The sequence below is a fragment of the Amycolatopsis sp. cmx-8-4 genome, from assembly GCF_046548675.1.
Lineage (GTDB): Bacteria > Actinomycetota > Actinomycetes > Mycobacteriales > Pseudonocardiaceae > Amycolatopsis.
The window spans coordinates 110,201-220,613 of the sequence record NZ_JAEBDZ010000012.1 but is presented as its reverse complement, the minus strand read 5'-3'; the positions used below and the strand labels follow the sequence as shown (position 1 = coordinate 220,613).

General features: G+C 72.4%; 111 protein-coding genes (2 of these 111 cut by a window edge). 59 read left to right on the top strand and 52 right to left on the bottom strand.

The features are described 5' to 3' along the window. From ACLJQZ_RS26030 to ACLJQZ_RS26005, 6 genes are all read right to left on the bottom strand, one after another. Positions 1–71 carry the 5' portion of a dimethylarginine dimethylaminohydrolase family protein gene (locus tag ACLJQZ_RS26030; protein ID WP_410622482.1) on the bottom strand. The gene continues 781 nt to the left of window position 1, outside the view, so 71 of the gene's 852 nt are visible here — the first part of the coding sequence; the start codon lies at positions 69–71; its stop codon lies beyond the left edge, outside the window. Between the two features lie 161 nt (positions 72–232). Beyond that, positions 233–373, bottom strand: a complete 141-nt coding sequence (locus tag ACLJQZ_RS26025; RefSeq protein ID WP_410622481.1) for a hypothetical protein — start codon at positions 371–373, stop codon at positions 233–235. 197 nt (positions 374–570) lie between these two features. Beyond that, on the bottom strand, positions 571–1,053 hold the full coding sequence (locus ACLJQZ_RS26020; protein ID WP_410622480.1) for a hypothetical protein: 483 nt from the start codon (positions 1,051–1,053) through the stop codon (positions 571–573). A gap of 473 nt (positions 1,054–1,526) precedes the next feature. Next, positions 1,527–2,855 (bottom strand): helix-turn-helix domain-containing protein, encoded by a 1,329-nt coding sequence (locus ACLJQZ_RS26015; protein ID WP_410622479.1) that lies wholly within the window; start codon positions 2,853–2,855, stop codon positions 1,527–1,529. A 204-nt stretch (positions 2,856–3,059) separates the two neighbouring features. Then, the gene (locus ACLJQZ_RS26010) at positions 3,060–4,289 is read right to left on the bottom strand and encodes an MFS transporter (protein WP_410622478.1); all 1,230 of its coding nucleotides are present in this window, start codon (positions 4,287–4,289) and stop codon (positions 3,060–3,062) included. 242 nt (positions 4,290–4,531) lie between these two features. Beyond that, positions 4,532–4,828 (bottom strand): putative quinol monooxygenase, encoded by a 297-nt coding sequence (locus ACLJQZ_RS26005; protein WP_410622477.1) that lies wholly within the window; start codon positions 4,826–4,828, stop codon positions 4,532–4,534. A gap of 180 nt (positions 4,829–5,008) precedes the next feature. Between ACLJQZ_RS26005 and ACLJQZ_RS26000 the strand changes: the two genes are divergently transcribed. The 13 genes from ACLJQZ_RS26000 (at position 5,009) to ACLJQZ_RS25940 (ending at position 19,863) form a co-directional block, all read left to right on the top strand. Continuing rightward, positions 5,009–6,391 (top strand): AlkA N-terminal domain-containing protein, encoded by a 1,383-nt coding sequence (locus ACLJQZ_RS26000; RefSeq protein WP_410622476.1) that lies wholly within the window; start codon positions 5,009–5,011, stop codon positions 6,389–6,391. Positions 6,392–6,498: 107 nt separating this feature from the next. After that, on the top strand, positions 6,499–7,329 hold the full coding sequence (locus ACLJQZ_RS25995; RefSeq protein ID WP_410622475.1) for an isocitrate lyase/phosphoenolpyruvate mutase family protein: 831 nt from the start codon (positions 6,499–6,501) through the stop codon (positions 7,327–7,329). A 209-nt stretch (positions 7,330–7,538) separates the two neighbouring features. Continuing rightward, the gene (locus ACLJQZ_RS25990; RefSeq protein WP_410622474.1) at positions 7,539–8,750 is read left to right on the top strand and encodes an acyl-CoA dehydrogenase family protein; all 1,212 of its coding nucleotides are present in this window, start codon (positions 7,539–7,541) and stop codon (positions 8,748–8,750) included. Between the two features lie 37 nt (positions 8,751–8,787). Next, positions 8,788–10,455: an ABC transporter substrate-binding protein gene (locus ACLJQZ_RS25985; protein ID WP_410622473.1), complete on the top strand. Its 1,668-nt coding sequence runs from the start codon at positions 8,788–8,790 to the stop codon at positions 10,453–10,455. Positions 10,456–10,514: 59 nt separating this feature from the next. Further along, the gene (locus ACLJQZ_RS25980) at positions 10,515–11,867 is read left to right on the top strand and encodes a SidA/IucD/PvdA family monooxygenase (protein WP_410622472.1); all 1,353 of its coding nucleotides are present in this window, start codon (positions 10,515–10,517) and stop codon (positions 11,865–11,867) included. Then, complete coding sequence (locus tag ACLJQZ_RS25975) at positions 11,864–12,235, top strand: cupin domain-containing protein (RefSeq protein WP_410622471.1); 372 nt, start codon at positions 11,864–11,866, stop codon at positions 12,233–12,235. The genes ACLJQZ_RS25980 and ACLJQZ_RS25975 overlap by 4 nt, the downstream gene beginning before the upstream one ends. Beyond that, positions 12,232–13,779 (top strand): class I tRNA ligase family protein, encoded by a 1,548-nt coding sequence (locus tag ACLJQZ_RS25970; protein ID WP_410622470.1) that lies wholly within the window; start codon positions 12,232–12,234, stop codon positions 13,777–13,779. Before ACLJQZ_RS25975 ends, ACLJQZ_RS25970 begins: the two co-directional genes overlap by 4 nt. Further along, positions 13,776–15,101: an NAD(P)/FAD-dependent oxidoreductase gene (locus ACLJQZ_RS25965; RefSeq protein WP_410622469.1), complete on the top strand. Its 1,326-nt coding sequence runs from the start codon at positions 13,776–13,778 to the stop codon at positions 15,099–15,101. Before ACLJQZ_RS25970 ends, ACLJQZ_RS25965 begins: the two co-directional genes overlap by 4 nt. A 58-nt stretch (positions 15,102–15,159) precedes the next feature. Continuing rightward, on the top strand, positions 15,160–16,461 hold the full coding sequence (locus tag ACLJQZ_RS25960; protein WP_410622468.1) for an ATP-grasp domain-containing protein: 1,302 nt from the start codon (positions 15,160–15,162) through the stop codon (positions 16,459–16,461). Further along, complete coding sequence (locus ACLJQZ_RS25955) at positions 16,458–16,814, top strand: hypothetical protein (RefSeq protein ID WP_247049516.1); 357 nt, start codon at positions 16,458–16,460, stop codon at positions 16,812–16,814. Before ACLJQZ_RS25960 ends, ACLJQZ_RS25955 begins: the two co-directional genes overlap by 4 nt. Further along, the gene (locus ACLJQZ_RS25950) at positions 16,811–18,166 is read left to right on the top strand and encodes an FAD-binding oxidoreductase (protein ID WP_410622467.1); all 1,356 of its coding nucleotides are present in this window, start codon (positions 16,811–16,813) and stop codon (positions 18,164–18,166) included. The genes ACLJQZ_RS25955 and ACLJQZ_RS25950 overlap by 4 nt, the downstream gene beginning before the upstream one ends. A 51-nt stretch (positions 18,167–18,217) precedes the next feature. Beyond that, positions 18,218–18,751, top strand: coding sequence for a flavin reductase family protein (locus tag ACLJQZ_RS25945; RefSeq protein ID WP_326948054.1), 534 nt, complete (start codon positions 18,218–18,220; stop codon positions 18,749–18,751). 65 nt (positions 18,752–18,816) lie between these two features. Continuing rightward, on the top strand, positions 18,817–19,863 hold the full coding sequence (locus tag ACLJQZ_RS25940) for a radical SAM protein (RefSeq protein WP_410622466.1): 1,047 nt from the start codon (positions 18,817–18,819) through the stop codon (positions 19,861–19,863). 259 nt (positions 19,864–20,122) lie between these two features. Here the strand turns inward: ACLJQZ_RS25940 and ACLJQZ_RS25935 are convergent, their stop codons facing one another. Together ACLJQZ_RS25935 and ACLJQZ_RS25930 are read right to left on the bottom strand one after the other, a co-directional pair. After that, a complete protein-coding gene (locus ACLJQZ_RS25935) occupies positions 20,123–20,302 on the bottom strand; it encodes a hypothetical protein (protein ID WP_410622465.1) in 180 nt (59 codons plus the stop codon). 10 nt (positions 20,303–20,312) lie between these two features. Next, a complete protein-coding gene (locus tag ACLJQZ_RS25930; RefSeq protein ID WP_410622464.1) occupies positions 20,313–21,248 on the bottom strand; it encodes an FAD-dependent oxidoreductase in 936 nt (311 codons plus the stop codon). Between the two features lie 392 nt (positions 21,249–21,640). Here ACLJQZ_RS25930 and ACLJQZ_RS25925 point away from each other — a divergent pair, with 392 nt between their 5' ends. The 5 genes from ACLJQZ_RS25925 to ACLJQZ_RS25905 all read left to right on the top strand — a co-directional run bounded on the left by ACLJQZ_RS25925 (position 21,641) and on the right by ACLJQZ_RS25905 (position 25,695). Then, the gene (locus ACLJQZ_RS25925; protein WP_410622463.1) at positions 21,641–22,999 is read left to right on the top strand and encodes a sensor histidine kinase; all 1,359 of its coding nucleotides are present in this window, start codon (positions 21,641–21,643) and stop codon (positions 22,997–22,999) included. A gap of 75 nt (positions 23,000–23,074) precedes the next feature. After that, positions 23,075–23,494 (top strand): roadblock/LC7 domain-containing protein, encoded by a 420-nt coding sequence (locus tag ACLJQZ_RS25920; RefSeq protein ID WP_247049526.1) that lies wholly within the window; start codon positions 23,075–23,077, stop codon positions 23,492–23,494. Continuing rightward, positions 23,491–23,850 carry a DUF742 domain-containing protein gene (locus ACLJQZ_RS25915; protein ID WP_247049528.1) on the top strand — a complete coding sequence of 120 codons (360 nt, stop codon included), beginning with the start codon at positions 23,491–23,493 and terminating at the stop codon, positions 23,848–23,850. The genes ACLJQZ_RS25920 and ACLJQZ_RS25915 overlap by 4 nt, the downstream gene beginning before the upstream one ends. Further along, the gene (locus tag ACLJQZ_RS25910; RefSeq protein ID WP_247049530.1) at positions 23,831–24,439 is read left to right on the top strand and encodes a GTP-binding protein; all 609 of its coding nucleotides are present in this window, start codon (positions 23,831–23,833) and stop codon (positions 24,437–24,439) included. The genes ACLJQZ_RS25915 and ACLJQZ_RS25910 overlap by 20 nt, the downstream gene beginning before the upstream one ends. Next, on the top strand, positions 24,436–25,695 hold the full coding sequence (locus ACLJQZ_RS25905) for a cytochrome P450 (RefSeq protein WP_410622462.1): 1,260 nt from the start codon (positions 24,436–24,438) through the stop codon (positions 25,693–25,695). Before ACLJQZ_RS25910 ends, ACLJQZ_RS25905 begins: the two co-directional genes overlap by 4 nt. A gap of 191 nt (positions 25,696–25,886) precedes the next feature. On the opposite strand, the gene ACLJQZ_RS25900 is transcribed toward ACLJQZ_RS25905, so the two are convergent. Together ACLJQZ_RS25900 and ACLJQZ_RS25895 are read right to left on the bottom strand one after the other, a co-directional pair. Continuing rightward, a complete protein-coding gene (locus ACLJQZ_RS25900) occupies positions 25,887–27,101 on the bottom strand; it encodes a cytochrome P450 (protein ID WP_410622461.1) in 1,215 nt (404 codons plus the stop codon). 73 nt (positions 27,102–27,174) lie between these two features. Next, positions 27,175–29,253 carry a PQQ-dependent sugar dehydrogenase gene (locus ACLJQZ_RS25895; protein WP_410622460.1) on the bottom strand — a complete coding sequence of 693 codons (2,079 nt, stop codon included), beginning with the start codon at positions 29,251–29,253 and terminating at the stop codon, positions 27,175–27,177. Positions 29,254–29,425: 172 nt separating this feature from the next. Here ACLJQZ_RS25895 and ACLJQZ_RS25890 point away from each other — a divergent pair, with 172 nt between their 5' ends. From ACLJQZ_RS25890 to ACLJQZ_RS25875, 4 genes are all read left to right on the top strand, one after another. Then, positions 29,426–32,239: a glycoside hydrolase family 2 TIM barrel-domain containing protein gene (locus ACLJQZ_RS25890; protein WP_410622459.1), complete on the top strand. Its 2,814-nt coding sequence runs from the start codon at positions 29,426–29,428 to the stop codon at positions 32,237–32,239. Between the two features lie 61 nt (positions 32,240–32,300). Then, positions 32,301–32,477 carry a hypothetical protein gene (locus tag ACLJQZ_RS25885; RefSeq protein ID WP_410622458.1) on the top strand — a complete coding sequence of 59 codons (177 nt, stop codon included), beginning with the start codon at positions 32,301–32,303 and terminating at the stop codon, positions 32,475–32,477. 189 nt (positions 32,478–32,666) lie between these two features. After that, positions 32,667–32,927 carry a hypothetical protein gene (locus ACLJQZ_RS25880; RefSeq protein WP_410622457.1) on the top strand — a complete coding sequence of 87 codons (261 nt, stop codon included), beginning with the start codon at positions 32,667–32,669 and terminating at the stop codon, positions 32,925–32,927. A gap of 434 nt (positions 32,928–33,361) precedes the next feature. Continuing rightward, positions 33,362–34,192: an SAM-dependent methyltransferase gene (locus ACLJQZ_RS25875; RefSeq protein ID WP_410622456.1), complete on the top strand. Its 831-nt coding sequence runs from the start codon at positions 33,362–33,364 to the stop codon at positions 34,190–34,192. On the opposite strand, the gene ACLJQZ_RS25870 is transcribed toward ACLJQZ_RS25875, so the two are convergent. Beyond that, positions 34,189–35,103, bottom strand: a complete 915-nt coding sequence (locus tag ACLJQZ_RS25870; protein WP_410622455.1) for an aminoglycoside phosphotransferase family protein — start codon at positions 35,101–35,103, stop codon at positions 34,189–34,191. The genes ACLJQZ_RS25875 and ACLJQZ_RS25870 overlap by 4 nt on opposite strands. Before the next feature lie 67 nt (positions 35,104–35,170). After that, positions 35,171–36,052 carry an SDR family oxidoreductase gene (locus ACLJQZ_RS25865; RefSeq protein ID WP_410622454.1) on the bottom strand — a complete coding sequence of 294 codons (882 nt, stop codon included), beginning with the start codon at positions 36,050–36,052 and terminating at the stop codon, positions 35,171–35,173. Between the two features lie 85 nt (positions 36,053–36,137). On the opposite strand from ACLJQZ_RS25865, the gene ACLJQZ_RS25860 reads away from it, so the two are divergent. Further along, positions 36,138–36,716: a TetR/AcrR family transcriptional regulator gene (locus ACLJQZ_RS25860; protein ID WP_410622453.1), complete on the top strand. Its 579-nt coding sequence runs from the start codon at positions 36,138–36,140 to the stop codon at positions 36,714–36,716. A 130-nt stretch (positions 36,717–36,846) separates the two neighbouring features. Continuing rightward, entirely contained in the window at positions 36,847–37,500 is a 654-nt protein-coding gene (locus ACLJQZ_RS25855; protein WP_410622452.1) for a VCBS repeat-containing protein, read from the top strand. A gap of 22 nt (positions 37,501–37,522) precedes the next feature. Here ACLJQZ_RS25855 and ACLJQZ_RS25850 read toward each other — a convergent pair whose 3' ends face one another. Both ACLJQZ_RS25850 and ACLJQZ_RS25845 read right to left on the bottom strand, forming a co-directional pair. Further along, positions 37,523–37,990, bottom strand: coding sequence for a hypothetical protein (locus tag ACLJQZ_RS25850; protein WP_410622451.1), 468 nt, complete (start codon positions 37,988–37,990; stop codon positions 37,523–37,525). 106 nt (positions 37,991–38,096) lie between these two features. Then, positions 38,097–38,828 (bottom strand): ANTAR domain-containing protein, encoded by a 732-nt coding sequence (locus ACLJQZ_RS25845; RefSeq protein ID WP_410622450.1) that lies wholly within the window; start codon positions 38,826–38,828, stop codon positions 38,097–38,099. A gap of 331 nt (positions 38,829–39,159) precedes the next feature. On the opposite strand from ACLJQZ_RS25845, the gene ACLJQZ_RS25840 reads away from it, so the two are divergent. After that, positions 39,160–39,954 (top strand): SigB/SigF/SigG family RNA polymerase sigma factor, encoded by a 795-nt coding sequence (locus tag ACLJQZ_RS25840; RefSeq protein ID WP_410622536.1) that lies wholly within the window; start codon positions 39,160–39,162, stop codon positions 39,952–39,954. 354 nt (positions 39,955–40,308) lie between these two features. Then, complete coding sequence (locus ACLJQZ_RS25835; RefSeq protein WP_410622449.1) at positions 40,309–41,025, top strand: GNAT family N-acetyltransferase; 717 nt, start codon at positions 40,309–40,311, stop codon at positions 41,023–41,025. A 4-nt stretch (positions 41,026–41,029) separates the two neighbouring features. Here the strand turns inward: ACLJQZ_RS25835 and ACLJQZ_RS25830 are convergent, their stop codons facing one another. Beyond that, positions 41,030–41,866, bottom strand: a complete 837-nt coding sequence (locus tag ACLJQZ_RS25830) for an SAM-dependent methyltransferase (protein ID WP_410622448.1) — start codon at positions 41,864–41,866, stop codon at positions 41,030–41,032. A gap of 139 nt (positions 41,867–42,005) precedes the next feature. Here ACLJQZ_RS25830 and ACLJQZ_RS25825 point away from each other — a divergent pair, with 139 nt between their 5' ends. Then, on the top strand, positions 42,006–42,662 hold the full coding sequence (locus ACLJQZ_RS25825; protein ID WP_410622447.1) for a DUF5134 domain-containing protein: 657 nt from the start codon (positions 42,006–42,008) through the stop codon (positions 42,660–42,662). 6 nt (positions 42,663–42,668) lie between these two features. Here ACLJQZ_RS25825 and ACLJQZ_RS25820 read toward each other — a convergent pair whose 3' ends face one another. Genes ACLJQZ_RS25820 through ACLJQZ_RS25810 form a run of 3 tightly spaced genes read right to left on the bottom strand, consistent with a single transcriptional unit; the run spans position 42,669 to position 45,759 of the window. After that, positions 42,669–43,343: an alpha/beta hydrolase gene (locus ACLJQZ_RS25820; protein WP_410622446.1), complete on the bottom strand. Its 675-nt coding sequence runs from the start codon at positions 43,341–43,343 to the stop codon at positions 42,669–42,671. Between the two features lie 9 nt (positions 43,344–43,352). Beyond that, positions 43,353–43,910, bottom strand: a complete 558-nt coding sequence (locus tag ACLJQZ_RS25815; protein ID WP_410622445.1) for a sigma-70 family RNA polymerase sigma factor — start codon at positions 43,908–43,910, stop codon at positions 43,353–43,355. Positions 43,911–43,941: 31 nt separating this feature from the next. Continuing rightward, positions 43,942–45,759, bottom strand: a complete 1,818-nt coding sequence (locus tag ACLJQZ_RS25810; RefSeq protein ID WP_410622444.1) for a flavin-containing monooxygenase — start codon at positions 45,757–45,759, stop codon at positions 43,942–43,944. Positions 45,760–45,903: 144 nt separating this feature from the next. On the opposite strand from ACLJQZ_RS25810, the gene ACLJQZ_RS25805 reads away from it, so the two are divergent. Continuing rightward, positions 45,904–47,070: a GAF domain-containing protein gene (locus tag ACLJQZ_RS25805; RefSeq protein WP_410622443.1), complete on the top strand. Its 1,167-nt coding sequence runs from the start codon at positions 45,904–45,906 to the stop codon at positions 47,068–47,070. A 239-nt stretch (positions 47,071–47,309) separates the two neighbouring features. Here ACLJQZ_RS25805 and ACLJQZ_RS25800 read toward each other — a convergent pair whose 3' ends face one another. From ACLJQZ_RS25800 to ACLJQZ_RS25785, 4 genes are read right to left on the bottom strand one after another with little or no spacing between them, the layout of a single operon-like run. Beyond that, positions 47,310–47,483: a hypothetical protein gene (locus ACLJQZ_RS25800; RefSeq protein WP_410622442.1), complete on the bottom strand. Its 174-nt coding sequence runs from the start codon at positions 47,481–47,483 to the stop codon at positions 47,310–47,312. A 59-nt stretch (positions 47,484–47,542) separates the two neighbouring features. Further along, positions 47,543–47,710: a hypothetical protein gene (locus ACLJQZ_RS25795; protein ID WP_410622441.1), complete on the bottom strand. Its 168-nt coding sequence runs from the start codon at positions 47,708–47,710 to the stop codon at positions 47,543–47,545. A 39-nt stretch (positions 47,711–47,749) separates the two neighbouring features. Next, entirely contained in the window at positions 47,750–48,082 is a 333-nt protein-coding gene (locus ACLJQZ_RS25790; protein ID WP_410622440.1) for a hypothetical protein, read from the bottom strand. A 32-nt stretch (positions 48,083–48,114) separates the two neighbouring features. After that, positions 48,115–49,281, bottom strand: coding sequence for a hypothetical protein (locus ACLJQZ_RS25785; RefSeq protein ID WP_410622439.1), 1,167 nt, complete (start codon positions 49,279–49,281; stop codon positions 48,115–48,117). A 322-nt stretch (positions 49,282–49,603) separates the two neighbouring features. Between ACLJQZ_RS25785 and ACLJQZ_RS25780 the strand changes: the two genes are divergently transcribed. Together ACLJQZ_RS25780 and ACLJQZ_RS25775 are read left to right on the top strand one after the other, a co-directional pair. Next, complete coding sequence (locus tag ACLJQZ_RS25780) at positions 49,604–51,979, top strand: polysaccharide lyase 8 family protein (protein WP_410622438.1); 2,376 nt, start codon at positions 49,604–49,606, stop codon at positions 51,977–51,979. A 125-nt stretch (positions 51,980–52,104) separates the two neighbouring features. Then, positions 52,105–53,580 (top strand): flavin-containing monooxygenase, encoded by a 1,476-nt coding sequence (locus tag ACLJQZ_RS25775; RefSeq protein ID WP_410622437.1) that lies wholly within the window; start codon positions 52,105–52,107, stop codon positions 53,578–53,580. A 3-nt stretch (positions 53,581–53,583) separates the two neighbouring features. Here the strand turns inward: ACLJQZ_RS25775 and ACLJQZ_RS25770 are convergent, their stop codons facing one another. From ACLJQZ_RS25770 to ACLJQZ_RS25745, 6 genes are all read right to left on the bottom strand, one after another. Next, positions 53,584–53,706 (bottom strand): ribosomal protein bL36, encoded by a 123-nt coding sequence (locus tag ACLJQZ_RS25770; RefSeq protein ID WP_247053887.1) that lies wholly within the window; start codon positions 53,704–53,706, stop codon positions 53,584–53,586. A 91-nt stretch (positions 53,707–53,797) separates the two neighbouring features. After that, the gene (locus ACLJQZ_RS25765; protein ID WP_410622436.1) at positions 53,798–54,964 is read right to left on the bottom strand and encodes a VWA domain-containing protein; all 1,167 of its coding nucleotides are present in this window, start codon (positions 54,962–54,964) and stop codon (positions 53,798–53,800) included. Next, positions 54,961–57,147, bottom strand: a complete 2,187-nt coding sequence (locus ACLJQZ_RS25760; protein ID WP_410622435.1) for a DUF5682 family protein — start codon at positions 57,145–57,147, stop codon at positions 54,961–54,963. The genes ACLJQZ_RS25765 and ACLJQZ_RS25760 overlap by 4 nt, the downstream gene beginning before the upstream one ends. Then, the gene (locus ACLJQZ_RS25755) at positions 57,144–58,232 is read right to left on the bottom strand and encodes an ATP-binding protein (protein ID WP_410622434.1); all 1,089 of its coding nucleotides are present in this window, start codon (positions 58,230–58,232) and stop codon (positions 57,144–57,146) included. The genes ACLJQZ_RS25760 and ACLJQZ_RS25755 overlap by 4 nt, the downstream gene beginning before the upstream one ends. Continuing rightward, positions 58,229–59,620, bottom strand: coding sequence for a DUF5691 domain-containing protein (locus tag ACLJQZ_RS25750; protein WP_410622433.1), 1,392 nt, complete (start codon positions 59,618–59,620; stop codon positions 58,229–58,231). Before ACLJQZ_RS25750 ends, ACLJQZ_RS25755 begins: the two co-directional genes overlap by 4 nt. 283 nt (positions 59,621–59,903) lie before the next feature. Beyond that, positions 59,904–61,223, bottom strand: a complete 1,320-nt coding sequence (locus ACLJQZ_RS25745; RefSeq protein WP_410622432.1) for an SWIM zinc finger family protein — start codon at positions 61,221–61,223, stop codon at positions 59,904–59,906. 156 nt (positions 61,224–61,379) lie between these two features. On the opposite strand from ACLJQZ_RS25745, the gene ACLJQZ_RS25740 reads away from it, so the two are divergent. From ACLJQZ_RS25740 to ACLJQZ_RS25720, 5 genes are read left to right on the top strand one after another with little or no spacing between them, the layout of a single operon-like run. Continuing rightward, on the top strand, positions 61,380–62,270 hold the full coding sequence (locus ACLJQZ_RS25740) for a LysR family transcriptional regulator (protein WP_410622431.1): 891 nt from the start codon (positions 61,380–61,382) through the stop codon (positions 62,268–62,270). A 45-nt stretch (positions 62,271–62,315) separates the two neighbouring features. Beyond that, complete coding sequence (locus ACLJQZ_RS25735; RefSeq protein WP_410622430.1) at positions 62,316–63,377, top strand: tartrate dehydrogenase; 1,062 nt, start codon at positions 62,316–62,318, stop codon at positions 63,375–63,377. Beyond that, positions 63,374–64,243 (top strand): alpha/beta hydrolase, encoded by an 870-nt coding sequence (locus tag ACLJQZ_RS25730; RefSeq protein WP_410622429.1) that lies wholly within the window; start codon positions 63,374–63,376, stop codon positions 64,241–64,243. The genes ACLJQZ_RS25735 and ACLJQZ_RS25730 overlap by 4 nt, the downstream gene beginning before the upstream one ends. Before the next feature lie 33 nt (positions 64,244–64,276). Next, positions 64,277–64,798: a PadR family transcriptional regulator gene (locus ACLJQZ_RS25725; RefSeq protein WP_410622428.1), complete on the top strand. Its 522-nt coding sequence runs from the start codon at positions 64,277–64,279 to the stop codon at positions 64,796–64,798. Further along, positions 64,798–65,391, top strand: coding sequence for a GyrI-like domain-containing protein (locus tag ACLJQZ_RS25720; RefSeq protein WP_410622427.1), 594 nt, complete (start codon positions 64,798–64,800; stop codon positions 65,389–65,391). The genes ACLJQZ_RS25725 and ACLJQZ_RS25720 overlap by 1 nt, the downstream gene beginning before the upstream one ends. On the opposite strand, the gene ACLJQZ_RS25715 is transcribed toward ACLJQZ_RS25720, so the two are convergent. Continuing rightward, a complete protein-coding gene (locus ACLJQZ_RS25715) occupies positions 65,385–67,451 on the bottom strand; it encodes an AMP-binding protein (RefSeq protein WP_410622426.1) in 2,067 nt (688 codons plus the stop codon). The two genes, ACLJQZ_RS25720 and ACLJQZ_RS25715, sit on opposite strands and share 7 nt — an antisense overlap. A 225-nt stretch (positions 67,452–67,676) precedes the next feature. Beyond that, on the bottom strand, positions 67,677–68,615 hold the full coding sequence (locus ACLJQZ_RS25710) for a helix-turn-helix transcriptional regulator (protein WP_410622425.1): 939 nt from the start codon (positions 68,613–68,615) through the stop codon (positions 67,677–67,679). Between the two features lie 86 nt (positions 68,616–68,701). Here ACLJQZ_RS25710 and ACLJQZ_RS25705 point away from each other — a divergent pair, with 86 nt between their 5' ends. The 4 genes from ACLJQZ_RS25705 (at position 68,702) to ACLJQZ_RS25690 (ending at position 73,187) form a co-directional block, all read left to right on the top strand. Then, the gene (locus tag ACLJQZ_RS25705; RefSeq protein WP_328647275.1) at positions 68,702–69,094 is read left to right on the top strand and encodes a VOC family protein; all 393 of its coding nucleotides are present in this window, start codon (positions 68,702–68,704) and stop codon (positions 69,092–69,094) included. Positions 69,095–69,176: 82 nt separating this feature from the next. After that, positions 69,177–69,926, top strand: coding sequence for a 3-hydroxybutyrate dehydrogenase (locus ACLJQZ_RS25700; RefSeq protein ID WP_410622424.1), 750 nt, complete (start codon positions 69,177–69,179; stop codon positions 69,924–69,926). Positions 69,927–69,982: 56 nt separating this feature from the next. Further along, positions 69,983–71,311, top strand: coding sequence for an MFS transporter (locus tag ACLJQZ_RS25695; protein ID WP_410622535.1), 1,329 nt, complete (start codon positions 69,983–69,985; stop codon positions 71,309–71,311). Between the two features lies 1 nt (position 71,312). Then, on the top strand, positions 71,313–73,187 hold the full coding sequence (locus ACLJQZ_RS25690; RefSeq protein WP_410622423.1) for a helix-turn-helix domain-containing protein: 1,875 nt from the start codon (positions 71,313–71,315) through the stop codon (positions 73,185–73,187). 679 nt (positions 73,188–73,866) lie between these two features. On the opposite strand, the gene ACLJQZ_RS25685 is transcribed toward ACLJQZ_RS25690, so the two are convergent. Further along, entirely contained in the window at positions 73,867–74,754 is an 888-nt protein-coding gene (locus ACLJQZ_RS25685; protein ID WP_410622422.1) for an NADP-dependent oxidoreductase, read from the bottom strand. Positions 74,755–74,827: 73 nt separating this feature from the next. Here ACLJQZ_RS25685 and ACLJQZ_RS25680 point away from each other — a divergent pair, with 73 nt between their 5' ends. Then, the gene (locus tag ACLJQZ_RS25680) at positions 74,828–75,367 is read left to right on the top strand and encodes a TetR/AcrR family transcriptional regulator (protein ID WP_410622421.1); all 540 of its coding nucleotides are present in this window, start codon (positions 74,828–74,830) and stop codon (positions 75,365–75,367) included. A 243-nt stretch (positions 75,368–75,610) separates the two neighbouring features. On the opposite strand, the gene ACLJQZ_RS25675 is transcribed toward ACLJQZ_RS25680, so the two are convergent. Beyond that, the gene (locus tag ACLJQZ_RS25675; RefSeq protein WP_410622420.1) at positions 75,611–76,585 is read right to left on the bottom strand and encodes a DUF5937 family protein; all 975 of its coding nucleotides are present in this window, start codon (positions 76,583–76,585) and stop codon (positions 75,611–75,613) included. An 81-nt stretch (positions 76,586–76,666) separates the two neighbouring features. Between ACLJQZ_RS25675 and ACLJQZ_RS25670 the strand changes: the two genes are divergently transcribed. Then, on the top strand, positions 76,667–76,957 hold the full coding sequence (locus tag ACLJQZ_RS25670) for a hypothetical protein (RefSeq protein ID WP_410622419.1): 291 nt from the start codon (positions 76,667–76,669) through the stop codon (positions 76,955–76,957). Positions 76,958–77,138: 181 nt separating this feature from the next. Beyond that, positions 77,139–79,271: a TOMM precursor leader peptide-binding protein gene (locus ACLJQZ_RS25665; RefSeq protein ID WP_410622418.1), complete on the top strand. Its 2,133-nt coding sequence runs from the start codon at positions 77,139–77,141 to the stop codon at positions 79,269–79,271. On the opposite strand, the gene ACLJQZ_RS25660 is transcribed toward ACLJQZ_RS25665, so the two are convergent. Continuing rightward, positions 79,268–80,470: an alpha/beta hydrolase family esterase gene (locus ACLJQZ_RS25660; RefSeq protein ID WP_410622417.1), complete on the bottom strand. Its 1,203-nt coding sequence runs from the start codon at positions 80,468–80,470 to the stop codon at positions 79,268–79,270. The two genes, ACLJQZ_RS25665 and ACLJQZ_RS25660, sit on opposite strands and share 4 nt — an antisense overlap. Positions 80,471–80,640: 170 nt before the next feature. Between ACLJQZ_RS25660 and ACLJQZ_RS25655 the strand changes: the two genes are divergently transcribed. Together ACLJQZ_RS25655 and ACLJQZ_RS25650 are read left to right on the top strand one after the other, a co-directional pair. Continuing rightward, positions 80,641–81,981 (top strand): tannase/feruloyl esterase family alpha/beta hydrolase, encoded by a 1,341-nt coding sequence (locus ACLJQZ_RS25655; protein ID WP_410622416.1) that lies wholly within the window; start codon positions 80,641–80,643, stop codon positions 81,979–81,981. Between the two features lie 336 nt (positions 81,982–82,317). Further along, positions 82,318–82,737, top strand: coding sequence for a hypothetical protein (locus tag ACLJQZ_RS25650; RefSeq protein WP_410622415.1), 420 nt, complete (start codon positions 82,318–82,320; stop codon positions 82,735–82,737). Positions 82,738–82,838: 101 nt separating this feature from the next. On the opposite strand, the gene ACLJQZ_RS25645 is transcribed toward ACLJQZ_RS25650, so the two are convergent. Genes ACLJQZ_RS25645 through ACLJQZ_RS25635 form a run of 3 tightly spaced genes read right to left on the bottom strand, consistent with a single transcriptional unit; the run spans position 82,839 to position 85,940 of the window. Then, positions 82,839–83,819: a TolB family protein gene (locus tag ACLJQZ_RS25645; protein WP_410622414.1), complete on the bottom strand. Its 981-nt coding sequence runs from the start codon at positions 83,817–83,819 to the stop codon at positions 82,839–82,841. Beyond that, positions 83,816–85,063: an MFS transporter gene (locus ACLJQZ_RS25640; protein ID WP_410622413.1), complete on the bottom strand. Its 1,248-nt coding sequence runs from the start codon at positions 85,061–85,063 to the stop codon at positions 83,816–83,818. The genes ACLJQZ_RS25645 and ACLJQZ_RS25640 overlap by 4 nt, the downstream gene beginning before the upstream one ends. Positions 85,064–85,067: 4 nt before the next feature. Then, the gene (locus ACLJQZ_RS25635) at positions 85,068–85,940 is read right to left on the bottom strand and encodes an alkaline phosphatase family protein (protein ID WP_410622412.1); all 873 of its coding nucleotides are present in this window, start codon (positions 85,938–85,940) and stop codon (positions 85,068–85,070) included. Positions 85,941–86,196: 256 nt separating this feature from the next. Between ACLJQZ_RS25635 and ACLJQZ_RS25630 the strand changes: the two genes are divergently transcribed. From ACLJQZ_RS25630 to ACLJQZ_RS25600, 7 genes are all read left to right on the top strand, one after another. After that, a complete protein-coding gene (locus tag ACLJQZ_RS25630) occupies positions 86,197–86,466 on the top strand; it encodes a hypothetical protein (protein WP_326952133.1) in 270 nt (89 codons plus the stop codon). Continuing rightward, positions 86,463–87,389, top strand: a complete 927-nt coding sequence (locus ACLJQZ_RS25625; RefSeq protein ID WP_410622411.1) for an FAD:protein FMN transferase — start codon at positions 86,463–86,465, stop codon at positions 87,387–87,389. Before ACLJQZ_RS25630 ends, ACLJQZ_RS25625 begins: the two co-directional genes overlap by 4 nt. Next, the gene (locus tag ACLJQZ_RS25620; RefSeq protein WP_410622410.1) at positions 87,386–87,955 is read left to right on the top strand and encodes a ferric reductase-like transmembrane domain-containing protein; all 570 of its coding nucleotides are present in this window, start codon (positions 87,386–87,388) and stop codon (positions 87,953–87,955) included. Before ACLJQZ_RS25625 ends, ACLJQZ_RS25620 begins: the two co-directional genes overlap by 4 nt. After that, entirely contained in the window at positions 87,952–89,094 is a 1,143-nt protein-coding gene (locus ACLJQZ_RS25615) for an NADH-ubiquinone oxidoreductase-F iron-sulfur binding region domain-containing protein (protein ID WP_410622409.1), read from the top strand. Before ACLJQZ_RS25620 ends, ACLJQZ_RS25615 begins: the two co-directional genes overlap by 4 nt. Further along, on the top strand, positions 89,091–89,282 hold the full coding sequence (locus ACLJQZ_RS25610) for a ferredoxin (protein ID WP_410622408.1): 192 nt from the start codon (positions 89,091–89,093) through the stop codon (positions 89,280–89,282). Before ACLJQZ_RS25615 ends, ACLJQZ_RS25610 begins: the two co-directional genes overlap by 4 nt. 100 nt (positions 89,283–89,382) lie before the next feature. Further along, a complete protein-coding gene (locus tag ACLJQZ_RS25605) occupies positions 89,383–89,769 on the top strand; it encodes a hypothetical protein (RefSeq protein ID WP_410622407.1) in 387 nt (128 codons plus the stop codon). A 9-nt stretch (positions 89,770–89,778) separates the two neighbouring features. After that, positions 89,779–90,090 carry a GNAT family N-acetyltransferase gene (locus ACLJQZ_RS25600; RefSeq protein ID WP_410622406.1) on the top strand — a complete coding sequence of 104 codons (312 nt, stop codon included), beginning with the start codon at positions 89,779–89,781 and terminating at the stop codon, positions 90,088–90,090. Here the strand turns inward: ACLJQZ_RS25600 and ACLJQZ_RS25595 are convergent. The 3 genes from ACLJQZ_RS25595 to ACLJQZ_RS25585 all read right to left on the bottom strand — a co-directional run bounded on the left by ACLJQZ_RS25595 (position 90,068) and on the right by ACLJQZ_RS25585 (position 94,244). Next, positions 90,068–91,222, bottom strand: a complete 1,155-nt coding sequence (locus tag ACLJQZ_RS25595; protein WP_410622405.1) for a serine hydrolase domain-containing protein — start codon at positions 91,220–91,222, stop codon at positions 90,068–90,070. The genes ACLJQZ_RS25600 and ACLJQZ_RS25595 overlap by 23 nt on opposite strands. Before the next feature lie 217 nt (positions 91,223–91,439). Next, on the bottom strand, positions 91,440–92,618 hold the full coding sequence (locus ACLJQZ_RS25590; RefSeq protein ID WP_410622404.1) for a glycosyltransferase: 1,179 nt from the start codon (positions 92,616–92,618) through the stop codon (positions 91,440–91,442). 147 nt (positions 92,619–92,765) lie between these two features. After that, complete coding sequence (locus ACLJQZ_RS25585) at positions 92,766–94,244, bottom strand: aldehyde dehydrogenase (RefSeq protein WP_410622403.1); 1,479 nt, start codon at positions 94,242–94,244, stop codon at positions 92,766–92,768. A gap of 121 nt (positions 94,245–94,365) precedes the next feature. Between ACLJQZ_RS25585 and ACLJQZ_RS25580 the strand changes: the two genes are divergently transcribed. Next, positions 94,366–94,689, top strand: coding sequence for an STAS domain-containing protein (locus ACLJQZ_RS25580; RefSeq protein ID WP_410622402.1), 324 nt, complete (start codon positions 94,366–94,368; stop codon positions 94,687–94,689). A 47-nt stretch (positions 94,690–94,736) separates the two neighbouring features. On the opposite strand, the gene ACLJQZ_RS25575 is transcribed toward ACLJQZ_RS25580, so the two are convergent. From ACLJQZ_RS25575 to ACLJQZ_RS25565, 3 genes are all read right to left on the bottom strand, one after another. Next, positions 94,737–94,946: a hypothetical protein gene (locus tag ACLJQZ_RS25575; RefSeq protein WP_410622401.1), complete on the bottom strand. Its 210-nt coding sequence runs from the start codon at positions 94,944–94,946 to the stop codon at positions 94,737–94,739. 360 nt (positions 94,947–95,306) lie between these two features. Then, on the bottom strand, positions 95,307–96,500 hold the full coding sequence (locus ACLJQZ_RS25570) for a protein kinase domain-containing protein (protein WP_410622400.1): 1,194 nt from the start codon (positions 96,498–96,500) through the stop codon (positions 95,307–95,309). 158 nt (positions 96,501–96,658) lie between these two features. Continuing rightward, positions 96,659–97,624 (bottom strand): SDR family NAD(P)-dependent oxidoreductase, encoded by a 966-nt coding sequence (locus ACLJQZ_RS25565; RefSeq protein ID WP_410622399.1) that lies wholly within the window; start codon positions 97,622–97,624, stop codon positions 96,659–96,661. Between the two features lie 107 nt (positions 97,625–97,731). Between ACLJQZ_RS25565 and ACLJQZ_RS25560 the strand changes: the two genes are divergently transcribed. Beyond that, positions 97,732–98,301, top strand: a complete 570-nt coding sequence (locus ACLJQZ_RS25560; RefSeq protein ID WP_410622398.1) for a DUF6069 family protein — start codon at positions 97,732–97,734, stop codon at positions 98,299–98,301. A 2-nt stretch (positions 98,302–98,303) separates the two neighbouring features. Further along, positions 98,304–98,711 carry a nitroreductase family deazaflavin-dependent oxidoreductase gene (locus ACLJQZ_RS25555; RefSeq protein ID WP_326952146.1) on the top strand — a complete coding sequence of 136 codons (408 nt, stop codon included), beginning with the start codon at positions 98,304–98,306 and terminating at the stop codon, positions 98,709–98,711. Between the two features lie 4 nt (positions 98,712–98,715). On the opposite strand, the gene ACLJQZ_RS25550 is transcribed toward ACLJQZ_RS25555, so the two are convergent. Beyond that, complete coding sequence (locus tag ACLJQZ_RS25550) at positions 98,716–99,267, bottom strand: dihydrofolate reductase family protein (protein WP_410622397.1); 552 nt, start codon at positions 99,265–99,267, stop codon at positions 98,716–98,718. Positions 99,268–99,353: 86 nt separating this feature from the next. Here ACLJQZ_RS25550 and ACLJQZ_RS25545 point away from each other — a divergent pair, with 86 nt between their 5' ends. Next, on the top strand, positions 99,354–100,283 hold the full coding sequence (locus ACLJQZ_RS25545) for a sigma-70 family RNA polymerase sigma factor (protein ID WP_410622396.1): 930 nt from the start codon (positions 99,354–99,356) through the stop codon (positions 100,281–100,283). A gap of 318 nt (positions 100,284–100,601) precedes the next feature. Here ACLJQZ_RS25545 and ACLJQZ_RS25540 read toward each other — a convergent pair whose 3' ends face one another. From ACLJQZ_RS25540 to ACLJQZ_RS25515, 6 genes are all read right to left on the bottom strand, one after another. Continuing rightward, positions 100,602–101,405, bottom strand: coding sequence for an ABC transporter permease (locus tag ACLJQZ_RS25540; protein ID WP_326951077.1), 804 nt, complete (start codon positions 101,403–101,405; stop codon positions 100,602–100,604). After that, on the bottom strand, positions 101,402–102,382 hold the full coding sequence (locus ACLJQZ_RS25535) for an ATP-binding cassette domain-containing protein (protein ID WP_410622395.1): 981 nt from the start codon (positions 102,380–102,382) through the stop codon (positions 101,402–101,404). Before ACLJQZ_RS25535 ends, ACLJQZ_RS25540 begins: the two co-directional genes overlap by 4 nt. Positions 102,383–102,460: 78 nt before the next feature. Further along, positions 102,461–103,033, bottom strand: a complete 573-nt coding sequence (locus tag ACLJQZ_RS25530; protein WP_410622394.1) for an OsmC family protein — start codon at positions 103,031–103,033, stop codon at positions 102,461–102,463. 94 nt (positions 103,034–103,127) lie between these two features. Then, positions 103,128–105,410 carry a M4 family metallopeptidase gene (locus tag ACLJQZ_RS25525; protein ID WP_410622393.1) on the bottom strand — a complete coding sequence of 761 codons (2,283 nt, stop codon included), beginning with the start codon at positions 105,408–105,410 and terminating at the stop codon, positions 103,128–103,130. A 316-nt stretch (positions 105,411–105,726) separates the two neighbouring features. Further along, positions 105,727–106,242, bottom strand: coding sequence for a peptide-methionine (S)-S-oxide reductase MsrA (gene msrA, locus ACLJQZ_RS25520; RefSeq protein ID WP_410622392.1), 516 nt, complete (start codon positions 106,240–106,242; stop codon positions 105,727–105,729). 91 nt (positions 106,243–106,333) lie between these two features. Then, on the bottom strand, positions 106,334–106,540 hold the full coding sequence (locus tag ACLJQZ_RS25515) for a tautomerase family protein (protein ID WP_410622391.1): 207 nt from the start codon (positions 106,538–106,540) through the stop codon (positions 106,334–106,336). A 116-nt stretch (positions 106,541–106,656) separates the two neighbouring features. Between ACLJQZ_RS25515 and ACLJQZ_RS25510 the strand changes: the two genes are divergently transcribed. Both ACLJQZ_RS25510 and ACLJQZ_RS25505 read left to right on the top strand, forming a co-directional pair. Continuing rightward, positions 106,657–107,331, top strand: a complete 675-nt coding sequence (locus ACLJQZ_RS25510) for a TetR/AcrR family transcriptional regulator (protein ID WP_410622390.1) — start codon at positions 106,657–106,659, stop codon at positions 107,329–107,331. A gap of 161 nt (positions 107,332–107,492) precedes the next feature. Beyond that, complete coding sequence (locus tag ACLJQZ_RS25505) at positions 107,493–107,876, top strand: STAS domain-containing protein (protein WP_410622389.1); 384 nt, start codon at positions 107,493–107,495, stop codon at positions 107,874–107,876. A 59-nt stretch (positions 107,877–107,935) separates the two neighbouring features. On the opposite strand, the gene ACLJQZ_RS25500 is transcribed toward ACLJQZ_RS25505, so the two are convergent. Continuing rightward, a complete protein-coding gene (locus ACLJQZ_RS25500) occupies positions 107,936–108,817 on the bottom strand; it encodes a LysR family transcriptional regulator (RefSeq protein ID WP_410622388.1) in 882 nt (293 codons plus the stop codon). A gap of 61 nt (positions 108,818–108,878) precedes the next feature. On the opposite strand from ACLJQZ_RS25500, the gene ACLJQZ_RS25495 reads away from it, so the two are divergent. Continuing rightward, positions 108,879–109,340 (top strand): nuclear transport factor 2 family protein, encoded by a 462-nt coding sequence (locus ACLJQZ_RS25495; protein WP_410622387.1) that lies wholly within the window; start codon positions 108,879–108,881, stop codon positions 109,338–109,340. A gap of 6 nt (positions 109,341–109,346) precedes the next feature. Here ACLJQZ_RS25495 and ACLJQZ_RS25490 read toward each other — a convergent pair whose 3' ends face one another. Then, entirely contained in the window at positions 109,347–109,655 is a 309-nt protein-coding gene (locus tag ACLJQZ_RS25490) for a hypothetical protein (protein ID WP_410622386.1), read from the bottom strand. 50 nt (positions 109,656–109,705) lie between these two features. After that, positions 109,706–109,936 carry a three-helix bundle dimerization domain-containing protein gene (locus ACLJQZ_RS25485; RefSeq protein ID WP_247053773.1) on the bottom strand — a complete coding sequence of 77 codons (231 nt, stop codon included), beginning with the start codon at positions 109,934–109,936 and terminating at the stop codon, positions 109,706–109,708. Between the two features lie 170 nt (positions 109,937–110,106). Between ACLJQZ_RS25485 and ACLJQZ_RS25480 the strand changes: the two genes are divergently transcribed. Beyond that, positions 110,107–110,413, top strand: partial view of a hypothetical protein gene (locus tag ACLJQZ_RS25480; protein WP_410622385.1) — the start only. It continues 614 nt past the right edge of the window; 307 of the gene's 921 nt are visible here — the first part of the coding sequence; the start codon lies at positions 110,107–110,109; its stop codon lies beyond the right edge, outside the window.

Below are 110,413 nucleotides of genomic sequence, written 5' to 3'. Positions count from 1 at the left end.
AGCAACCTGCGTTGGGAGACCGGGGTTTCCTCGGTGGTGGCCGGGGAGACACGCGGGACGGTGCTGGTCATGGTCACTCGTTTCGTCGGGCGGGCGGTACGGGCTGGCGGGGCGCCCTCGAGTGGGGGCGCCCGGCCGGATCGGTGCTGTACCGCGGGTTTGCCGCGTCCGGACGTACGACGGTGGACGTCCGAAGGCGGCCGGCTTGGCCCGGCGAATCGAGCGGACCGGGTCAGCCCAGGCCGCGGAGGCGGAACAGCTCGATCGTCATGAGGTGCCGCGCCCGAGCCGCGTCGAGGCGCTGGGCGATCGTCGTGGCCGAGGTCGCCGGCCGCATCGCCGAGGACACCGCGCGCACCAGTTTGGTGATCATCACATCTCCCTTCGATTCTTTCCCCGGCCGGGTTTCCGATCTCCGGCCCGAGGTCATCAGATTGCCCGGGAGCGCGGCCGGCGGTCTGGCCAGATCCGGACAGCTTCGCCGCGTCGGCGGCGACGATGGGTGAAAGCACGTGAAGGTTCCCGATCTTGGTCGATTGACCGCGCCGGGCGCGGGAACGGCAGGGGAAATCAGCGGTTGGCGTTCAGGAACCCGATCACGACGGCGCCCCACCAGCACAGCTGCGAGATCGCCGTGGTGAGGCCGCCGCGCACCAGCAGGCGCCGGGGAACGGGACCGGCCACGACGGCCATCCGCTTGCCCAGCTCCATGATCTGGACGCCGTTGACGGTTAGCACGGCCACCAGCGCCAGTTTCACCACCGTGGCGGCCGCGTGCAGGTTCGGTTCGAGCAGCGCGCCGCTGCCGACCAGGCCCGTCAACCCGGCCCACACCAACAGGTGCAGCCGGGACGTGCTGCGGACGGCTTCGGCGAACGTCGAGCGGCCGAGCACCCACAACGCGAAGAAGTAGTCGGCGACCAGAACCGCGCCGAGACCCAGGACGAGGGACGCGAGGTGGGCGAACAACGCGATGGTGTGCCACGCCGCGTTCGGGTGCGCCACCGAGGAAACCCAGATCGCGCCGACGAGCAGCATGATCGAAGCAGCCATCGCGAGATAGGGCCTGTAGTGTCGGAAATCGGTCGGCCGCACCACCCTGGCCGGCAGCTCTTCCACCGGCGCGCGACGCGGGGGGATCGGGGTGCCGGCCGGGCGGTGGCGCTCGGCGGCCCGGCCGGCCCCGTCGGGCTCCGGAATCCTTACGGGGATGCCGTTGTCGAGCATGTCCTGTCCTTCCGGAAAACGGCCCTGCGAGGCCGTGAAGGGGCCGGGCCGGTACGAGGTGCCGCCGGCGTCGGCGTGCGAAAAGCACGCCGGTTCCCTGCTGATTACAGGCCATGTCGGACTTGGCTGGGAGCCTTGTCCGGAAAGGACAATCAATCGGCTCTTCCCCAGGACGCACGGGAGGGGACAAAGTGGTACGGGTACGACGAAAGACCGCACCCGGATGGACGGCCCGGAATCGAGGCGAAAGAGGCGTCACGGGACGGCGGGCGCCGTTGCCGGGCCGTCCCGGTGGCGCGTCAGGCGGACACGGGCCCCGCCATGGCCCGGTATTCGTGTCCGTGCTCCTGCTCGATCGTGCTGAGCACGAAGGCGCGCATGGGCTGCGGCAGCGCGCGGCCGTCGAGGTACGGGTCGGCGTGGGTGAGCAGGCCGGCGTCGGCGATCTCCTCGGCCAGCTCGTCTTCGCCCGGAGGCAGGGACCCCGGCGTGCCGGCCGGGGTCCGGGCGAGCTGGTGCAGCAGTTCACGGGCGGGCGGGCTGAGCGTGCGGTAGGCGGACTCCAGGGAGTACCGCATGGACAGGTCCCCGACGCTCAGCCAGTCGACGGTGTTGTCGTTCAGGCGCCACTCTTCGACGACGCGGCGCAGGGTCAGGTGCGGCCGCGAGGCGATCTTGCGGATGGCCAGGTCGAGCGCGAGCGGCAGGTCCCCGCACAGCTCGGCGAGCCGTGCGCAGTCCGGCCCGGCGATGACGGCGAGGTGCGGCAGCGCGGCGGTGATCATCGCGATCGAATCGCCGCGGGACAACGGGCTCAGCTGCAGCCGGTCGACGTGCCGCAGGCCCAGCAGCCGCTTGCGGCTGACCAGCAACGTGGTGCTCGTCCGGGTTTCGGCGAGCAGCGGGCGCACCTGCTGCTCGTCCTGGACGTTGTCCAGCAGCACCAGGAGCCGGCGGTCGGCCAAGAGGGTTCGGTAGACGCCGGCGCGCTGGTCGAAGCTGCCGGAGAGGTCCTCGACGCCGAGCGCACGCAGGAAACCGTCGAGGATGTCACCGGCCTCCGGCGCGGCCGACGGGCCGGCCAGGCCGTGGCGCAGGCCGCCGAGGTCGGCGTAGAGCTGCCCGTCGGGCAGGTCCGCTGCGACCGAATGGGCGTAGTACAACGCGAGGTCACTTTTACCGACACCGGCCGGGCCGCTGATCACCATGGGCGTGTCGGCGGGGGAGCGCAGCCACGCCAGTTCGGTCGTGCGGCCGATGAACCCCCGGGGCCGCTGTGGTAATTGTGCCGGGTGCGACGGAACCCCACCGCGTCGCTGAAAGATCGCCGGTCTTCTGGTGCGCCCCCCGAACGAGGGCTGCCTATAGCCGGCCGTGGCGACGTGCCAGTGCCGCCGCCAGGCCTCCTCGTCGCCGCCGCACGCCGCGACGAAGGCCAGGGTCACCTGCAGCGACGGCATCCGGTTGCCGCTCGCCGCGCTCGACAGCACGGACGACGAGAACATCGCCGACCTGGCCATTTCCCGGTATGTCGGGTTCCCGGCTCTCGCTCGCAGCTGCCGTAGTTCCCGGGCGAACTGGGTGGCGACACCGCCGGAGGTGTTGACGGGCTTTTCGGGTCTGCCCACGTGAAGTCCCCTTCCCCTTGCTCGCTCAGCGTCGCGGACGGCGGGTGGTATCTCTTCCGCTGCATGGGCGGTGTCATTGGCCCGATCGGGTATTATGTTCTTAATTTTCTTACGCATTCCGGTGATTTTTCACCTCGGATGCGGGGAAAGTGCGAAAACTCGACGGCCGCCCGCTCGGCGCGGGCGACCGGAGCTGCTGCGATGTCAAGCTGTGGCGGTGCGAGCGCGGGGAGTGGTCATCCCGAGCAGGGCGCACACCGCCGCCACCAGGCCGAGCGCGCCGCACAGCCACCAGACCCCGTTGCCCAGCGCGACCCACGTGGCGACGCCGAACAGGGGGCCGAGTGCCATCCCGAGACCGAACGTCGCTTGGTGCGCACTGATGTAGCGCGCCTTCACCGACGACGGGAAGGACGACGGGTAGGCGAACATCGTCGGGCCGTTGATCATGATGCCGAAGACGAATACCACAGTGCACACGATGAGCGCGACGGCCGAACCGCCGCTGAGGCCGAATCCGGCGACCCCGAGCCCCATCAGCGCCGTCCCGGCCGTGGCGGCGACGCGGCCCGGCCAGCGGGTGACGAAGGAGGTGATCTTCAGCTCGCACAGGATGAGCACGGCGGACGCGGTCACGAGCACGACGCTGTAGAGCCACGTCGGGTGGCCTTCGGCGGTGATCTTGAGCGGCAGCGCGACGGTGTACTGGACGTAGACGACCGAACCGATCAGCACGGAGGCCAGGAAGAACCAGAAGCGCCCGTCCCGCACCAAGGTCGCGTACGCCGCCCGGGTGCCGGTATCGGCCCGCTCCGCCGGTGCCTCGCGCTCGACGCGGTGGTCGGGCAGCAGCCGGATCGCCAGGAACGCGTAGAGCACCGCGGTGGCCGAGTCGAACCACAACAGCAGGTTCCAGTCCAGCAGGATCAGCCCGGCGGCGATCAACGGGCTGAGCGACGCGCCGAGGTTGAGGGCGGTGCGCATCATCGAGAAGCCCATCACCCGATCGTCTGCGGGCATCAGCTCGCTCAGCAGGACCGCCGCCGCGGGCCGGTAGCTCTGGGTCGCGAGGCCGGCGAGCAGCAGCGCGACGAGCAGCGCCACGAACATCCCGGGGCTGGCGAACAGGGGAACGACGGCGAGGACCGCGGCCGAGCCGAGCATCGCGGCGAAGATGGTGGCGCGCGGGCCGATGCGGTGCACCAGCTCCCCGCCGGCCAGCCCGCCGAGGACCGAACCGATGCTGTACGCGGCGATGGCGAGGCCGGCCTGGCCCGCGGAGAAGCCGCGGAAAACCAGGTACAGCACCATGAATGTCTGGACGAACGCGCCGAGCTGGTTGACGAGCACGCCGCCGAGCAGGTACCGCACCGGCGTCGGAGTCCGGCGCAGGACGGCCAGTACGCCAGTGGGTTTGTCGGTGATCGGGGTCACGGTGGTGCCTCCAGGTGGCTCGCGAACGTGTGCGCCGGACCGCAATCGGCATCGTGCCGAGATGCGACGTACACATTGGAGCCTTCGCGCGAGTTGACCGGCAGGGTTGTTTCGGCCGGAAAATCAACTCGGGGGTGATCCACCGCGCGAGGAGTTCGGAGCGTGACCTGTTCGTCGCACAATTCACCGCACAAGCGTCCGGCCGGACGCAGCGGTTGCTGCATCCGGCCGGTGCGCGAAAATCAGAGCGCGACGATCTGCTCGTGATCGATTTCGACGAACTCCAGGATCAGGTCGGCGAACTGGCCGGCGATCAGCTTCTGGTAGGCGGCCGACCCGGTGTGGGCGTCGTAGGCCGCCTGGTCCGCGAAGTGTTCGACGAACAGCAGGTAGTCCTGCTTGGCGGGGTCGCGGTACACGCGGAAGGACAGGGTGCCGTCCTCCTGCCCGGGACCCAGCGGCGCGAACTCGAGCACGAGCTTCTCCGCTTCTTCCTGTTTGCCCGGCTTGAGGGGGATGGGGAACACCTTCGCCAGCATTCGGAACGCCTCTCTTCAGTGCGGTGCGCGTCCGGCGCGCCGCCGTTGGGGAGGACTCTGCCGGGCGCGAGCGGCGGAGTCTGGTCAGATCCGGACACGATCGCCGCGGCCCGGGTACGCCCCCGGGCGCGTGTCCGGATGTGGCTGGCTTCGCGCGCGCGGATCCACTACACCTGTGTCATGACGACTTTTTCGGCCGTGGTCACCACCGGCATCTACTGCCGCCCGGGCTGCGGCGCGAAGCCGCTCGCGGAGAACGTGAAGACGTTCGAGCTGGCGGCCGAGGCCGAGGCCGCGGGGTTCCGCGCGTGCCTGCGCTGCCGCCCCTACCGGGTAGCGGGCCCGGTCGGCGCCGAGGCGCCGGAGCTCGTCTGCCGCGCGGTCCAGCTGATCATCGCCGGCGCGCTGGACACCGGGACGGAGGCGGCGCTGGGCGAGCGCCTGGCGGTGTCCCCGCGGCACCTGCGCCGGCTCTTCCACGACCACCTCGGCGTGACGCCCGACCAGCTCGCCCGCTCCCGGCGGGCGCACTTCGCCCGCCGCCTGCTCGACGACTCCGACCTGACGGTCGCCGACGTGGCCTTCGCCTCCGGGTTCGGCAGCCTACGCCAGTTCAACCGGGACATGAAGCTGGTCTTCCGCGCGTCCCCGGTCGAGCTGCGCAACCGGCGCCGGCGCGCCGACCGGCTCGCCGCGGACGGCGGCCTGGCCATGCGGCTGCCGTTCGCGCCGCCCCTGGACTGGGAGGCGCTGAGCACGTTCTTCGGCGAGCGCGCGGTCCCGGGCGTCGAGTCGGTGCTCGACGGCGTCTACCGGCGCACGATCAGCATCGACGGCGAGGCGGGCGTCATCGAGGTGCGCCGCGGCGGTGACGACCACCTGCTGCTGATCGCGCACATGCCGTTCTGGGAGGGCCTCATCCACGTCGTCGACCGCGTCGGGCGGATGTTCGGCGTCGACGCCGACACCGCCCCGGCCGAGGCCGCGCTGCGCGACGACCTGGTGCTGGCCCCGCTGCTGCGCGCGCGTCCCGGCCTCCGCGTCCCCGGGGCCTGGGGGTTCTTCGAGATCGGGGTGGAGGCGGTGCTGAGTCGGCGCAGCGCCCGGCCGCTGGTCCGGCGGCAGCTGGCCGCGCTGGTCGAGGCGGCCGGCACCGCGGTCCCCGGCCTGGAGGACGGGCTGACCCACCTCTTCCCCTCGGCCGAGACGCTCGCGCACGCGGACCTGACTGGCGTGCTGCCCGCGGCCACCGCCAAGACGGTGCGCGGGTTCGCCGCCGCGGTCGCCGCCGACGAGTCCATGCTCGACGGCGGCACGAGCCTGGCCGAGTTCACCGCCGCGCTGACGGCCGTGCCGGGGGTGGGGGAGTGCGCCGCCCAGCAGATCGCGCTGCGGCTGGGCTACGCCGACGCGTTCCCCGCCGCCGACCGGACGATCTGCACGACGCTGCTGGCGAACGGCGTCCTCGACGACAGCGAGGGCCTGGCGAAGGCCTGGCACCCGTGGCGCGCGTTCGCCGCGACCCACCTCGTCGCCGCCGGCGTCCCCACGCTGGCGGCCTGACCTCACCGTGCGTCTCGTGAGTGTTCAGGGCGGTTAGAACCGCCCTGAACACTCACGAGAGCCGCGGCAGACCCACCGAAGTAACCGAAGGAACGAGGAGAATGTCCATGGACAGCGTCCAGCGAGGGCTCGCCGAAACACTGCGTGCCCTGCACCACGACCGCACGCTGGTGCTGCCGAACGCCTGGGACGCCGCCAGCGCGGCCCTCATCGCGCAGGCAGGGGCCCCGGCGATCGCCACCACCAGCGGCGGGGTCGCCTGGTCGGCGGGCCGGCCCGACGGGCACGGCCTGACGCGCGCCGAGATGGCCGCCCTGGTCGCCCGGATCGTGCAGGTCGTCGACGTCCCGGTGACGGCCGACATCGAAGGCGGCTACGGCCCGTCCGACGACGACGTCGCCGCGACCGTGCGCGCGATCGTCGAGGCCGGCGCCGTCGGGATCAACCTGGAGGACTCGACCGCGCCCGGCGGGCCGCTGTTCGACGTCCCCGCCCAGGTCGGGCGGGTCCGCGCGGCCCGCGACGCGGCGACCGCGGCCGGGCTGCCCGAGCTGTGGATCAACATCCGCACCGACGTCTACCTCTTCGGCATCGGCGAAGCCGAGGGACGCCTCGACGACGTCCTGACCCGGGCGGGCGCCTACGCCGCGGCCGGCGCCGACAGCCTGTTCGTGCCGGGCCTGGTCGACCTGGAGGTGCTGGCCGTCCTGGTGAAGGAGAGCCCGCTGCCGGTGAACGTGATGGTGTGGCCGGGCGCCCCGACCGTCGCGGAGCTGGAAGCCGTCGGCGTCCGCCGGATCAGCGTCGGCACCGCGATCGCCCAGGCGGCCTACGCCGTCGCCCGCAACGCCGCGGTGGAACTGCTCGGGCACGGTACCTACAGCGCGCTCGAGGGCGGCCTCGACTTCGGCGCCGTGAACAGCGCCGTCACCGGCTGAGTTCGGCCGGCCGGCCGGCGGGCCGCGACGAGACCTCCGGGTCTCTTCGCGGCCCGCCGTCGTTACCCACTCGTCGACCTCAAATCACACCTTATTGATTTTCCTTGGTGGCCAATGGTTTCCATCAATTAAACGGAAGCCTTGAATCACTTCCAACGCGGCCGGACCGAGTCCGCGACCAGCAGTTGGAGCCCCGAGGAAGTGATGAGATGACCGTTGCCGAGCCGCTGTCCGTGCCCGAAGGTGACGTCAGGCCGCCCGATACCGCCGCGGAGGTCCTCGCCCGTGCCCAGGCACTGGCGCCGGAGCTCCGGGAGCGCGCCGAGGAGATCGAGCGGGCCCGGCGGCTGCCCGCCGACGTCGTGGAACTGCTGCGCGCCACCGGCGTCTTCCGGATGGGGTTCGCCAAGGACCGCGGCGGCCCCGAGCTGACCTCGGCCGAGCAGACCGCGGTGATCGAGGCCATCGCCTACGGTGACGCCGGCACCGGGTGGTGCGCGATGATCGGGTCCGACACCGGTCTCTACGCGTCCTTCCTCGACCGCGCCGTCGCCGACGAGATGTTCCCCAGCCCGGACGTGGTGACCGCCGGCCTGCTGTTCCCCAACGGCCGCGCGGAGATCGTCCCCGGCGGCTACCGCCTCACCGGCCGCTGGCAGTTCGGCAGCGGCGTCACGCACGCCGACTGGGTCGTCTCGGGCGCCTTCCTCTACCGCGACGGCGCACCCGAGCCCGGCGCCGACGGGGCCCCGCACGACTCGATCCTGCTCATGGTGCCGAAGGCGCACGTCGAGGTCCTCGACACCTGGCACACCACCGGTCTCGCGGGCAGCGGCAGCTGCGACTACACGATCACCGACGTGTTCGTGCCCGCCGAGCACACGCTCGTCTTCTCCGACGTCCGCAGCGGGACGGGCCCGCTGGCCCAGCCCGAGGTGCACATGCGGAACATGCCGGGCGTCGCGCTCGGGGTCGCCCGGGCCGCGCTGGACCACACCCGGGACCTCTCCGTCGCCGCCGGCCGCGCGGAGGACTACCGCACGCAGGTCACCCTGGCCGACTGCGAAGCCGACTTCAACGCCACTCGCGAAGGCGTCTACGGCGCCCTTCGCCGCCAGCACGAAGTCCTGTCCGCGGGCGGCACCCTGGACGACCTCACGCCGTCCGAGCGCGCCGCGCTCCCGCTGTCGCGGCGGCACGCGTTCCGCACCGCCCGCTCGATCGTCACCCGGCTCTACGACCTGGTGCAGACCAGCGCGATCTACCGGCCTTCGCCGCTGGACCGCTGGCTGCGCGACACCACCACGATGTGCCAGCACATCGTGGCGCAGGACCGGATCCTGCAGACCGCCGGGGCCCACCTGCTCGGCGGCCGGCCCGCCTTCCCGCTGGCCCTCGGGATCACCTCCAGCCGGCGCTGACCCACCCCGAACCGCCCTCCACCTAAGGAAGAAACCGATGCGCAAGCTCAAGGCCGCCGTGTGCGCGGCCGCCGCCCTGGCGGTCACGCTCACCGCGTGCACCACCCCGGGCGGCACCACCGAACCCACCCCCGACGGGGCCGCCGCTCCCGCGGCCGCCGCCGCGAACATCGACCGCGACGCGGTCGTCAGCTACAGCGAGACCGAGCCGGCCGATCCGCTCGTGCCCGGCAACACCACCGAGGTCGGCGGGATCAGCGTGCTGGGCACGCTGTTCCGCGGCCTCATCGAGTACGACGCCAAAACGGCCGCCCCGCACAACGCCGTGGCCGACTCGATCAGCACGACCGACTCGAAGACCTGGACGATCAAGCTCAAGTCCGGCTGGACGTTCCACGACGGCACCCCCGTCACCGCGAAGAGCTTCGTCGACGCGTGGAACTACACCGCCTATTCGCCGAACCTGATGGCCGGCGCCAGCTACTTCTCCCACGTCCAGGGCTTCGCGCAGGTCAACAACGCCACCACGGACGGCAAGCAGCCGGCGACCCTGCCGGCGAGCAAGGAGCTTTCGGGCCTGAAGCTGGTCGACGACAGCACGTTCACCGTCGCCCTCGACGCGCCGTTCTCGGAGTTCGGCGTCCAGCTCGGCTACGCGGCGTTCTTCCCGCTGCCCGCGAGCTTCTTCGCCGACCGCAAGGGTTTCGAAGCCCACCCGATCGGTGACGGGCCTTTCAAGTTCGAGTCGTACACGCCGGGCAAGGACCTCGTCGTCAAGCGGTTCGACGGCTTCGCCGGCACGCAGAAGGTGAACATCGGCGGCATCGACTTCCGCTTCTACACCGACCTCGACAAGGCCTACGCCGACGTCCTGGCCAACAAGCTCGACTTCCTGTCGTTCACGCCGTGGACCTCCACCCAGGGCGGCAAGATCAAGAAGGACCTGCCCGACAACCGGCGCAAGACCTACACCTACCTCGGCTACCAGGCCATCGCGTTCCCGCTGTTCGACAAGCGCTACGCCAGCCCGCAGTTCCGCCAGGCGATCTCCATGGCCATCGACCGGAAGACCCTGATCCAGCAGGTCTTCAACGGCGGCCGCACCCCGGCCGACGGCCTGGTCGCCCCGAACGTCCAGGGCCACCTGGACAACCAGTGCGGCGAGCTGTGCACCTACGAGCCGCAGAAGGCCAAGCAGCTGTTCGACGCCTCCGGGTTCCAGGGTGACATCGAGCTGACGTCCAACATCGACTCCGGCAACCAGGAGTGGATGGAGGTCATCTGCAAGCAGATCCAGGCTTCGCTGGGCCGAGCCTGCAAGTTCACCCCGCAGACCACCCTCGGCGACTTCCGCAAGCAGCTGAACGACCGGACCGTCACCGGCATCTACCGCTCGGCGTGGGTCGCGGACTACCCGTCGATCGAGAACTTCCTCAACCCGCTGTTCCGCACCGGTGCCGCCTCGAACGTCGGCCAGTACTCGAACCCGAAGGTCGACGAGCTGCTCAAGCAGGCCGACGCCGCGCCGTCGCAGCAGCAGGGCCAGGCGCTGTACCAGCAGGCCGAAAAGCTCGTCCTGCAGGACATGCCGACCATCCCGATCTGGTGGCAGTCCGGCACCGCGGCCTGGTCGACCCGCCTCCACGACGTCCAGCCCACCCAGTTCCGCGAGCTCGACCTCTTCAGCGTGACCGTCAGCAAGTAGTCCCGTGCGGCGCGTCGGGACCCGGCGCGCCGCACCCCGAGATGGAAAGCAGGCACGTTATGACCGTCCACGAGGTGGATGTCCTGATGATCGGGGCCGGCCCGGCGAACCTGGCGCTGGCCGTGGCCATCGAGGAGTGCGGCCGGTCCGATCTGGCCGGTGGCGCCATGATCCTGGAGCAGCACGAGGACGTGAAGTGGCAGCGCAACCTGATGCTGCCGTGGGCCCGCAGCCAGGTGTCCTACGTGAAGGACCTGGTGACCCTGCGCAACCCGCGCAGCCGGTTCTCGTTCCTCAACTTCATGCACGAGCGCGGTGAGCTCGACGAGTTCGTCAACCTCGGCACCTTCAACCCGTTCCGCTGGCAGGTCTCGGCGTATCTGCAGTGGGTCGCCGACTCGCTGGAGCGCGTCCAGGTGCGCTACAACGCCCGCGCCGAGCGGATCCTGCCGATCCACTCCGAGTCGGGCGCGGTGCTCGGCTTCACCGTCCCGCTGTCCGACGGCGACACCGTCCTCTGCCGTGACCTGATCGTCGGCGGCGGCCGCGACGCCCACGTCCCGGAGGTCTTCCGCGGGCTCCCGGCCGAGCGGGTCGTGCACAGCACCGAGTACAGCACCCGCGTCGCCGACACGGCGGGGCTGGCCCGCCCGGGCAAGCCGCTGCGGCCGGTCGTGATCGGCGGGGCGCAGAGTGCCGCCGAGATGTTCATGGCCCTGCACGAGCACGCGAAGGGCTCGTCCCCGACGATGCTGGTCCGCGCGATCGGCCTCAAGGACTACCAGACCAGCAAGTTCGTCAACGAGCTGTTCTTCCCGTCCTTCGTGGACGAGTTCTTCACGATGACCGACGAGGCCCGGGCGCGGGTGCTGGAAGAGATGCACCTGACCAACTACGCCGGGCTCGCGGCGCCGTTCCTCGAAGAGCTGTACACGATGATCTACCGGCAGAAGATGCAGGGCCTGCCGGTCTCCACGATCCGCGCGCTCAGCGAGGTCGTCGGCGCCCGCGCGGCGGAGATCGAGGGCGGCGGCGAAGAGGTCGTGCTCGACGTCCGCGACCTCAAGCACGGCGGCATCGAGCAGATCCGCTGCGACGCGGTGTTCCTGGGCACCGGTTTCGACTCGCGGATGCCCGCGATGGTCCGCGGCCTGGCCGACTCGATCGGCCTGGACACCGTCTCCGTCAACCGGCAGTACCGCGCCGAGCTCGGCCGGGAGGCCCACGGCGCGCTGTACCTGCAGGGGGTCAACGAGGCCACCCACGGCATCTCCGACTCGCTGATCAGCGTGCTCGCCCAGCGCTCGGCCGACATCGTCCGGGACATCGTCGACCGCCGCGGCTCGGAAACCGGTTCGGGCCCGGACGGCGGCCTGCGCACGTCCGGCGAGTCCGTGGTGGTGGCGGCATGATCGACCTCCGCCGGCTCGACCGCGAACACCTCGAACGCGCCTACGGGCTGGACTCCCAGCGCCTGCTGCCCTGGCCGGAGCTGAACGCGCCGTTCGAAGGCGCCTGGTGCGTCCTGCGCCCCGGCACCACCTCCACCCCGCACTCCCACCACGAGTACGAGATCTTCATCGCCATCGCCGGGGCCGCCACCCTGGTCGTCGACGGCGAGCCGCACCCGTTCACCGCCGGCGACGTCGTCCGGCTGCCGCCCGGCTCGACCCACTGCGTCACCAACGAAGGCGACGCGGACTTCGAGTACTACGGCGTCTGGTGGGACCCCGAGATGACGGCCCAGTTCACGGCCCGCCACGACGCGAGCGCGTCGTGAGCACCCGGACGGTGATCATCTCCCCGGCGCCGACGGCGAACGGGGACCTGCACCTCGGCCACATCGCCGGCCCGTTCCTGGCCGCGGACGTGCACGCCCGCTACGCCCGGGCCCAGGGCCGGGAAGTGCTGCTGGGCACCGGGTTCCAGGACACCTCGACCTTCGTGGTGACGACCGCGCACCGCCGTGGCGTCACCCCGGCGGAGCTGGTGGCCACCTCGGCCGCGCAGATCGAGGCCAGCCTCGCCGCGCTGGGCATCGGCGTCGACGGCTACACCGGTGACGACGACCGGTTCACCAAGTGGGTCGTCGACTTCGTCGGCCGGCTCTACTCGGCGGGCAAGCTGGAACTGCGCACGATGAAGTTCCCGTACTCCGAGCGGTCCGGCGAGTTCCTGCTGGACGGCTTCGCCTCCGGCGGCTGTCCGGAGTGCCTGTCCGAAGGCTGCGCGGGGCTCTGCGAGAGCTGCGGAGCCCTGGTGGCGGCGGGCGAGCTCCTCGGCGTCCGGTCCACTTTGGACCCCGAGGACCCCGTGGTGCTGCGCGAGGCCGACGTCCTCGTGCTGCCGGTCGAGCGCTACCGCGAACAGCTGCGGGCGCACTTCGCGGCCAACGCCGCCGGGATGCGGCCGCACATGGCGCAGGCGATGGCGCAGATGCTGTCGCGGCCGCTGCCGGACTTCCCGGTGACCTACCCGATCTCCTGGGGCATCAAGGTGCCCTTCCCGGAGGTCGCGGGGCAGGTCGTCAACCCCAACGCCGAGCCGATGGCGTGGAGCATGCACTGCTCGGCGCTCGCGGCCGAGCGGCGGGGCGTCGCGGCCGGCACCGAGGACGCGCTGTGGCTCGCCGGGGCCGGTTCGGAGGTCGTGTACTTCCTCGGGTTCGACAACATCTACCCGTTCGCGATCGCCGGCCCGGCGATGCTGCTGGCCTTCGACGGCCAGTACGACCTGCCGACGCGCTACCTCACCAACGAGTTCTACGAGCTGGACCACCGGAAGTTCTCCACCAGCCGCGGGCACGTGGTGTGGAGCCGGGAGCTGGCCGCCGAGGTGCCGCGGGACCTGATCCGGTTCCACCTGGCCGCGACCAGCCCCGAGCACCAGCGCACCAGCTTCAGCCGGGACGCCCTCGCGCGGGTCACCGGCACCCGGCTGGTCGAACCCTGGAACCGCGTCGCCGACAAGGTGAACCGGTGGATCGGCCTCGGCCCGCTGGCGGTGTCGGAGCGGTCGCGCCGCGGGGCGGCCCGGATGGCCGAGCGCTTCGCGGCGTCGTACGAGCTGCCCGGCTTCAGCCTGAACCGGGCGGCGGAGACGATCACCGACCAGCTGGCCCGGCTCGACCGCCGGGAGGTGACCGGCGCCGACGCCGGTGACTTCTGCTTCGAGGTCGACCGGCTGCTGCGCGCCGCCGCGCCGATCCTGGTCGACCTGGCGGCGGCGGTCCTCGGCGAGGACGCCGGGGCGGCCCCGGCCGACGTGGACTCGTTCACGCCGGCCGCGCTGCCCCGCCTGAGCCCGGCGGAGGCCGGGCGATGAGCGCCGGCACCCGGCAGGGTGGGCTGAGCAGCGCGGTGGTCCTGGGCGAGAGCCCGTCGGCGACCGGCGGTGGCCGGGACGGTGGCACGGCGGTGCTGCTGGGCGAGAGCCCGGCGGCGACCGGTGTGGTGCCGGACGTCGCGGAGGTCGTCCTGCCCGGTGAAAGCCGGACGGCGAGCTCCGCCGGCCGGCCCGGCGTGGCCACGCCGGGCGGCGACTGGGCGTGGACCGGCGGCTCCCGGCGCGGCGGCCTGCGGGTCGTGGTGGTCGGCGGCGGCATCTCCGGTCTGCTCACCGCGATCCGGTGCGTCCTGGACGGGCACCGCGTGGTGCTGCTCGAGCGCGGCCCGGTGCCGCACCCGGGCGCCACGTCGTTCGACCAGCACCGGGCGCTGCGGGCCCTCGTCGTCGGCGACACGGCCGCCACGCGCCAGGCGGCGGAGCTGCACCGCCACTGGCGCGAGCTGGACGCGCTGCTGTGCGACCACCTGCCGGGTGCCGGCCTCTACCGGCGGGTCGGGGTCCTCCAGGCCCTGCCCCCCGGCCAGGTGCCTGCGGCGGTCGCCACGGCGTCGGCCGCGGGGGTGCCGATCCGGATCGTGCACCCGTCGGCGTACCCGCTCGTCGGGTTCCCGCGGGGCAGCGGCGCGGTGCTCGAACCGCACGCCGGGACGCTGCTGGCCGACCGGATGCTGCACGCGGCGGCGCGCTGGCTGCGCCACCACCCCGACGCCGAGCTGCGGCCCGGCCGGGAAGCCGTCGGCATCGACCCGGACCGCGCCCGCGTCCGGCTCGCCGACGGCACCACGGTGACCGGCGACGTCGTGCTCGTCGCCGCCGGCCCGTGGACCGGGGCGCTGGTCGACCGGCCGGTGGCGTTGCACCGCCAGACGATGGTGTACCTGCGCCCGCCCGCCGCGCTCGCCCACGCGTGGGCGGCGACGCCCACGGTGGGCGGGATCGGCACCGACGGGCGGGCGTGGCTGCTGCCCTCGGTGGCGGGCACCCTGCTCAAGGTGAGCACCGACGCCGTGCGGCGCGAGGTGACCACCCTGTCCGGGCCCGACGACGACGCAGGCTGGGCCGCGCGGGTGCTCGCCGCCGGCGTCGTGTCCGATGTGGACGGATACGACGTGGTGCGGGTCAAGCACTGCCACTACGCCACGGCCGCCGACGGCAACACCGGCTTCGTCCGGATCGGGCCCGCGGTGTGGGCCCGTCCGGCCAGCGGCGGTGACGGCTTCCGCACGGCGCCGCTGGCCGCGGACGCCGTCGTCGCGCAGCTGGCCGGCCAGGCCACCGCCGTCGGCACGCTCGCCTGAGCCCCGTCGTCTCAACCACCTTTCCCCTGCACACCTTCCGACCGGAGGAACGTCTTCCATGACCTCGACCGCCCCGGGTGCGCTGCTCGTCATCGGCAGCGGGCTCAAGCTCTACCGCGAATACCTCGTCCGCAGCGTGGCCGAGCGGGCCCGTGAAAGCGGGCTTCGGCTGGTGCTGATCAACAACCTCAACCCGACCTGGCAGCACGAGTACTTCGACGACATCACCGTCGTCAACGTCTTCGACCACGCACTGCTCGCCGAAACCGCCCGCAAGCTCGCGACCGGGTACACGATCGCCGGCGTGCTCTGCTGGGACGAGCCGCTGGTCATGCCGGCGGCCGAGCTGGCCGCCGAGTTCGGCGTGCCGGGCCTGAGCATCCCCGGCGTGCACGGCTGCCGCGACAAGCACAGCTGCCGCGTCCGGCTCACCGCCGCCGGGCTGCCGCAGCCCGGTTTCCACCTGGCCACCGACCTCGACGACGCCCGCGCGGCGGTCGCCCGCATCGGGTTCCCGGTGGTCGTCAAGCCGCGGGCGCTCGGCGCCAGCATGGGCGTCTCCCTCGCCCGGGACGCGGCCGAGTTCGACGCCGCCTACCGCGTCGCCCACGAGGCCAGCCTCGTCGGCGACGAGCCCTACCGCGGCGGCGCGATGATCGAGGGCTACGCCGACGGCCCGGAGATCAGCATCGACGGCGCCGTCCACAAGGGCGAGTACCTGCCGATGTTCCTCGCCCGCAAGAGCACCGGCATGCCGCCGTTCTTCGAGGAGACCGGCCACGTCGTCGACTCCGCCGACCCGCTCCTGAAGGACGAGGAACTGCTGGGCGTGCTGGCCAAGGCCCACCACGTGCTCGGCATCGAGAACGGGATCACCCACACCGAGGTCCGCCTGACCCGCTCCGGCCCGGTGATCATCGAGGTCAACGGCCGGCTCGGCGGCGACCTCATCCCGTTCCTCGGCAAGACCGCGACCGGCATCGACCCGGGCAGCGTGCTGTTCGACGTCGCCACCGGGCAGCGCCCGGACGTCTCGCACAGCCGCGAGGGCGTCGCCGGCATCCGGTTCGGCTACCCGGACCACGACTGCGTCCTGCACTCGATCTCCGTCCCGGCCGAAGCCCCCGGGCTGGTCACCGCGTCCCCGATGGCGGAGCCCGGCACCACGCTGCGGCTGCCGCCGGGCGGCTACATCGCCCGGCACTCGTTCGTCGTGTGCCAGGCACCCGACCGCGACACGTGCGAGCAGCGGCTCGCGCACGCGGCCTCGCTCGTCGAGGCCGGCGTCGAAGAGATCGAGCCGCCGCCCGTCGGCACCACGCTGGCGATGCCGGCCGGACTCCTGGACGTGGACGAATGAGCGTCGACTACCACGGCCGCCGGTTCCGCGCGCTGGGCGGCGGTGACGGCACGTACGCCGAGTACCACCAGCACGGCGACCTGGTCTGGGCCACGTTCGAGGGCGGCCACGTCCGGCGCGGCACCGTCACCGGCGTCTGCGGCCCGACCGGCGTGCTGCGGCTGGCCTACACGATGGTCCTGGTGACCGGCGAGGTGATCGCCGGCAACAGCGTCAACACCCCGCAGTGGCACGGCGGTCACCTGGTGCTGCGGGAAGTGTGGGAACGCCACGGGGACAACGCCGCCAAGGGCGTGTCCTACCTCGAGGAGGTCCTCGCGGCCGAGCTCGAGCTCGCGGGAGCGGCGCGATGACCGCGTGGGACACCCTGCGCGGCCTGGTGGACGGCGAACTCCGGCTCCCCGGCGACCGCGGCTTCGGTGAAGCCACGGCGCCGGTGAACCGGCGGTTCGCCGCCACCCGCCCCGCGGCGGTGCTCTCGGCCGCCCACGCGGGCGACGTCGCCCGCGCGATCGAGTGGGCCCGGGCGGAGTCGATCCCGCTGGTGGCCCGCGGCGGCGGCCACAGCTACGCCGGCTTTTCCGCGAACACCGGCTTGGTGCTGGACCTGCGGCGGCTGTCCGGGATCCGCGTCGACCGCGGCACCGGGCGGGTCACCGTCGGCGGCGGGACGCAGATGAAGGCGCTCTACGCCGGGCTGCGACCGTGGGACCTGACCTTCCCGCTCGGCAACTCCGACACCGTCGGCATCGGCGGCCTGACCCTCGGCGGCGGCGTCACGACGATCTCCCGCGCGCACGGCCTCACCTGCGACGCGCTGGTCTCGACCGACGTCGTCCTCGCCGACGGCTCGGTCGTCACGGCGTCGGAAACCGAGCACCCGGACCTGTTCTGGGCGTGCCGCGGCGGCGGGGGCGGCAACTTCGGCGTGAACACGAGCTTCACGTTCCAGGCGCGCCCGGCCCCGGCCGGCTCGACCTGCCTGCTGCTCTGGTCGTGGCCGCACGCGGTCGAGGTGCTGGCCACGATGCAGGAGATCATGCTGGCCGCGCCCGAGGCGTTCTCGGCGCGGATCGGCATCGCCCGCTCGTCGGGCGACGACGGCGTCGTCTCCGTGGTGGGCCACCACCTCGGTTCCGCGGAAGAACTGCGTGAGCTGCTGGCGCCGGTCTTCGCCGTCGCGGCCCCCGACCGCGCCGACATCGAGGACCGGGACTTCTGGGAAGCCGCGACGTACCTGCACCACGCCAGCGAGGGCGGGGCGTTCGCGGCCCGGACCCGGTGCAGCCCGCGGGCGATCGGCGACGACGGCGTCGAGGCGCTCGTCCGGGCCGTCGACAAGTGGCCGGGCAGCGGCAACCCCGACGGCGCGGGCGCCGCGCTGTTCGCCTGGGGCGGCGCGATCGGCCGCGTCCCGGTGGGGGACACCGCGTTCCCGCACCGGGACACCCGGTTCCTGCTCAGCCTCGACACGTCGTGGGCCGAGGACGACGCGCCGGGCGTCGTCCGGGCGAACCTGGACTGGCTCCACGCCCTGCACGCCGAGGCGGGGGAGTTCGCGCCGGACGCGTCCTACGTCAACTTCACCGATCCGGACCTCGAGGACTGGCGCGGCGCCTACTACGGGCCGAACGCCACCCGGCTCGCCGAGGTCAAGCACCGGTACGACCCCGACCGGTTCTTTCTTTCCCCGCAAGGAGCCTGACCACCGGCCGGCCCGCTCCGGCGGGCCGGCCCGTACCCCGGGAGCAGCCGAATGTCCCCCGACCTGCGTGGCGTGATGCGCACCTTCGCCACCGGCGTGTGCGTCGCCACCACCTACCGCGACACCCCCGGCGGCCGTCGCCACGACGCCGTCACCGTCAACTCACTGGGCTCGATCTCCCTCGACCCGCCGTTGATCTCCCTGTCCTTCCGCAAGGAGTCGGTGTTCCTCGCCGACCTGCTCGACACCGGCCGCTGGGTCGTGTCGATCCTCCCCGCGAGCGCGCGGGAGCTGGCCGGGCGCCTCGCCGGCCCGCGGTCCTCGCGGGTCTCCGAAATTGCGGTTCTCGAAGCGACTCCGGGGGAGCGGACCGGGGCGCTCGTGCTCGACGGCGCGAGCTGGCTGGAGTGCGCGCTGCGGCAGCCGATCGACCTCGGTGACCACACGCTGGTCGTCGGGGAGGTCCTGGCCACCGGCCACGACCGGCAGTCGCCCGCGCTCGTGTTCGTGCACGGCACCTACCACTCCGTCACCGATCCGCGGCAGGTCTCCGGGCCGGGCCAATGGGGTGAGGCGGTGGGGTGAGGCGCCCTGGCCCGGCTCGGCGCGGTCGGGCATGCTGAGCGCCCGGCAAGAGGAGACCTGAGACGGTGAACGAAGATTCGATGCGCTGGAACGGCCAGCGCACCGACCGCGTCGACGCGGGGACGCTGCCGGGCCTGGCCCGGCTGACCGGGTTCGTGCGCAGTGTCCGGACCCCGGAGTTCCGGGGCGTGACGTTCCACGAGGTGCTCGCGAAGAGCGCGTTGAACCACGTGCCGGCGGACGCGCGCATGCTGCCGGGCGAGTACACGATGAACCCGTACCGCGGCTGCACGCACGCGTGCCAGTACTGCTTCGCGCGTCCCACGCACACGCGGCTCGGGCTGGACGTCGCCGGTGACTTCGACAACGAGATCATCGTCAAAACGAACATCGTCGAGGTGCTGCGCAGCGAGCTGGCCCGCAAGCGGAAACTTCCGCCACGCGTGGCTTTCGGCACCAACACCGACGTCTACCAGCGCGCCGAGGGCCGCTACGCGCTGATGCCCGGGATCATCGACGCGCTGACGGGCCACCGCGTCCCGTTCTCGATCCTGACCAAGGGCACGATGATCCGCCGCGACCTGGATCTTCTGGTCAAGGCGAGCCGCGCGACGACGGTGCACCTGGGCGTCTCGCTGTCGATCCTGGACGAACAGCTGCAGCAGTCGGTGGAGTTCGGCACGGCGACCACGACGGCGCGCCTGGCCACGGTCCGCGCCATCCGCGACGCGGGCCTCGAGTGCACGGTGTTCCTGTCGCCGATCCTCCCGCACCTCACGGATTCGCCGGAGCAGCTGGAGGAACTGGTGGCCGCGGTGTCCGAAGCGGGCGCGACGAGCGTGCTGTACCACCCGCTTTACCTGTCGTCCGCGGTGAAGGAAGTGTTCTTCACCTGGCTGCGCGGCGCGCACCCGGAACTGGTCTCGGAGTACACGCGGTTGTATTCGTCCGGTTCGGAGACGTCCTACCGCCACGAGATCGGGGCCCGGATCCGCCCGCTCATCGCGAAGTACGGCTTCCCGGACCCGGACGAGACGATCGAGGACAAGTTCGCCCTCAACGGCCGCCGGGGCCAACCGGAGGAGGAACCGGCGCAGCAGTCCCTCTTCTGAGGTGCCGGCCCCGGATCCGCGCCAGCCGGGCAGCCCGTCCGCTGCCCGTGTTGGCCGCTCCGGTCACCATGTTGGCCGTTCCGGTCACCATGTTGGCCGTTCCGGTCACCATGTTGGCCGTTCCGGTCACTGTGTTGGCCGTTGGCGGGCGGCTCAGTCGTTCGCGAGTGACCAACACGGCGACGGGAGTGGCCAACACGATGACCGGAGTGGCCAACATGGCGACGGGAGTGGCCAACACGGCGTTGTCGGACCGGGCTCAGGCGAGCAGTTCGTCCGTCAACGTCCTGATGCGGCCGTAAAGCGCGGTCCCCGTGAGCCCGCCGGCGTCGGCCAGCAACCGCTCGCGGCTTTCGCGGTCACCCAACGCCGTCGCGAGGCGTTCGCCGCGGCCCTGGGGAGCGAATTGGCTGGCGTTCGCGCCCACTCGCGTGCCCATGGCCCACAGCTCACGGGCGATCGCGGCCCCGCCCCGGAAGGCGGCCGGCTCCGCGCCGCCCATCGCCCAGGCGCCCAGCAGCGGACGGTCGTGGGCGGTCAGGACTTCGGGGGCGCACGGCACGCAGCGTCTCGGCGGCCCGGGCGTCGGCGCCGAGCCACACGTGGAGGACGGCGACCGCGATCCGGAAGACGGCCGGCGGGCCGGCCCGCAGCAGCGCGTCCGCGTGGGCCGTGGCCTCGTCGGGCCGGCCGCGGCGCCAGGCCGGCTGGGCCAGGCCGAGCCGCGCCTGGTGGACGTCGAGATCGGCCGAACCGGCGGTCTCCCGCAGCCGGCGCTCGGCCTCGGCGTCGCCGGCCAGTGCCAGCTGCGTGTCGAGCAGCACGCGGGTCGACCGGGCGTCCTGGGCCGCGCCGACCAGCGCCAGGTGCCGCTCGCTGCGGCGCAGCCACTCGTCGGATCCGGTCGTGTGCCCGGCGGCGTGGGCGGCCATCCCCATGTCCGTCACGTCGGTGGTGCCGTCGGCGAAGGTGAGCTCGTGACGGCCTTCGCCGAGGGTGCGCACGCCGTCGACCCGGCGGCCCCACCGGACGGTGCCTGCCGGGAGGGAATCGAGCAGCAGCTGCCGCAACGTGGCCCGCTGCGCTTCGGGACTGCCGCCGGTGCCGTCGTCGGCCCGGTCGTACAGCACGGTCCCGTCCGTCTCGACGACCCGCATCGCTTCCCGGCCCGGCAGGACGATGGCGCGGAAATCGTCGATCAGGCCGGCCGTCCGGAGAGCGCGCTGTCCGCTGTGGTCGTGGATGTCGAGCATCCCGCCTTGGGCGCGGGCCGTCGGTGAGGCCTCCGCTTCGTGGACCGTGACCGGGATTCCGTGCCGGGACAGGACCCGGGCCAGGATGAGACCGCCGAGTCCGGCGCCGACGATCGTGACGGGAGTGCGCATGGGTGCTCCTTCGGTGACGGTGGTGCGAATTGCCACCGAGCGTGTGTGACCCCGCCGACACGGCCCCGACACGACGCCGACATGACGCCGGCACGCCTTTCCCGGAGATGTCGCCGATACGCATTGGCTGCCACGAGCCTTGCGGATCCGGCGGAATTCGAGTAAGGGCAGGTGATCGCCCGAAAAATCGGGACCCGCGCTGCCCGGCCCGCGACGGCGGCGTTAGTGTCGCCGCCGTTGTAGGCGCACCGAAACCGACCCGTGATCTCGGTCGGCAAACCGAGTACTGTTCGGGCACCAATCGGACTCGAGGAAGTGGAGCGATGTCGGAACGACCGCCCGCACAGCATCGGGAAGAACGCGAGTCAGTCGGCCGGGCCGTAATCGGGGTAGTGGTCACCGCGGTCGTCGCCGCGGCGATCTGGACGTGGATATCCCTGTCGGTTTCCGGTGGTCAGGGGATTGTCATCGCCATCGCGGGCGCGTTCACCGGGATCGTCGCGTGCGTCGCGGTGTTCTTCGCGCTGCGCCGCACCGATCAGGTCGCGCACGCGACGGGGCAGACGCGGACCGCGCTCGACGAGGCCCAGCAGGCCCGCGAGTTCGTCCGGTACAGCGACGGTGAACTGGCCCGGCTGCTGGAGCAGACGGTGCCCGACGCCGTCCGGCGGCTGCGCGGCGGCGCGCCCGCGGACAGCGTGCTCGCCGAGGTCCCGCGCCCGGCCGATGAGCTCCACCAGCGCGTCCTGCGGCTGGTGGTCGACGAGATCGCCGTCGGGGAACGTCGGCGCGCGGCCGCGACCGCTGCCTGCGCGAACGCCGCGGGCCGGCTGCAGGCGCTGGCGACCAGCACCCTCGGGGACCTGCGGGAGATGGAGAACCGGTCGTCCGACGCGATGCTCGGGGACCTCCTGAAAGTGGACCACAGCACGGCGCAGGCGGGCCGGCTGGCCGACAGCATCGCCGTGCTCACCGGCGCGCGCTCGGGCCGCCGCTGGACGAAACCGATCCGGATGGAGAGCATCCTGCGCGGCGCACTCGGCCGGATCGGCGCTTATCAGCGGGTCCGGGTGCATTCCGCGAGCGGGGTGGCCGTCGTCGGTTACGCCGCGGAAGACGTCATGCACGCGCTCGCCGAACTCATGGACAACGCGACGAAGTTCTCGGCGCCGTCCGAAGAAGTGCACGTTTATGTCGAAGATCTGCACAACGGCGCGGTCATCACCATCGAGGACGGCGGCCTCGGCATGAAGGCGCAGGCCCTCGTCCGCGCCGAGCGCGCGGTGTCGCTCGACCAGCCGCTCGACCTGACCTCGATGTCGGGCACGCGCCTCGGCCTGGCGGTCGTGGGCTGCCTGGCCCGCAAGCACCAATTGCACGTCTTCTTCCGGCCGTCTTCGCGTGGGGGGATCGGTGTTGTCATGCGCATTCCGACGCAGCTGATCACGCAGCCCCGGCCGGAAACGGTGCCGGAGGCCGACGATTCCGCCGCCGTCGCGTGGCCCGGGCCCGCCGACGACACGAGCCACGAGATCACCGGCGACCTGGCCGAGCCGTCCGAGCTGCCGCGGCGCTCGCGCGGGCAGACGCTGACCGCCGCGTCGCGCCGGCCGCCGTCGCCCACGCCGAGCACCGCCCGGGCCGAGCGGGACACCGGTTCCCGGTTCGGTGCCTTCCAGCAGCGGCGCAGCGGCAGTGCCGCGCCGTCGCGCCACGCCGCCTCCCCGGCGGACACCGGCGAAGACGCGTGACCCGTCGCTCCCCCCGAACATCCGCACCCCGCCAGATTGGAGCGAGGGGACCCGCCAGCCCGGTCCCCGGATTCGATGACTGATTCGGACAAGAGCCTCGAATGGCTCCTCGAGAACCTCGTCGGCAACACGGCCGGCGCCTGTCACGCGCTCGTGTTGTCCCGTGACGGCTTGAAGCTCTGCCACACCCAGGGCCTCACCGTCGACCGTGCCGACCAGCTGGCCGCGATCGCCGCCGGCGTCCAGGCGCTGGCGCACGGCGCGTCGGTCGAGTTCGGCGACGGCACCGGTGGCGTGCGGAACTCGATGACCGAGTTCCACGGCGGGATCCTCTTCATCGTGGAGGCGGGTGTCGGCTCGCACCTGGCCGTGATCGCCACGGAGGACGCCGACGTGGGCCTGATCGGCCACAACATGGACGAGCTGGTGGAACAGATCGGCTCAGTCTTCACCGCCCCGCCGCGCTTCACGGCGGCTGACCACCCGGCTTCGTGACGCGCTCGGCGCTCGACGGGGAGGACCCGGACCGGCTCTACACGGTCACGGGCGGGCGCAGCAGCGCGGACGACATCGACCTCGATCTCGTCACGTTGATCGTCCGGGAGTCGCAGCCGTCGGCGGGCATGCAGTCCGAGCACGTCAGGATCCTCGAGATCGCGGCGAAGCCGACGTCCGTCGTCGAGCTGTCGTCCGATCTGGCGCTACCGGTGAGTGTGATCAAGATTCTGCTCGCGGACCTGCTGGCGACGGGCAAGGTGTCCGCCCGACATCCGTCGTCGGCCCAGGCCGCGGGACGGACCTCCGACTCGGAATTCCTCAAGAAGGTGCTCGTTGGACTCCGCAATCTCTGAACAAGACGAACGGCTGCCCCTGGCCGACACCGCGACCGACGGCCTGAAGATCGTCATCGTCGGCGGCTTCGGCGTCGGGAAGACGACCATGGTCCGGTCGGTCAGCGAGATCCGGCCGCTGAGCACCGAAGAGACGATGACGCAGGCCGGGATCGGCGTCGACCACACCCGCGGGGTGCAGGCCAAGACGACGACCACGGTGGCGTTCGACTTCGGCCGGATCAGCCTCGACGAGCAGCTGGTGCTCTACCTCTTCGGCGCGCCGGGGCAGGAACGGTTCTGGTTCCTCTGGGACAGCCTCTTCGCCGGCACCCTCGGCGCCGTCGTCCTGGTGGACGCCCGCCGGCTGGCCGAGTCCTGGTACGCGATCGACCGGCTCGAACACCACGGGACGCCGTTCATCGTGGCGCGCAACAACTTCGGGCCGCCGAAGCACACCCTCGACGACGTCCGCGCCGCGCTCGACCTGCCCGACGAGGTGCCGCTCGTCGACTGCGACGCCCGCGACCGGGACTCGGCCAAGCAGGTGCTGATCTCGCTCGTCGACCACCTCTACACCCTGTCCACAGTCCGGGAGGGCGCATCGTGACCGGTTTCCAGACCAGCACCCCGGCGGACACGATCCCCGCGGCGGACCGCGTCCGGTTGTACGGACCCGAGTTCCAGAAGGATCCCGCCGCGCTCTACGCCCGGATCCGGCGCCAGTACGGCGGCGTCGTCCCGGTCCTGCTCGACGGCGACATCCCGGCCTGGCTGCTGACCGGCTACCGCGAGATCCACCAGGTGTGCCAGGACTCGCAGCTGTTCGCCCGCGACAGCCGCCGGTGGAACCAGTGGGGCAACGTCCCCGACGACTGGCCGCTGCTTCCCTACGTGATGCACAACCCGTCGGTGATGTTCACCGAGGCCGCGGAACACCGGCGGCGGGCGGGCGCGATCGGCGACGCGCTGTCGGCGGTCGACCAGTTCGACCTCAGCGCCCACTGCGAGCGCATCGCGGACCGGCTGATCGACGAGTTCGCGGGCTCCGGCGAAGCCGACCTGATCGCCCGGTTCGCCCAGCAGGCGCCGCTGCTCGCGATCGCGAAGATGTACGGCATGCCCGACTCGGAGGCCCCCGCGCTGGTGCGGGACGTCGCGCTGTCGCTGGACGTCGGCCCGGAGGCGCTGCCCGCGTACGGGCGGGTGCAGGAGGCGATGGCGCGCCTGGTGGCGGTGAAGCACCAGCAGCCGGGCGCGGACGTGCCCACGGCCATGATGCAGGACCCGGCGAACCTGACCGACGACGAGGTCGTCCAGGACCTGCTGGTGGTGACGGCTGCGGCCCAGCAGCCGACGGCCAACTGGATCGGCAACACGATCCGGCTGATGCTGACCGACAGCCGCTTCGCGATGACGCTGTCGGGCGGCCGGGGGAGTGTCGGCCAGGCCCTCAACGAGGTCCTGTGGCACGACACGCCCACGCAGAACTTCATCGGCCGCTTCGCCACGCGCGACACGGTGCTGAGCGGCGTCCGCGTCCGCGAGGGCGACTTGGTGGTGCTCGGCCTGGCGGCGGGCAACGCCGACCCGCACGCCCGCCCGGACGCGGCATCGGGCGCCCTGGGCAACCACGCGCACATGTCGTTCGGCCACGGCGAGCACGGATGTCCCTACCCGGCGCCGGAAGTGGCCGAGGTCATCGCCCGCACGACGGTCGAGGTGCTGCTGGACCGCCTCCCGGACCTGGAACTGGCGGTCCCGGCGGAGAACCTCGTGTGGCGGCCATCGGTGTGGATGCGCGGCCTGGAGAGCCTGCCGGTGGTCTTCACCCCGGTCCACGTCGCCGGCCCGGCGAAGTGGTGACCTGCCGGCGCTCCCGCTCGTATGTCCGTGAAGGCCTCCTTACCGGCTCTTATGGCCGGTAAGGAGGCCTTCACGGACGACGGGGGTCGGCGGGCGGCGGGCTAGCTCGCCTGGCCGGGCACGGCGAGCGGGTGAAGGCGGCCGCGATCTCCGCTTCGCTGTGCAGCCACTCGGTGCTCACGCCGGAGCGCCTACGCCGGGGTGAAGACCACCGGCAGCGACGCCGGTCCCCGGGTGAACACGCCTCGCTCGGCCGGTTCCGCGCCCTCGGCGAGCCGGACGTCCGGCATCGCGTCCAGCAGCTGGTTGACGCCCACCTCGATCTCGGTCTTCGCCAGCAGCGCACCCACGCAGAAGTGCCGGCCCAGCGCGAACGACAGGTGGCTCGCCGCCGCGGAAAACGCTGTCTCGGTCGGGAGGTCCGTGCGGAAGATGTCGAACGCGCCCGGGTTCGCGAAGCGGCGCGGGTCGCGGTTGGCGGCGCCGATCAGGCAGGTCACCGTGCTGCCGGCCGGGATCTTCTCGCCGCCGATCTCGACGTCTTCCGCGGGCTGGCGCATGATCATGTGCACCGGCGGGGTGTGGCGCAGGGTTTCGGCGAACGCCTTCGGGATCAGGCCGCGGTCCGCGCGCACGGCGTCGAGCTGGTCCGGGTGCTCCAGGAGGTTCCGGAACAGGCTGGCGATCGCCTTGTCCGTGGTCTCGCCGCCGGCGGCCAGCAGCAGGCTGCAGAACGCCTTGATGTCCTCGTCGCTCATCGTGGTGCCGTCGACTTCCGTGGCGCAGAGCGCGGAAAGCAGGTCGTCACCGGGGTTTTCGCGGCGGTCGCGGATGATCGGGATCATGTACGCGGCGAGCTCGTCGTGGGTCTCGAGGCCGGCCGCGGTGACGCCCTCGTCCTGGCTGAGGTTGCCGAGGAAGGCGATGATCGCGCTGTACCACCGCTGGAACCGGGCGTGGTCGCTCTGGTCCAGACCCAGCATGTCGACGATCACGTTGATCGGGAAGTGCCGGGCGTAGTCCGTCACGATGTCGGCCGAGCCGCGGCCGCGGAAGACGTCGATGAGCTGCGTGGAGTTGCGTTCGATCACCGGGCGGAACTTCTGCTCCAGCTCGTTGCCCCGGAACGCCGGCGCCACCAGGGCCCGCCGGATCGAGTGCTCCCGGCCGCTCATCTGCAGGATGGTCCGGCCGTGCACGGGTTCCAGCTGCCAGCCGTAGTTCTCGGTGGTGAACACGCCCTCCTTGAAGGCGCGCGACACGTCCTCGTAGCGCGAAATGACGTAACTCTGCATTCCCTCGTGCCAGATCACCGGCGAATGCTCGAGCATGACGTCGTAGGCGGTGTACGGATCGGCGGCGAACTCCGGAGACAGAAGGTCCGGCGCGTGCCCTGCTGAAGTCACGAGGCTCCTTTACTCGACGGTCGATCAGCAGGTTATCGGGGATAGTTGCCATTGCGAAAGAGTTTGCGCGGGGCTATTCACCCAAAACGACGTGGAAGATCTTCTCGTCGCTGTTGTCGGGAATACTGTCCTTGTCGCCGTTGTTCGTCGTGGTCAGCCACAGGCCGCCGCCGGGTGCGGGTTCCACCGTGCGCAACCGCCCGTAGGTGCCGTTGAAGTACGCCTGGACGTTCGTCAGGTCGCTCCCGCTGATCACCTCGCGGTACATCCGGGTCCCGCGTTCGCACGCGACGTAGAGCACGTCGCGGACGATGGCGATGCCGGAGCAGGAGCCGTCCGCCGTCGGGTACGTGCGCTTCGGCGCGATGAAGCCCGCGGTGCCGCACGTCCCTGAGGTGCCCTCGCACGCCGGCCAGCCGTAGTTGCCGCCCTTGGTGATCAGGTTGGTCTCGTCCATGATCGCGTTGCCGAACTCCTGCTCCCACAACCGGCCCTGGGAGTCGAACGCCAGCCCCTGCGGGTTGCGGTGGCCGTAGCTCCACACCTGGTTGCCGAACGGGTTGTCCGAGGGCACGCTGCCGTCCGGGTTGAAGCGCAGGACCTTGCCGTTGAGGCTGGTCTTGTTCTGCGCGTTGTCGCCGTTCTGGGCGTCGCCGGTGCTGGCGTAGAGCTTGCCGTCGGGGCCGAAGCGCAGCCGGCCGCCGTTGTGGAACTTGTTGCGCAGCAACCCGCTGAGCAGGACCTGTTCCGAACTGGTGGTGAGCTTGTCGTTCTCCAGCTTGATCCGCACGATCCGGTTGTCGGACGGCGAGGTGTGCATGACGTAGAGCCAGTGGTCACTGGCGAACGTGGTCGCGACGGCCAGGCCGAGCAGGCCGCCTTCGCCGTCGGTGTTGTCGACGCCGGGGACCGTGCCCACGGTGGTCTTGGCCCCGGTGGCGGGGTTCAGGTGGACGATGTCGTGGGCGTCGCGCCGGGTGTAGAGGATGGTGCCGTCCGGCAGCGTCACCAGGCCCCACGGGATGTCGGTGTCGGTGGCGATCTGCGTCACGGTGCACACGGACGAGCCGCAGGCCGCGCCGGTGGTAACGGTCGTGGCCGCGCTGGGCGCCGACACGTTCGCCTGGGCGTCCCGCGCGACGACGTAGTACGAGTAGCTCGTGTTCGCCGCCAGCCCGCTGTCGACGAAGGTGGTCGCGGGCGGCGCGGTGGCGGTCCCGGTGACCGTGCCGGCCTTGGCGCCGCCGCGGTAGACGTCGTAGGCCCGGACGCCGATGTTGTCGGTGGCCGCGGTCCAGTTCAGGGTCACCGTCGTGCCGGACGCGGAACCGGTCAGCTTGGTGGGCGCGCTCGGCGCCTGGGTGTCCGGCTGGCACTGCGGCGGGGTGATCGGCACGGTGGTGCTGGCCTGCGAGACGTTGCCCGCGGCGTCGCGGGCGTTCACGTACAGGCCCCAGGTCACGCCGCCGACGACGGTGAGGCTGGTCGACAGGGTGCTCCCGCTCACCGACTTCATCAGCTGGCCGTCGTGGTAGACGTCGTAGAACGCGACGCCCACGTTGTCGGTGGCCGCGTTCCACGAGAACGTCACGGCGTCGCAGACCAGGTCGCTCACCCGCGGGTTGCCCGGCACGCCCGGCGGCTGGGTGTCGGCGGCCAGCGACGTTCGCCACTTCTGGTTGCCGCCGTTGTTGCAGGTCCACAACCCGACCAGGGTGCTGTTCGCGGTGCCCGCCGCGGTGACGTCCAGGCAGAGGCCCGACTGCACGCCGGTGATCGTGCCGTCGGTGCCGATCCGCCACTTCTGGTTGGCGCCGCCGTTGCAGGTGTAGATCTGCGCGTCGGCCGGGGAGGTGGTGCTCGCGCCGGCGACGTCGAGGCACATGGTGCCGTCGTACACCCGCAGCTCGCCCGCCGCGGTGAACGTCCAGCCCTGGTTGGCCTGCCCGTTGCAGTCGTAGATGTTGACGCGCGTCTTCGCCGCGGTGCTGTTGCCGACGACGTCGAGGCAGCGCCCGGAGGCCACGCCGACCACGGTCGAGCCGGTGGCCGCGGTCGCGGTGGTGGCGGTGGGCGCGACCACCGCGGCGGCGGCGATCACGGCGGTCAGGACACCGAGGCGCAGTCGCCGACGGACGTTCGAGGAGAACATTCTCCTACCTTTCAAGGTGGATCGGCCGGAGACCGCGGGGAGGGGGCGGAGTGCCGCACCACTGTCGTGGGCCCGCGACCGGACGTCAAGACTTGTCCGGCGGCTTGTCCGCTTGGTCGGTGGTTACCGTTGTACGGTGTGTCATATATCAGATCGGACTTTGGGAGGCCTGGTGGAACTCACCCGTCGCCGTGCGCTGGCGATCAGCGCGGCCGGTGTGGCCGCCGCGGGACTGCCGACGTCCGGAGCCGCGTCGGCGGCCGGAACCGGCGCGGCACTCGCGGGTCCGGTGACCGAGACGATGCTGCTCACCGGCAGCGACGCCGACCACACCGTCGACTGGGACTTCCAGGTCACGGCCGGCCGGCGCGCGGGGGAGTGGGCGACGATCCCGACGCCGTCCAACTGGGAGTGCCACGGCTTCGGCAGCTACCACTACGGCGGGGACCTCGTCCCGGCGGAGAAGGGCAACTACCGGCACCCGTTCACGCCGCCGGGGTCCTGGGCCGGCCGCCGGATCTTCCTGGTGTTCGAGGCCGCCATGACCGACGCCGACGTGCGGGTCAACGGCGTCTCGGCGGGGCCGGTGCACCAGGGCGGCTTCTACCGCTTCCGCTACGACGTGACGGCCCTGCTGCGGCTCGGCGAGCCGAACCTGCTCGAAGCGACCGTCGGCAAGGAGTCGGCCGACAACTCCGTGAACGACGCCGAGCGCCGCGGCGACTTCTGGAACTTCGGCGGGCTCTTCCGGCCGGTGTCGCTGGAGGCCTGCCCGGCCGCGCGGATCGACCGCGTCGCGATCGACGCCCGCGCGGACGGGACCTTCACCGCCCAGGTCACGCTCGCCGGGGTGACCGCGGCGGGCCGGGTGTCGGCCCAGCTGCGCCGGCTCGACGGCACGGCCGTCGGCGGCGCCTTTTCGATCGCCGTGGCGAGCGGCGCGACCGGCGCGACACTGACCACCACCGCGGCCCAGCCACCCCTGTGGACGGCCGAGACGCCGAACCTGCACCAGGTCGAGCTGACGCTCGCGAGCTCCGCCGGGGTGCCGTGGCACAGCACCGTCGAGCGCTTCGGGTTCCGCACGATCGAGGTCCGCACCGGCGACGGCGTCTACGTCAACGGGAAGCGGATCGTCCTCAAAGGAGCGAACCGGCACACCTTCTGGCCGACGTCCGGCCGCGCGTCGAGTCCCCGGCTCGCCCGGCTGGACATCGGGCTGATGAAGGACATGAACATGAACGCCGTCCGGATGTCGCACTACCCGCCGGACGCGTACTTCCTCGACCTCTGCGACGAGCTCGGCCTCTACGTCCTGGACGAGCTGACCGGCTGGCAGCACCACTACGACGAGGGCGTCGGCGCGCCACTGGTCGCGGCCCTGGTGCGGCGCGACGTCAACCACCCGTCGATCCTGTTCTGGGACAACGGGAACGAGGGCGGCTGGAACACCGCGCTGGACGACGACTTCGGGCAGTACGACCCGCAGCGGCGGGCGGTGCTGCACCCGTGGACGACCTTCAGCGGCGTCGACACCAGCCACTACCAGACCTACAGCAGCACCGCGAGCAAGGCCGCCGGCGCCACGGTCTTCATGCCGACCGAGTTCCTGCACGGGCTCTACGACGGCGGGGCCGGCGCCGGGCTGAACGACTACTGGAAGCTCATGGGCGGTGCCCAACGCTCGGCGGGCGGGTTCATCTGGGCGCTCGTCGACGAAAGCGTCGTGCGCGACGACCGCGGCGGTGCCCTCGACACCAACGGCAGCCGGGCCCCCGACGGCATCCTCGGCCCGTACCGCGAGAAGGAAGGCAGCTTCTTCACGATCAAGGACATCTGGTCGCCGGTCCAGCTGGCCAGCCCGGCCTACTACGACACGGTGTTCCCGGCGTCGTTCGACAAGACCGTGAAGCTCGTCAACCGGTACGACTTCACGAACCTCCGGACGTGCCGGTTCGGCTGGCAGCTGCTCGCGTTCCCCGCGCCCGGCGCGGGCCCCGGTCACCAGGTGCTCGCCCAGGGCCAGGCCGGCGCGCCGGACGTCGCCCCGGGCGCCACCGGCGCGGTGACGCTCGGCCTGCCCGCCGACTGGACCGGCGCCGACGCGCTGCGGCTGAGCGTGACCGACGCGACCGGCCGGGACGTCGCCGGCTGGACGTGGCGGATCCGCAAGGCGCCGGACTTCGCCGCGCGCCTGGTCAAGCCGGCGACCACCGGCAGTGTCACCGCAGCTGAGACCGCCACCGACGTCACGCTCGTCGCCGGTGCCACCCGGGTCACCGTCAGCAAATCCAGCGGACGGCTGACCGGCGTGCGCCGCGGCAGCGCACCGGTGTCGCTCGGCAACGGTCCCGCCCCGGCCGGCGGGACGGCCGCGCTCACCGCGTTCAGCCACTTCCGCGACGGCACCGGCTGGGTCGTCCAAGCGGACTACACCGGCGACCTGACGTCCGTGCGCTGGCGCCTGGACGCCAACGGCTGGCTGCGGCTGGAGTACCGCTACCGCGCCACCGGCGACCACGACCACCTCGGGGTGAACTTCGACTACCCCGAGGCGAACGTGCGGGGGCTCATGTGGCTCGGCGACGGGCCGTACCGCGTCTACAAGAACCGGCTGCGCGGCGTGCAGCCCGACGTCTGGAGCAAGCCGTACAACGACACGGCGACCGGGGCGAGCGGGTTCGGCTACCCGGAGTTCAAGGGCTACCACGCCCGGACCTGCTGGGCGGTGCTCGACACCACCGAAGGCGCGGTCACGGTGGTCGCCGCGGACGAGGGCCTGTTCCTGCGGTTGTTCACCCCGGCGGTGGGACCCGACCCGCAGAACGCGGTCGTCACCTACCCGGCCGGCAACCTCTCCCTGCTCGACGGCATCGCGCCGATCGGCAACAAGTTCCACGGCGTCGCCTCGCTGGGCCCGGAGAGCCGCCCGAACGCGGCCGCCGGCGACTACCACCGGACGGTGTACTTCCGCTTCGACGCGTGATCGCCGCTGGTCCGGGCACTGCCCGCCGGGTAACTCGGGAGAATTCGGGTACCCCGCGACCATGACGATCGACGACGAAGACCACGGGCGGGTGCCCGGCGAAGACGAGAACGGGACCGAAGAGCGGACCTTGGACCGCGGGCTCGCGCCGCCCTCGGTGGAGCCCGAGATCACCTCGACCCACCCGCTCGACCGCGGGCTCGCCCCACCCGACGAGGAAGAATCCGGCAAAAGATGAAACAGTTTTTGTCTTGAAGAGAATAAGGGGTGCGAGGTTCACTCGTTCGACTGAATCGATGACTGCATTGAGTTATTGCTTGAAACATCTGTAACTCTCTTGTGGAGCAGATCGACTGTTTGGGGGTCAGAAGACTGCGAACCGTGACGTCGATGAGGCGCGCGGTCGCTGACGGGAGGCCGAGAGTCGATGGGTGTTCCTGAGTACGGGTATTCGATCGTGCACCGCCGCGCCTCCCGCCGGCCACGGGTCCTGGCGGGCGAACGGAAACGCTGGCTGCTGCTCGCCCTGGTCACGTTCGCGGTGGTGCCGGCCGACGACGACGGCAGCGCCTGGGCGATGGTCGCCACGTTGGCGGTCGTGATCCTGCTGGTCGTGGCGGGCCGGGCAGTGCGCCGGGCCGCGGCAAAGGTCGACGCGGCCCTGGTGGACGAACTGGACCCCCAGTGACCGGAATCGCGCCCGAAATGCGACCGGGCGCGATTCTCGCGGGCATTGCTCGTAACAGATGCAATCGCAACGTGACATCCGATCCCGCGAGGCCCGCTCGCCTCACCCTCGCACGCCGAAAAGCCGTGAAGGCCTCCTTCCCGGCTCTTATGGCCGGGAAGGAGGCCTTCACGGCTTTTGGGGAGAGCGGAGCGGAGGTCGCCTTCGCGGGCTCCCCCTGCGGCACGGTGGAGCCGGTGCGGTGACCGGCTGTGGCCGGTCGCGTTACCTGAACGGCCGCATCGCCCGACCGATCGGCGGGGCGGTGACCTACAGCCAGTGGTTCACCGCCTGCTACGGACCATACTTTCGTGTAGCCCCCGATGTGGTCACAGGAGTTACCAAAGTGGTTAAACTGCCAGCCCAGGTGCAGGTGGTCCCGATCCGGAGGTGGCGTGACTCTCGCAGTCGACTCGGATGTGTGGTCAGGTTATCGGTGGGACCACGACGTCGCGTCACCGGCGCGTATTCGTGACGCGGCCCTTCGGGGCCACGACAACTACGCCACCGATCGCGCCGCGCTGCGCGACCTGGACGAGGCCGCGCCGGGTTTCACCGATCTGCTGCGCGCGGCCCGAGCGTGGCACGTGCGGGTCGTCCGCCACCTCGCCACCCGCGGCGTCGACCAGTTCCTGGACCTGGCCGCGGGACTGCCGACCGCCCAGGACAACACGCACCAGACCGCGCAGCGGGCGAACCCCGAGGCGAAGGTCATCTACACCGACACCGACAGCCTCGTCCTCAGTTACGAACGCGCGCTGCTCGACGACAACGACAACACCGCGGTGGTGCACGCCGACCACCTGGAGCCGTGGCACCTGCTCGGCCACGAGACGGTCTGCACGGCGTTCGACCTCACCCGGCCGGTCGCCGTGCTGCTGACCACCGGCGTGCAGCACGAACCGGACGACGCCCGCCTGGCCGCGGCCCTGGCCGGCTACCGCGCGCTGCTGCCGCCCGGTTCGGTGCTCGCCCTCAGCTGCTGGGCGGAACCCACCGGGGCCGGCTTCGCCCCGCGCGCGATCGAACGCACGTGGGAGTCCCGCTGCCACCGCCCCGTCCGCTGCCGCACCGAAACCGGCGTCGAGCGCCTGTTCGCCGGGTTCGACCTGCTGGACCCGGGCTTGGTACGCCTGCAGGACTGGTGGCCCGACGGCCCGGCCCTGCGCGTCCCCCGCCCGGCACAACGGCTCGCTGTCGGCGGTGTCGGGATGAAGCGGTCCTAACGCTGGTACCCGGCGAAGATCTCGCCGAGGACGCGCCGTGCGTTCACGGCTTCGCGCTTGTCGCGGCCCCAGGTCCGGGCGCACGTGACGAGCGTCTTCCACAGTGCCCAGCCGCGGCCGCGGGCCCAGGTGGCGTCGTCGAGGGACAGCCGCTCGCGGAACGCCTGACGGCCGTCGGCCGTCAGCAGGGTCCACGCGACGGCCACGTCGCAGGCCGGGTCGCCGGCCCCGCACGTGCCGAAGTCGATGACCGCCGCCAGCTTTCCGTTCCGCAGCAAGAGGTTCCCCGGGGCGACGTCGCCGTGGAACCAGGTCTCGACGCCGTCCCAGCGCGCGTCCAGCGCCGTCTGCCAGATCTCACCGGCCAGGTCGACGTCGACGTGGCCGGCCAGCTTCGCGAGCGCGCGCCGGGCCGGCTCGTCGTACGTGCGCAGGGTGCCGCCCCGGAACCAGTTGTGCGGGCCCGGCCGGGGAGCGTCCGTGGTGTCGACGCTCCGCAACGCCACCAGGAAATCGGCGAGGTCGGCCGCGAACCGGACGGGGCCGGCGATCCGGTCCGCGCTCGCGGGCTCGCCGTCGAGCCACGGGTGGATCGACCACGGGAACGGATAACCCGCGCCGGGTACGCCTTCCGCCAGCGGGACGGGGATGGGCAGGGGCAGCTGCGGCGCGAGCACCGGCAGCCAGCGCTGTTCCTTGGCGACCGCCAAGGCGTACTCGGCCGCGCTGGGCAACCGCACCGACATCGTGTCGCCGAGGTGGAAGGTCCGGTTGTCCCAGCCGCCGTCCGCCACGGGTCGGACCGGAAGACCGGCCCACCGCGGGAACTGCTCGGCGACGAGCCGGCGGACCTGGCCGGCGTCGACGGTCAGGCGCTGGGGCACGGGACCGAGCGTGGGTGTGGTGCTCACCCGGTCATCATGATCTGTGAGGTACCGGCAGCGGGACCGAATTATCCCGGTCCCGCTGCCGGTCGAGTCAGGACTGGATGTTCTCCAGGTCCTCGAGCAGGCTCGGGTGCTTCGGCTCCCAGCCGAGCGCTTCCCGGGTGTGGACGCTCGACGAGGGCTGGTCGGCCGCGAAGATCGGGCCCAGCGGGCCGAACGTCTCCTCGGCCACTGATTCGACCGGCAGGCCCAGGCGCCGGCCGATGACCGCGGCGATGTCGCGCACCGCGTCACCTTCGTCGGCCACGGCGTGCCAGGCGGTTCCCGCCGGGGCCTGCTCCAGGGCCAGCCGGAACAGGACGGCCGCGTCGAGGGCGTGCACCGCCGGCCAGCGCTGGGCGCCGTCGCCCGGGTAGCCGGACACGCCGGTCTGCCGCGCGATGCGGGTCAGCAGGCCGGCGAAACCGCCGTCACCCTCGTTGTGGACGGTGCGCGGCAGGCGCACGGCCGAGCTGCGGACCCCGCGCGAAGCCAGCTCCAGGGCGGCCGTGACGGCGCGGCCGCGGCCGCCGACCGGCCCGTCGGTCGGCGCCGGGTCGGCCTCGGTGGAGAGGCGGCCGGACACCCACGGCGTCCCCGAGACCGTGACGAACGGGCGGTCGCTGCCGACGAGCGCCTCGCCCAGGGCCGCGATGGCGGCGCTCTCCTCGGCGACCGACCGCGCGACGGCCTCGGCGCTGCTGAAGTCGTTGCTGAAGGCCAGGTGGATCACCCCGTCGGCCCGCGCGGCCCCGGCGCGGAGGACGTCCAGTTCGGCGATGTTTCCCCGCACCGCCTCGGCGCCGGCCTTCTCCGCGACCAGCGCGGACGCGTCGGAGCGGGCGAGCACCGACACGGTGTGGCCGTGGCCGAGCAGCTCCGCGACGACGGCGGAGCCGACCAGCCCGGTGCCGCCGGTGACAAAGACATGCATGGGACTCTCCAGAAAGTGATGGGACTAGTGTCTCATCACGCTACCAGAGTGATGCGACACTAGTCCCATCACCTATGATCGCCCCATGGCACGATGGGAACCGGGGGCGCGTGAACGGCTCGTCCTGGCTGCCGTCGACCTCTTCACCGAGCAGGGGTACGACGCCACCACGGTCGCGCAGATCGCCGAGCAGGCCGGTGTCACGAGAAGCACCTTCTTCCGCTACTTCCCGGACAAGCGCGACCTGCTGGTGGCCGGGCAGGAAGCGCTGAGCAGGCTGCTGGCCGAGGGGATCACCGAAGCGCCGCCGGGGGCCACGCCGCTCGAAGCGGTCGCGGCCGGCCTCGAACGCGCGGCGAGCACGATGGGCCCGATGAACCGCGAACTCGGCCCCCGGCTGAAGGCGGCCGTCGCCGCCAGCGCCGAGCTGCAGGAGCGGGACGCCCTCAAGAGCGTCGGCCTCGCGGCCGCCATGACTTCGGCACTGGTCGCCCGCGGAGTGCCCGATCCGATCGCCCACCTCGCGGCCGAGCTGGGCGTCCTCGCCTTCAAGCGGGCCTACGCCGAGTGGTCCGACGCCGACCGCGACACCGCGGGCGAGTTCGCGCCGTACGTCCTGGCGGCCCTGGACGAGCTGCGCGCGGCGAGCGCGTCCCTGGGCTGACCTGGCCTTCGAGCCGAGGTTGCGTTCGTGTGGCACATCGCACCCGCGGTGCACGAGCCGGACCCGTGACCGTCTTCCTTCATGAGAGCACTTTCGGTGAAAAGATCACCGGAAGACGGAGGGAGATCTCATGAACCGCACCGGACTCGTCCGCACCGCCACCGTCGCCGGCCTCGCCGCGGCGCTGGGTTTCGCCGCCGCCGCACCGGCCATGGCCGCGGGCCCGGACCCGGTCACCACCGTCGCCGACCTGGACGGCAACGGGGAGATCGAGACCGTGACCGCGCAGCTGACCGGGGACAGCGACCAGCTGATCTCGGCCACGGTGAACGGGACGTACACGTCGATCCACCTGCCGGCCGACAGCCAGTTCGGCATCGAGGCGCCGCGGGTGACCGACCTCAACGGTGACGGCCGGGCCGAGCTGGTCGTCGCGCAGTCCATCGGCGCCAACACGACGTTCTACTCCGTGCTGCACTACGACGGCCGCAACCTGAGCCAGGTCGTCGGCGCCGACGACAAGCCGTTCTCGGTCGCCGAAGGCGGCGGCGTCGCCGCGCACCTCGGTTACCAGTGCACGCCCCTGGAAGGCGGCCGCGCCTTCACGACCGTCGCCGCCGAGGCCGACGACGTCAGCCGCCCCGTCGACCAGCTGACATACTCGGGCACCCGCACCGTCTACACGCTGCGCGACGGCGCGCTGAGCGTCCACGAGAAGACGCCGTTCAGCGCTCGTCCCGCGAAGGACCCGGTGCTGGCCACGGATTCCGGCAGCTGCGCCTGACCCGCGGCGACGTCGGGAGGTGTCACCCGGCGCGGGCGTGCTTCACGCGCGCGATGTAGGTGTTGGACGCCGGGAGGTACGACAACACCAGGGCGAGCACCGACACCGCGGTGCTGACGTAGTTGACCGCGGTGCCCGACGTCGCCACCAGGGACGCCACCTGCAGCAGCGTGACGATCGTCAGCACGATGCGGGCCCAGTTCCGGCCGGCCTTGAGCCGGAAGCTCAGGAACAGGTACAGCACGGCGAGCACGACCAGCACCCCGATCCCCACCGCCTGCCCGAAGGTCGCCGACCGCTGGATCTGGTCTTCGGTCAGGTGCGCCGAAGACGAGCCGGCGCTCGCGGTGCGCAGCGCCTGTGCCAGCTCGTCCCGGTAGCCGAGCAGCAGCCCGGCGCCGACCAGCGCGGAGATCGTCGACACGAGGTAGCCGAAGAACGCGGCGACCAGCGTGCCCGGGGGAGTGGGGTGGTCCGTTCGGATGTCCATGAGCCGAAAGTAGGCAGGCCATCGGGCCGCCGCCGTGCGGGAAGCCGAAGTCCGTACCGGGGCACGAGAAGCGGGCCGGCTTCCTCATACCCGGGTACGAGAGGCGTCAGGACCGGGCGTCCTTGTCCGAAACCGTGGTGACGAACCGGTGCGCGACGTCGCGCAGTTTGACGTTGGTCTGCTGCGACTGGCGGACGAGCCGCCGCATGGCGTCGTCGGCGTCGATGCGGTGGATCGCCATCAGCATGCCCTTGGCCTGTTCGATCACCGCGCGCGACCGCATCGCGGTGGTGAGGTTCTCGCACTCCGTCAAGGCCACGCGGTAGCGGCGGACGGTGCGCAGCCCGAAGGCGACGAGCGTGGTGTAGACGCTGAGCATGTGCGATTCGGCTTCGGCGAAGCCGTGGTCGCCGAAGCCGAAGAGGTTCAGCGCGCCGTCGAGCGTCTCGTCGACGTTCAGCGGCGCCGCGAGGTAGCTGCCGACGCCGAGCGAGGTGGCGTGCGCGGTGAACTCCGGCCATTCCCGCGTCGCCGCGGACAGCGACACACGGATGACGCGCCCGGTTTCGGCGGCCTGCAGGCACGGGCCGTCGCCGGCTTCGTACTGGTGCCGGTCGATGTCGACGGCGCGCTGGTCCGAATGCGCGGCGGTTTCCGGTTCGCCGTGGTGGATCGCGGTGATGCTGGCCATGTCGGCATCGGGGAACGCGTTGACCGCCTCGGTGACGATGGTGTCGAGGACGTTCTGCTCGCCGTCTTGGGACTCGAGCGCGCGGGTGAGGGCCGAGGCCGACGCGGCCAGTTCGTCGAGCTGCCCGGTGAGGTCCGTGTCCGCCATTCCGGTCTCCGTTCGCCACTGCTGCGTACGTGGGGCCGAAGTCGCGGCCGCCACCACAACCGCTGTGGTTTCAACGGATCAGCAGGGATCCTAGCGGGTCGGCGCCCCGGGTGCGTGAGGCGTTCGGCGGCCCGCGACCTGGCCGTCCACAATGGACCAAATGGCCTACCGGTGGAGACCGTTCGTAACCGCAGCGTCACGATGACGTCCGTCACCGCGGAACGAGGTTTGCCCCGCCGTGGCGGGGGTACCAGCAGCCCGACGAGAGGAGGCCGCCTTGACGACCGTCACGCCGGTCGCGGGCCGCACCGAGCAGGACGAAGCCGTCCCGGTGCCGGCCACGCACGACCACCCGCGATCCCGCGAGCGCAAGCGGGACGACTACTCCCACTGCGCGCCGCTGTTCGCCGAGCTGGCGGCCCTGCCCGAGGGCCACGCCGGCCGGGCGCGGCTGCGCGAGCGGCTGATCCTCGAGTTCCTCCCGCTCGCCGACCACATCGCGACCCGGTTCAGCGGCCGGGGCCAGCCCCGGGACGACCTGGTCCAGGTGGCCCGGCTCGGGGTGATGAAAGCGGTGGACCGGTTCGATCCCACGCACGGAGCGGACTTCCTGTCCTTCGCGGTCCCGACCGTCATGGGCGAGGTCCGCCGGCACTTCCGCGACACCGGCTGGGCGTTGCGCGTCCCGCGCGGCCTGCAGGAGCTGCAAGGCCGGCTTTCCCGCGGCACCACGGAGCTCGCCCAGCACCTGGGCCGGGCCCCGACGCCCAGCGAGCTCGCCGGTCACCTCGGCATCGACGTCGAGACCGTCCGCGACGGCCTGCTCGCGGCGAACTGCTACGAGACGTCGTCGCTGGACCAGCCGCTCAACAACGGCGAGGGCTCCAGTTCCCTGGCCGAGGTGATGGGTGAGCCGGACGCCGGGATCGGGTTCGTCGAGGACCACCACACGCTCGTCCCGCTGCTGAAGAAGCTGCCGGTGCGGGAGCAGGCGATCGTCCGGATGCGCTTCTTCGACGGCCTGTCGCAGTCGCAGATCGCCGCCCGCGTCGGCGTGTCCCAGATGCAGGTTTCCCGGTTGCTGGCCAAGACGTTGCACCAGCTGCGCGAACAGCTCGACGGCTAGGGTCACAAGCGTCGCGGTCCGGAACGCCGGTGCGTACCCGCCCGTGCCGTCGAGGAACGACGTGCCGCCGGAGGTGGCCGACCGGGACACCCGCGAACCAGGCCGCCCGCTCGGCGCCGCCCTCAACACGATGACCAAGCAGGTCACCGCGGGCGCGGCGTACACGCCGTACTACGCCGACCACACCAAAGATCCACCAGTTCGGCTGGGACTGCATCGACATCAAGGAGGGCACCCACGACGGCCTGATCACCGGCAACACCCTGGACGGCACGGGGGGAGAAGAACCAGAACTCCGGCGACTCCACGATCGACGTCAAAACGATCACCTGGCCGGCGGGGCATGCTGGAGACGTGTCGATCGAGGTGGGGGACGCGGAGCGGGCGCTGCACCGCCGGATGGGGCTGGCCTGCGCGGCGGCGACCGCGGCCGGGCTGCCGGGGCGGTTCCGGGTGTGGGAGCACGGCGGGCTGCTGGCCGTGCTGGCCACCGATCCCGCCCTGGGGTTCCTGTCGACGGTCTCCGGGGTGACGCCGGAGACGCTGCCCGCGCTCGACGGCCTGCTGGCCGGCTGGGACCCCACTGTGCTCACGACCGGCAGTGAGGTGCCCGAAGGACTGGTGCGGACGGAGGACCGCCTCCTGGCCGTGCGACGGCTCGGGGAGCCGCCCGCGGCCGACCCGGGGATCACCGAGGCCGACGACGCCGACGACGTCGTGGACGTCCTGCTGGCCGGGTACGAGGTCACCGGCGTGGTCGCCGCGTTCGTAGCCGCCGAGCACCGGGTGCCGGCGATGCGGCGGTTTCTGCTGGTCGAGGGCGGGACGCCGATCGCCGCCGCGGGGATGACCGTCCACGGTGACGTCGCGGTGCTCGGGGGTGCGGCGACCCTGCCGGAGCACCGGGGGCGGGGCGCCCAGCCGCGGTTGCTGCGCCACCGGCTGCGGGTGGCGGCCGACGCGGGTTGTGTGCTGGCCGTCGCGACGGCGCGTGCCGGGTCGGTCAGCGCCGCCAACCTCGGCCGGGCGGGGTTCCGCCGCTACCGGCGTTCGGCCTGGACGAAACCCTGATCGGTCACGGCTTGCGGGCGAGACCGCCGGCGATGATGCGGTGCGCGACCGTGACCGGCTTGATGCGCGGGCCGTCGGGCCACCACTGGTAGAGCGGCACGATGCCCGGGTCGATCAGCTCCAGGCCGTCGAACAGCTCGGCGATCTCCTCGTGGGTGCGCCAGGTCGCGCCGCCGAGGGAGCCGCGGGCCACGACGTCCGACAGCTGGCGCGCCGCGTCGCTGTCCGCGGGTTCCTGCGGGTCGAGCAGGTGCGAGATGAGCACGTGCGAGCCCGGCGGCAGGGCGTCGATGTACTCGCGCATGACCTCGGCCGGCGCGTGGCGGTCGCCCTTGTGGTGGTGCAGGGTGGCGACCTGCGACAACACGATCGGCCGAGTCCAGTCCAGGTGACCGCGCACGACCTCGTGGTCCAGGATGCTGCGCGGGTCGAAGATGTCGCCTTCGACGTAGCGGGTCAGCTCGTTGTCCTCGAGCAGCGCTCGGCCGTGCGCGGTGACCACCGGGTCGTTGTCGACGTAGACGACCTTGGACAGCCGGTCGAACCGCTGCGCGACCTGGTGGACGTTCTCCGCGGTCGGCAGCCCGGAGCCGCAGTCGAGGAACTGCGAGATCCCGGTCTGGTGGGCCAGGAACCGGATCGCCCGGATGAGGAACAGCCGGTTCTCGCGGGCCACCTCGACGACGTCCGGCATCGACGCCGCCAGCTGGTCGGCGGTCTTGCGGTCGATCTCGTAGTTGTCCTTGCCGCCGAGCAGGTAGTTGTAGACGCGCGCGACGCTGGCCCGGTCCGGGTCGACGCCGACCGGGGTGTTCAGGGAACCGGCATCGTCCGACGGCATTTCCGGGCGCCTCCTGTCCGCGGGGAGAAACTCCCACCCACCGTAACCATCCGGGTGGGCCGGGGTGACGCCGGGCCGCCGGGAACTTTTCGCCCTCGCCGCCCGACCTATGCGCGGATCCTCCTCGAAAGGTGGTGCGATGACAGCCTCGTTCGCGCTGCGGCTGGCGCTCGGCGTCGTGTTCCTCCTGCTCGCCGCGTACTACGCCGGGCGGTGGGTGCTCTCCCGCCGTGACGGGCCCGCCGCCGGGTGGGGTGACGGCCCGGCCCACGCGTCGCACCTCGTGCTGTGCGCGGGGATGGCCGTCACGGTCGTGCCGGCGATGGACCCGCTGCCCGCGCCGGTGTGGATCGCGCTGTTCGGCGGCGTCACGGTGTGGTTCACCGCGCGCATCCTGCGCCGGCGGGCCCCGGTGGGGGAGCTGCACCACGTCGTCGGCGGCGCGGCGATGCTGTACATGGTCGTCGCGATGCCCGAGCTGCCGCCGATGTTCGGCATCCCCGCCGCCCACGACATGTCCGACATGGCCGGGATGGACATGGCGGGGATGCACGAAATGGCCGCCATGCCCGGCATGACCGCCGTGGCGGGGGTCGGCACGGGCCTCGCGGTGCCGATCATCGCGTGGGTGCTGGCCGGGTACTTCGCGGCGCACACGGTCCGGCTCGGCGCGACCCTGGTCAGCGGGCCCGGCACCGGGGCAACGGCCGAGCGGAACCGGTCACCGCGGCTGCTGGGCGCCTGCCGGATCCTCACCAGCGTCGGGATGGGCTGCCTGCTCGTCGCGATGGCGTAGTCCTGCTCAAGCGGCCAACGCCCACGCCACCATCAGCGGGAGCTCCGCCCGCCAGAACGCGCCGCCATGGGAGCCGGTCCGTTCTTCCAGGACGACGTCCGCACCGGCGGCGCGCAGCGCGTCGGCCCACCGGGTCGCGTTCGCGAGGAACCACGGCTCGCTCGTACCGCCGACGAGGTACGTGCGCGGGAGCGGCTCCGGCAGCACCGCGGGCGGCCGGTACCCGCCGCCCGGTGATGCGCAGAAGACCGCGCCGTAGACGTCGGGATGACGCAGCCCGACGGCGAGCGCGAGCTCTCCACCGGCCGAGACGCCGAGCACCGCGGTTCGCTCGACGGGTACCGCGAGGTCGAAGCGCGATCGCGCCCAGCGGCGGACGTCCTCGACGAAGAACGTCTCGTGGGCGGCGAACCGTTCCGGGTCGAAACCGAACTCGGTCGTGCTCTCGCCCGGTGAGTACTCGTGGATCCGCCGCGTCTCGTCGTCGGAGCGGTGCGCGGCGACGATCATCGTGGGCGGCGAACCGGCCGCCTCGAGAACGCTGCCCCACGACGCGATCGACGGACCGTCACCGGCGAACACGACGAACCGGGGCGGAGCGGCCGGAACGTACGCCGTGACCGGCCGGCCGCCGTCGTAGCCGAGTGTCTCGGTGACGAGACGTCCCGCCAGTGGGGTCATCCGGCGAGCTTAGGCGCACCGGGCGGGGGTTTCCCGCATCGCCGCCGTGAGGTCGTCGCGGGCGCGCGCCACCCGGGAGCGGATCGTGCCGACCGGGCAGCCGCACGCCGCGGCCGCGTCCACATAGGACAGTCCGAGCGTCTGGGTGAGCACGAAGGCGTCCCGCCGGTCCGGTTCGAGGTCCGCGACGAGGTGACCGAGCACGACCCGCTCCTCGAACACCGCGGGGGCGACCCCCTCGGCCACGGACTGCCAGTCGGCCAGCGCGGCCTGACGCGGGCGGGCGCGCAGGCCGCGGATGTGGTCGGCCACCACCCGCCGGGCGATGGTGAACAGCCAGGCCCGGGCCGACGAATCGGCCCGGAACCGGCCGAGGCCGCCCAGCGCGCGCAGGAACGTCTCCTGCGTCAGGTCGTCGGCGGTCTGGGTGTCGCTCAGCCCGGCGATGAACCGCCGGACGTGCGGCTGGGTCGCCCGCAGGAACCGATCGAGGGCCTGGCGGTCGCCGTGGCCGGCGAGCTGGGCCCACTGCGTGATCTCGGCGTCTTCCGCGGTGCGTGACCTCACACCGCGAACACGTCGGGCACGCCCGGACGGTTCACGCCTTGTGGTGCACCTCCTGCAGGCCGTAGACCGGCGTCGGGATCCCCTCGAACCGCGCCTTGAGCTGCAGCGCGAGGTAGAGGGAGTAGTGCCGCGACTGGTGCAGGTTCCCGCCGTGGAACCACAGGCCCTCCTGCTGGGTGGGTTTCCACATGTTGCGCTGCTCGCCCTCCCACGGCCCGGGGTCCTTGGTCGTCTCCGAACCGAGGCCCCAGCACTTGCCGACGCGGTCCGCGGTCTCCTGGCCGACGAGGTCGGCGACCCACCCGTTCATCGAGCCGTAGCCGGTGGCGTAGACGACGAGGTCGGCCGCCAGCTCGGTGCCGTCCTCCAGCACCACGGCGTCGCGCGTCAGGTGATCGACCTGGCCGTGGGCCAGCTTGATCTTCCCGTCGGCGACCAGCTCGGCCGCGCCGACGTCGATGTAGTAGCCCGAGCCGCGGCGCAGGTACTTCATGAACAGGCCCGAGCCGTCGTCGCCCCAGTCGTGCCGGAAACCGGCCTTCTCCAGGCGCTCGTAGAAGTCCTGGTCGCGCTCGCGGATCGCGTCGTACACCGGCGTCTGGAACCCCGCCATGATCCGGTAGGGGATCGACGCGAAGATCATGTCCGCCTTGTCGGTGGTGACACCCGCGGCCACCGCGCGCTCGGAGTACAGGTCGCCCAGGCCCAGGTCCATCAGCGAATCCGACTTCACGATGTGCGTCGAGGAGCGCTGGATCATGGTGACGTCGGCGCCGTGCTCCCACAGCGCCGCGCAGATGTCGTGCGCGGAGTTGTTGGACCCGACGACGACCGCCTTCTTGCCGGCGTAGGCGTCCGGGCCGGGGTGCCGCGACGAGTGGTGCTGCTCGCCCGCGAAGTCGTCCATCCCGGGGAACGCCGGGACGTTCGGCTTGCCGGACATCCCGGTCGCGAACACGACGTGCCGCGGCGTCAGCACCAGCTCTTCGCCGTCGCGAATGACGGTCACCAGCCACTGCTCCGCCTCGGCGTTCCACTTCGCCGACGTCACCTCGGTGCTCGTCCAGTACGGCACCTCCATCAGCTGGGTGTACATCTCCAGCCAGTCGGCGATCTTGTCCTTCGGCGCGAACACCGGCCAGTTCTCCGGGAACGGCAGGTAGGGGAGGTGGTCGTACCAGACGGGGTCGTGCAGGCAGAGGTTCTTGTAGCGCTTGCGCCACGAGTCGCCGGCCCGCGCGTTGCGCTCCAGGACCAGGGCCGGCACGTCGAGCTGGCGCAGCCGCGCGCCGAGCGCGATCCCGCCCTGGCCGCCGCCGATGACCACGACGTACGGCTGCTGCTCGTAGCCGAGACGTGCGTCTTCCTCGGCGCGTTTCTCGGCCCAGGACGTCCGGCCGCGGACGACGCCGTGTTCGACGCCCTTCGCGCGCCGGTCGCGCTGTCGTTCCTCGAAGCCCTTGAGCTCGCGCAGGCTGGTCAGCAGCGTCCACGCGCCTTCGTCCTTCAGCCGCAGGTGGCCCTTCGCGCGGCCGCTCGCGGTCTCGAACTCGAGCCACGCCTCGGTGACGCCGCCGGCCTCGGTCGGCGGTTCGGTCGTGCGGAAGCCGGACGGGTCGATCCGGTCGAGCGTCGCTTCGAGGAGGCCGGTGACGCCGTCTCGGCCTTCGACCGTCTTGATCGTCCAGGTGAAGGAGACCAGGTCGCGCCAGTAGCTGTCGACGGCGAAGAGCGCGGCGGCGGCTTCGACGTCGCGGGCCACGAGGGCCGTCTCGAACCGGTTCAGCCAGGCGTCCACCCGGGCCTGCGGCGTGTCCGTCGCGGCCGTCCGATCCACCGTCTGTGTCATGAGCACTCCCAAGCGTCGGCTGTAACCCCGATCACACTCCTGGGTGAACCGCGGCGGCAAGGGTTGCACCGTGTTGCACGCCCTTGGCGGACCTGGTCCGCGGATCTAGGCTGGTGGGCCGACGCGACGGTGCGGAGGTGGCCCATGGGCGTGCACAGCTCCCTACCGCCCGGTGCCAGCCTGCCGGCGCACGCGCGTGACCTCGTCCGGATGCACGAAGCCGTGATCGGCGGCGGCCGCCCGCGCGTCCGGCCGCGGCCATTGGTGTCGCGGTCGTGGTCCCGCGCGCTGAGCCTGGGCCTCGCCGCCGACGGCATCAACACCCGCGACTCGGTCCCGCTCGACGAGGTCGCGCGACGCCGGCACGCCTCGCCGTTGCGCCACGTCGTCGGCGACCTCGGCCAGGTGCTCGACACGGCGAACGTGCTCCTGGTGGTGACCGACGCCGAGGGCGTCATCCTGTGGCGCGAGGGCTCGCCCCGCATCCGGCGCCAGGCCGACACGCTGGGGTTCGCCGAGGGCGCGGACTGGCGGGAGGCCCGGGTCGGCACGAACGCGATCGGCACCGCGCTCGCCGAAGCCGCGCCGGTCGAGCTGCTGGCGGGTGAGCACTTCGAGCAGAACCAGCACCCCTGGTACTGCACGGCCTCGCCGGTGCACGACCCGCGCACGGGCGAGCTGCTCGGCGTGATCGACGTCAGCGGCCCGGCCCTGACCCTGCACCCGGCGATCGGCGCGCTGGTGGAGACCGGCCGTCGCTTGGTGGAGTCGCAGCTGTGGCGCCACCACCAGGAACGGCTGGACCGGCTGCGGCGCACGGCGGAACCGGTCCTGGCCGGCCCTGCCCTGCTGGTCGACGACGACGGCTGGGTCGCCCACGCCGCCGGCATCGCGGCGGGGGAGCGGATCGCCGCACCGTCGGAGGGCCAGGTGCTGGCCGTGCCGGGCTTGGGTGCGTGCCTGCCGGAGCGGCTGGCGGACGGCTGGCTCGTGCGCCCGGCCGACACCGAACGCCGGGTGTGGCTGGACCTCGACGTCGCCGGGGCGCCGATGCTGCGGATGCGCTCGGGCGACACGGGCTGGTGCCGCCCGGTGACCCCGCGGCACGCGGAGATCCTGGGCTGCCTGCGCGCGGCCGGCCCAGCGGGCCTGTCGGCGGAGGCGCTGAGCCGGGCGCTGTACGGAGACGCCGAGCACCTGGTGACGGTCCGCGCGGAGGTGTCGCGGCTGCGGCGCTGGCTGGGGGCCATTGTGGACACTCGCCCGTACCGCCTGGCCGAGGGCGTGGAGCTGACCGTCCACGACGGCTGAACCCTTCCGGCGCTCAGCCACTTCCCGGAGCGGCCAACACAGCACCGGGAACGGCCAACACGGCGGCGGGAGTGGCCAACACGGCACCGGGAGTGGCCAACACGGTGGCGGGAGTGGCCAACACGGTGGCGGTGTGGGCAGCGGGACTCCGTGGGCGGCGTGTTAGCCGTTCCGGGCGGCGTGTTGGCCGTTCCGGGCGGTGTGTTGGCTGCTCCGGTTGGTGTGGTGGCCGTTCCGGGTCAGTGCGGGGTGCTCGACGAGTTGTCGTAGGTCCCGTTCGGCTTGGCGCGGTAGGTGTACTTCCCGGACTTGCGGCCGCGGCGCGCCCGGCGGCCGAGCAGGACGAACGTGGTGATCAGGATCAAGATCAGCAGGCCCACACCCGAGCCGCCGAGGATCAGTGCCGTCTCCATCTCCTGAGCCGAAGCGAGCCCGGCCGGCGCCCGGGGCGAGCGCCGGCCGGGCCAGGACGTCAGCCGTCCAGGGCGAGGTGCAGGAACGCCAGCACCGCTCCCGGGCCGACCAGCAGGCAGAGGGCGAACCCGCCCATCAGGGGTTCGTCGTTCCGGAACATCTTCACGAGCAGGCCGACCGCGGCCACGACCGTGGCGGTCAGCAAAACGAGCACGACAAAGGGCACAACGCAGTCCTCACGTCGAAATGGTGAACAAGGGAACGTTCACCGAGCGGGCGGTGCCCGAGTGGACTGCGAAGTCGGCAGGGAGACGGCGGATCGGGTGCTGGGCGCGTCCAGGACGCGCCCGGTCCGGTGCGGCGCGGACGAATCCGGGGACGGCGGGTGGACCGCCCACCAGGTGTGCGGCGCCGGCGCGGTCGCGGCGACGCGCAGGACGGCGTGGGGTGCGGCCAGTGTGTCCTGTGTGGACACCGAGGGCCCGGCGGCGGCGACCGGTGCGTCCCAGGAGGTCGCGCCGGTCGTCGTACCGAAGGCAGCAAAGACACCGAAGAGGATCAGCAGCACGACGAGCAGCTGCTTGAGCCTCGCCGTCACTGCTCCTCCTAGGCCGTTTCGCCCAGCTTACGTCAGGCCCCGTAGGTGGCCTGCGTGACGGCGAAGACGTTCCGGCTGCCCGCGCCCTCCTGCAGGCTCCACAGCAGGTCGGCGTTGGCCGAGTCCTCCCAGTACGACAGGCTTTCGCCGCTGCCCACCCAGGTGTGCGTGGCCGAGCCGGTCGCCGAGGTCCAGTAGTACAGCTTCTTGTCCCCGGAGGAGTTGAACCACCAGCGCCCGTTGTGCGAGGCGACGCCGTTGAGCTTATACCAGGGCAGCTGCAGCGCCTGGCTCGCCGTCGTCGTCGCGGCGAACGTCGTCGCGCCCGCGGCGAACGGGAAGCGGACCGCGCGCGGGGCGCGGTTCGGGTAGTCCGTGCAGCCCGACGCGCAGGTGTACTCCGCCATCACGATCGACTTGCTGACCCGGTCCAGGGAGATCGACGACCAGGCGAGGCTGGTGCCGGACGTCGTGCTCGCCGTGATGGTGCCGACCTGCGGCAGGACGTAGGCGTAGTTGTGCGCGTAGTAGGTGCTGCCGCTCTGGTGGCCGATCTGGTCGGCGGTGCCACCGGTGTTCGTCTTGAGGATCTTGCGCATGTCGAACACGCGCATGCCGTGCCCGGTGTCGGCGACGTACAGGTAGTCGCCGTACCAGGAAACCCCGCCGGCGTGGATCGGGATGTCCTGGAAGTCCGGCGCCGCCGCGGTTCCGGTGGGCTGCACCAGCAGGATCTTGCGGTACTTGTTGGGGTAGGTGGCGTCCCAGTCGACCAGCGTGATCCGGCTGCGTTCCTGCGCGCCCGTGCAGGAGGCCTTGGTGTACCAGCTGACGGCCACGAGCTGGTGGCCGTCGTAGTTGCCGCTGTCGGCCGTGCCGACCGCGTCCCGGCTGGTCGTGATGCCCTGCGGGTAGTTCGCGCAGTCGGAGTTGTCCGCGCTGTCGAACTGGAACCCGGTCGACAGGCCGGCCGGGGCGAACGACGACGGGAGTCCGGTCCGGTCGTGGTTCGCGTTGTCCATCACCGTGTGCACGGCGGCGGTCCCGAGCGTCGAGACGAGCGCCGTGTCGACGGCGTCGAACTGGTGGTAGTTCGCGCTGAGCGTGTACTGGCTCGCGGGCAGGGTGGTCGGCCCCGCCGCGGCGTCCGCGGGTGGTGCGACGAGCATTCCGGCGGCGAGCACCGCTCCGATGGGCATGATGAATCGACGACTACGTGGCATGGGACCCCCAGTCCGATCAACGGTCGGGGCACACGCTAGGACTGTCGCCGTAGCGCCGCAATACCCGTTCGTTAAGCGGTACCCGAGCCCGTCCGGAGTTCGTGAGATGTCCATGGGACGGTTGCCGGCCGAGCCGCTGAGCCGGGCTCGACTGAGCTGGTCTGCCGCGGCTGGTCGTGAGTGGTAATGAGGGTTCTAACCCTCATTACCACTCACGACCCCGAACGCCGCCGCACAACTGAATTCCCGTTCCCCTTTCCCGCAAGCCAAGGATGTCTTGATCCTGGGAGGCATTGTCATGCCCGTGAACCGGAGAAACGCCCTGCGCGGCGGCGCCCTGGCGGCCGCTTCCACCGTGTTCCTCACCCGTCCGGCGTTCGCCTCGGCCGCCACCCCGGTGGCCGCGGCGAGTGGCGTTCCCGCCGCGACCGCGCCGATCGTCGCGGCCTACCGGCAGCTGCAGAGCGGCATCAACCGGCCCTCGCCCGAACGCACGGCGGCGCTGGCCAACCTGAGCCGCGTCGCGAAGGCGTACCACGACAGCCTGTCCGTGGCGGGCGGTGGTGCTCCACTGTGGACGGACCTGCCGCTCGGCCCCGGCAGCGACTACACGACGTCGATGTACGCGCGGCTGCGCGCCATCGCCGTCGACTGGGGCACCCCGGGCGGCGCGCTGTCCGGCGACCCGGCCGTGCTCGCCCGGATCAAGGCGGCGCTGGAGCTGATCTACGCGAGCCAGTACAACCCGGCCGTCGGCGAGATCGGCAACTGGTACACCTACGAGATCGGCGTCCCGTACTACGTCCTGCACACGCTGTCGGTGGTCGCCGACCAGCTGACCGCCGACGAGCTGGCCCGCTACGTCAGCCCGATCAAGCGGTTCGTGGGCAACCCGAACGTCCGCGCGAACAACACCGCGCTCGTCGAGACCGGCGCCAACCGCGCGGACAAGGGCCTGATCTCGATCGTCGCCGGCGCGCTGATCGGTGACACGGCGTGGATCAAGACCGGCATCGACGCGCTCACCGACGTCGCGGGCGGGGGCGCGGCTAGCGTCGTCGCGCGGCTGGACCGCGCGGCCGGCGACGGTTTCCACGTCGACGGCTCGTTCATCCAGCACGACACCATCCCGTACCCCGGGCACTACGGCATCGTGCTGCTCACCGCGCTGGCCGGTGCCATCCACGTCACGCAGGGCACCGAGTACGCGCTTCCGCAGCCGCTCAAGGACAAGATCTACGGGCTCGTCGCGGACGCGTTCGCGCCGTTCGTCTATGCCGGCGCGCTGCTGGAGCCGGTGCGCGGGCGGATGCTGTCGCGCCAGGGCGAGACCGGGCACGACATCGGCCACCAGCTGACGGTCGCGACGCTGGTGCTGGCCCGCACCGCTTCGGGCAAGATCAAGACCGACCTCAACGCCCTCGCGGCGAAGTGGATCACCGAGGGCACGTACGCGCCGTTCCTCAAGATCCCGGACCCCGAGCGGTTCGCGCCGGGACCCGACCTCGTGGCGACGCCAGGCATCGAGTTCGCGCAGGACATGCCGGCGGGGCACGCCCGCCCGGCGCGGACGACGGCCACGCACCGGATCTTCGGCCAGCAGGACCGGATGGTGCACGTCACCGAGGCCTGGACGGCGTCCTTGGGCGTCAGCTCCACGCGGATCTCCCGCTACGAGTCCATCAACGGCCAGAACCTCAAGGGTTACTACGTCGGCGACGGCGTGCTCTACACGTTCGTGCCGAACGCGAAGGGGCACTACACCGACGCGTACTGGCCGACGGTCGACCCGCTGCTGCTGCCGGGCACGACCGAGAACGCCGGCCCGCCGGACCCGGCGTTCGGCGGGGTGCCGGTCGGTTCGAACACCCACACCGGCGGCGTCCGCTGGGACGACAAGCACGGCGCCTACGCGTTCGACTTCAAGTCCTGGGACGGCTCCCTGACCGGCAGGAAATCGTGGTTCTTCACGCCGTCGGGGATCGTCTGCCTGGGCGCCGGGATCACCAGCACCTCGGCGGCCGCGGTGCGCACGACGATCGAGAACCGCAACCTCGGCGAGGGCGGGCGCGGGACGTTGACGGCGGACTTCCGGCGCGTCGCGACCGACCTCGGGGAGGCCTCCGCGCTGCGGCGGCCGAAGTGGGTGCACCTGGAGGACGTCAGCGGGTACGTGCTGCTCGACGACGCTTCCGTGACGGCGTTGCGGGAGGACCGCACGGGCGCGTGGCGCGACGTCGACACCGGCGCCAACACCAAGGGCACGACGACGCCGAACACGCGCCGGTACCAGAAACTGGTGCTGGAGCACGGGATCAAGCCGGTGAACGCGACGTACGCGTACGCGGTGCTGCCCGGCGCGTCCGTCCTCGGCACGGTCGCCGCGGCCGGGGTGTTTTCGGCGTGGCAGGTGCGGGCCAACACCGCGACGGTCCAGGCGGTCCAGGTCGGCGACACCCTGCTGGCGAACTTCTTCGCGGCCGGCTCGGTCGGCGACGTCCGCGTCTCCGGGCCGGCGTCCGTGGCGATCGGGCGGTGCGGCTGGGGTAGGCAGCTCGCGGTGTCGGACCCGACGCAGACGCAGGACAGCGTCACGGTGACGGTGCGCGGGAAGTCCGTGGTGGTGCCGCTGAAGGGCAGCTTCGGCGCGACGAAGGTCGTGCCGCTGCCGTGACATGCGGGGCTTCGCCCCGGCTGGGGCTCCGCCACCCGGACCCCCGAAAGCTGACGTAGGCCTCCACGCTGGGTCGGTGCCTCGACCGGCCCAGCGTGGTCCGCACCTCGGTTACGCTGGAATTCATGACCAGCGCGGAGCACGTGGACGTCCTGATCGTGGGCGCCGGCCTGTCCGGCGTCGGCGCGGCTTGCCGGCTCCAGGAACGGTTGCCGGGCAAGAGTTACGCCGTGCTCGAAGCGCGTGACACGATCGGCGGAACCTGGGACCTGTTCCGGTACCCGGGCATCCGCTCCGATTCGGACATGTTCACCCTCGGTTACCCGTTCCGGCCGTGGAAGGACCCGAAGGCGATCGCCGACGGGCCGTCGATCCTGAGCTACGTCCGCGAGACGGCCGTGGCGTACGGCATCGAACGGCACATCCGGTTCGGCCACCGGGTGGTGCGCGCTTCGTGGTCGTCGGCCGAAGCCCGGTGGACCGTGTCGACCGCGCACGGCGCCACGTTCACCTGCCGGTTCCTGTACCTGTGCAGTGGTTACTACGACTACGCGGGCGGCCACGTCGTCGACTTCCCGGGCCGCGACGAGTTCGCGGGCGCGATCGTGCACCCGCAGCAGTGGCCGGCCGAGCTGGACTACGACGGCAAGCAGGTCGTGGTGATCGGCAGCGGCGCGACGGCGGTGACGCTCGTCCCGGCGATGGCCCCGCGCGCGGCGCGCGTCACCATGCTGCAGCGGTCGCCGTCGTACATCGTGGCGCGCCCAGGCCGGGACGCGCTCGCCGACCGGACCCGCGCGCTGCTGCCGGAGAACCTCGCGCACCGGGTGGTGCGCGGCAAGAACGTCGTGATGGGCACGTTCTTCTTCCAGCTGATGCGGCGGCTGCCGGACTGGGCGTCGCGGACGCTGCGCGACCGGGTGGCGGCGCAGCTGCCCGCGTCGATCCCGGTCGACCCGCACTTCGTGCCGGACTACGCGCCGTGGGACCAGCGGCTGTGCCTGGTGCCGGACGCGGACCTGTTCCAGGCGCTGCGCTCGGGCAAGGCCGATATCGTGACCGACCGGATCGCGCGGTTCACCGCCTCTGGGATCGAGCTTGCGTCGGGCCAGGAGCTGCCCGCGGACGTCATCGTGACGGCGACCGGGCTCCGGCTGGTGGCGTTCGGCGGGATCACGCTGAGCGTCGACGGCCGCGAGATCGAGCCGGGCGAGCAGCGGGCGTACAAGGGCATGATGTTCGGCGGCATCCCGAACCTGGCGTGGTGCGTCGGTTACACGAACAACTCGTGGACGCTGCGCGCGGACCTGACGTCCCAGTACGTCTGCCGCCTGCTGGAGCACCTGGACCGCCACGGGTTCGTGTCGTGCACCCCGGACGCGGCGGCCGCCTCGGGCGCGGGCCGGCCGCGCCCGATCGTCGACCTGGCGTCCGGGTACGTCCAGAGGGCCGCCGCCGACCTGCCGAAGCAGGGCGGGCGACGGCCCTGGATGATGCGCCAGAACTACTTGCTGGACCTCACGGACATGCGCTTCAACCGCCTGGACGACGGCGTGATGCGCTTCGGCCGCGCCGGCTCGACGGTCGGCGCGGCCCGCTGAGCGTCAGCCCTGGCGGCCCTTGGCGCGCGGGTTGTCCTTGTTGATCACGAACACGCGCGTGCCGCGGCGGATCACCTGGGCGCCCGGCTGGCGGGCGAGCGAACGAAGCGAACTGCGGACCTTCATGGTGAGCCGTCCCTTCCTGGTCGGCGGTGCGGGCCCCGAATACGTCCCACGGTGGCTTCAACAGCGGCCGGGGTGGGTTTAATCCCGCAACTCAGCTGTTCTCGCGGGCCACCCAGGCCTGCAGGTCGTCGCCTCGGACGGCCGCGGCCATCAGTTCCGGGAACTGGTCCGGGGTGCACGCGAACGCCGGGACACCCAGCTCGGCCAGGGCCGCCGCGTTCTCGTGGTCGTACGACGGCGCGCCCGAGTCCGACAGGGCCAGCAGCGTCACCACCTGGACCCCCGAGCCGACCAGCTCGGCGACGCGGTGCAGCAGCTCGTCCTCGTCGCCGCCCTCGTAGAGGTCGCTGATCAGCACCAGCAGCGTCTGCTCGGGGCGCTCGACCAGGCCCTGGCAGTAGGCGATCGCGCGGTTGATGTCGGTGCCGCCGCCCAGCTGGGTGCCGAACAGCACGTCGACCGGGTCGGCGAGGTGCTCGGTGAGGTCCGCGACCTCGGTGTCGAACGCGACGAACGACGTCTTCAACGCGCGCATCGACGCCAGCACCGCGCCGAACAGCCCGGAGTACACCACCGACTCCGCCATCGAGCCCGACTGGTCGACGGCCAGGATCACGTCGCGCTGCACCGCCTGCTGCCGCCGGCCGAAGCCGATCAGCTTCTCCGGCACGATCGTGCGCAGCTCGGGGGAGTAGTGCTTGAGGTTCGCGTGGATCGTGCGCGCCCAGTTGATGTCGCCCGGACGCGGCCGGTGCGTGCGCGACGCCTTGTCGAGCGCGCCCTTGATCGCCGCGCGGGTGCGGTCGGCGAGCCGCCGCTCCAGCTCTTCGACGACCTTGCGGACGACCTCGCGCGCGGTCTCCTTGGTCTCCTCGGGCAGCACGCTGTTGAGCGAGAGCAGGGTGCCGACCAGGTGGACGTCCGGCTCGACCGCCGAGAGCAGCTCCTTCTCCAGCAGCATCCTGGTCAGCCCGAGCCGGTCGACGGCGTCGCGCTGCATCACCTGCACGACGGTGCTGGGGAAGTACCGCCGGACGTCGCCGAGCCAGCGCGCGACCCGTGGCGCCGACGCCCCGAGGTTCGCGCTCCGCGGCCCGCCGGCGGCGTCCTCGTCCGGCTTGTCGTAGAGGGCCGCCAGGGCCTTGTCCACGCCACTGTCCTCTTCGGACAGCTGGGCGTCGGCCAGGCCCGAGCCCTCGGCGCCTTCGCCGCCCAGCACCAGCCGCCAGCGGCGCAACCGGTCCGTGTCCACGCTCATGCCCCCACCCCCAGCAATGTCGCCATGACGGGCAGCACGCGCTCGGCCCGTTCTTCGTCCAGTTCGTCAGCTGTCGGCACAACGACCCGCGCGGCGCCGGTGAGCCCGGCCGCGCGCTGCCCGATCGCCCGCTTCTCGGGACTGCTGAACGCCCCGAAAGTCCGCCGCAGCAACGGAAGAACCTCGGTGAAGACGTCGGCCGGGATCGCCGCGAGCCAGGCGTCGATCACCCGCAGCAGGCCCTCGTCGTGCACCAGCAGCAGCGCCCCGCCGTCGAAGAAGCCTTCGACGTAGGCCGCGCCCGCCGACGGTGTGACGCCCGGCGTGAGTGCCCGGCCGAGCCGCAGCTCGATGTCGAGCGCGCCGAGCAGCCCGGCGTCGTGCAGGATCCGGGACAGCCGCCCGGACAGCAGCGGCGGCAGCGCCGGGCGTTCGGCCAGCCGGGCCAGCGCGGCCAGCCAGCGGTCCTTCGCCTCCTCGCCCAGCAACGCGGTCGCGTCGTGGACGCCGTCGATCAGCTTGCAGAACCGGGCCGCGGCGTCGTCGTCGATCCCGTGGGTCGCCGGCGGGAGCCCGGCGCAGACCCGCTCCAGCATGCGGAGGGCGACCGCGCGCAGCGCGCCGGTGTCGGTGCCGCGGACGTCGCCGTAGCGGGTCGCCCGGGCCAGCGCCGGCAGCGCGGACATCAGCCGCGCGACGTCCGAGTCGGCCGCGGCCCGCGCGTCGAGCGCCGCGAGCGCGTCGGGCAGCGCGTCGGCCAGGTCGGCGAGCAGGCAGTTCTCGACGGCGGTGGTGACCTCGTCGAGCGGCGGGGTGCCTTCGACGGTGTCGCGGACCGCGGAGGACGCCGCCGACGGCACGGTGGTGCCGTGCACGGCCGCCGCGACGAGGTCGACCTCGAACGACGGTTCCCAGCACAGCGCCCAGGTCTCCCGGAACGTGCCGCGGTTCCGCCGCGCCGACGCCTCCCGGCTGCCCCACTCGATGCCGAGCACGCGCAGCCGGTGCAGCAGCCGCGAGCGGTCCAGCCCACCCGGGGTCCGCAGGTCGAGGTCCAGCTCCTTGACGATCGGATCCTTCTTGAGCCGCAGGCGTTTCGCGGTCGCGGTCAGGTCCGCGGCCAGCGGTGGCTGCGGCACGCGGTCCGGCACCTCGCCGAGGCGTTCGCCGACGACGAGGCGCCGGGTGACCAGCCCGACCTGCACGTCGTCCCCGCCGCACAGCACCGAGCGGGTGGCTTCGGTGACCTCCGCCAGCCCCGCCGACGACCGGCCGCGCAGCGCGGCCAGCGCCTCGGCCAGCCGGACCGCCTCGATGACGTGCGCGGTCGAGACCGGCAGGTCCTCTTCGCGCAGCACCGCCGCGACGCCCGTCAGCCAGCGCGTCGTCACGTCCTCGGCCGTGGTGAAGAGGTGGTGGTACCAGCCCGGTGACAGGACGCCCGCGCCGTAGCCGCTGGCCGTGGCGAGGCGCCCGTGCGTCCACGGCACCCAGGTGCACGCGACCTTCCGCTTCGGGAGTCCTTTGAGGACGGCCGCGTCGTGCGACGCCGGCGGCAGCGGGTCGGCCAGCGCGGGCACGTGCCATGCCCCGCACACGACGGCGATGTTCTCGAAGCCGTCCTTGCGCGTGCGGCGCAGCACCGAGCGCATGTAGGCCTCGCGCCGCGCTTCGTTGCCCTGCGGCGGCTCTTCGTCTTCGCGCAGCGCGGTCATCGCCTCGGCGATCACCTCGAACGGCGACGCGTCGTCCCGCCGCGACTCGACGACGTCGTCCCACCAGCGTTCGGGGTCGTCGTAGCCACCCGCGGCCGCCAGCCCGGCGAGCGGATCGCCGTGGGGCGCGCCGAGGTCGTCCGGCCCGGCGGCGAACGTGTGCGCGGCCGGCAGGTCGCAGAACCGCACCGGGACGCCGGCTTCGCGGGCGTACGCAAGCGCTTGCCACTCGGGACTGAAGACGGCGAACGGCCAGAACGCGGCGCGCGAGACGTCGTCGGTCGCGTACGCCAGCAGCGCCACCGGGGGCGCCATCGCCGGGTCTTCGGTCAGTTCGACGAGCGCGTCGGCCTCCGGCGGCCCCTCGATCAGGACGACGTCCGGTGCGAGCTCCGCCAGCCGCGCCGCCACGGCCCGGGCCGAACCCGGGCCGTGGTGGCGGATGCCCAGCAGGTGCGTAGTGGTCACGAAATCTCCTGGCCGGCCCGGTAGAAGTCGGCCCAGCCGTCGCGCTCGCGGACGACCGTCTCCAGGTACTCCAGCCAGATCGCGCGGTCGGCGACCGGGTCCTTGACCACCGCGCCGTGGATGCCGGCCGCGACGTCGTGCGGGCGCAGGACGCCGTCGCCGAAGTGCGTCGCCAGGGCCAGGCCGCCGGTGAGCACGCTGATCGCCTCGGCGGTGGACAGCGTGCCGGACGGCGACTTCACCGCCGTGCGGCCGTCTTCGGTGCGGCCCGAACGCAGCTCGCGGAACACCGTGACGACCCGGCGGATCTCGGCCAGCTCGGCGGCCTCCGCGGGCAGCTGCAGCGACGTGCCCAGCTCCCGGACCCGGCGGCTGACGATCTCGACCTCCGCCTCCGCGCTGTCCGGCAGCGGCAGGACCACGGTGTTGAACCGCCGCCGCAGCGCGCTCGACAGCTCGTTGACGCCCTTGTCGCGGTTGTTCGCCGTCGCGATCATGTTGAACCCGGGCCGCGCCTGCACCTCGTCACCCAGCTCCGGGATCGGGAGCGTCTTCTCGGACAGGATGGTGATCAGCGTGTCCTGGACGTCGGCCGGGATGCGCGTCAGCTCCTCGAGCCGCGCCAGCTTGCCGTCGCGCATCGCGCGCACCACCGGGCTTTCGACGAGGGCGGCCGCGCTCGGGCCCTCGGCGATCAGCCGGGCGTAGTTCCAGCCGTAGCGGATCGACTCTTCGGACGTGCCCGCCGTGCCCTGCACCAGCAGCGTCGAGTCGCCGCTGATCGCGGCGCACAGGTGCTCGGACACCCACGTCTTCGCCGTGCCGGGTACGCCGAGCAGCAGCAGCGCGCGGTCGGTGGCCAGGGTGGCGACGGCGACCTCGATCAGCCGCCGCGGGCCGACGTACTTGGGCGTGATCACGGTGCCGTCCGGCAGGGTGCCGCCGAGCAGGTACTCGACGACCGCCCACGGGGACAGCAGCCAGTTCGGCGGCTTGGCCCGCTCGTCGGCGGCGGCCAGGGCGGCGAGTTCGGCGGCGTGGTCCTGTTCGGCGTGCGGCCGGAGGACGGTGGCGGGGGCGTTCATGCGAGCTCCTCGTACATTTCGCGGCGGAAGTTCAACGTTTCGGTGAGCGCCCGGCGCCACGGCCCGGCGTCCATGGTCAGCCGGGTGGTGGCCAGCGGGTGGCGCAGGCAGCCGGGCGGGACCGCGCGGGCGATCACGACGGCGGCGTGCGAGACCAGGCGGTGGTCGTCCTGGCGGGCGACCCAGTCGAGCAGCGCGGTGCCGAGCTCGGCGGTCCACGGCCGGGGCAGCTCGTGCACCAGCCGGGCGAACGACTCGGTGGGCAGCCGCCCGACCAAGTGCGCGATGGTGTTGGCCTGGCTGGCCGGGCTCAGCACGCCGAGCAGCGGCGGGGTGGTGCGCCCGCCGGGGTCGGCGCCGATCAGGGCGTGCGCCCAGGTTTCGTCGCCCTGGCGCAAGGCCGCGGAGGCCCAGGCGTCACGCAGGACGCCGGGCGGGCAGCCCTCGACGGTCATCCGCACCACCTCGGCCGGCGGCCCGAACTCCGTCCAGAACGACAGCGGCGCGGCCGCGATCAGCGTGCGCAGCCGGACGGTGCCCTCTTCCCGGCCGCGTTCGGTCCGGGGCAGGGAGATTTCGAGGATCCGGCCCCGGCGGCGCACGAGCGGCCGCAGCCGTTCGGCCATCCGGTGCCCGTGGCGCGTGTCCGGCAACCGGCCGAGCAGATCCGCGGCCTTCTCGCGGACGGCGGCCGCGCGGTCGGTAAGAGCGGCTTCCAGGAAGTCCTCGTCCGCGTCCCGGACGTGCCCGGCGAGCACCCCGAGGAAATCGGCGCGGACGTCGCCGGGCTCGCTCTTCCACGACGTCGTCAGCGCCTCGCGGGCCGCGTCCGGATCGTCGGTCAGCCGCGCGGCCAGCCAGCGGCGGCGCTGGGCGAGACTGCCGTATTGCCAGACGTCACCGGACTCCTCGGCGGGCGCGGCGAGGAAGGCCCAGTCGGGGTTGCGCTGCCCGAGCCACGCGCCGAGGGACCCGGCGACCGCGACGAGCGGCCCCCGCAGCCCGGTCTTGGTCCGCGCGGCTTCGGCCAGCAGGGGCAGGAACTCCGGCGGGACGCGGTAGTGCGTCCCGGCCAGGATGCCGAGCCACTCCTGGAGCAGGTCGGGGTGGCTCGCGGCCAGCAGCCGGGCGAGCCGTTCCCGCGCGAGAGCGGGCACGAACGGCCGCTCGTCGGGCGCGGCGACGGGCAACGGCTTGACGTCCCCGAGCGGCCGCCGCCCGGCCCGCCGGTAGGTGGTCAGCACCGCGGCGGCGGCCAGCAGCTGTTCCGCGGGCTCACCGCGTTCGGTGGCGAGCTCCTGGACCGCGGCGGGCTGGGTGCTCAGGTCGAGCGGGCGCCGGCGGGTGCCGAGGAGCGCGGTGCCGACGAGGTCTTCCCAGGCTTTCACGAGCGCACCTCCTTGGTCTGCTGGTGGGGGTTCGGTGGACCGGCGAGCGATCCCGGCACGGGGGCGTATCGGGTCGACTCGCGTGATCGGGGAGCCGACACGCGTGTCTGGAGGGTCGACACGTGTGATCGGAAGGTCGACTCGCGTGATGGAGGAGTCGACACGCGTGATCGAAGGGTCGACACGCGTGTTTGGAGGGTCGGCTCGCGTGCCTGGAGGGTCGGCTTGCGTACCCAGAGGGTCGACTCGGGTGGCTGGAGGGGCGGCGCGGGGTTGGTGGGGGTCATAGCCGCACCGCGCGGTTCTCGTGCCAGCACGTCAAGGGGCGCAGGCCCGCTTGGCTCCATTCCGCCGCCACCGTCAGCGGGCCGCCCGCCGACAGCGCCAGCAGTGACCACGGGAACGCGTACGGCACCAGGGGGAGCGCCGTTCCGTCCTTTTCGGACAGACACCAGCCGCCGGCGTGTTCGGCCGGGGTCACCTCCGACAGCAGGACCGGCCAGCGTTCCAGCCACGGGTCCGCCGCCATCGCCCGGGCGTACGCCGCCAGCGCGCCGTCGATCGAGCCGCCCTCGGCCGAGGGGGCCGGCAGCGGAATTCCCTTCTCCGCCACCAAGGCGCGCAGCGGCGTGGCGCCCGGGTAGAACGCCAGCTCCGCTGTGAGCAGGTGCCCGGGCGGCAACGACGCGTCGAGCGGGCGGCCCGGCGGTGCGAACGAGAGCACCAGCGCGTCCCGCCCCGTGAGCCGGCCGCGCAGCCAGGTACGCCGGGTCAGCAGCCGGTCGTTCTCCTCGTCGGCCGCGCCGGTGATCAGCCACTCGTCCGAGACGCGCTCGCCGCTCTCCAGGACCCGCGCCGTCTCGACCGAGAACCCGAGCCGCGTCCGCACGGTTTCCGCCAGTTCCGGCGGCAGTCCGTCCAGCCGGCCCGCGGCGTCCGCGAGCAGGAACAACAGCGACAGCTCGGCCAGCAGCGCGTCCGGCCAGTCGCGGCGGCCGACGATCCCGGCCGCCCGCCGCAGGCCGCCCGCCAGGCCCGACGCCTGCGCGTCGACCATCCGGGCGGCGACCGTGCGCAGCTCCTCGGCACCGTTGCGGTCGAAGCCCGCGAACCCCGCGCCGACCCGGTCGGTCAGCCACACCTTCAGCTCCGCGACGCCGCCTTCGACGCGCGCCGCGCGGCCTTCGGCCCGCTTCGCCGCGGCCTCTTCGTCCTTGGGGCCCGCGGCTTCCGCGCGTTGCTCCGCCTTCCGCGCCCGGTCCGCCCGCTCGGCGAGCCACGTGCCGACCCACTCCGGCGGCGCCTCCGCGGCGACCTGCCCGGCGGCCCACATCAGCAGCAGCCCGACCGCGTGCTTGCACGGGAACTTGCGGCTGGGGCAGGAACACCGGAACGCGGGCTCGGCCAGTTCGACGCACGTCTGGTACGGCTTCTTGCCGCTGCCTTGGCAGAAGCCCCAGACCGCGTCCTCGTTCACGCCCGCGCCGGACCACTTCGCCGGTGTCGCGAGCGCCCGCCCGGCCTTCTCCGAAGCGGGATCCGGCGCGAGCCCGGCCACGCGTTCCGCGGTCCACGGCACCGCCGTCACCACCTGTCCCCCCACTGGTTTCCTTTGCCGTCCGGTCGGTTTCCCCGGGCGGGAGGCCCGGGGTGGCTTACCCGACGAAGCATGCCAGTACCCACCGACAATTTCCGTGAGCGCAGGTCAGTCCGGGTTCGGCGGAGCCGCGATCTATGCTGAACCGCCCCGGAGGTGAGTGTGGACGCGCGGCAGCTCGAGTACTTCCTCGCCGTGGTCGACCACGGCGGGATGAGCCGGGCCGCGCAGGCGCTCCACATCGCGCAACCCTCGCTCTCCCAAGCCGTCCGGGTCCTCGAACGCGACCTCGGCACCCGCCTGTTCGACCGCGTCGGCCGGCGGCTCGTGCTGACCCAGGCCGGGCACGCCCTGGTCGAACCCGCCCGGCAGATCGTCCGCGGGCTCGACGCCGCGCGGGCCGCCGTCGACTCGGTCGGCGGGCTCGAGGCAGGCCGGGTCGAGATCGCCGCCATGCCGTCGCAGGCCGTCGAGCCGCTCAGCGGGATGATCCGGCGGTTCACCGCGCGCCACCCCGGGCTGACGGTGGCCGTGCGCTCGGCGTTCACCCCGGACGACGTCCTCGGCATGGTCCGCGGCGGCGTCACCGAACTCGGCCTCGCCGCCGGTCCGGAGCCGCTCGAAGCCGCCGGGCTCGAGGTCATCCCGTGCGGCCGGCAGCGGTTCGTGCTGGTCACCGGGCCGGACGCGCCGTTCCCGGACGGCGAGCCGGTGCGACGCGAGCTGCTCGACGGCCGGCGGCTCATCGTGGGCCAGCCGGGCACCGGGATGCGTCGGCTCGTCGACGACCTCCGGGCGAGCGGCGTCGGCGTCGTGCCGGTCGTGGAGACCGAGCACCGCGAAGCCATCCTGCCGCTGGTGCTGGGCGGGGTCGGGATGGCTGTGCTGGCCGACTCGTGGACGTCGCTCGCGGAGCGGGCCGGAGCGCGGGTGTTCGCGCTGGATCCGCCCGCCCACCTGCACGTCGCGCTGGTCGGCCGGGCGGCGCTGACGCCGACCGCGGCCGCGTTCGTGGCCTCGATCGATAGGCCGGGCCTATCGGACGGGCCGTGATCCGGTCTTGGACGCGGGCCACCGCCGCCTGCTGACATCGAGGGCATGACCTCCCACCGCATCGCCCTCATCCCCGGCGACGGCATCGGCCGCGAAGTGACCCCGGCGGCCGGTGCCGTGCTCGACGCCGCCGGCGCGCGGCACGGCGTGACCTTCCGCTACGACGAGTTCGACTGGTCCTGCGAGCGCTACCGCGCCGAGGGCGCGATGATGCCCGCCGACGGCCTCGACCGCGTCCGTCACCACGACGCGCTCTTCCTCGGCGCCGTCGGCGCGCCCGGCGTGCCCGACCACGTTTCCCTGTGGGGCCTGCTCATCCCGCTGCGCCGCGGCTTCCGGCAGTACGTCAACCTCCGCCCGATCCGGGTGTTCGACGGCCTCGACAGCCCGGTCCGCCACGCCCGCGACGTCGGCTTCGTCGTGGTCCGGGAGAACGTCGAGGGCGAGTACAGCGAGATCGGCGGCCGCCTCAACCGCGGCCGGCCCGACGAGCTCGCCGTGCAGGAGGCCGTCTTCACCCGCCCCGGCGTCACGCGGGTCGTCGACTTCGCCCTCGACCTCGCCCGGCGTCGTCGCGGGAAGCTGACGTCGGCGACGAAGTCCAACGGCATCGTGCACACGATGCCGTTCTGGGACGAGATCGTCGCCGAGCGCGCCGCCACGCGGCCCGAGGTCGACGTCGAGTCCGAGCACATCGACGCCCTCGCCGCGAAGTTCGTGCTCGACCCGGGCCGCTTCGACGTCGTCGTCGCGTCCAACCTCTTCGGCGACATCCTCAGCGACCTCGCGGCGGCCGTCGCGGGCGGGATCGGCCTCGCGCCGGCCGCCAACCTCAACCCCGAGCGCGACTTCCCGTCGATGTTCGAGCCGGTGCACGGCTCCGCGCCGGACATCGCCGGGCGCGGGATCGCGAACCCGATCGGCGCGATCTGGACGGCCGCGCTGCTGCTGGACCACCTCGGCCACACCGAAGCCGCCGCCGACGTCGAACGTGCGCTCGCCGCGGTGCCGGCGAAGACTCGGCTGCGCACGCCCGACCTGGGCGGCACCGCGACGACGGTGAGCTTCACCCGCGCGGTCCTCGACGAGCTGGGAGGAGCCCGATGAGCGTCCCGCTGCCGTTCCAGTACCGCACGGTGGACGCCGGTGTGCCGATCCGCTGCGCCGTCGGCGGTGCGGGCCCGCCGATCCTGCTGCTGCACGGCTACCCGCAGACGCACGTGATCTGGCACGCCGTCGCGCCGCTGCTCGCGGAGCGCTTCACGGTCGTGGCGACCGACCTGCGCGGTTACGGCGACAGCGGCAAACCCGCTCCCACCAAGGGAGACGCGGAGTATTCGAAGCGGGCCATGGCAAGAGACCAGGTGGCCGTGATGGCCGAACTCGGCTTCGACCGCTTCGCCGTCGCCGGGCACGACCGCGGCGGCCGCGTCGCGCACCGGATGGCCCTCGACCGGCCGGACGCCGTGCGCGCGCTGGCCGTGCTCGACATCGTGCCGACGCGGCACGCGTTCGCCCACGCCGACCGGGACTTCGCGACCGGTTACTGGCACTGGTTCTTCCTCACCGCGGGCCACGGCATCCCGGAGCGGATGATCGGCGCCGACCCGGAGTTCTGGATCCGCGCCCGGATGACGTCGCGGCACGCGGGCGGCACGCCGTTCGACCCGGCCGCGATTGCCGAGTACGTGCGGTGTTTCGACGAGGCGTCGATCGCCGCGTCCTGCGCGGACTACCGGGCCGCCGCGACCGTCGACCTGGAGCACGACGAGGCCGACGCCGGCCGTCGCCTCCAGGTCCCCGTCCGGGCGCTCTGGGGCGAACGCAGCTTCGTCGGCCGCGGTTACGACGTCCTCGACGTCTGGCGCGGGTACGCCGACGACGTCACCGGCCGGGCCCTGCCTTCGGATCACTACCTGCCAGAGGAGGCGCCGGCCGAGGTCGCGGCGGAACTGGGGCAGTTCTTCGGTTGACGCCGCGCGGTATTCCAGAACTAGAATACCCCGGTGCTCACCGACGCGGAACTGACGGTGCTCGGCCTCGTCGTCGAGCGGCCGAGACACGGCTACGAGCTGGACGAAGTGGTCGGGGAACGCGGCATGCGCGACTGGACCGCGCTCGGCTTCAGCTCGATCTACTACGTCCTCGGCAAGCTGCGCGACCGCGGCCTGATCGCCGAGGTCGCGGCCGGCCGCGCGCACGCCAAGGCCAAGAAGACGTTCACGGCCACCGAAGCCGGCCGCGAAGCGTGCGCCCAAGCCGCCGAGGCGGCCATCGCCGAACTGCGCCCGGTGCACCCGCCGGTGCTGGCCGGCCTCGCGAACAGCCCGGTCGTCCCGCCCGAGCGGCTCGCCGCCGCGCTGGCCAGGCGCGCCGAGGCCGTCGACGCGCGGCTGGCCGAGGTGCGGCGCGCGGCCGCCGCCCAGCCGTCCGCGCCGCCGTTCGTCCGGGCGATCTTCGGCTACTCGATCAGCCAGCTGGAAGCGGAAGCCGCGTGGCTGGCCGCACTGCCCGGAGGGATGCCCTGATGCCGTACGACGTCAAGAAGGACCTGAAAGCGTTGTACGCGCCCAAAAACACCGATTGGGCGCTGGTGGACGTGCCCGAGCAGCGGTTCCTCGCGATCGACGGCCGCGGCAACCCGAACACCGCGGACAGCTACAAACGGGCCGTCGAGGCGCTCTACGCCGTGGCGTACACCCTCAAGCGGGCCGCGGAGCGGGACTTCGTCGTCGGCCCGCTGGAAGGCTTGTGGTGGGCCGACGACCTGACAGCGTTCACCGTCCGCGCCAAGGACAGCTGGCAGTGGACGATGCTCATCTCGCAACCGGAGTGGATCGGCGAGGACGACGTCGAAGAAGCCCGCGAAACCGTGCGCCGCAAGAAGAAGCTCGACGCGGACGTCCGGTTCGAAGTCCTCGAGGAAGGCCGGTGCGCCCAAGCCCTGCACGTCGGTTCGTACGACGACGAGGGCCCGCTGCTGGCCCGGCTGCACGACGAGTACCTGGCCGCGCACGGGCTCACGCCGACCGGCCGGCACCACGAGGTCTACCTCGGCGACCCCCGCCGCACGGCACCGGAGAAGCTCAGGACCGTGCTGCGGCAGCCAGTGTCTCAGTAGTCCGTGGTGGCCGGCCAGGTGTCGTCGTGCAGCAGGCGCTTGAGGATCTTGCCCGTCGCGTTGCGGGGCAGGTCCGGCACGAAGTAGACGTCACGCGGCACGGCGAAGCGGGCCAGGCGGTGGTGGATGTACTGCCGGATGTCTTCCGCGTGCAGGGAAGCGCCGCGCCGCGGGACGACGTAGGCCGCCAGCCGCTGGCCCCACTCCGCGTCGGCCACGCCGACCACCGCCGCGTCGTGCACGCCGGGCAGCGCGACCAGGGCTTCTTCGACCGGGCGCGGGAAGACGTTCTCGCCGCCGGAGACGATCATCTCGTCGGCCCGGCCGGTGACGAACAGCCGGCCCGCCGCGTCGAGGTAGCCGACGTCGCCGGTGGCCATCAGGTCCGCCGCCCGCACCGGGTCGGTGCCGGAGGTGTAGCCGTCGAACAGCATGTCGTTGCCGACGAAGATCTGGCCCTCGCCGCCCGGGGGCACCGGCTTGCGGTCCTCGTCGAGGATCGCGACGCTCGTGCCGAGCGGGCAGCGGCCCGCGGTGGTCGGCGCGGCGCGCAGGTCGGCGGGGTCGGCGATGCTCGCCCAGGAGACCTCGGTCGAGCCGTAGAAGTTGTAGAGGACGTCGCCGAAGGTGTCCATGAAGGACGTCACGAACGCCCCGGACATCGCCGACCCGCTGCTCGCGACGATCCGCAGCGACGACAGGTCGTAGCGCGCGCGGACGCGTTCGGGCAGGTCCATGATCCGCTGCAGCATGATCGGCACGACGAACAGCGCGTCGCACCGCTGCTCGGCGATCGTCCGCAGGGTCTCCTCGGCGTCGAACTTGCGGACCAGCGCGAGCGGTGACCGCAGGGCCATCCCGATCTGCATCGCGGCCAGGCCCCAGCTGTGGAACAGCGGCGCCGCCACGAGGATCCGGTCACCCGAGCGCAGCGGGATCCGGTCGAGGATCGACGCGGCCGCGCCCATGCCCTTCGGGGTCGGGCGGCGCGCGCCCTTCGGCGTCCCGGTGGTACCGGAGGTGAGCACGATCAGCCGGCCAGGTCGCTCCACGGGCTTGGGCCGGTCGGCGGGGGCGGCCTGGATCAGCTCGTCGACGGTCGGGTAGCCGGTCTCGGAGTCCGGCCAGGTGCTGATGCGCGCGAAGTCGCCGGGGACGTTCGCGATGGTCTGGGCGAACTCGTCGTCGGCCAGCACGGCGGCCGGGCGGTGCTCGGCCAGCACGTCCTTGACCGACGACGCGGAGAGGCCGGTGTTCAGCAGGATGACGTCGGCGCCGAGCTTGCTGGCCGCGACGAACGACTCGACCATCGCGGAGTGGTTGCGGCACATGAGCGCGATCCGGTCGCGCTCGTTGACGCCGAGTTCGGAGAGCGCGTTGGTGAGCCGGTCGCTGCGTTCCTGGACCTGGCCGAAGGTGCGGACGTTGCGCTCGTCGTGCAGCGCGACGTCGTCGACGGCGCGGGCCGCGGCGGCCTGGTAGCCGCCCGCGACGGTCGCGCCCCACTGCGCCACGGAGTTGAGCTGGCGCGCCAGCTTGTCCGGCCGGCCGGGGCTGAGCACCCCGGCGCGCACCAGGATGCCGGTGGTGCGGATCTTGGTGGCCTTGACGCCTTCGCGGTCGGCGTCCGGGTCGGCCCGACCGGACAGGTGCAGGTCGAGGCGCCGCGCGACGACGCGGATGTCCTTCTTGATGGACGACACCAGCTCCATGTGGGCCGGCTGCAGCATCATCCGGACGAACAGCTCGGTCTTCCCGCCGGCCAGGGGTCTCAGCTCCAGGGACACCCACGTGCCGTCGTCGGGGACACCGCACCACACGACGTGCTCGCCCGGCCGGTAGACGACGGCCTGGATCTGCGTCTCCAGCATCGGGCGGCGCTCGGAGACGATCCGGATAAGGCCCTTGGGACCCCGGCCGCGCGAGGCCGGTTCCTGGACCTCGCACCAGCTGATCTCCGGAACGAACCGGGAATACCACTCCGGCGATCCGACGATCTGCCACACCACCTCCGGCGGATGCCCGACCACGGCACTCGCCTCGATCACATCGTCACGCATCGTCTGCCCTCACCGAAGTGTCACCGAACACACGTTCAGGTCACGGAGGCGTTACGGTAGCAGCAAACGGGTGAGCACGGATACTCCGAACGGCATGATACCGGAGAGTAACGGACACTCTTGGTGGGTGTTTGCACTGTCCACAGTGTACCGATGAACGGCGTTTACCGAGTCTGGCAGGACAAAGCGCACGCTCAGTAGAAGCGCCGAAAGATCTTCACCCGATCAGTGACGGTACCGAGCGACCAGTTCCGATCCGAGGCGGGCCAGCTCCGCACGTACGGATTCCGGACCTTCGACCTCCACCAGCGCACCCCAGCCGGCCAGCTCCTGGGCGATCATGATCGGCGCCGGCGCGGCGACCCGGACGCGCACGCGGTCGCCCGGCAGCTCGCCGATCAGCTCGCAGTGCCGGCCGAACCGGTCGCGCAGCACCCGGAGGTACCGCCGGTCGAGCACGACGTCCGCGGTCAGCGGGGAGCGGCGTTTTTCGACTTCTTCGACGACTTCTTCCCACACCCGCGCCAGTTCGAGGTCCGACGGCCGGTCCGCGACGGCATCCGTCGGTTCGGCGGCGGTGATCCGGTCGACGCGGAACGTGCGGCGGCCCTTGCCGGTACCGGCGACGAGGTACCAGACGTCGTCCTTGTCGACCAGGCCCCACAGGTCGACGAGCCGCTCCGACGTCTCGCGCCCCGCGTACGTCAGGCGGACCTTGCGGCGCGCGATGACGGCGTCCCGCAGCGCCTCGACCATCGGCGGCCGGGCCTTCGGCCGCTCGCCCCAGCCTGCCTGGTCGACGACCACCGCGTCCGCCGCGGCCTCGGCGTCCGCGCGGAACGTGCCGGGCAGCGCGCCCATCAGCTTGCGCAGCGCGGACTTCACCTCCGGCGCGATCGCGGCGGCGGGGCCGGCCAGGAGGAACAGGGCCTGCGCTTCGCGGGAGGTGAGGCCGGACAGGTCCGTCCGCGCGCCGCCGACGAGCTGCCAGCCCCCGCCCCGCCCGGGCTGCGGGTAGACGGGCACGCCGGCGGCCGAGAGCGCCTCGAGGTCACGGCGGGCGGTCGCGACGGAGACCTCCAGCTCCGCGGCCAGCTCGCCCGCGGTGACGCGGCCGCGGGTCTGCATCAGCAGGAGGGTGGCCACGAGGCGGTCGGCGCGCATGGGAGCAGTCTCGCAAACAAAGTGCTCACTCGGTGCGCACTTTCATCCCGCATGCTGTCTCCACACCGAAGGAAGAAGGAGCAGACATGCTGCGAGGAATGGCCACCGTCTCGTACTTCGCCGACGACCACGCGGCCGCGCAGGCCTGGTACACGGAGTTCCTGGGCATCGAGCCCTACTTCCACCGCCCCGGCTACGCCGAGTTCCGCATCGGCGACTACCAGCACGAACTCGGCCTCATCGACCGCAAGTACGCACCGGCGGGCGCGGACACCCCGGGCGGCGAGATCGTCTACTGGCACGTCGACGACCTCGAGGCGACGGTCGCGCGGCTGCACGAGCTGGGCGCGAAGGAGTACGAGCCGATCACCGAGCGCGGCCCGGGCTTCGTGACGGCGTCGGTCGTCGACCCGTTCGGCAACGTCCTCGGCGTCATGACCAACGTGCACTACCTGTCCGTGCTGACGGAACGTTCATAGCTGCGGCACCCACTGGATCTTCCCGGGTTGTGGGTTCCACGCACATGGCTCGTCACCGGTGGCACGCTTACCGTTCCCGTCCATGACCAGCGATCTGGACGGGCGCACCGCCCTCGTCACCGGCGGGGCCGGCGGTATCGGCCTGGCCTGCGTCCGCGCCCTCGCCGCGGCCGGGGCCAAGGTGCACGTCGTCGACGTCGACGCGGAGAACGCCGAGGCCGCGGCGACCGAGGTCGGGGGGTGGGCGCACGCCGTCGACCTCACCGACGCCGGGGCCATCGACGCGCTCCCGGCCGCGGTCGACATCCTGGTCAACAACGCCGGGATCCAGCACGTCGCGCCGCTCGAGGACTTCCCGCCCGAGCAGTTCGCGCGCATCCAGGCGCTGATGGTCACCGCGCCCTTCCTGCTCATCCGGCGGAGCCTCCCGTCGATGTACGCGCGGGGCTGGGGGCGGATCGTCAACATGTCGAGTGTCCACGGGCTTCGCGCCTCCGCCTACAAAGCCGCGTACGTCACCGCGAAGCACGGGCTCGAAGGGCTCTCCAAGGTCGCCGCGCTGGAGGGCGCCGGACACGGCGTCACCAGCAACTGCGTCAACCCCGGCTACGTCCGCACCCCGCTCGTCGACGGGCAGATCGACGCGCAGGCCGCCGAGCACGACATCCCGCGTGAGGACGTCGTCGCCGAGGTCCTCCTCAAGCGCGCCGCGATCAAGAAGCTCATCGAACCCGGGGACGTCGCTTCCCTGGTGACGTGGCTGTGCTCGCCGCACGCCGGCCACGTCACCGGGGCCTCCATCCCGCTCGACGGCGGCTGGACCGCCGCCTAGAACCCGTCCGCCACAAGGAAGTGGAGCCCGTTTTGGACGCCGAATCGCACGCCGCAGTGAGCCAGCCCCCGCGGTCGGCGATCGCCAAGATCGTCGGCGCGAGCCTGATCGGCACCACCATCGAGTGGTACGACTTCTTCCTCTACACCTCCGCCGCCGCGCTGGTGTTCAACAAGGTGTTCTTCCCGACGGCGAACCCGCTCACTGGCACGCTGCTGGCGTTCCTCACCTACGCCGTCGGGTTCCTCGCGCGGCCGATCGGCGGGCTCGTCTTCGGCCACTACGGCGACCGGCTCGGCCGGAAGAGGCTCCTGATCTTCAGCCTGGTCCTGATGGGCGGCTCGACCTGCCTGATGGGCGTGCTGCCGACCTACGCCACCGCGGGCGTCGCCGCGCCGGTCCTGCTCACGCTGCTTCGCCTGGTCCAGGGCTTCGCGCTCGGCGGCGAATGGGGTGGCGCGGTGCTGATCGTCTCCGAGCACGGGGACGCGAAGCGGCGCGGGTTCTGGGCGTCATGGCCGCAGTGCGGCGCGCCCGGCGGCAACCTGCTCGCCACCGGCGTGCTGGCGATCCTGTCCGCCACGCAGTCCGACGCGACGTTCCTGGCGTGGGGCTGGCGGGTCCCGTTCCTGCTCTCCGGGGTGCTGCTGGTGATCGGCCTGTGGATCCGGCTGGCCGTCTCGGAGTCGCCGGTGTTCCTGGCCGCCCAGCGCCGCGCCGAGGAGCGGCCCGGGAAGCACGTCCCCGTCGTCGAGGTCTTCCGCGACAGCTGGCGCCAGGTGCTCGTCACGATCGGCGCGCGGATGGCCGAGAACGTCTCCTACTATGTGCTCACGGCGTTCATCCTGGTGTACGTCACGACCGGGCTGCACCTGGCGAAGGGCCTCGGCCTGAGCGCGGTGCTGATCGGCTCGGCCGTGCACTTCGTGACGATCCCGTTGTGGGGCGCGCTGTCGGACCGCGTCGGCCGGCGTCCGGTGTACCTGTTCGGCGCGATCGGCATGGCCTTGTGGGGCTTCGCGTTCTTCGCGCTGCTGGACACGAAGTCGGCCGCCGTGATCGTGCTGGCGACGACCGTCGGGCTGGTGCTGCACGGCGCGATGTACGGGCCGCAGGCCGCGTTCTTCGCCGAGCAGTTCCCGACCCGCGTCCGCTACACCGGCCTTTCCGTCGGCGGGCAGCTGTCGTCGATCGCGGCCGGGGCCGTCGCGCCGCTGATCGCCGTGGCGCTGTTCCAGAGCTGGGGCAGCACGATTCCGGTGTCGCTGTACGTCGCCGCGATGTGCCTGATCACGGTCGTCGCGCTGCTCGCCTCCCGCGAGACCCGCGGCGAATCCCTGCACGACGACGACGTCCAAGCGGAGACGGCGACCGTTTCGCCCTAGCATGACCGCCGTGACCGCACCCTCGGACGCGCTGCGCCGGCTGCTCGACCTGCTCGCCTCCGGGGCGAGCACCGAGCAGCTGGCGCACGTCGTCGTGGCCGCGCGCGCCGAGGGCGCCCTCGGCGCCGCCGACCTGACCGCGCTGGCGAACGCGGGCGAGCTGGCGCTGCGGATCCGCGAGACGCTGGCCGAGCACCGGCGGCGCGAGGCGCAGCTGGTCGCGTTGTTCGACACCGCGAGCGAGCTGGCCGGACTGTCCGAACCGGACACCGTGCTGCGCTCGATCGTCCGCCGCGCGCGGGCGCTGCTCGGCGTCGACGTCTCGTACCTCAGCCTCAACAACGAGGCCGAGGGCAAGACCTACATCCGGGTCAGCGACGGCTCGGTGTCGGCGGAGTTCCAGCAGATCGTGCTCGGCATGGGCGAGGGCCTCGGCGGGCTGGTCGCGCAGACCGCGCGGCCGTACTCGACGGCGGACTACTTCACCGACGAACGCTTCCGGCACACCCGCCACATCGACTCCGGCGTCAAGGACGAAGGCCTGACCGCGATCCTCGGCGTCCCGCTGGCGATCGGTTCAAAGGTGCTCGGCGTGCTCTTCGCGTCCGACCGCAGTGCGCGCGAGTTCTCCGCGGACGAAGTGGCGTTGCTGTCGTCGCTGGCCGACCACGCGGCGATCGCCCTGGACAGCGCGAACCTCCTCGACCAGACGCGCCGCGCCGTCGCGGAACTCAACGAGGCCAACGCGACGATCCGCGCGCACAACGAGGCGATGGAACGCGCCGAAGACGCGCACGACCGCCTCACCGACCTGGTGCTGCGCGGCGGCGACCTGCCGGACGTCGCCGCGGCGGTCGCCGGGGTGCTGCGCGGGGCCCTCACGGTGTTCGACACCGAGGGCGCCGTCCTGGCGCACTCGGCGGACCCGGCGCGTCACGACCCGGCCGCGCTCGCCGCGTCCCGGGCGGCGGGCCGGGCCGTGCCCACGGTGTCCGATGCCGATTCCTGGGTCTGCTCGGTGCAGGCCGGGCCGGAGCTGCTCGGCAGCCTGGTGCTGACCGGCCGCGCGGACCTCGCCGGCCCGGACCGGCGGCTGTTCGAACGCGCCGGCGTCGTGACGGCGTTGCTGCTCATGCTGCGGCGGTCGGTGGTGCGAGCCGAGGACGAGGTCCGCGGCGAGCTGCTGACCGACCTGCTCACCGCGCCCGGCCGCAACCCGCGCGCGCTGCTCGCCCGCGGCCGCCGGCTCGGCATCGACCTCGCCGTGCCGCACGCGGTGCTGGTCGTGCACGCCGACGACGTCTCCCGGCGACGGCTCGCGAGCGCCGCCGTCCGGCACGCGACGCTGGTCGGCGTGCACGCGGAGGAGGTCGTCCTGCTGGGCACCGGCGACCCGGGCGAGCTGGCCCGCCGCGTCGCCGCCGACCTCGGCGCGGTGACCGGGCGCCCGGTCACCGTCGGTGCGGCCGGCCCCGGTGCGGGACCCGAAGCCCTGGCCGCGGCCCACGCCGAAGCGGCGCGGTGCGTGCGGGCGCTGCTCGCGCTCGGCCGCGCCGGCGAGGGCGCGGACATGGCCGGCCTCGGTTTCCTCGGCCAGCTGCTCGGCGACCAGGCCGACCTCGGCGCGTTCGTCCGCGCGACGCTCGGCCCGGTCCTCGGCTACGACGAGCGCCGGGGCACCGAGCTGGTCGCGACGCTGCGCGCGTACTTCGCGAGCGGTGCGCAGCTGGCGCGGACGAAGGACGTGCTGCACGTCCACGTCAACACCGTCGTGCAGCGGCTGGAACGGATCGCGTCGCTGCTGGGGGAGGACTGGCAGGCGCCGGACCGGGCCCTGGAGATCCAGCTGGCGCTGCGCCTGCACCGCCTCGGTTGAACGACCCACACCGGGCCGCGTTCCCGGCGGATACCCTTCCCCTCCCATGAGGATCCGCGCCCTGCCCGAACTCGCCGTCGCCGCCGCGGGGACGGTCGCAGCCGTGTAGATCCAAGCGGAACCGTCGTTGCGCGGGAAACCGTTGTCCCACTTCGACTTCTGGCCATCTCGGAACGGCGGGCCGACGGGTGCGTGGGCAGCGACGACCTGGCTCGGCCTGGTGCCGGACACGGCACTTCCGCCGAAATCCGGTGATCTGAAGGCCTGATGGGCACTTGTCGCCCGGCAGGCCTTTTGTTGGTGCCGGCTTACCGTTGCCGATGGACGCTCGACGTCCCGATTCCGCCATCGACCCGCTTCACCGGCCGAAATCCACAGGCCTGCTCCGATGTGGACAACTCCGGCTACGCGACCCGAGACCGACCTTCCGGTCGGTGACCCCCGATAGACTGGACTTGGGGACGCCCCCCAGGGAGGGCAGGGGCGCCATCTGGTCGGGCTGCTTGCGCGCGCCGAGGCCGAGCGTCCGGCGGGACGGCCCGAGCGGCCGGGCTCGTGGTCGTGCTGCTGTGCAGGCCGGCGTCGACACCTTCGCTCGCCGAGACTTCGGCCTGCCGCTCCCGTCGGCCGCGTCCAGAGGTCGCCGGGATCGTCGGGCTGATCGTCGGCCACCAGCGGGCTAGGGCACGGCGAGCACGATCTTGCCCCGCCGCGGCCCGGCCACCGCGTGCGCCGCGGCCGCTTCGGCCAGCGGGAACACCGCCTGCACCGGCACGCGGAAGCGGCCTTCCTCGAAGAGCGCGGCAGCCTGCGCGAGACCGTGCCGCCCGTCCGGCTGACCGCCGAGCGCGCCGACCGAGACGCGGACGCCGTGCTCGGGGCCGCTGAAGTCGGCGAGCGTGACCACCTTCGACGGCGTTCCCGTCAGCTCGATCAGCTCCGGCAGTGACCCCTTCCCGGCGACGTCGAGCGCCGCGTCGATCGGCCCGGTGACGCGTTCGCGCAGGCCAGGGCCGTAGTCGACGGGCTCCGCGCCCAGCTCGGCGAGGAAGTCCCGGTTCTGCGGGGCGCCCGTGCCGAGCACCCGCGCGCCCCGCGCCAGGGCCAGGCCGACGGCGAGGCTGCCGACCCCGCCGGTCGCGCCGTCGATCAGCAACGTCGAACCCGGGCCGACGGCCAGGAGGTCGAGCGCGCGGGTCGCCGTCTCGACGCCGGACGCGGCGCCACCGGCCTGCTCCCACGGCATCGACGGCGGTTTCGGCGCCCAGAACGCGAGGATCGCGAACTCGGCGCTCGCCCCGCCGAGGCGGGCGACGTCGACGGCGCCGAACACCTCGTCGCCGAGCCCGGGACCTTCGTCGACGACGCCCGCCGCGTCCACGCCGGGGATGTGCGGCAACGCGATGGGCGAGCGCGACTTCCCGGCGCGGATGGCCAGGTCGACCGGCGAGACCCCGGCCGCCCGCACGCGGATCCGGACCTCGCCCGGGCCGGCGTGCGGCTCCGGCAGCGCACCGACGGACAGGACCCCGGGCGGGCCGAACCGCTCGAAGAAGGCTGCGAACACGATCACTCCTCGTCTCGGGACGTCTGCGCCTACGGTAGGAGTGAGCAGGGGTGACGAGCGGGAAGTGAGAGCCGTGCGGGACGAACCGACTCGGAAGCGCCGGGTGGACGCCGAGCACAACCGGCGTCACCTGGTGACGGTCGCGCACGCGGCGTTCGCCCAGGACGGCGCGGACCTGCCGGTGCGCGAGATCGCCCGCCGCGCGGGGCTGGCGCCGGCGACTGTCCACCGGCACTTCCCGTCCCGCGACGACCTCCTCGCCGCGGTGCTCGCCGGGCAGGTCGAGCGGTGCGCGCAGCAGCTGCGGGCCGCGCTGGCCGACCCGGACAGCCGGCGCGCGCTGACCCGGACGTTCCACCGCTTCGGCGAATGGCAGGTCCAGGAGCGTGGGCTCGTCGAGGCGCTGGGCGGCCCGGCGTTCGCCGACCGCCGCCGTGAGCACGCCGAGGCGTTCGGGCGGCTGGTCGAGCGGGCCCGCGACGAAGGCGTGCTGCGGCCCCGGGTGTCGGTCGACGACGCGCGCGTCGCGCTGATGGCGATCACGTCGGCGCGGACGGCTGCGGTGGCGCGGCAGCTGACCGGGGTGCTGCTGACGGGCCTGCTCGCCGGTTAGCTCCCGATGACTTCCGGGAAGCCGCCCACCACCGGCCCGGAGCGGCCAACACGCCGCCGGGAGTGGCCAACACACGAACCGGAGCGGCCAACACGCGAACCGGAACGGCCAACATGGCGACGGGAGTGGCCAACACGCGAACCGAAACGGCCAACACGGCGATGGGCTCGGCGTGTTGGCCGCTCCGGGCAGTGTGTTGGCCACTCCCGGCGGTGAGTTGGCCGTTCCGGGCGGTGCGTCGGCCTAGTTCTCGGTGAGGACGGCCGCCTCGGAAGTCCGTTGGTACAGAACGAAACGCCCGTCGCGGACCTTGCTGACGAGACCCGCGCGGTGCAGGGCGCTGAGGTGGTAGGACACCGTGCCCGGGGTGTAGCCGATCCGGGTGGCGAGCTCCGCGGTCGACCGGGCGGTCTCGAGGTCCGCCAGCAGCGCCGCGCGGGCGACGCCGACCACCCGCGCGATCGTGGCCGGCTTGCGGTCGCGGCCGGCGCCGACCCGGTGGGCCGGGTAGTAGAGCACGACCTGCCCGGGCACATCGACCTGGATGACGGCACCGGGCCAGCCGAGAACGCTGGGGGCGAGGACCAGATCGCGGCCCGCGACGTCGATTTCGCCCTCCCACCGGGAGTCGACGGTGATCGCGTCGCCCGTCCAGCCGATGTCGGGGTGCAGCGTGCCGAGCACCCGGCCGACGCCGTGGCCGACGAGGGTCTGCGCGCGGTGGGCGATGTCCTGGTCGACGATCGAGCGCAGCTCGGGCCAGCCGTCGGACAGGGCGTCGCGCCAGAACCGGGCGAGGCCCGCGGCGAGGCGGTGCTGCATCCGCCCCGACTCCGCGATCCGGCGGATCGCGGTGGGGAGCGGCCGGCTCCAGTGGGCCCGGGTGCCGTCGAGGATCTGGAGCTCGAGGTCGTCCTGCGCCGTCGCTTCGATCCGGGCGAGCTGCTCGTCGAGCAGCTCGCGCGGCCCGGTGCCCGCGCCCGGCTGCGGCGTGAGCAGGTCGGGGGTGTAGCCGTCACCGCCCCGCGGCAGCAGCTCCGCGAGCAGGGCGACGTCCGGGTGGGCGAGCGACGCGCGGGCGAGCGGCCCGGGATCCCCGAAGACCGCGTGCCGTCCCGAGCCGGCGACGAGCTTCAGCCACGCCACGGACTCCGACGCCGGGGACGGCGACAGGCGGGTCCGGGACACCGTCTCGGCGTCGACCCGCAGCGTGAACACCGGATCGACGGTAGCAGCGGGCGCGGCGGATTTGAACCGGCTCGAATGCTTTCCGGTTCCGCGCTCCCGCCGGGTTGGGTGATGGGGGTGTGGCGAATCCTCTGGCCGGTGCTCGCACTGCTTCCCGTGACGCCGGTTCCCCCGGCGCCCCCGTGCGGGCCGCCGCTGACCTGGCAGCCGGTCGCGGTCCGCCGGATCAGCGCGCCCTGCCGTCCCACGCCGCAGGGGTGCGTCCGGCGGATCGAGGTGACGACGGTGGTCTTCGCGATGTCCGGTTTCGGCCACCCCGTTCCCCCGGCCGGCCCTGGCGTGTCCCCGGTGACCCGGGCGACGATGGCCGTCCGCGATCAGCGATCCGAGGGGGATTCGTGAACGAGTTCAGACACGCGCTCACATCGGCGTTCGGCACCGAACCGGCCGCTGTTCCCGGCCTGACGGCCGACCGGCTCGACGGCCGGCGCACAGCCGCGCCGGGGGCAGTGAGGATGTGCGTCGCGTGCTTCGGAGACACCTCGGTCAGTCCCTGCCGGGATGAGCTGCCGCCGCTCTCCCGGTGACCGGGCCGCCCGGTCCGCTCGTCGGGTTCAAGCGCCACCTGAGCGTCGCCGTGGTGCCCGGCGACGCGGTGTACGTGGTGTCCGAGGACGACGCGACGGCCTTGCGCGGGCCGCACCTGGAGTCGCTGGTCCCGTTGCTCGACGGCACCCGGGACTTCGCGGCGCTGCGCCGCGAACTGCCCGGTGACGTCCCCGCCGACGAGGCCGCCGGGGTCCTGGATGACCTCGCCGAAGCGGGGCTGGTCTCCCTGCGGCAGCCCGGCACGGACCCGGCCTACTGGGACGCGGCGGGCGCCGCCGGTGGCCGGGGCGGCCGGATCGCGCTGCGGGGAGCGGACCCCGATTCCGCGGCCGCGGCCGCTTTGCGGGCGGCCGGGCTCGAGCTCGACGGGGCCGCGGACCTGTCCGTGGTGCTGTGCGACGACTACCTCGCCGCCCATCTGTCCGATGTGGACGCCGAGCACCGCGCGCTGGGCCGGCCGTGGCTGCCGGCCAAGACCGTCGGCGCGCGGCTGTGGATCGGCCCGTTCTTCACCCCGGGGGACGGGCCGTGCTGGCACTGCCTCGCCACGCGGTTGTGGGGCAACCGCCCGGCCGAGGCGTACGTGCGCGACACGCTGGGCCTGGCCGGTCCGCTGCCGCGGCCGGCGGTCGCGTTCGCCCCGCTCACCGCGGTCGCGCTCAACCTGGTGGCGCTGGAGGCGGCCAAGTGGCTCGCCGGGCTGCGGTACCCGGGCCAGCGGACGCTGTGGACGTTCGACAGCCGTGATCTGACCGGCGAACGGCACGCCGTGCGCGCCCGGCCGCAGTGCCGCTCCTGCGGCCGGCCGGACCTGGTGCGGGAGCGGACGCGCCGGCCCGTGCGGCTGGAGTCCCGGCTCAAGGCCCACTTAGCCGGGGGCGGGCACCGGTCCCGGCCGCCGGAGCAGGTCCTGGCCACCTACCGGCACCTGGTCAGCCCGGTGACCGGCGTCGTCAGGGAGCTTCGCCGTGACACGCGGGGCCCGGCCCTGTTCGCCTCGTACCTCTCCGGCCCCAACGTCGCGCTGGGCCGCCGCGGCGCCGAGCGGCTGCGCACGGCGCTGCGGAGCGAAAACGGCGGCAAGGGCGTCACCCCGATCGAGGCCGAGGTGGGCGCGCTGTGCGAGGCCCTCGAACGCCACAGCGGCCACCACGACGGTGACGAGGAACGGGTGCGGGGCAGCTTCCGCGCGCTCGGCGACGCGGCCGTGCACCCGGGTACCTGCCTGCTGTTCCACGAACGCCAGATCGACGGCGACCCGTTCGACGAAGACGCCGTCCTCGACTGGACGCCGGTGTGGTCGCTGACCCGCGGCGAGCACCGGTTGTTCCCGGCCGCGCTGCTGTACTTCGGCGGGCCCGCCGGCCCGGTGTTCGCCGACTCCAACGGCAACGCCGCCGGCAGCAGCCTGGAGGACGCGACGCTGCAGGGGATGCTGGAGGTCGTGGAGCGCGACGCCGTCGCGCTGTGGTGGTACAACCGCACGCGGCAGCCCGGGGTCGACCTGGCCGCGTTCGGCGATCCCTGGCTCGCCGAGCTGCGGGCGGCCTATACCGGCCTGGGGCGCGAGCTGTGGGTGCTGGACGTGACGTCCGACCTGGGCGTGCCGGTGATGGCCGCGGTGTCCCGGCGCAGCGGCGCGCCGCGCGAGGAGATCGCGTTCGGCTTCGGCGCGCACCTCGATCCGGCCGTCGCGCTGCGGCGCGCGCTCACCGAGCTGAACCAGCTGCTGCCCGCGGTCCCCGACGGCTCCGACGTCTCGCGCTGGTCGCGGGAGGCCACGGTGGCGAACCAGCCGTACCTGGTGCCCGATCCGGCGGGCGCCGCGCTCGGCCCCGGCGACTACGGCTACACCTACACACCCGACCTGCTGGCGGACGTGCGAACACTGCAGGACCGGCTGGAACGCGCCGGGCTGGAGGTGTTCCTGCTCGACCAGACGCGCCCGGACATCGGCTTGCCCGTGGTCAAGGTGATCGTGCCCGGCATGCGGGGCTTCCGGCCGCGGTTCGCGCCCGGCCGGCTCTACGACGTCCCCGTGCGGCTCGGCCGGGTGACCGAGCCCACGGCGTACGACGACCTCAACCCGATGCCGATCTTCCTCTAACACTGCCCGTCGGCGAGGACCCAGTAGCCCGACGACGTCTCGCGCAGGGCGTGGGTGGTGAAGGTGTTCCACAGGCCCATCGCCTGGTTGGAGCCGTTCGCGTAGGTCTGGCCGCTGCTCTGGTGCGCGCGGCCCGCCTGGGTGTGGGCGTAGTTGCTGGCCGACACGCAAGCACCCGACGGCGGCGTAGTGGTGGTCGTCGGAGTCGTCGTCGTCGGGGGTGGCGTGGTGCCGCCGGATCCCTTGTCCAGCCCGAAGAACACGCCCGTGTAGTAGCTGGAGCAGATCCCGGCGAGGAAGTACGCGCCGGTGCTGCCGCACTGCGTCGTGCCAGTGCCGGGGTCGACCGCGGTGCCGTGGCCCATGCCGGCGATCGAGTAGAGCTGGACCTGGTCGCCGTAGCTCGTCAACGTCGTGCCGCCGGGCAGGGACTGCGTGCTCGTCGGCGTCTGGGAGAGGCCGTGCACCGCGGTCCACTGGTCGCGCAGCTCGGTGCCGTTGACCGGGTAGACGGTGTAGTCGCCGGTGCCCTGCCAGATCGCGACGCGCGGCCACGGCCCGCCGTAGCCCGGGTACTGCGCCGTGACGCGCGAGGCCCACTGCGCCGGCGTCAGGTTCTGGTTGTTCTGCTGGCAGTTCGTGGCCTGCGTGACGCTCGTGGCGCACTGCGCGGGCAGCCCGGCGTTGATGCCGCCGCCGGCGAAGACGTCCGGGTAGGCGGCGAGCAGGTCCGCCGTCATGCCGCCGCCCGCGGACAGGCCCGTGACGAACACCCGGGAGCGGTCCGAGCCGTGGTCGCCGATCGCCTTGTCCACCATGGACTTGACGGACGCGGCCTCGCCGTTGCCCCGGGTGTCGTCCGCGGTACCGAACCAGTTGAAGCACTTCAGCGAATTGTTCGCGGTGGACTGCTGCGGGAACACCACCTCGAACCGCCACCGGTCGGCCAGCGCGGGCCAGCCGGAGTGGGCGTAGTAGTCCGCCGCGCTCTGCGTGCAGCCGTGCAGCGCCACGACGACCGGGCGCCCGGTTTCGAGGCCGCTGGGGGTGTAGGTGTACATCGCCAGCGCGCCCGGGTTGGCGCCGAACGACGAGATCTGGACCAGGGACGCCGCGGGTGGGTCGGCGGCCGCCACCCCGACGGTGGTGAGCACGGCGGCGGTGATCGCGGCGAGCCCGGCGAAAGCGAGTTTGCGCATGGGGATTCCTTCTCGGCGTTGAGAGGGTTTCCGACGACGTTAGGTCGGCCGCGACGACCTGACCATGTGGCCGCGCACCACATCGGCGCGGGGATTCATGGTGGCGGCCCGGGTGGTTCCCGGCGTCCGGGCGCGCTTGGGTTCGGTTCACCCGAGACCGGAGGTGGACCGTGCGCGGTTGGCTTGCTGTGGTGCTGGTTTCCGTTCTGGCGACGGCGGTGCCCGCACCGGCGTCCGCCACGAGTGCGCGGGCCTTCGTGCCCGGCGCCGAAAAGCAGGTCGCTGTCCACTTGGACGACCTGACGACGACCGGCACCCTCGCGTCCGGCCACACCGTCGAGGCGGACTGGGCCGGGCTGACGTCGGCGGGTCTGCCGGTGCCCGGCCGGGTGCCCGGCGTCCAGGTCGACGGCTACTTCCCGGACACGTCGGCGACGAACGCCAACCACGGCTGGAACCACGACGCCCAGTTCGTGCTGCGCCTGCCGGACCGCTGGAACGGCGGTCTGGTGGTGTCCGGCTCGCCCGGGACGCGGCGGCAGTACGCGAACGACCGCGCGATCGGCGACCAGGTGCTGGCCGAGGGCTACGCGTTCGCCGCGACCGACAAGGGCAACACCGGCGCCGCGTTCTACGACGACGGCGTCCGGCCGGGGGACGCGCTGGCCGAGTGGAACACGCGCGTCACCCAGCTGACCCTGGCCGCGAAGGCGGCCGCGCTGCTGCACTACGGCCGGCCGCCGGCGCGGACGCTGGCCGCCGGATTGTCGAACGGCGGCTACCTGGTGCGGTGGCAGCTGGAGAACCGGGCGTGGCTCTACGACGGCGGCGTCGACTGGGAGGGCACGCTCTGGCGTGCCGACGGCCCGAACCTGTTCACGTTCCTGCCGCCCGCGATGCGCGCTTATCCCGCCTACGCGGCGGGTTCCACGGCCGCCCACCAGTCCATTCTGGACGCCGGGTTCGCGCCGGGGTCGGAGTTCCTGTGGGACTACCACTACCGCGTCTACTGGGACCTGACCCAGCGGATCTACCGGGAAGAGGTGGACCCGTCCTTCGACGGCGCGCTCGCGGCGGGGGTCCCGTTCTGCGCGAGCGGGACGCCGTCGTGCGACGCGGACTACGCGTACTTGTCCCGGCCCGCGCCGGTGGCCCGCGCGGTGGAGCGGATCTCGCTGACCGGCCGGATCGGCAAGCCGCTGCTCACCCTGCACGGCACCCTGGACACGCTGCTGCCGATCACCCGCGACTCGGACGCCTACGACCGGCTGATCACCGACGCGGGCCGCGGCGCGCTCCACCGCTACTACCGGATCGACGGCGGCAACCACGTCGACGGCCTGGTCGACCAGTTCCCCGCGCTACTGCGGCCACTGGGCCCGTGCTTCCGGACGGCGTTCGACGCGCTGGCCGGCTGGCTGCGCGGGGTGCGTCCGCCGGCGTCGGCGACGATCGCCCGGCCCGCCGGAGCGACCCCGGCCGAGCTGGCGCGCACCTGTTCGCTGGGGTGACGACGGTTGCGTCAGACGCAACATGGGAGGAATTCGCATTTCGGGAGCGTGCCGCGGCGGCCGCGGGAAAGAAAAGTGAACCGGATCGGACCGGTGTGCGTACTACCTGGTGAGGGGCTTGGTCCAGCCATCGCAAAATCGCTCTGACCAGCCGTTTCACCGCCCGGACAGGCGACCCCGTTCGGCCGCTTGCGGGACTGTTGTACGTCGTTCATGATAGGCGTCGGGGTCCGCGAACAATCGATTACGTCGAATATCCAGGTGCCGCGCATGCTTCGGAAGAACCGTCCGTCCGGAAGTGAACCTCATGCTGCTACCCGTCGCCGGGGCCGCCTGATGGCCGCGGATCTGCCCGGCCTCGCGATCGTCGCCGGGCTGCTGCTGCCGGTGCTCGCCGCCGCGGCCTGGGCGATCGTGCTCGAACGCCGTCCGCGCCCCGGCCCGGCCGAGCCGGAACCCGAACCCGACTGGACCGTGGCCGGCATCCAGGCCCGCCTCCGGTTCGAGCAGGCCGCCCGCCGGTTCGCCGAGGCGGGCACGATCGCGCTCCCGACCCTGCCGATCCCCGAGCAGCTCGGCCGCGACTGTTCACCCGACCGCCTCCCGTGGCGGCTGCCCCGCACGATCCCGCCACCCCGCCCGTCGCCGGGTGCCTTCTCGGCCTCGGGCGCCATCCCGGTCTCGCGGTTCGCGTTCGCACCCCCGGACAACGACCTGATGCGCCGCATCCTGGACGGCCTCCGCAAGATGGACTGACCCGGCTCGATGTCCTGAAGGGCACCCTCAGGGACTACACGTCCCTGAGGGTGCCCTTCAGGACATTCGAACCCCAGCCGCGCGCCGCCGGAGGTTCTTGCTCACGGGCTGAGGGCGGCGGGGGAGTCCGCGTCCGGGATCAGCAGCTTCGGCGCGCCCGAGCCGTCCGCCGGGGACGACCACACGTCCGAGTGGCCCGGGCCGCGCGGGACGCCGTACCCGATCGTGTGGTCGTCCAGCCAGGCCGGCTGGTCGTCCACGCTGCGCGTCTCCGCCAGCGGCGTCACCACCGAACGGGCCAGGTCCAGCACCGACAGGCGCCAGCCCTTCGCCGGGTCGGCGTCGATCGCGGACTTGAACGCCACCCGCGTGCCGTCCGGGGAGAGCGACGGGCACTCGACGTTCTCGCGCAGCGTGCGGATCGTGTGGGCCGCGAAGTCGCCCGTGACCAGGTAGCGGTGGCCGGCCGTGGACATCGTCGCGTAGAAGTGGCGGTCGTCGCGGGTGAACGTCACGCCCCAGAAGTTGAGGTCGGCCGCCTGGTACGGCCGGCCGTCGAGCGTCACCGCGTAGTCCTCCAGCGTGCCGGCCAGGTCGCCGGTCGCCGTGTCGAGGATGCCGGCGCGCGTCGAGAACATCCCGCCGTTGTACGAGTCGCCCGTGACGAACACCGTCCATGCCAGCATCCGGCCGCTCGCCGACACCCGCGCCCGGTTCGGCAGCCCGACCAGCGGGATCTCCCGCTGGGACGCGAGCCGCGCGTCGAGGACCACCAGCTGGTAGGTGGTCAGGTCGCCGTCCGGGCGCAGGCAGAGCCCGGTGCCGCCGGCCGCGTACACCCGGGCGCAGGACAGCGGCGACACCGTCCGCGCGCCGCCGGGGTCGGTGGCCGCCACGGTGGCGACGTGCCCGCGGTCGGCGTCTGCGGTGCTTCGGAACAGCAGCCGCGGCCCGGGCGCGAGGCTGACCGCACCGGTCGCCGTGACGTCGTGGTTGCGCGCGCTCGCGAACCCGACGTAGGCGACGGCCACCCCGGCCAGCACGAGCACCCCGGCGAGGGCGATCAGGATCCGCGCCTTCACGAGGCCCGCCGCGGGGAGAGGACGACGAACGTGACGCCGATCGCGACCACCGCCGCGCCGGCCGCGACGCCGATCGCGAGCTCGGCGCCCCAGAACTGCCAGGCCAGTCCGAAAAGGACGGACGAAGCGAAGTACGCAAGCGCTTGCGCCGTCTGCACCAGCGAAATCCCGGTCGTGCGCAATGCTTCCGGCAGCAGCGGCCCGGCCAGCGCCATGAGCACGCCGTCGGTGGCCGCGTAGAACGCGCCGTACAACGCCAGGGCCAGCGCGAACAGCGGCCAGCCGGACACCGGCCCGGCCAGCAGCAGGTAGACGACGGCGAGTGCGCCGTAGCCGCCGAGCACCACCGGCAGCCGCCCGATCCGGTCGGCCAGCGCGCCCAGCGGCGCCGCGAGCAGCAGGTAGCTGAGGTTCGTACCGACGGCGAGCAGCGGGAACCAGCCGGTCGCGACGTCCTCCTTGTGCTGCAGCAGCAGGTAGACGAAGCCGTCGCCGACGGTCGCCAGCCCGAGCACGCACGCCGCGACCAGCAGCCGCCGGACGCCGCGGCCGCGCAGGAGCCCCAGGGCCGCGCGGGGTGAGACCGCGGCAGCCGTTCGCGGGGTCCGGCGGTCGCGCACGAACAGCACCAGCAGCAGCACGCCGATCGCCGCGATGCAGAAGCTCACGACGAACACCGCGTCGAACGCCTCGGGGTCGGTGGCCCCGACCGCCGCGAGGACGCCGAGCGCGACCAGCGGCCCGGCGAACGCGCCCACGCTGTCCATCGCGCGGTGCACGCCGAACGCCCGGCCGAGCAGCGGTTCGGGCGCCGACAACGTGATCAGCGCGTCGCGGGGCGCCGTCCGCAGGCCCTTGCCGGTGCGGTCGAGGGTGATCACGGCGCCGATCGCCGTCGCCGACGCCCCGGCCGCGAGCAGGCCGAGCTTCATCACCGCGGACAGCGCGTAACCCACGCCGGCCACGGCCTTGCGCCGCCGCACCCGGTCGGCGACGTAGCCGCCGACGAGCCGCAGCAACGCCGTCGCGCCGGTGTAGAGGCCGTCGAACAGGCCGTACGCCGCCGGGCTCAGGTGCAGGCCGAGCACCAGGTAGACCGGCAGGATCGCGGTGACCATCTCCGAGGAGACGTCGGTGACGAGGCTGACGGCGCCGAGCGCGAAGACGTTCGCACCGACCGCCGAGAGCTTGCGCCGCGACCCCGTCGCGGCGTGCTCGCGGCGGCCGATGGTGGAGAGGTACACGCGGTTACTGCCAGACGTCGAGGATCGGCGACTTGCTCGCGGCGCCGCCGATGCCGGGCAGGCCGTAGGACGCCTCGATCGTGCGCAGCACCGTGTAGTGGTTGATCGATTCGCTGTAGCTGCCGATCTTGACGTGCGCGCCGGTGAACGAGGTGAAGATCTGGTTGACCGACGTGCCGCTGTCCTCGTCGAAGGTGGTGATCAGCAGGCTGTTGTGCGTCTTGGCCCACTGCGCGTACGCGTCGAGGTTGTTCTTCAGCCAGGTGTCGCCGGTGCCGATCGAGCAGTCGTGCATGTCGCTGCACATGTTCGGCGTCACGAAGGCGACCGTCGGCAGCTGGGTGAAGTCGGCGGGGAAGCTCGTGTAGCGCACGTTGCTCGCCGCCGGCACGTTGCTGAAGTCCACCCAGCTGTTGTGCTTGCGCATGTAGGTGCCGCTGGAACAGCCGGTGTAGCCGTCCGAGGGCATCGACTCGGAATAGCCCTTGAACGTCTTCCCGGCGCCGATCAGCTGCTGCCCCAGGTTGTCCTTGGCCCCGAGATTGGCCGGGCAGCTGTCGCTGGTGACACCCTGCGTCGCACCGGAGAACAGCGCGACGTAGTTGGGCTGGCTCGGGTGCGTGATCGCGAACGAGTTCGTGAACTTCGCGCTCTGCGCGGCGAGGGTGTTGAAGTAAGGCGCGCTGGAACTGCCGTTGATCGACGAGTACTTCTTGTTCTCGAACATCACCAGCACGACGTGGTCGAACGCGGGCACGCTCGCGGCCGTCGGCTCGACGGCGGGATCGGCCGCCCGGGTGACGACGGCCGCCGTGACGGCGCCGGTCGTGACGAGGGCGGCCGCGGCGAACACGGCGAAGATCCGCCTGCGGATCATGGGTCCTCCAGCGCTGGAGCGGCCGGCCCGGCCGCGGGCTTCGTGGTGGGAGCGCCTCATGGTGCCGAGAGCAGGGAGCCGGTGCGTGCCGTGCTGCGGTCCAGCGCGTGAACACCGGGAAACCACCGTCGGACAGGAGAAAGAGTGGGTGAATGCCTGTCCGGCGTCAACCTCCTTTGGTAGTGCGGATGAGGGAGTAGGGATCTGACAGGTTGTACCCAGGAGGCTCACAGGAGCGGCGCCGAGACTCGTTCCCATGGACCCCGAAACGTCAGCCAGGACCGCCCGCCGCGAGCACGGCCGCCGCAAGGCCGCGCTGGCCACCGCGGCCGCCGCCGTGCTCGGCGCGGCCGCCGTCGGCGCGATCGGCTTCGGCCTGTCGTCGGCGAACGCCGCCGACGACACCACCACGCAGACCACGACCAGCACCGACAACACGACCTCGCAGGACCAGCTGCAGTCCTCCGACAGCGGCGTCGGCTCCGGTTCGGGCAGCAGCGCGCACACCGGCTCGGGTGCGTCGTGACCCCGGCCGCCACGGCGTTCCGCGCACTCGGCACCACCGCCGAGGTGCTCGTCACCGACCCGGCCCGGCTCGAAACCGCCGTCGAGCTGCTGCACGAGGAACTCGACGCGGTCGACGCGGCCTGCAGCCGGTTCCGCGCCGACTCCGAGATCTCCCGGCTGCACGACGCCGCCGGCCGGCAGGTCCGGGTCGGCCCGCTGCTCACCGAAGCCCTGTCCGCCGCCCTGCGCGCGGCCCGGCTCACTGGCGGGCTGGTCGACCCGACCGTCGGCACGGCCGTCCGGGCGCTGGGCTACGACCGGGACTTCGCCGCCGTCACCGACGGCCCGCTCGGCGTGGCGGCGCCCGCGCCCGGCTGGCACCGGGTGCTGTTCGACCCGGTGCGCGCGCTGGTCGTGCTGCCCCGGGGCGTCCGCCTCGACCTCGGCGCGACGGCGAAGGCCCTGGCCGCCGACCGCGCGGCCCGCCGGATCCACACCGCGACCGGCTGCGGGACGCTGGTGAACCTCGGCGGCGACCTCCGCGTCGCGGGCCCGGCACCCGCGGGCGGCTGGCAGGTCGCGATCGGCGACGACCACGCCGGCGCCGTCACCCGGCCGGCCACGACCGTCGCGCTGTCCGACGGCGGGCTCGCGACGTCCGGGACCACCCGGCGGCGCTGGCGGCGCGGCGGCCGCACGGTCCACCACATCGTCGACCCGCGCACCGGTGACGTGCCGAAACCGCACTGGCGCACGGTTTCCGTCGTGGCGAAGTCCACTGTGGACGCCAACACCGCGAGCACGGCGGCGGTCGTCCTCGGCGACGCGGCCCCGTCGTGGCTCGCCGAGCGCGGCCTGCCCGCGCGGCTCGTCGGCGTCGGCGGCGACGTCGTGACGACGCCGGGCTGGCCTCGCGACACCGAGCTGCGGGAGGCGTCGTGAGCTCCGCCGTCTGGTACTTCAGCCGCGCGACCGGGCTGGTGTCGCTGGTGCTCTTCACCGCCGTCGTCGTCCTCGGCGCGCTCGGCGCCGGCCGGTTCGCGACCCGGGAGTGGCCGCGGTTCACCGTCGCCGCACTGCACCGGAACCTGGCCCTGACCAGCCTCGCGTTCCTCGTCGCGCACATCGCGTCGGCCATCCTCGACGGGTACGTCTCGCTGAGCTGGCTCGACGTCGTGATCCCGTTCGGCGCGGGCTACCAGCCGTTCTGGGTCGGCCTCGGCGCCGTCGCGATCGACCTGCTGCTCGCGATCGTCGTCACCAGCCTGGTGCGCACCCGCATCCCGGCGAAGGCGTGGAAGGCCGTGCACTGGCTGGCCTACTTCTGCTGGCCGGTCGCGCTGACGCACGGCATCGGCATGGCCGAGAGCGACGCCGCGCACGGCTGGCTGATCGCGCTCGACGTCCTGTGCGTGCTCGCCGTGCTCGGCGGGATCGCCTTCCGCGCCGGCACCCGGCACGCCGATCCCGAAACCCGCAAGCTCTCCCCGCTCGGAGGCACCCGATGAGCACCCTGACGACCACCCTGCCCCCGCACCGGCTCGACCTGGCCGGCCACCGGCGTCACCACGGCGTCGTGCCGTGGGTCGCCTACCACGGCGACGACGGCCGCGACCGGCTGATCGAAGCCGTCGCGGCGGCGGACCTGCGCGGCCGCGGTGGCGGCGGCTTCCCGACGGCGGTCAAGCTGCGCGCGGCCCGGGCCCGGCGCTCGATCGTCGTCGCGAACGGCTGCGAAGGCGACCCGTTGAGCCGGAAGGACGCCGCGCTGCTCGCGCTGTCCCCGCACCTCGTGCTGGACGGCCTGCAGCTCGCCGCGCACGCGATCGGCGCGACCGAAGCCGTCTTGTGCGTGCACGCCGGCAGCCCGGTGCTCGGGAGCATCGCCGCGGCGCTCGCCGAGCGCGACGACCGCGTGCCGGTGCGCGTCGTGGAGATCCCGCGCCGGTACGTCGCCAGCGAGGAGTCGGCGCTCGTCCACTACCTGACTTCCGGCGACGCGCGGCCGCTCGGGAAACACCCGCGGCCCGCCGAACGCGGGGTGCGCGGCCGGCCGACGCTGGTGGACAACGTCGACACCCTGGCGCAGCTCGCGCTCGTCGTCCTGCTCGGCCCGCACCACTACCGCGCGGCGCGGACGGACCTGGTCACGGTGACCGGCGCGGTCCGCGGCCCCGGCGTCGTCTCGGTGCGGGCGGGTGCTGCCTTGCCGGAGGTGCTCGCGGCGGCGGGTGGCGAGGCCGAGCCGGTGCAGGCGGTGCTCGTCGGCGGGTACGGCGGGACCTGGACGGCCGATCTGCGCGGCGCCTTGTCCGGGATCGCGGCGGTGCACGTCCTGCCGGCGTCGGCCTGCGGTCTCGACTACACGGCGAAGGTCCTGGCGTTCCTCGCGGCGGAGTCGGCGCGGCAGTGCGGGCCGTGCATGTTCGGCCTCCCGGCGATCGCGGCGGACTTCGCCGAGCTGGTCCGCGGCGGCGACGCGACCGGACGCCTGGCGCGGCGCATCCCGTTGCTGACCGGCCGCGGCGCGTGCGCCCACCCGGACGGCGCGGCCCGCCTCGCGGCATCGGCGTTGCGGACGTTCGAGGCCGACGTCTCCGCGCACCTGGCGGGCGGGCGCTGCCGGGTCCCGGCGGGTGTGGCGTGAAGCTCTCGGTGGATCCGATCGGCTGCCGCGCCCACGGGCTGTGCGCGGACCTGCTGCCCGAACGGATCCTGCTCGACGAATGGGGCTACCCGGTGCTGGCCGCGGGCCCGGTCCCGCCGGCGCTGGTGGCGGACGCCCGCCGCGCCGCCGCGGCGTGCCCGGTGCTGGCCATGCGGCTGCGGAAGTGACGCGGTAAATCGCTCGTGAGGCGGCCCGCCGCTCGTTAACCTCGGGAACCATGAACGAGGAACTCGTCGATCGCCTGCGGGATCGCGGCCTGGACGGCGTGTGGGCCCCACCCGACACCGCGCTGTGCCGGGCGTCCTGGCGCGCGTCGCGGGCGCCGGCGACCCGGCGGTTCCGCAGCACGGCGCGGTGTGCGTCCTTTTCGGACAGACACGCGACACGCGGGACGTCTTCGCGGCGCGGGGGTTCCTCCTGGCCGCCGGCGGTGCGCCACCGGTGGGGCAGTCCCCGTGCGCGGTGGTGCTACGGGCCGGCGCGGCGCGGGTGATCCGCGAGGCCCGGGCGGAGGACTGGCCGGGGATCTGGCCGATCGTCCACGACATCAGCACCGAGCAGGAGACGTTCCCCTACGACCCGGCCATGAGCGAGGCCGACGCGCGGCGGATGTGGCTGGTGGCCGCGCCCGGCCGGGTGGTCGTCGCGACCTAGGGGGAGCGGGTGACCGGGACCGCGAACATGTACGCCAACCGGCCCGGGCCCGGCAGCCACATCGCGTCCGGCAGCCTGATGGTCGCCGCGGATGCGCGGGGCACCGGGGTGGGCCGGGCCCTCGCCACCGACCTGATCGGCTGGGCCCGGCGCACCGGGTTCGCGGCGATCCAGTTCAACGCCGTCGTCGACGTGAACACCGCCGCGGTCCGGCTCTACGAGAGCCTCGGGTTCGTCACCCTCGGCACGGCACCCGGCGCGTTCCGCCACCCGAAGCGGGGCGACGTCGGCCTGCGCGTCATGTGGCTGGACCTGCGCTGACTGGCTTGCCGAACATCGCGCAGGTCACGGCGTTCTGCAGCGCCCGCTGGGCTTCGGCCAGCGCCGGATCGGCGTCGAACTCGTAGAGGAACTCCGTCGGGACGAGGATCGTCGCGGTGCGGCGGCCGGTGCTGTCGGTGATGGTGCTGCTGGAGTAGCCGGTGATCCCGCCGTCGTGGCCCCAGAAGGTGCCGCACGGGGTGGTGGCGGTCAGGATCCCCAGCCCGTAGCCGGGTCCGACGACCGTGCGCATCTCGGCCAGTTGTGCCGCGGGCAGCAGCTTTCCGGACATCAACGCGGTGTAGAAGCGCGCCCAGTCCGGCGCGCTGCTCACGATCGCCTCGGCCGAGCTGCCCCAGCCCGGGTCGTTGCCGGAGACGTCCACGTGCCCGGCCCGGGGCGTCCCGGCGACGTCGGTGAACTCCGCGGGCACCGCCGGTGGCATGTGGGCGGCGTCCGGCTCGTAGCCGTGCGCGTGCCGGCCGCGCCAGGCGCCGTCGGCGGGCAGGTAGGTGTGCGCCAGGTGCAACGGCCGGGCGATCCGGTCCCGCACGAGGTCGGCGAGGCTCGTGCCGGTGACGCGTTCCAGGATCACGCCGACGGCGGCGTAGTTCGTGTTGCTGTAGGACCAGTCCGTGCCCGGCGCGAACAGCGGCGGGTGCCCGGCCCCGATGGCGAACAGCTCGGCGGCGGTCCACCGATGGGGGTCCTTGCCGAGGATCGCGCCCCGGACCGCTGGGTCTTCGGCGTAGTCGGACAGGCCGCTGGTGTGGTTCAGCAGCATGCGCAGCGTGACGCCGGATGCCGTGCCCGGCAACCACTTCCCGGCGGGATCGCTCAGCGCGAGCCGGTGTTCGGCCACGAGCTGCAGGGTGATGGTGGCCATGACGGTCTTGGTGTTCGACCCCATCCGGAACTCGTCCCCGGCCTCGAGCCGGTGCGCCCAGGGCGCGTGTTCGGTGATCTCGACGGGCCGGCCGTGCCCGTCGTCCACCCGCACGATCACGCCGGGCGCGCCGGCGGCCACCAGGTTCCGGGCGAGTCGTTCGAGCTGAGTGCCGGCGGCGGCTTGGGTCGCTGTCGTCAGGGCCGCCGTCACGATCACGGCCGCGACCAGGGCTGTTCGTCTCATCCTCACGAAAGTGACGCTAACGAGGGCCGGATCCGCGATCCATGAGGCCAGCAGGCGTCCGGACCCCCGGGTTTTCCGGAACCCGCTGGCCGAAAGCCGGGCCGGACCGGGTGGCGACGTGCTTGCGGACCCGGCCCGGCGACGATCACAGTCATGGCGAAGTCCTTTCCCGCGGTGGATACTGCCCCGACGAACGGCAGCCCGCAGGACAGACACCTCAGGCCGACGCGAGGGGCGCCGTCGTCAGCAAGCGCCGTGCCGCGACGCTCGCGCCGTCCACCCGGACCTGGTCCGCGAACTCCCGCGCCCGGATCGCCACCTGCGGCGCCAACGCCGGGCCGAGGGCCGCGGCCAGCGACTCCGCCGTCAGCGCGCCCGGTGCGTGTGCCGCTCCGATACCCAGGTCGTGGACCCGGTCGGCGAAGTAGAACTGGTCGTACATCCGCGGTGCGACGACCTGCGCCGCCCCCGCGCGGGCCGCCGTCGTCGTGGTGCCCGCGCCGCCGTGGTGGACGGCGGCCGCGACCCGCGGGAACAGCGCCTGCTGGTTGATCTCGCCGATGCCCAGGCAGTCCGGCGCCGCGTCCGCCAGAGCCAGGTCGGCCCAGCCGCGGGCGATGATCGCCCGGCGGCCGTGCGCGCGGGCCGCGGTCAGCATCGCCTCCGCGAGGCCTGCCTCCGCGCTCATACTGCCGAAGCCGAAGTACACCGGCGGCTCACCCGCGTCCAGGAACTCCCGCACTTCCTCCGGCAACGGCCGCGAGTCGGGGTGGATCCAGGCACCCGTCTGGACGATGGGCGGCCCGGGCCAGGGGGCCAGTGCGGCGTCGGCCGCGAGCCACGGCCGGTCGGTGAACACGTGACTCTGCAGCTCTTCGACCGGCGCGAGCCCGGACGCCACCCGGTGCGCGTTCAGCGTCGGCCCGAACGTCGCGTTCAGGTGCCGGGCGTCCTCGGCCCACCGGGCGCGAGGCGTGTCCGCCGACCGCCACGGCATCGGCGGCGGTGAATGCCGGTCCGACGGCAGCGTGATGGGGCAGAAGCTCGCGTAGACGTAGGCGACACCCAGCCGCTCGGCGATCGAGCGGGCGGCGAGCTGCAGGGCGCCGGCGGCCACGATCACGTCGCAGCCCTCGGCCGCCTCCGCGACCTTGACGAACTGGGCAGCGACCGTCTCCTCGGCCAGTTTCCGCAGGTCGCCGGCCGCGGGACGGCCCTTCCCGCGCAGCTCGGGCCCGATCGGGGTGACGGCGAACCCGAGCCCGGAAAGCCAGTCGCGGAAGTCGGGCGGCACGCACAGGCGGACGTCCTGGCCGAGCGCCCGCAGCTCCGAAGCCAGCGCCAGGACCGGCTGGACCTCGCCCCGCGAACCGATCGTGGACAGCAGCACACGCATCAAGAACATCCCCTCGGTGAAAGTGAGCCCGAAGTGTGGACCCGCACCGGGGCCTTGCCGCAAGTCCCCCTCTCGGCTATACCTTGGAAGGGGAAGCGGGGATCCCCGCCGCGGCCGCCCGCTCGTCCACAGTGGACAGAACGACCGTCACCCCAGCGTGAAGGGGTCGCGGGTGCCGCCGGACAGCTCGACCCACACCGCCTTGTCGGTCAGGTACTCGTCGATCGCGTGGACGCCGTTCTCCCGCCCCAGTCCCGAATCCTTGACCCCGCCGAACGGCACGGACGGCGCCACCACGCGGTAGGCGTTCACCCACACGGTGCCCGCCTTGAGCTTCGCGGCGACGCGGTGGGCGCGGTGCACGTCCTTCGTCCACACCGCGCCGGCGAGGCCGTAGGGCGTGTCGTTGGCCAGGCGGATCGCTTCCGCCTCGTCGGTGAACGCACACGCGGCCAGCACCGGTCCGAACACCTCCTCGCGGAAGATCGTCGACTCCGGGGTGACGCCGGTGAGCACGGTCGGCTGGACGAACAGCCCGCCCAGCCCGGGGTCGGGCACACCGCCGCAGGCGACGGTCGCGCCCTCGGCCGTCGCGGTTTCCAGGTAGTACAGCACCTTCGCGTACTGCGGCGCGTTCGCGACCGGGCCCATCTCGGTGGCGGGTTCGGCCGGGTCGCCCAGCTTGATGGCCGACGCGCGCTCGGCGATCAGCCGGATCAGCTCGTCGTGGACGTCGGCGTGCACGATCAGCCGCGAGCCCGCCATGCACGTCTGGCCGGTGGCGGCGAACACGCCGGCGATGACGCCGTTCGCGGCCGCGGCCAGGTCGGCGTCGGGGAACACCACCTGCGGCGACTTGCCGCCCAGCTCCAGCGTCACCTTGTTCAGGTTCGCCGCGGCCGCCACCGCGACGGCCCGGCCGGTGGCGGTCGAGCCGGTGAACGCGACCTTGTCGACGCCCGGGTGCCCGGCGAGCGCCGCGCCCGTCTCGCGCGACAGGCCGGTGACGACGTTGACGACGCCGGGCGGGAACCCGGCCTCGGTGATCAGCTCGGCCAGCCCGAGCGTCGAGACGGGGGCGTGCTCGGACGGCTTCACGACCACCGTGCAGCCCGCGGCCAGCGCGGGCGCGAGCTTCCAGGTGAGCAGCAGCAACGGCGAGTTCCACGGCGTGATGGCCGCGACCACGCCGACCGGCTCGCGGCGGGTGTAGACGAGGTAGTCCGGGTTCGGCGCCGGGATCTGGCGGCCTTCGATCTTGTCGGCCAGCCCCGCGTAGTAGTGGTACCAGCCGCCCAGGCCGGTCAGCTGGCCGAGCATCTCGCGGTAGAGCTTGCCGGAGTCGTTCACCTCGAGCCGGGCGAGCCGCTCGGCGTGCTCGCCGACGAGGTCGCCGAGCCGGTGCAGCAGCGCGGCCCGCGCGAACCCCGTCATCGCGCCCCACTCGCCCTCGAGCGCCGCGCGGGCCGCCGCGACGGCGTCGTCGACGTCCTCGGGCCCGCCGTCCGGCACGACCGCCCACGGCCGCCCGGTGTACGGGTTCTGCGACTCGAAGGTGCGCCCGGAGCGGGCGCCGGCGGCCTTGCCGTCGATCACCAGGGAGAAGGTCGGTAACTGTGCGCTCATGGGCCCCGTCCTCGTCGACGTCGTGGCGTGCGTTCCAGCCTGCACCCGGCGGGGTGCCTGACGTAACCTTGGGGGACGAAACCCGTACCAGGTGGGCAGACCCGGTCGGCAGGAGGCCAGGATGGCACTTCACAGCGTGTTACTGGACGACGAAGTCATCCTCTCGATCGACGGCGCGTTCGACGCCGTCCTCGCTCCCGGGTACCTCCGCGCGGTCGAAGCGGCCTTCGCCGCCGACGCCCGCCGCATGGTCGTCGACCTCGCGCTGACCACGGCGGTCGACGCCGTCGCCGCGGCGGCCCTGACGGAGACGGTGGCCGCCTGCGCGTCCCGCGGCACCCACCTCGTGCTCGCGATGCCCGCCGGGGTCGAAGCCGAGGTCACCGACCCGGCGCAGATCAAGCCGCTCCTGAACGGGTTCGAACCCTGGCAGGACGCGGGCTAGCGAATCCGAAGATCGTTTCCCGAAGCGCCGGGAAAATGATCTCGTGATCAAGCGGCCGCGTTTTCGACGTTTTCGATCCCGGTTTCCTGTGCGACCGGCTCGGCCAGTTCCTCGGCGAAGATCGCGTCGATCTTCCGGCTCGCGGTGCGCAGTTTCGTGACGCTCGCGACGAGCAGCAGCAGGACGGCGATGGGCGCCACGAGCAGGATCGGCGGCCAGCCGGCGGCGACGACCACGCCGGCGGAGATCAAGGCCAAGGCCAGGAAAGACGACCGGGCGACGATCCGCGGCCAGGTGGCGCGGGGTTTGGCGTGCCGTCCGCGCGGTGCTCCGCGAACGGGGCGCGCAAGGGCAGCGTGGACATTCATCCGAACCTCCGGAAAGTCGTGGAACCGGCCGGGACGGGGAATTCCCGGTGGTCGTGCCGGCTCGAAACGCGGGGACCGGACGCGGCCGGCACGTTCGATCAGTCGTGCCGCGAGGCGTCCGGGTTACCGGTCGTTATTGCTCCGAGTCCGAATTCGGAAGAGAGAATTCCGACGTTCTCCATGACTATTCCACGGCCATTCCCGGCGGTAGGGCCGTTGGGCCCTGCTTACCTCGCCGGAGGCCCCGGTTCACGAATCGGTGCCCGGACCCGGGCCCTTGCCCTTCCCCTTGTTGCCGCCGGGCGGCTTCGCGTTCTTCCCGGACTTGCCCTGCTGCTTCCCCGTCTTCTGCGGCTGGACCGGGCTCTGGTGCGTCACGGCGGCCGGCTCCAGGTCCGCCGACTCGGTCACGGCCGGCGCGGCCACTTGCCGCGGCGACGTCGACGACGGGGCCGGCGGGTGCACCGCCTCGGTGACGCCCGGCGCCGGTGACTGGGTGGAGGAGCCGCCGCCTTCCGGGGCGGCCAGCAGCACCGCGGCGACCGTGGCGGCGGCCGCGGTGGTCAGGGCAGCGGCGAAGACGGCCCGGAAGTGCCGCGGCGGACGTCCGGCCGGCGCGGCGGTGGGCAGCGTCGCCGGCGGGGTGCGCAGCGACCCCAGCACCTCGGCGGCGGTGGGCCGGTCCGCGGGCTCGCGCTGGGTCATCCGCCGGAGCGTGTGCGCCAGCGACGGCGGCAGGTCCTCCGGGATCCGGGGGGCCCGCGTCAGCCGCGCCATGGCCGCTTCGACCATCGTGCCCTGGTACTCGCGTTCCCCGGTGACGCACTCGAGCAGGATCAGGCCGAGCGCGTAGACGTCGGCGGGCGGCCCGGCCGGCTGGCCGGCGACCTGCTCGGGCGCGAGGTAGGCGGCGGTGCCCGGGATGACGCCGGTGCCGGTGATGTGGGTGGTGTCGAGCGCGTGCGCGATGCCGAAGTCGCCGATCAGCGGGCCGTCCGCGCTCAGGAACACGTTGGCCGGCTTGAGGTCGCGGTGGACGACCCGCAGCGCGTGCACGTGGGCCAGGCCTTCGGCGAGCCCGGCGGCCAGCGCCGTCACCTCGGCCGTCGTCATCGCGCCGCCGAGCAGCCGTTCGGCGAGGTTCTCGCCCTCGACGAGCTGCATCACCAGGAAGGTCCGGCCGTGCTCGGTGCCGCTGTCGTGCAGCGCCACCACGCCGGGGTGGGCGATGCTGCCCTGGATGCTCATCTCGCGCAGCCGGCGGCGCTGGTCCTGCGCCACCGCGCCGCGGTCGTAGATCTTGACGGCGACCGGGCGGTCGAGGTGCAGGTCGTAGGCGCGGTAGACGCGGGCCGTGCCGCCGCTGCCGATCAGCCGGCCGATCTCGTAGCGCCCGCCGAGCGTGGCGGGCGGCGGTTCGTCCCCCAGTGCCGGTCGCGGCATGACGGAAAACTCACCGAGTGCGTAGTGCGCGCACGTGGGTTCGTCCGCCTCGCTCATCGCCCGGGCACCCCGTCCTGCCGCTTGGTCGGCCACCCTCGCGATGTACCCCGATCCCGTGATCCGGAAACCTGCGAAGATCGCGGGCGGGGTACGCGCGTTCAGCGGCCGTCGAAGGCGTCCACGCCGGTGAGCTGCGCCGACAGCGTCCACAGCCGCTCGGCCTGTTCGGGGTCGACGGCGTAGCGGCGCACGCCCGACGCGGCGAGTCCTTCGGCGTCCTCAGGGGACAGTTCGGCGACGTCACAGTCCTCGAGGTACAGCCCGCCGAGCCCGGCCAGCTGCGGTGACGTGGCGGCCCAGACGGTCGTCGCCGCGCCCTGTTCCGGCGTCTTGAACTCGACGAGCATGGTGCCCGCCTCGTCCATCCAGCCGCGCTCGACCATCTCGGCGCGCGACAGGTGCCGCTGCAGCGGCGTCATGATGCCGCCCGGGTGCAGCGCGAAGGCGTGCACGTCCTTCGCCGCGGCCAGCTTGTCGAGCTGGACGGCGAAGAGCACGTTGGCCGTCTTGGCCTGGCCGTAGGCGGCCCACTTCTCGTAGCCCTCGGTGAACATGACGTCGTCCCAGCGCATCGCCGAGTTGTGGTGGCCGCGGGAGGACAGCGCGACCACGCGGGCGCCCTCGGCGACGGCCGGCCACAGCCGGTTGACCAGCGCGAAGTGGCCGAGGTGGTTGGTGGCGAACTGGGCCTCCCAGCCCGGCCCGACGCGGGTCTCGGGACACGCCATGATGCCGGCGTTGGTGATGAGCAGGTCGATCCGCCGCCCGGAGGCGAGGAACCGCTCGGCGAAGGCGCGGAGGCTGTCGAGGTCACCCAGGTCCAGCTCGTCGACCTCGACGTCGGCCAGGCCTTCGAGGGCCTGTTCGGCGGTCTCGCGGCGACGGGCCGGGACGACGACGTGGGCGCCGGCGCCGGTGAGCGCGCGGGTCGCCGCCAGGCCGATGCCGGAGTAACCGCCGGTGACGACGGCGAGCTTCCCGGTGAGGTCGATGCCCGCGACGGCTTCCGCGGCGGTGGTGCCGGCGCCGAAGCCCGAGCCGAGCTTGTGCTGTGCGGTGGTCATGGTCCCGACGCTAAGACCTGGAGCGCACTCCAGCGCAAGTCGCGCGTCCCGGGCCGAAAGAGGGGACAATCGACCGCGAGAGGCCCAGCGACGCGAGGAAGGCCGTGATGTCCGACTACTACGGGAACACACCCCAGGACGTCCGCCCGGGGATCGACGCACGCCGGCTGTGGGCCGGTGGCGTGGCGACAGCGGTGGTCGCGGCCCTGGTCGCGGTGGTCGGGCTGCTGATCGCCCGCGGCATCTTCGAGGTCGAAGTGCTGGCCCCAAAAGGGGAAGGCGTCTGGGGCAACGCCAGCACCACGACGTACGCAGTGGTGGCCGCCGCGGTGGCGTTGCTGGCGACCGGGCTGATGCACCTGCTGAGCGTGGCGACGCCGGCGCCGTCCCAGTTCTTCGGCTGGATCATGGTGCTGGTCACGTTGATCGCGGTGGTGCTGCCGCTGACGCTGAGCGTCGCCCCGAGCGCGAAGATCGCGACGGCGGCGATCAACCTGGTGATCGGCCTGGTGATCGCGGCGATCGTGAGCAGCATGGCGGCGAGCGCGCGCACCCTGCACCGGCGTCGCTCGACGGCGCCCCCGGCCCAGGCCGCGCCGCCGGCGGCGCAGCAGCCGCCGCCGACCCGGCAGTGGAACCAGCAGCAGGAGCCGCCGACCCGCTACTACGACCGCTGAGCATGGGGCAGCGCAAGACTAACCGCCGCGTGATCGAGCAGTTCCGCGCGGGCGAGGAGGTGGACGGCATGCACCGTGAACGACTCGTGCTCCTGACGACGACGGGCCGCAACTCGGGCAAGCCGCGCACCGTCCCGATGATGTTCCACCGGGACGGTGACCGGCTGCTCGTGGTGGCGTCGAACGTGGGTGCCGCGAAAGACCCCGACTGGTACCAGAACCTGACGGCCGACTCCCGGGTGAAGGTGGAGGTCGACGGCCGCGCGTTCGAGGCCGAAGCCCTGCCCCTGCTGGGCGCGGACTACGTGCGCACGTGGACGGAACTGGAGAAGCACTACCCCTTCCTGGTCGACCACCGGGAGAAGGCGAAGCGGTCGATCCCAATCGTGGAACTGTCCGAAGAGGACTGACGCGCTAGGCGGTGCGGTAGCGCAGCAGCGCGGCGGCCCCGTTCTGCTCGGCCGAGGCCAGGCGGAGGTCACCCGGTGCGGTGAACCATGTGCGGCCGGAGCCGAGCACGAGCGGGAACACGAGCAGGCGGTATTCGTCGACGAGCCCGTGCCCGGCCAGGGTGTGCACGACACTGGTGCTGCCGATGACGATGACGTCGCGCTCTTCGCGCAGCCGCCGGACCTCGTCGAGGAGGTCCCCGGTGAGCAACGCGGAGTTCGTCCAGGCGCCGACGTCGGTGAGCGTGCGCGAGGCCACCCGCTTGGGGATCTTGTTCATCCGCGTCGAGAAGTCGTCGGTCCGGGCAGGCCACAGCTTCGAGAACAGCTCCCACGTGCCGCGGCCCAGCAGCAGCGTGCCGGTGTCGAGCAGCGCGCCGAGCTTGAACTTGTCCCCGGCGACGGCTTCCGGGCCGTGCCGGAACGCCCAGCCGCCGCCGGCGGTGCCGCCGGAGCCGTCCGGGTCCTCGACGACCCCGTCGAGGGTGGTGAACTGGATGACGATGACGTCGTTCATGGTGGTCCCTTCGCGAGCGGTGCGGTCGTGGGTACATACCGGCGCCGACGGCGGAACTCATCGCGATCCGGGGCACAATCTCCGGCGTGGACGCGAGCGAGGACTTCGAGCCGTTCCGGCGTGAGCTGGTGGTGCACTGCTACCGGCTGCTCGGCTCGCTGCACGACGCCGAAGACCTGGCCCAGGAGACGCTCCTGCGCGCGTGGAAGGCCCGGGAGCGCTACGACGAACGGCGCGCGTCCGTGCGCACCTGGCTCTACCGCATCGCGACGAACGTGTGCCTGACCGCGCTCGAGGGCCGGGCCCGCCGCCCGCTGCCGTCCGGGCTCGGCGCCGCGAGCACCTATCCGGACGCCCCGCTGACGCCGGACTTCGAGGTGCCCTGGCTGCAGCCGCTACCGGGCCGCTACACGGAGGATCCGCAGGCCCGTGCCGGGGTGCGGCTCGCGTTCGTCGCCGCCACGCAGCTGCTCCCGCCCCGCCAGCGCGCGGTCCTCGTGCTGCGGGACGTCCTGCAGTTCAGCGCCGCCGAAGTCGCCACGCAGCTGGACACGTCGGCGGCCGCGGTCAACAGCTCGCTGCAGCGGGCGCGGGCCGCCCTCGCCGCGGCCACGCCCCGGGACCACGAGGTGCGCGAGCCCGGCGACCGGGAGGTCCGGGAGACGGTCGAGCGCTACGTCCGCGCGTTCGAGGCCGCCGACGTCGCGGCACTGGTCACGCTGCTGGCCGAGGACGCCGTGCTCGAGATGCCGCCGGTCCCGCTCTGGTACGCCGGGCGCGCGGACTACGGGCGCTTCATGGCGCGCGTGTTCGCGATGCGCCCCGGCGGCTGGCGCGCGGTCCCGCTCACGGCGAACGGGCAGCCCGCGCTCGCCGCGTACTGCCCGGACGCCGCCGGCGGCCACCGCCTGCACACCCTGCAGGTGCTGACCGTGACGTCGTTCGGGATCGCGCACAACGTCGTGTTCCAGGACCCGCGGGCGTTCGCGGCGTTCACCCTGCCCCCGACGCTCTGAACCCGCCACCGCGCGCCGTGTTGGCCGTTCCGGTCACCGTGTTGGCCACTCCCGTCACCGTGTTGGCCATTCCCGTCGACATGTCGGCCATTCCGGTCGCCAGGTCGGTCCGGCCGGGCCGCGGCCAACGGCCAACACAGCGCCTGGAGTGGCCAAGTCGCGGACCGGAGTGGCCACCACGACGACCGGAACGGCCAACATGGCGCCCGGAGTGGCCAACACACTGACCGGAGTGGCCAACACACTTACCGGAGTGGTCGACACGGCGTCCGGAGTGGCCGACACGGGACGGTCTCGCAGTGTCCCTTGAGGACGGTGCTACTTGCTCGCCACCTTGCGGTAGCGCGCCGTCGCCAGGGGCGCGAACACCGCGATGATCGCCACGCAGCACAGGATCGAGTACAGCGCCGCGTGCTCCGCCGGCCAGCCCGTCGGCGGGACGCCGAAGCGGTTGCCGAACAGGGCGCGCGTCGCGTTGATCACCGCCGTGAACGGGTTCCAGTCGGCGATCGCCCGGAGGAACGGCGGCATCTTGTCTGTCGGCACGAACGCCGACGACACGAAGCTCAGCGGGAACATCCAGATCAGCCCCGCGCTCTGCGCCACCTCGACGCTGCGCGCCGTGAGGCCGATCAGCGCGCCGACCCACGACAGCGCCCACGCGAACATCAGCATCACCAGGTAGCCGAGCACGGCGTCGAGGAAGCTGCCGCGGATCCGCCAGCCGACGATCAGCCCGCACAGCGACATCACGACCAGTGCCACCACGCTGACGACGAGGTCCGACGTCGTGCGGCCGAGGACCACCGCGATCCGGGACATCGGCAGCGAGCGGAACCGGTCGATGATGCCCTTCTGCAGGTCGTTGGCGAAGCCGATGACCGTGAACGCCGAGTTGAACGCCACCGTCTGGGCGAAGATCCCGGCGATGAGGAACTCGCGGTAGGCCCCGCCGCCCGCGTCGCCGCCGATCGCGTTGCCGAAGACGTAGGCGAACAGCAGCACGAACATGATCGGCTGCAGCGTCGCGGCCATCAGCCAGTCCGGGTTGCGCCGGACGTTCATCAGGTTGCGCCAGGTGATGACGCCGCCGTCGGAGATGCCCTTCGTGAGCGCGTTCACTTCGCGGCCTCCTCTTCGGCGCCGTGCCCGGTCAGGGACAGGAAGACGTCGTCCAGCGTGGGCCGGTGGAGGCCGACGTCCTGGACCGTGATGCCGCGCCCGTCGAGCTGCCGCAGCGCCTCGATGAGCGCCTTGGGTCCGGTGTCGACGAGGATCTCGGCGCGGCGCGTGTGCTCGTCCCCGGTCGGTTCGCCGGTGCCGACCGCGCGCAGGACGTCGAGGGTGGCCGGCAGGTCCGCGGCCGAGGCGACGACCAGCTCGAGGCGTTCGCCGCCGATCTGCGCCTTGAGCGCGTCGGCGGTGCCGCGGGCGATCACCTTGCCGTGGTCGATGACGACGATCGAGTCGGCCAGCTGGTCGGCCTCTTCGAGGTACTGGGTGGTCAGCAGCACGGTGGTGCCGTCGGCGACGAGCTCCTTGATCACGGCCCAGGTGTCGAGGCGCCCGCCGGGGTCGAGGCCGGTGGTGGGCTCGTCGAGGACGACGACCGCCGGCTCGGCGACCAGCGCGCCGGCCAGGTCGAGCCGCCGGCGCATGCCGCCGGAGTACCCCTTCGCCGGCCGGTCGGCGGCCTCGGCGAGCTGGAACCGCGCCAGCAGCTCCCGGGCGCGGGCCCGGGCCGCGGGTTTGCGACGGCCGTAGAGCCGCCCGACCATGTAGAGGTTCTCGAAGCCGGTGAGGTTCTCGTCGACGGCCGCGTACTGCCCGGACAGCCCGATCCGCTGCCGCACCGCGTCCGGTTCGGCCAGGACGTCGTGCCCGGCCACCCACGCCTCGCCCGAGTCGGGACGCAGCAGCGTGGTCAGGATCCGGACGGTGGTGGTCTTGCCGGCGCCGTTCGGGCCGAGCAGGCCGAGCACCCGTCCGGCCGGGATCTCGAGGTCGACGCCGTCGAGCGCGCGGGTCGAACCGTAGGTCTTCACGAGCCCGCGTACCCGGACGGCGATGTCCGGCTCCGGTGGCGACAGGGCCGGCATGGCGGCTCTCCTTCCGACGACACCGCCAAGCTAGGGCACGCTGTCCCGGTTGTCCTCCGGGATTCTCCCGGAGAGGGGTCAGTTCGCCGAGAGCGTCACGGCGAACTCCGGCGGCGTCCGCAGCGACTGGAACACCACGCAGTACCGCTCGGTGAGCTTCTTGAGCGTCGCCAGCTGCTCCTCGGAAGCGTCGGTGTCCAGCGCGAACGACAGCCGGATCGCGCGGAAGCCGACCGGCGCGTCCTTCGCGACGGCGAGCGTGCCGCGGAAGTCGAGGTCGCCTTCGGCCCGGACGCGCCTGCCCCGGACGTCGAGGCCCAGCGACGTCGCGACCGCCCGCAGCGTCACCCCGGCGCACGCCGCGAGGGCCTCCAGGAGCATGTCGCCGGAACAGGCCAGGGTGCCGTCGCCGCCGGTCGCCGGGTGCAGGCCGGCTTCCACGACCGACTTCCCTTCGGGGGTCCGGGTGGCGGAGCCCCCGGCCCGGGGCGAAGCCCCGGATGTCACCGCGCGGCCGGTTTCCACCTTGCAGGAGATGCCGAGGCCGTCGAGTTCGGCGTCGGCGTGCAGGGTGACGAGCGCGCTTTCCGGTGCGTCGCGGTACTTGTCCTTCAGCGGGGCCTGGGTCGCGCGCAGCTCTTCGGTGTCCATGGGCCCGATTGTGCCCGCTCGCCAAGGGAAAGCGAAAAGGCGGGGAACCCGGATTTTCCGGATTCCCCGCCTTTTCAGTGCGGATTCAGTTGTTTCAGCTCAGCGTCACCGCGGCGTCGTCGATGACGAACGACGTCTGCAGCGAGCTGTCCTCGGTACCCGTGAACTTCAGCGCGAGGGTCCCGCCGGCGGCCGACGAAACGTCGACCGTCTTGAGGACGTACCCGGCGGCGGCGTTCACGTTCGAGAAGCTGCCCAGCGTGGCGCTGCCGTTGGTCACGGTCAGCTTGTCGTAGACGGTGCTGCCCGTCTCGGCCGTGTCGATGTGCAGGTAGTACGTCAGGCTGGCGTGGCACCCGGCCGGGATGCTCACCGACTGCGCGAGCGTGTCGGTGTGCGTGGTGCCGTACCCGTTCAGCCAGGCGTTGTAGGTGCCGCCGTGGGTCGGCTCACCCGACGAACCGTTCTGCCCGATGACGCCGCTGGTCTGCGTCCAGCTGGTGGCGCCGGACTCGAAGCCGCCGTTGAGGAGCTTCTGGCCGGAGCAGCCGGTGGTGGTGCCGACGGTCCAGGAGAACGACGCCGTGCCGGTCTTGTTGGCCGCGTCCTTCGCCGTCACCGTGACGCTCGAGGTGCCCGCGGTGGTCGCGGTGCCCGAGATCGTGCCGGTGGAGGCGTTGATCGACAGGCCGGCCGGGAGGCCGGTGGCGGTCCAGGAGTACGGCGCGGTGCCACCGCTGGCGGACAGCGGCAGGTTGACCGAACCACCGGTCGTGGTGGACTGGTTGCCCGGGTTCGAGACGGTCACGGTGCCGGTCGCGGAGCACGTCGGGTCACCCGACTGCGCCGGCACGGAGATCGCGTCCCACGCCGCCTTGACGGTGTTGAACTCGGTGCAGCTGCCCGGGAAGAGGTTCTTCGCCGCGGTCAGCGTCCAGGTGCGGTACTTCAGGTACGAGCTGCCCGTGGTCTTCAGCAGCATCGCGTTGTAGAAGATCTTCACCGCGTTCTGCACACCGAGGCCGGTGATGCTGGTGCTGTTGCACGTGGTGCTGGTCGGCTGCCCGTTGGTCGGGTTGGTGCCTTCGGCCAGCAGGTAGAACCAGTGGTTGCCGGGGCCGGCGGACGCGTGGACCTCACCGTTGGGGACGGAGCTGTCGTAGCAGTTCTTGTCGCCCAGCGCCGACGGGTTGTACATGTTGCGGATCGGGCCGGAGCCGACCAGGTTGACCTGCTCGCCGACGAGGAAGTCCGGCTGGTCGTAGGGAGCGGGCTCGTTCGCGAACCACTCGGTCGAAGCGCCGAAGACGTCCGCGACGAACTCCTGGGTGCCCGAACCGGAAATGCCGCCCGGGGTGTGGTCGTCGACGCCGTGGCCGTGCTCGTGCGCGACGACGTCGATCGAACCGATCCACTGGCCGTTGGTGTTCTTGCCGATCTGGACCTGGGTGCCGTCGTAGTAGGCGTTCTGGTCGTTCAGCCCGACGCGGATCGGCCAGCCGCCGCCGCTGCCGTCGAAGCTGTTGCGGCCCAGCCACTGCGAGAGCATCTTGTTCTCGGTCTGGGCGGCGAACAGCGCGTCGACGCAGCCGGTCTCGCGGCTGGTGGCGTTGCCGTTGCCCCAGGCGTCGTCCGGACCGCTGAAGGTGGTGTTGTTGGCCGCGTCCTGGCAGGACGTGTTGGTGATCGTCGGGTCCTTCAGCGAGTACGTGCTACCCGAGTGCGTGGTGTCGAGGTGCACCGGGTTCGGGCCGTTCCACGCGCTGGTGCCGTCACCGTTCATGACGTGTTCCTGCGTGTGCAGCACCTTGCCGGTGGCCGCGTCGACGACGACGTCGAGCCGGCTCGGCCCTTCGGCGTTGCGGCCGACGACCGTGCTCTGCCACGCCAGCGCCGGCGAGCCGAGCGCGAAGACGACCTGCTGCGCGGGGCTCACGCTGTCCACGGAGGCCAGCTGCTGCCGGGCGGTGGCTTCGGCCGCGGCCTTGCTCACCTTGCCCGAGGTCGTGGCGAGGTTGATGGTCTGGTCCTGCGCGACGGAGGTGCCGAGCACCTGGCCCGTCGAGTTGGTCGTGACGACGAAGTCGCCGCCGACCACCGGCAGGCCCTTGTAGCTGCGCTCGTAGGGGATGTACTGCAGCCCGTTGGTGGAGGAGATCGCTTTCTGGGCCAGGAAAACGTCGTCCGAGCTGGCGTGCAGCGCGGCGGGCCTGCTCGCCACGAGGCCGGCGGCCGCGGTGGCGGCTTGGGCCTGGGCGCTCGGGGCGGCGTTCGGGGTCGCGTTCGGGGCGGGTTGCGCCTGTGCGGTACCGGTGATGCAGAGGGCGCCGATGAGCACGCCGGTTGCTGCCAAGACGACAGGACGTCTCAGTTCCATCGAGGAATCTCCTCCGGGCAGGGTGAACCAGGCCCGGGTTTGAGGCGGGCCCAGCTCAGGGGAACGAGAGGTGGTGCTGTGGAACGGAAATCAGAATCCGGTGCTGAGGCCTCGTGAACAAGCGACTAACGTACGGTCTTATTGACATATGGCAATACTTCCCAAAACCGACATTTAACACCTTTGGGATTCTGTCGGGTGATCGTCCACTGAGGACTGCCGGCTGCTCACCGCCGTTCGGGTGATTTTTGGTGCGGCGAAAAAAGAAGGGCCCCTCGCCGCGGACGGCGAAGGGGCCCTTCTTGGTGCGAGCGTGTCAGGCGGTCGTCGCGCGCTTCGGGAGCTTCCAGCCCGGGCGCACGAAGTGGCACGTGTACCCGTTGGGGATGCGCTGGAGGTAGTCCTGGTGCTCCGGCTCGGCCTCCCAGAACTCGCCCACCGGAGCGACCTCGGTGACGACCTTGCCGGGCCACAGACCGGACGCGTCGACGTCGGCGATCGTGTCCTCGGCGACCCGCTTCTGCTCGTCGTTCTCGAAGTAGATCGCCGAGCGGTAGCTCACGCCGATGTCGTTGCCCTGGCGGTTCTTCGTGGTCGGGTCGTGCACCTGGAAGAAGAACTCGAGCAGGTCGCGGAACGTGGTCTGCGCGGGGTCGTAGACCACCTCGATGGCCTCGGCGTGCGTGCCGTGGTTGCGGTAGGTGGCGTGCTGGACGTCGCCGCCGCTGTAGCCGACCCGGGTCGACAGCACCCCGGGCAGCCGGCGGAACAGCTCCTGCATTCCCCAGAAGCAGCCACCGGCCAGGATGGCCTTCTCGGTTGACGTGGTCACGGCGTCACTCCTTCTCCTCGTGCGGTGCTACCACCGGTACAACTTCTGTGGTCAGCCGATGATTCCACGCGGGGATTACGGAAGCCTGACGTCACCCGGCCTGGAGCTTCGCGAGGGTGAGCACGTCGCCGCCGATGCCCCAGCCGCCGTCGGCGACCTCCTCGACCAGCACCATCGTGCTCGCGCGGGCGCGGTCGCCGTAGATCTCGGCGTAGAGCTCGGTGGTGCGGGTGACGATCTGCTCCTTTTGTGCGGGAGTGAGTGTGCCGGCGGGGACCTTGAAGTTGGCGAACGGCATGTCGGTGTCCTTCGTTATCGTCGCTTACGTGATGACGTAACCGACGTTAACACTTTCCGTGGATCGACGCTACCGTCTGCTTGATAACGACGATACCGGCTGGTAGCGTCGCTGCTGTGGACTTGCGAACGCGGATTCTGGAAGCGGCCGCCGACCTGCTGTCGCGGTCGGCCGAGGCCGACTTCTCGACGCGCGCGGTCTGCGAGGCCGCCGGGGTCGGCGCGCCGGCGCTGTACCGGCAGTTCGGCGACAAAGAGGGCCTGATGGCCGCCGTCGTCGACCACGGGTTCGAGAAGTACCTCGCCGGCAAGCGGGCCGCGCGGCCGTCCGGCGACCCGGTGCGCGACCTGCGCGACGGCTGGGAGAACCACGTCGCGTTCGCCGTCGGGAACCCGAACTACTACCGGCTGATGTACTCCGGCCTCTCGACGCCGCCCAACGCCGCGGCCGAGGCGCACGGCCTGCTGCTCGAGGTGCTCGAACGCTGCGCGGCCGCCGGGCGGCTCGCGGTGGCGCCGGCGGTCGCCGCGCGGATGGTGATGGCGGCCAACGCCGGCGTCGCGCTCTCGATGATCACCCGGCCGGCCCTGTACCCGGACACCGGGTTTTCGGTGCGGGTCCGGGAGAGCGTGCTCGCGGGCATCCTGGCCGGCGAGCCGGCGGAACCGGCCGGGGGAGTGGCCGCCACGGCGGCCACGCTCGGCGCCCAGCTGCGCAAGGACGCCCCGGCGGCTCTGTCCGCGGCCGAGGTGACGCTGCTGCAGGAGTGGCTGGACCGCCTGGCCGAATGATCCACAGTGGACACTCGGCCGGACACCCGACCGCAGTGCGGTGGGTGATGCGCCATCCGGGTTGTCTTCGCCGCGTTCCGCGTTCCACGCGGCGACGGGCGCACGGCGATGCGACCATGGCCCCGGGGCCGGTCCCCGGTCCTGCCTGGGGAGGAGGCGCGATGCCGGACATCGCCCCGGAACGCACCAGCGGCGTCCTGGTCGTCGAAGTGCGCGGGGAGCTCGACATCGCGACGGTCGTCCGCTGGACGACGGTGATCGAAGCCGCGATCTGCGAGCTGCCGGGCCCCCACCTGCTGGTCGTCGACCTCGGCGAGCTGGGCTTCCTGTCCGCCCGCGGCGCGGCGGGCCTGCTGGAGGCGTTCGACCTCTGCCGCGACCGGGGCATCGACGGCTGCCTGATCGTCCCCCCGGGCACGGCGGTCAGCCGGGTGGTGCGGTTGTCCGGGCTCGACCGCCGGGTCCCGGTGTACCCGGACCGCCTGGCCGCGATCGCGGCGTCCCAGCCGGTGGAGATGCGCTGGCTGCACGCCCACGCACGCTGACCACCCGGCTGGCCCCCGGCTGCCGCTCGCGCTGTCGCGGGACCTGGGCCCGCGCGACGTCAGGCCGGCTCGCGCACCAGCTCCGCCGCCGCCTCGGTGAACGCCCGCACCCGGGCCGTCGTCGCGTCGGCTCGCCAGACCAGGCCCCACTCCAGTCGCGGCGCGTCGCCGAACGGGACGTACGCGAGGTCGGGCCGCGGGTAGTACCGCCGGATGTGGGCGCCCACCGGCAGGACGCCTTCGCCCGCGCCCGCCGACGTCAGCAGTTCCTGCAGGCCCGCGGCCGGCCGGGTCACGGCGTCCGGCGCGTGCTCGTCGAGCCACGGGTCCGGCAGTGCGCAGCGCAGCACCGTCACCCGCGCCAGGTCCGCGGCCGGCACCGACTCGCGCCGGGCGAACGGGTGGCTCGCGGCCACCGCGAGGAAGCGCCGCTCCCGCACCAGCACCGGGCCGGTGACCAGGCCCGGGCCGTCGAGGGGGAGGCCGGCCAGTACGACGTCGACCTCGCCGTCACGCAGCCACGGCAGCACCTCGGCGGGCCGGACCTCCCGGAACTCGACCCGGCAGCCCGGCTGCCGCCGCCGGAACAGCTCGGCCACCCCGGCCAGCAGCTGCCCGCCCGCCGCGTCGCCGAACGCGACGCGCAGCGTGCCCGTCACCCCGCGCCCGGCCTCGATCGCCTTCCCGAACGCCGCCTCGACCGCCGACCACGCGGGCCCGAGGTCGGCCAGCAGCCGCCGCCCGGCCGGCGTCAGCTCGACCCGGCGGCTGGTCCGCGCGAACAACGGCACGCCGACGTGGCGTTCGAGCTTCCGGATCGTCTGGCTGACCTGCGCGGTCGACACGTGCAGCCGCTCGGCCGTGCGGCCGAAGTGCAGCTCCTCGGCGAGCGTCAGGAAGGACTCCACCTCACGCCGCTCCGGCGCACCGTTAACCACCACTTCACGATCGTGGCACAAAAGCGCGTTGATCACCCTCACGAGCGCGACGAGCCTGGAGCGCGTGACCACTTCGCTCCAGGATCTCCACGACCGCGTCGAGATCATCGACGCGCTGTACCGCTTCGGCCTCGGCCAGGACCTCAAGGACCGGGCGCTGTTCGCGTCGTCGTTCGCCGCCGACGCCGAGCTCGACTTCCGGCCGGCGGCCGCGCGGTGGGGCGCGGCGCCGCCGGTGCTGACCGGCCGGGAAGCCATCGCCGACACGATCCTCGCCCTGTTCGCCGGCCGCGTCGACACGACCCACCAGGTCACCAACCCGCGCGTCACGATCGACGGCGACACCGCGCGCCTGACCGCGCTGGTCGAGGCGCAGCACCTGCTGAGCCCCGCCCACGACGTCCACGCGCTGCTGAAGAACCGCTACGACGTCGACCTGGTCCGGGACGGCGACCGCTGGGTGCTGCGCCGCGTCGTCATCGAAAACGCTTGGTACACCGGCGATCCCGCCGCGATCTTCGGCTGAGCCGGGCTACTCGCCGCGCATCGAGCGGCGGATGGCGGCCAGCCTGTCCTTGGCCGCCTGGTCGCGGTCGGCGATCTTCTTGTCCAGGGCCTCGGTCGTGTTCTCGGTCCCCAGCCCGGCCACCTCCTCCGCGCCGAGCGAAGTCGTGTACCGGTTCTCGATCTTGTCCCGCACGAAGTCGAAGCTCGGGACGCCGCCCTCGCTGTAGTCCGGGTCCGGCAGCGCCGGCGACGGCACCGCGAGGGCGGCGGCCGGGGTTTCGTCGACGATCTCGCCGTCCACCACGTTCGGGTCGTCCACGGGCTTGTCGTTCATCGTCGCTCCTCGCCACTGCCGGTCTGCCACCGACCTTAGCGCCGGAGCGGTCAGTCCCGCCGGTGCTTCGCCGGTGGCGCCGCCAGCGTCGCGCGGACCGCCCGCTCGACGAGGATCGGCACGAAGACGTGGATGCGGGCGTCGCCGAACCGCGCGCGTTCGCGCTCGACCAGGTCGTGGACGGATTCCCGGCCGTAGTCGCGGGCCAGCCGGTCCTCGACCACCGACAGCTGCAGGTCCAGCTGTTCGGAAGCGATGGTGTCCAGCGTGGGTGTGCTCATGAAGGGCCTCCCTGCGTCGCGTAAGGGGGAGGTACCCGGCGAGACGACCAGGGGGTGAACTGAAGATGAACGACAGGGGCGCGTCCGGCAGTGGGTAATTCGGCCGTGTGCGGTCGCGGCCGGGTGGTGAATTCTCGACGCGGTAAGTCGCTTGCCGGAGGGAGCAGACCATGAGTGCCGGGGCGTACCACGCCGAGACGACGGAGATGGGGACGGTCGTCAAGGCGGTCGAAGACGTCGGGTCGTCGTTCCTGTCGACCACGCGGGACCTCGAAGGTCTCGTGCTGAACGCCCTGTCGTTCGCCGGGATCGGCAGCGGCGTCGCCGCCGCGAACTCGGCGCTGCACTCGCAGCTCGGCAGCGCGTTGCAGAAGTTCCTCAGCCTGATCGGGAACGTCAACCAGAACGTGCAGACGGCCGCGAACGGCTACAACGCCGCGGACGCCGACGTCGCCCAGGGCTACGGCGGTGGCACGC

Excerpts from the sequence above, each read along its gene's own strand:
- ACLJQZ_RS25525 (WP_410622393.1), bottom strand. The coding sequence starts at position 105,410 with ATGGAACTGAGACGTCCTGTCGTCTTGGCAGCAACCGGCGTGCTCATC.
- ACLJQZ_RS25505 (WP_410622389.1), top strand. The coding sequence starts at position 107,493 with ATGCCGGACATCGCCCCGGAACGCACCAGCGGCGTCCTGGTCGTCGAA.
- ACLJQZ_RS25865 (WP_410622454.1), bottom strand. The coding sequence starts at position 36,052 with ATGCATGTCTTTGTCACCGGCGGCACCGGGCTGGTCGGCTCCGCCGTC.
- ACLJQZ_RS25895 (WP_410622460.1), bottom strand. The coding sequence starts at position 29,253 with ATGTTCTCCTCGAACGTCCGTCGGCGACTGCGCCTCGGTGTCCTGACC.
- ACLJQZ_RS25920 (WP_247049526.1), top strand. The coding sequence starts at position 23,075 with ATGACTGATTCGGACAAGAGCCTCGAATGGCTCCTCGAGAACCTCGTC.
- ACLJQZ_RS25930 (WP_410622464.1), bottom strand. The coding sequence starts at position 21,248 with ATGCGCACTCCCGTCACGATCGTCGGCGCCGGACTCGGCGGTCTCATC.
- ACLJQZ_RS25980 (WP_410622472.1), top strand. The coding sequence starts at position 10,515 with ATGACCGTCCACGAGGTGGATGTCCTGATGATCGGGGCCGGCCCGGCG.
- ACLJQZ_RS25590 (WP_410622404.1), bottom strand. The coding sequence starts at position 92,618 with ATGCGTGTGCTGCTGTCCACGATCGGTTCGCGGGGCGAGGTCCAGCCG.
- ACLJQZ_RS25770 (WP_247053887.1), bottom strand. The coding sequence starts at position 53,706 with ATGAAGGTCCGCAGTTCGCTTCGTTCGCTCGCCCGCCAGCCGGGCGCC.
- ACLJQZ_RS25670 (WP_410622419.1), top strand. The coding sequence starts at position 76,667 with ATGGGGGTGTGGCGAATCCTCTGGCCGGTGCTCGCACTGCTTCCCGTG.
- ACLJQZ_RS25490 (WP_410622386.1), bottom strand. The coding sequence starts at position 109,655 with ATGAACGACAAGCCCGTGGACGACCCGAACGTGGTGGACGGCGAGATC.
- ACLJQZ_RS25560 (WP_410622398.1), top strand. The coding sequence starts at position 97,732 with ATGTCCGACTACTACGGGAACACACCCCAGGACGTCCGCCCGGGGATC.
- ACLJQZ_RS25785 (WP_410622439.1), bottom strand. The coding sequence starts at position 49,281 with ATGCCCATCGGAGCGGTGCTCGCCGCCGGAATGCTCGTCGCACCACCC.
- ACLJQZ_RS25730 (WP_410622429.1), top strand. The coding sequence starts at position 63,374 with ATGAGCGTCCCGCTGCCGTTCCAGTACCGCACGGTGGACGCCGGTGTG.
- ACLJQZ_RS26025 (WP_410622481.1), bottom strand. The coding sequence starts at position 373 with ATGATCACCAAACTGGTGCGCGCGGTGTCCTCGGCGATGCGGCCGGCG.
- ACLJQZ_RS25850 (WP_410622451.1), bottom strand. The coding sequence starts at position 37,990 with ATGGACATCCGAACGGACCACCCCACTCCCCCGGGCACGCTGGTCGCC.
- ACLJQZ_RS25975 (WP_410622471.1), top strand. The coding sequence starts at position 11,864 with ATGATCGACCTCCGCCGGCTCGACCGCGAACACCTCGAACGCGCCTAC.
- ACLJQZ_RS25550 (WP_410622397.1), bottom strand. The coding sequence starts at position 99,267 with ATGAACGACGTCATCGTCATCCAGTTCACCACCCTCGACGGGGTCGTC.
- ACLJQZ_RS25570 (WP_410622400.1), bottom strand. The coding sequence starts at position 96,500 with ATGCCGCGACCGGCACTGGGGGACGAACCGCCGCCCGCCACGCTCGGC.
- ACLJQZ_RS25860 (WP_410622453.1), top strand. The coding sequence starts at position 36,138 with ATGGCACGATGGGAACCGGGGGCGCGTGAACGGCTCGTCCTGGCTGCC.
- ACLJQZ_RS25780 (WP_410622438.1), top strand. The coding sequence starts at position 49,604 with ATGCCCGTGAACCGGAGAAACGCCCTGCGCGGCGGCGCCCTGGCGGCC.
- ACLJQZ_RS25705 (WP_328647275.1), top strand. The coding sequence starts at position 68,702 with ATGCTGCGAGGAATGGCCACCGTCTCGTACTTCGCCGACGACCACGCG.
- ACLJQZ_RS25585 (WP_410622403.1), bottom strand. The coding sequence starts at position 94,244 with ATGAGCGCACAGTTACCGACCTTCTCCCTGGTGATCGACGGCAAGGCC.
- ACLJQZ_RS25720 (WP_410622427.1), top strand. The coding sequence starts at position 64,798 with ATGCCGTACGACGTCAAGAAGGACCTGAAAGCGTTGTACGCGCCCAAA.
- ACLJQZ_RS25595 (WP_410622405.1), bottom strand. The coding sequence starts at position 91,222 with ATGAGACGAACAGCCCTGGTCGCGGCCGTGATCGTGACGGCGGCCCTG.
- ACLJQZ_RS25880 (WP_410622457.1), top strand. The coding sequence starts at position 32,667 with ATGGGTGTTCCTGAGTACGGGTATTCGATCGTGCACCGCCGCGCCTCC.
- ACLJQZ_RS25825 (WP_410622447.1), top strand. The coding sequence starts at position 42,006 with ATGACAGCCTCGTTCGCGCTGCGGCTGGCGCTCGGCGTCGTGTTCCTC.
- ACLJQZ_RS25565 (WP_410622399.1), bottom strand. The coding sequence starts at position 97,624 with ATGACCACCGCACAGCACAAGCTCGGCTCGGGCTTCGGCGCCGGCACC.
- ACLJQZ_RS25650 (WP_410622415.1), top strand. The coding sequence starts at position 82,318 with ATGGCCGCGGATCTGCCCGGCCTCGCGATCGTCGCCGGGCTGCTGCTG.
- ACLJQZ_RS25690 (WP_410622423.1), top strand. The coding sequence starts at position 71,313 with ATGACCGCCGTGACCGCACCCTCGGACGCGCTGCGCCGGCTGCTCGAC.
- ACLJQZ_RS25990 (WP_410622474.1), top strand. The coding sequence starts at position 7,539 with ATGACCGTTGCCGAGCCGCTGTCCGTGCCCGAAGGTGACGTCAGGCCG.
- ACLJQZ_RS25635 (WP_410622412.1), bottom strand. The coding sequence starts at position 85,940 with ATGATCCGCAGGCGGATCTTCGCCGTGTTCGCCGCGGCCGCCCTCGTC.
- ACLJQZ_RS25855 (WP_410622452.1), top strand. The coding sequence starts at position 36,847 with ATGAACCGCACCGGACTCGTCCGCACCGCCACCGTCGCCGGCCTCGCC.
- ACLJQZ_RS25935 (WP_410622465.1), bottom strand. The coding sequence starts at position 20,302 with ATGGGCACGCGAGTGGGCGCGAACGCCAGCCAATTCGCTCCCCAGGGC.
- ACLJQZ_RS25765 (WP_410622436.1), bottom strand. The coding sequence starts at position 54,964 with ATGAGCGTGGACACGGACCGGTTGCGCCGCTGGCGGCTGGTGCTGGGC.
- ACLJQZ_RS25995 (WP_410622475.1), top strand. The coding sequence starts at position 6,499 with ATGGACAGCGTCCAGCGAGGGCTCGCCGAAACACTGCGTGCCCTGCAC.
- ACLJQZ_RS25800 (WP_410622442.1), bottom strand. The coding sequence starts at position 47,483 with ATGGAGACGGCACTGATCCTCGGCGGCTCGGGTGTGGGCCTGCTGATC.
- ACLJQZ_RS25735 (WP_410622430.1), top strand. The coding sequence starts at position 62,316 with ATGACCTCCCACCGCATCGCCCTCATCCCCGGCGACGGCATCGGCCGC.
- ACLJQZ_RS26000 (WP_410622476.1), top strand. The coding sequence starts at position 5,009 with ATGACGACTTTTTCGGCCGTGGTCACCACCGGCATCTACTGCCGCCCG.
- ACLJQZ_RS25515 (WP_410622391.1), bottom strand. The coding sequence starts at position 106,540 with ATGCCGTTCGCCAACTTCAAGGTCCCCGCCGGCACACTCACTCCCGCA.
- ACLJQZ_RS25985 (WP_410622473.1), top strand. The coding sequence starts at position 8,788 with ATGCGCAAGCTCAAGGCCGCCGTGTGCGCGGCCGCCGCCCTGGCGGTC.
- ACLJQZ_RS25535 (WP_410622395.1), bottom strand. The coding sequence starts at position 102,382 with ATGCCGGCCCTGTCGCCACCGGAGCCGGACATCGCCGTCCGGGTACGC.
- ACLJQZ_RS25530 (WP_410622394.1), bottom strand. The coding sequence starts at position 103,033 with ATGGACACCGAAGAGCTGCGCGCGACCCAGGCCCCGCTGAAGGACAAG.
- ACLJQZ_RS25755 (WP_410622434.1), bottom strand. The coding sequence starts at position 58,232 with ATGAACGCCCCCGCCACCGTCCTCCGGCCGCACGCCGAACAGGACCAC.
- ACLJQZ_RS25805 (WP_410622443.1), top strand. The coding sequence starts at position 45,904 with ATGGGCGTGCACAGCTCCCTACCGCCCGGTGCCAGCCTGCCGGCGCAC.
- ACLJQZ_RS25955 (WP_247049516.1), top strand. The coding sequence starts at position 16,458 with ATGAGCGTCGACTACCACGGCCGCCGGTTCCGCGCGCTGGGCGGCGGT.
- ACLJQZ_RS25630 (WP_326952133.1), top strand. The coding sequence starts at position 86,197 with ATGGACCCCGAAACGTCAGCCAGGACCGCCCGCCGCGAGCACGGCCGC.
- ACLJQZ_RS25845 (WP_410622450.1), bottom strand. The coding sequence starts at position 38,828 with ATGGCGGACACGGACCTCACCGGGCAGCTCGACGAACTGGCCGCGTCG.
- ACLJQZ_RS25950 (WP_410622467.1), top strand. The coding sequence starts at position 16,811 with ATGACCGCGTGGGACACCCTGCGCGGCCTGGTGGACGGCGAACTCCGG.
- ACLJQZ_RS25775 (WP_410622437.1), top strand. The coding sequence starts at position 52,105 with ATGACCAGCGCGGAGCACGTGGACGTCCTGATCGTGGGCGCCGGCCTG.
- ACLJQZ_RS25945 (WP_326948054.1), top strand. The coding sequence starts at position 18,218 with ATGTCCCCCGACCTGCGTGGCGTGATGCGCACCTTCGCCACCGGCGTG.
- ACLJQZ_RS25710 (WP_410622425.1), bottom strand. The coding sequence starts at position 68,615 with ATGCGCGCCGACCGCCTCGTGGCCACCCTCCTGCTGATGCAGACCCGC.
- ACLJQZ_RS25715 (WP_410622426.1), bottom strand. The coding sequence starts at position 67,451 with ATGCGTGACGATGTGATCGAGGCGAGTGCCGTGGTCGGGCATCCGCCG.
- ACLJQZ_RS25660 (WP_410622417.1), bottom strand. The coding sequence starts at position 80,470 with ATGCGCAAACTCGCTTTCGCCGGGCTCGCCGCGATCACCGCCGCCGTG.
- ACLJQZ_RS25820 (WP_410622446.1), bottom strand. The coding sequence starts at position 43,343 with ATGACCCCACTGGCGGGACGTCTCGTCACCGAGACACTCGGCTACGAC.
- ACLJQZ_RS25485 (WP_247053773.1), bottom strand. The coding sequence starts at position 109,936 with ATGAGCACACCCACGCTGGACACCATCGCTTCCGAACAGCTGGACCTG.
- ACLJQZ_RS26005 (WP_410622477.1), bottom strand. The coding sequence starts at position 4,828 with ATGCTGGCGAAGGTGTTCCCCATCCCCCTCAAGCCGGGCAAACAGGAA.
- ACLJQZ_RS25830 (WP_410622448.1), bottom strand. The coding sequence starts at position 41,866 with ATGCCGTCGGACGATGCCGGTTCCCTGAACACCCCGGTCGGCGTCGAC.
- ACLJQZ_RS25960 (WP_410622468.1), top strand. The coding sequence starts at position 15,160 with ATGACCTCGACCGCCCCGGGTGCGCTGCTCGTCATCGGCAGCGGGCTC.
- ACLJQZ_RS25580 (WP_410622402.1), top strand. The coding sequence starts at position 94,366 with ATGGCACTTCACAGCGTGTTACTGGACGACGAAGTCATCCTCTCGATC.
- ACLJQZ_RS25555 (WP_326952146.1), top strand. The coding sequence starts at position 98,304 with ATGGGGCAGCGCAAGACTAACCGCCGCGTGATCGAGCAGTTCCGCGCG.
- ACLJQZ_RS25965 (WP_410622469.1), top strand. The coding sequence starts at position 13,776 with ATGAGCGCCGGCACCCGGCAGGGTGGGCTGAGCAGCGCGGTGGTCCTG.
- ACLJQZ_RS26020 (WP_410622480.1), bottom strand. The coding sequence starts at position 1,053 with ATGGCTGCTTCGATCATGCTGCTCGTCGGCGCGATCTGGGTTTCCTCG.
- ACLJQZ_RS25810 (WP_410622444.1), bottom strand. The coding sequence starts at position 45,759 with ATGACACAGACGGTGGATCGGACGGCCGCGACGGACACGCCGCAGGCC.
- ACLJQZ_RS25615 (WP_410622409.1), top strand. The coding sequence starts at position 87,952 with ATGAGCACCCTGACGACCACCCTGCCCCCGCACCGGCTCGACCTGGCC.
- ACLJQZ_RS25700 (WP_410622424.1), top strand. The coding sequence starts at position 69,177 with ATGACCAGCGATCTGGACGGGCGCACCGCCCTCGTCACCGGCGGGGCC.
- ACLJQZ_RS25885 (WP_410622458.1), top strand. The coding sequence starts at position 32,301 with ATGACGATCGACGACGAAGACCACGGGCGGGTGCCCGGCGAAGACGAG.